We start from the raw sequence: 115,343 nt of genomic DNA, 5'->3' as shown, positions 1-115,343 counted from the left end.
AACGGCCAAAGATAACTTCCGCGCCCAAGCATTTTACGATAAAATGGGTGGAGATCGCAGTGATTGGCAGACGTACTCCGCTAATCCGACGAGTGGAATGGGCGATTAATCGAATGACGAAAGATGGTGGCATGAAACTGTGGAAAATATCGTAAGTCAAACTTGGCTGCTAGGACAGCTTGGCGATGCGAACATCGTGATTGCGGATTGCCGCTTTGCGCTAGGACAACCAGAATCAGGCAGACAGAATTATGAGAAAGACCATATAACAGGAGCCGTGTATGTAGATTTGGAGAAAGACCTCTCCGGTGCCAAAATGGCGCACGGAGGCCGGCATCCGCTCCCTGATCTAGGAGCCTTCTCTATCCTCGTGGGCAACCTAGGGATCGATGGTACGAAGACCGTCGTGGCTTACGACGATCAAGGCGGAGCCATGGCTTCGCGGCTATGGTGGATGCTGAAATTCCTAGGTCACTCCGAGGTATACGTATTAGACCAAGGGTATTCAGCATGGAAAGCTGCTGGCTATCCGGTTACCGATGAAGTGTCCACGGTGTTCCCGCGGACCTTCTCACCGAAGGTGCATCGCGCCATGCTTGCCAGCATGGACGAGGTCAAGGACAAGCTCGGCCGCCCAGGCACCGTGCTCGTTGACTCGCGCGAGGAGCGCCGCTACCTCGGCTTGGAAGAGCCGATCGATGCGGTGGCCGGCCACATCCCGGGCGCGCGCAGCTTCTTCTGGAAAGGCGTTCTCGGTGAGAACGGCGCCTGGTTGTCAGCTGCGGAGCAGGAGCAGCACTTTGCCGCGCTGCGCGATGCCGATGAAATCATCGTCTATTGCGGCTCCGGCGTAACGGCGTGCCCGAACGTGCTGGGCCTTAGCGAAGCGGGCTTTGATAACGTGAAGCTCTATAGCGGAAGCTGGAGCGATTGGATTTCGTATGAGGACAATCCGATTGCGAAGGGTGAAGAGTAAAAACTGGAAAGCCGCGTTTTCCGCGGGTTTGAGGGTTGTGACAGTTTGCCGAGAGGTGGGCTGTTGCGGCCTTTTTTTGGTCTTTTGCAAACAAGCTTGTAAACAAGAAGTTGATGAAAACAATTACGGTAACCCTGGTACCACCCACAGTGGGTCGGTCGGCTCACGACCTATCCACAACTCGCTATTCCATCTTCCTGTCCGTCAATCTGCATGATTTTTCAGATAGAATGAACGGGATTTACGCTAAAAGAGTGATTCTATACGATTTTTCATACAGATTTTTCGATAATACGATCTTAGGGAAAATTTTATATGATAATTCATATAGAATTAAATGAATGGTCATAGTCACACCAAATCCGGACTTAGAATAGAGCCAATGTATTCATAGTAAGTTATCCGCCCCGATACTCCACTCGCCACAGCTCGAAATTTCCCCTTATCCACTAGCTTGCGACAGTATTTAATGACGGTCATAGTATGCAACTCCAATTCCTTCGCCGCCTCGGTGGGGCGAATGGTCCGATTGTGGCGAATGGCCGCTCGCATCAAGTCTCGTTCGATTTTTGAAAAGAATCTTTCAACCGTTCTTTTGGTTCCGCTCCCAGCCGACAGATAAGGGGACAGGATGTTCCGCAATGCAGAGAGGATAAACGCTGGATTCTCTTTTAACTCATCCAGAGAGATATAGAAGACAGTACAGTCTTGAGCCTGGAGAAAAAGTCCTCGGTTCAAATCCATTCTATACTTGCTGCGATCCGTGCCATGCGAGCCATAGTCCATAATCTCAAATACAATTCGAATAGCCCCAACAATCCACATGAAATCGACAAAGTAGGATCTCCCCCGCCAGTCCTTTACTTCATATTCAGGATGCAATCCGTGGAAGTTTCCAGCAAGCGACCACCAGACTCGCTCAACAAACAAACGATTTCCGTACCCGTGGCCACGTTTCAGAGCATCCAGACGTTCCCCTTTTCTTCGCCTTAGATGATCGCCTACCCATTTATGGTGTTCAATTTCAAAACTCATTCCCCTCACCTCTCCAAATTCGTTTAAAAAAGCACAAAACCCCGACTCCTTTCCAATTCGAAAGGAAGCGGGGCATTCTTTGCCACTAGGCTACTGCTTGATACCCATAGTGTGACACAAAATGGTAAGGGGACGCAATAGAAATATAGGCATACCGGATTGTTTCGATCCAATTGCCATTCTTGGAACGAACGGGATCGACGGTCGGATAGTCTTTGGCTATCAGGTATAGCATAAAATCAAGCTCAGCTTGAATATTCTCGATTGTGTTATCTTCTTCATGAATGAACCTGAGGAAATGTCGATCACCATTTCTTTCAAACAAGTAAATAAAATTGCTGCTTGCCCTCCAAAACTTCAAAGTTTCAGCATCATGATCCCAGTACTGAATCAGTTGTTTGACACGGGAATCATTTTCTAATCCTCGTAGCATATTTTTTAAAGACATCATTTCTTGTCTGCCTCCCATTACCTAATGAGAGGTCTACTTGATTACGAATAACGACCTTTCACAGGCTCTTTTGTGTTTTTGTTAGTATTCAAACACCATCACTCCTTTAGATCGTAGTAGGGATACAAAGACTGTGTGAGTTGGGGATTTATCCCTCTATGAAATATCATTGGATAAATATTCAGTTTTATCAAGGTGCAGTTTGAACTAAACAGTTTTATCCGACGCATGTTGGCAAACAACCGGCACCAAGCTTCAAACAACCCATGGGCTATCACCTAAGTGCAGGAGTTGTTTGCTTTTTCCTGTTGGCGTTGGTTATGTACATTGGGATTCATGGCATTCACTTGTTTGGGCTTGCCTTGGCTCAATAGGCACGTTGTTCCGAGCCGCGTCGTCCGCGGGCTTCTTGCTCCCTAATTGCTCCCAAGCGTAGCCAAGGGAGATCGCTTGATATGGGTTCTGGCATATCGTCGGATGCATTCCCTCGCGATGATTGGAAACCCCATATTTTTGTTTCGGAACCCTCTGAACATAGGGGTATGTGGAGGAATACGAAGCTCGAGTAATTGGATTTCGTACGAGGATAATCCGATTGCGAAGGGCGAAGAGTAAGAACTTGGAAGCCGCGTTGTACGCGGGTTTGAGGGCTGTGACAGGTTGCCGAGAGGTGGGCTGTTCCGGCCCTCTTTTGGCTGAAAATATGTGCGGTATCGGAGTCAATGCCAGATGACTGTGATATTACTTCTTGACGAACAGTCTACATGCGTTCTAATATTCAATTAATGAATTGAATATGAAAGGATACACAATCATGGAATCTGTACCCATTGCTAACACTTCTGCAAAAGAATTTAAGAGTGAACTGTTTCAGCAGTTAGCCCGGGTGGGGAAGTGTCTATCCAGCGACAAGCGGCTTGAAGTCTTGAGCCTGCTTGCTCAGGGGCCTAAGTCAGTAGAAAAGCTGGCCCAAGTCACGGAGATGAGTGTGGCTAACGTATCCCGCCATCTGCAGGTTTTGCTCGATGCTAGGCTGGTGAAGTTCAGCAAGAAAGGTACATATGTCATCTATTCGCTGGCTGACCCATCAATTGGCGCGTTTTTGTTTGCTTTGTGGAGCATTGGCGAGAGTCAACTTGCGGACGTCACTCGGATTAAACAGGAATTTTTACACGAGTACAAGGATATTCGGACGCTATCTTTGGAGGAAGCAAGGACGAAAATGGAAGCCGGAGCGATCATCCTACTCGATGTAAGACCGAGAGACGAATATGAGGCCGGTCATCTCGCGGGGGCCATCTCCATACCGATGGAAGAGTTGGAGCCGTATCTTCAAAATCTGCCGAGGCCCGTTGAAGTTGTGGTGTATTGCAGAGGCCCCTATTGCATCAGTTCAACACAGGCCGTTGCCAAGTTGCAGCGGGAGGGAATCACGGCATACAAGCTGGAGGGGGGAGAGCATGAATGGCTGAAGGAAGCGAATTGATTAGAGAATACTTTCATTCTCCTGAGAGACAGCAGCAGCTCTATCGGAGATCGCTTATGATCGTGATCATCGCCCAGCTATTCGGCGGAGCAGGACTCGCGGCAGGCGTCACGGTCGGAGCGCTGCTTGCTCAGGAAATGCTCGGGACGGATAGCTTAGCAGGGGTTCCTTCGGCGCTGTTGACGCTGGGCGCGGCCTCGTCGTCACTGCTTGTTGGCAGGCTGTCTCAACGCCTGGGCCGACGGGCAGGCCTAACCGCGGGTTTTCTTGCAGGGGGGATCGGCGCGATCGGCGTCGTATTCGCAGCCATCGCTGATAACCTTCCACTTTTGTTCGCTTCAATGCTGATCTATGGCGCCGGCACGTCGACTAACTTGCAGGCGCGTTATGCGGGAACCGACTTAGCTCAGCCTAAGCAGCGTGCAAGAGCCATCAGCTTAGCCATGGTATTCACGACATTTGGTGCGGTTGCGGGGCCGAACCTGGTGGGGGTCATGGGACGATTCGCGACATCTGTCGGCGCCCCTGCTCTGGCGGGTCCGTTTATGCTGGCGGCAGTCGCTTTTATCCTAGCGGGTCTGGTGATGTGGGCTTTGCTCCGTCCAGATCCTTATCTCGTTGCTAAAGCCATCGCCGAAGCGCAAGAAGCGAATCCATCCAAAGCGACGGTTAATGCGAATCTCATGGCGCCAGCTGTCCGTAACCGGGGAATCATCATCGGGACAACCGTGATGGTCTTAACGCAGCTCGTGATGGTCGCCATCATGACGATGACACCGATACATATGAAGCATCACGGACATGGGTTGAGCGCGGTCGGCATGGTGATCGGCATTCATGTCGCGGCGATGTTTCTGCCTTCCTTGATAACGGGGGTTCTCGTAGATAAGGTCGGGCGTACGTTCATGTCCTGCGCAGCTGGGTTCACGCTGCTGTTGGCGGGACTGCTTGCCGCATGGGCGCCGGCCGATTCGATGGTCTGGCTCATCGTCGCTCTAGCGCTGCTCGGACTCGGTTGGAACTTCGGACTAATTAGCGGCACTGCGCAGATCATCGATGCAACATCTCCGGTCACGCGCGCCAAGACACAAGGAACTGTGGATGTCCTAGTATCATTGGCAGGGGCATCGGGCGGAGCGTTGTCGGGCATGGTCGTCGCCAATTCGAGCTTTGCCTTCCTCTCTCTGGCGGGCGGGTTCCTGTCTCTGCTACTGATCCCGGTTATGATCTGGTCACGCAGAGGGATCGGTCGATAAATCAAAACGTGAGAAGATTAGTACAGCGATCTAGTGTTATAATCACGCTAGACTGATGGAGTTAGAAGGGTGATAGTATGAGTGTAATTCGTTTGGAGAACGTCACTAAGAAATATGAAGAGTCCCTGATTCTTTCGCGATATCTATTTTCGGGTGACCCAAGGAGAGCGTATTGGCCTAATCGGGCGGAACGGTGCCGGTAAGTCGACGGTTTTCAAGTTGATTATGGGTAAAGAAGAACCAACGTCCGGGAAAGTGGAAATAGATCCGCAGGTTAAAGTAGGGTATTTCTCCCAATTCTCGGAAATGCGAGGAAGCCTGTCCGTTCAGCAAGAGCTAGAAATGTGCTTCGAGCAGGTTGTTCTTATCGAACGGGAGCTGCAGGAAGTTGGAGAAAAGCTGGGTCTGGTCACCGAAGACGGAGAAATGGATCGGCTGTTGACGAGGCAGGCGGAGCTATTCGAACAAATGGAGCATTTGGATGGCTGGAACGTATCCGTTGAGATTAACACAGTTCTTACGAAGCTGGGGTTCAACGAGAGGTCGCGGAATCAGCCTATCGATGAACTATCCGGAGGTTGGAGAAACCGTGCTGCGCTCGCCAAGATGCTTATTGAGCTGCCTGATGTCGTCTTGCTTGACGAACCGACGAATTACTTGGATATGGAAGGCATAGCGTGGTTGGAGCAGTGGTTGTATCGGTTCAAAGGCGCTATGATTCTGGTATCACACGACCGGCAATTTATTGACAAAGTAGTCACGCGAACGATCGAGATCGAGAATTATCATTTTCAGGAATACGAAGGGAATTACACCGACTACATCCGCAAAAAGAAAATGCGCAAGAAGGAGTTGGACCGCCAGTTTGAATGGGAGGAAGAGCTTCTTCTCATGGAGTCAGAAGCCATCGACAGCCGTGCAAGCAAGAAATCTTCAAAGGATCGTCTCTCCCGCCAACTGGCGGATAACAAAAAGCGGATTGAGCCGCACCCCGTAAATGTTCTAATCACTGATATTTATGAGAAACTGCGCTTCCCTGACAAGCTATGCGAAGTTAAGAAAATCGGGCAGACCTATGATGATCGGCCGATCTTTCAGAACGTCAGCTTCGACATTCAGAAGGAAGACCGCTTAGTCATCGTTGGTCCAAACGGAAGCGGGAAGTCCACGCTCATTAAGGTGCTTACGGGTCAGGAGAAGCCCGAATCCGGCGAGGTGATCTGGGAGAAGGGCGTCAGCTACGCCTACTTCAACCGGATGTGGGAGGAGCTTAATCCTAAGGATACCGTTAGCCACGCGGTGAATACGTACGGATTGGGACTGGACGCTCCACGGAAAAAGGTGAACAAATTTCTATCCATGCTGCAATTTTCGGAGATGGACCTAAGCAAGTTCATCGGTAACCTATCCGGCGGACAGAAGGCTCGGGTCGCGCTTGCGAAATGCCTTCTATCCGGTGCCGCAGTCATCATATTGGATGAGCCAACCAACCATCTGGATTTAACGAGCATTCAGGTTATGGAGCAGGCGTTGATCCATTTTCCCGGCGCCGTCATTACGGTAAGCCATGATCGGTTCTTTATTGATAAAATCGGGACGAAAATGCTGACCTTCGACCCGGCATTGGGAATAAGCGAGCAGAATATATAGGAAAGAGGCTTCTCAATTGGAGCTGGGTCGTGATGAGAAGTAAGAGAAGAAAGACTGCGTCGGACGCAGGTTTAAGGGTTGTAGCAGGTTACGATGAGTAGCCTGCTACGGCCCTTTTTGGTTTCTTTGTAAACAAATCTAATGGGTTGGCTCTTTTTAATGTCCGCTCATAACTACCGTACAAACGTCCTGCTGTTCGTACGCTTCTTTTCACCAATGATAAGCTCTGCTAGCAACAAATTGGGTATCCAAGCAATCCAAGCGATGACGAAGAAAGTATCATTCGTATCGGTCAATCCTAGAAATACCGCAGCCAGCGGGGTATATATCCGGAGTGTGATTGCCGCGCAGCTAAGCGCGTAATTTCGTACCATCCAGCGGCCATGATCAGCTTTATCGCGATCGACGATGATGCTCTTTAGACTGCGGAAGAGTGTATAAAGCCATAGGACTGACAGCGACCCGAAGCCAAGTTGCGCGAACCAACCGCCACTCGCATAGAAAGCTAAGTACAAGCCGGTTAGGCCCGCGATTGTAATCATTGTGGAGTACAAATAGCCAATCAAACGATGAATGTTCGGTGCATGATGGCGAAGCTTCTTGATAAACTGAAGCCAGCCTATAGCAAGTGCTACTCCAGCCGAGATGGCATGGGCCCAGAGGATGTTGTACCACAAATCGGGCAGACTGCCTTTTCCCGTTACGAACGTCTGCCTATGGAGGTGGTCAGGCGTTCCGTACATGACCAAAGCATAAGCTCCAATTGCTAAAGCCAAAAAAGCCAATAGTCCAAATGCCCAAGCGCGAATCGTACTTCGTCGTACTCCCATTATTCATCCCTCGCATTCGGTCTTTTTTATCATTGAGTTGATTCTATCATCAAAGGATCCACCTTCAAAAGCGACTTCAGACGGAGTGATGACCCCAACCAAAGTCGGGGATGGAGCTGCCAGAATGCCCTTCTAAGAGGGCATTTTATAAATTACTTTATCTTGACAAAATAACTTAACACATGTTAACTTATTTACTAAAGTTAATTATAGTCATAGGAGATAACTCATGGATCGGTCAGCTATTTCTTTAAGGGAATTAAAAAAGGCTAGAACCAAAGTGGCATTGTATGAAGCCAGTTTGTCACTGATAGGAGACAAGATGTTTCGAGACATGATGCTCGATGATATTTGCCGGAAGGCGGAAATATCCCGGGTTACGTTCTTTAAGTTTTTTCAAAAAAAGGAAGATTTGCTCGTTTATTTTATGCGTGTTTGGTTAACGGAACGTATCATTGAGATCGAAGCGGAGGGTACACGTGGATTCTCAGTTATCCAGCATGTGCTGAATAAAGTGGCGGAAGAGGCTGAGGAAAGAGCAGGATTGATGCCAAGTTTGATTTCTTTTCTGGCAGAAATGAACATGCATCCTTGCATGCCGGAATTGAGTGAAGCGGAGGTTCATTTGCTGTTCCCTGGTCATGAAGAAGTTGGCGCGCAGACACCTGACATGTATAAACTGTTTCATCGTTGCATGACCGAGGCTGATACGGATGGAAAGCTAAGAAAAGAATTTACGGTAGAAACAGCGGTAAAGGTTTTATTTACGGTGTTTTACGGAGCGTTTTTGACCGCTCAACTATATAGTTCCAAGGATATTAAGGGCTTTTATAACACCCATCTACAATTGCTTGAACATAGGTAAAAGGAGCGATGAATTTATGAGTAAAGTAATTCCGGGCAGATTTACGGCGCAGATGGATGGTTCTTTCGTTGTCTTTATCATTGGGATGAGAGTGAATAAATTATGGGCTCTGCATAAGTGGCTGCCTGTGGCCAAGGCAATGAATCCGATGCTTCAAGAATTGTATCGCAACCCTGAATTAGGTTTTGTAGAGGCCAGTTTTCATCTCTCTTGGCGAGGCGTGACCATTATCCAGTATTGGAAATCGTTTGAGCAATTAGAACACTATGCTAGACATGGGGCAACCCATTTAGAAGCGTGGCGTAATTTTAATAAAAAGGTTGGAACAGACGGCGTTGTCGGGATTTACCATGAAACCTATTTGATTCCTGAAGGAAATTACGAGTGTGTCTATAACAACATGCCTGTCTTCGGTCTTGCAAAGGCTGGAAGTCACGTCCCCGCTGTCGGAAAACGAGAAACGGCAAGCAGAAGGCTTGGGCGGGATGGAGAGCCTGCCGTTCCAACGCCTTCTAATCCGGCATAAGTGATTGTGCGTTGGGTGAGTGAGCTGCGATTCACTTAATAGGCTAATCTTATGGCTGTGCCAGTTTGCCTTTGTGGCAGGCTGCTGCGGCTTTTTTTGTTTTATAAAAGTCTTGAATTTCAAGACTTGCTGAATAGCAAAAGAACCCCATAGAAGGGGTTCAAAGAAGTGCTTTGGAATGAAATAAGCGGCTTGAACATCGTCTAAGCTCTCTTTTTCGGGTCAATTGGATGCCCCTTTTTTAGCTCCAACTCCTCGTTCTGGATCATACGATCTTGCTTGATGAAGAGGAACGGGATGAAAATACAGCCAATAATTAGGAGTGCTCGTTTCAAGTTCCAACGTCTATTCACAAAAGCGTGTACCGCCGTTAAGATGTAAAGCACGAACATCACACCGTGAAACATACCGCCGACAGAAACGAGTTGAGGCTGGTCCAAGAAGTATTTAAACGGCATGGCTATAAACAGTAGGAAAAGATAGGAGATACCTTCAATATAGCTTGTTAGACGCAAACGCCCTAAGGAAGAGGTTAGTATAATAATCGCTCCAATCTCGTTTTCAACGTTTGAATTTACTTTTATCAGGTCAAATCAAGCTCCAAAACGACAGGACAATGATCGCTGCCCAATATTTCGCAGTCAATTTGTGCATCAATAATTTTAGGACCTAGTCTCGTAGAAGCAAGGAAATAGTCGATTCTCCATCCCACATTCCGTGCTCTTACGCCTGGCATATTAGACCACCACGAGTAGACATCTGTCCGATCAGGGTAGAGATGTCGGAACGTATCAATAAATCCTGCATCCAACAACTCCGTCATTTTGCCGCGTTCCTGAGGGGTAAAGCCCGAATTATTGAGATTCCCTTTCGCATTCTTGATGTCAATTTCATGGTGGGCAACATTCAAATCGCCGCAAACGATAACTGGCTTTTTGGCGTCCAATTGCAAGAGGTGGCTGCGAAAGCGATCTTCCCACTCCACACGGTAATCCAGCCTAGAGAGATCACGCTTCGCATTGGGTGTATAGACGGTCACGAGGTAGAAATTGTCGAACTCCAATGTGAGTATCCGACCCTCCGGCTCTTCGTTCTCCTCCATACCATATCTCACCGAAATCGGTTGAATTCTTGTAAAAACGGCAGTGCCGGAATACCCTTTTTTAACAGCATAATTCCAATATTGTGTATAGGCTTCGCCCAGTACAAGGTTAATTTGTCCTTGCTGCAGCTTCGTCTCTTGAAGACAAAAAATATCTGCTTCCGTTTGCCCGAAATAATCCATAAACCCCTTATTGACACTTGCTCTTAACCCATTAACGTTCCAAGATACTAGTTTCATCTTCACCTTTTCCCCTTGCTGCTTACAGTCATATATAGTTCAGTGTACCATAAGTTCGTCCTCGTCGGCGATGTATGAAGATCTGGGAAGCTTTACTACCCCAACCCCAACCCAACCCCACTCACTCTTACTATTTCAATTCATCGGTGATTATACCAAATAAGGATAATATAAGAAAATAGCATACCGATCTATCAGCATTATTGATTTATTTTTTCACTCGAATGCGTGATATACTGTATTTATCCGATTAAGTTCATGGGTTTAATAATAGATAGGAAGGCGAGGTTTTCTTATGACAAAAATTTATAGCAATTTGACAGAGTTAATCGGTAATACGCCGCTGCTCGAGCTCTGGAATTATAATAATCGGCATGGACTTGATGCCAAAGTCGTCGCGAAGCTGGAGTATTTTAACCCGGCTGGCAGTGTAAAAGATCGTATTGGTTTCGCGATGATTAAAGAAGCTGAAAAATCAGGAAAGATCAATAAAGAAACTGTCATTATCGAGCCTACCAGCGGAAATACAGGAATCGCTCTTGCTTTTGCTGCCGCTGCACTAGGGTATCGGTTAATCATTATTTTGCCTGATTCTTTTAGTATAGAACGCAGGAAATTATTAAAGGCTCTGGGTGCAGAACTCGTTCTCACGCCAGCCTGTGAAGGCATGTTAGGCGCAATTAAAAAAGCAGAGGAATTAGCTGCAAAGATGTCAAACTCATTTATACCGCAGCAATTTAGCAATCCAGCTAATCCGGAGATTCACAGAAATACCACTGCCGAAGAAATATGGAAAGATACAGACGGTAAAGTGGATATTTTCATCGCAGGAGTTGGTACGGGAGGGACGATCACTGGTGTGGGTGAGATACTGAAACAGAGAAATCCATCCGTCCAAGTGATAGCCGTCGAGCCATCCGATTCACCCGTCTTGTCAGGTGGCAGTCGTGGTGTGCATCATATTCAGGGCATCGGTGCTGGGTTTGTTCCAGATAATTTTAAAAGTTCAGTTGTAGATGAAATATTAACAGTGACCAATGAGGATGCCATAACGACGGCCCGTGAACTGGCCAAAACGGAAGGTCTGCTGGTCGGCATCTCATCCGGCGCGGCAGCTTACGCAGCAAGAGAAATTGCGAAACGACCGGAGAATAAAGGGAAGACCATTGTTGTTATCCTGCCAGATACCGGTGAGCGGTATTTGTCTACGAATCTATTTGATGAGTGATAAGTTAAAACGCAAAAAAGACCAGGAATCCGCGGCGGATCTCTGGTCTTTCTGTGTTGCGCGGTTTATACGGAACTTGCCTTAATGCGATGCGGCCGCGAACGTTTCTTTATCTGTTTCTATCACGAGTTTCTCTTTGCTCATGGCAAAAGCGGCAGCTAATGCGAGTACTGCAGGGATAAGTCCCCACGCAAATGTGGCCACGATGGAGGAGGAAAGTCCTTCAGATATTTTACCAAGCACTTGCTCCGGAATTTGGGTGCGAGTCGCCGGGTCAAGCAGAGCATGCGGGTCTTTAAAGTCTAGACCCTGCGGCATCGCGGATTGTCCGCTCCCCGTAAAGGCATCCGATAAATGCCGGGTTAACGAATGGCTTTGAATAATACCGAAGATAGTGATTCCGATCGTCATGCCGAGTGAGCGAAGGAAATTCAGCGTAGAGCTCGCTGCCCCTCGTTGACTGGCAGGTACGGAATGAATGGCAGCGTTACTGAGCACAGAGAATGAAGCGCCGATTCCTAAGCCAACTAATATCATATATATAGTGATAAGCAAACGCGATGAATCTGGTGTCAAAGTAATCAGCAGTGCCATACCTGCCACAAGCAGAATGAGGGTGGAGATCAGGATGGCTCGATATGAAAATTTACTAATGAGGAAGCCGCCAGCGGTAGCTGTAACGACAGTGCCGAGCATCATAGGCAGAAGTACGAGGCCTGAGTTCGTCGCACTTCCTCCGAGAACACCTTGAATGAAGATCGGAATATAGACAGATGCCGTAATGAAGGCTGCTCCGCTTAACATCGCGATCGCATTGCTTGCCGAATAGAGGCGATCCCGAAACATCCGGAAGGAGATAATAGGTTCCTCTGCCCGCGTCTCCACATAGAGGAAACTAACCGTGAGAAGAGCAAATCCAGTAAATAAGCCAATAATCGGAGCGGAGTTCCACGCAAATTGCTTACCGCCAAGCTCCATGGCGAACATTAGGCAGACGATGGCACCTACAAGCGAGAAAGCGCCGGCCCAGTCGATACGCTGTTTAGCATGCTGACGGGATTCCTTATAGAAGATGGCAACCATTAGGAAGGCAATCAGACCAAGTGGTAAATTAATATAAAAAATCCATTCCCATTTAATATAGTCGGTCATATAAGCGCCAAGGAGCGGCCCGAAGATGCTGGACATACCGAACACTGCTCCAAACAAACCCATTAGCTTGCCTCTGCTTTCTGGTTTAACCGCATCGAACATGATTGTGAAGGCAATGGGTACCAAAGCACCTCCGCCAATGCCTTGTATGGCCCGGTACAAGCTTAACTGTACGATCGAGGTGGCTGTTCCACAAAGAGCGGATCCAAGCATAAACACCAAGATACCAAAGATGAAAAAACGTTTACGCCCATACATATCCGATAATTTACCGAAAATCGGCATCCCTGCCATTTCAGCGACCATGTAAGCCGAGGTTACCCAAACGAATTTATCGAGTCCTCCGAGGTCTGCGATAATGGAGCCCATAGCGGTCGCAACGATGGTATTGTCCATCGAAGACATTAGAATGGCTAGCAGTAATCCAGCTAAAACAATGCCGGTTTGGTTCGTTGATTTCGTCATATAATCATTTCCCTTCTTCATTCATTGATTTGTATAAATCGATTATAAACAAACAACCCTGACAAGAGTCTGTCAGGGTTGAAACCTCGTGAGGAAAAGAATTTGCTCTAGAAGTAGTCTATTAAATCGTCTTACGCTCCGGAAAGAACGTTCGGTAAAGTAATAAATGAATAGCTTGCAAAAATAAATAAATCGGTATCGAATAAACGAGCTTATACCCATGTTTGTAATGAAATATACCAACGAGCTCGCTTAGCCACTCGATACCAATGCCCATTGACGTCCAGAGTAAGATATAGGGTAACGTGTAAAAACCACGCACATCCCATTTTTTGTAGAAATAAACAAATATATAACCAAATGGAGCATACATCGTATAGGAGAAAATATCAAACAGCTGATAATGGGATTCGTCACCAACATCGTAGAAATCAAAGGGTGGGACGGCAATCGTATGATCAAACATGAGACCAAAAACAACCCCTATCAATAAATTAAACAAGCTCTGTGTTAAGGTGAATTTTTTTGGTAATATCCAAATCGCAAGGGTCCCCACGACAATCATCGCAATGACGAACCATTCGTTTCCGTTAAATCCATTATCGTAAATGGTTATGTCATTCATAGAGACCTCTCCTTTTGCTTTAGATGAATGAATAAGCGGCCAGCCCAATAAGTGAAAATCATGAGTGAAACGATTAAAAGGCACTCGTAGAAGATGTTCCACTTCACATAGGTTATAGCACCATTCAAGCTTAGGAATTGGCCTGTGCACAAGAGAAAAGTGAATGTATAGAGAGAAATGCCTATTTTTATACTGCGTTTCAATGTGGTCAAATAGACATTGGCAAAAGTGAGAAGTGTTATTGAGAAGGTGAAGTCCCTATGTAAAATAACCGAAAGGAATTCAGGAACCTTTTTACTAAGTTGGAAAAGTCCTAAAGTGTCACTTAAAATCGTTAGTTTGTTAATGTCCACAATAGCTAAGAGCATGTAAAGCAGCACGTTCGTAATGACAGACAACTTATTGGGCAGGACGGCAAATATAAGGATACTAAACCAAACAAAAAGCAGACAAATGACTAGAATCAAGGCAGGGCTCCTTTGCGACAAAATAATCGAATAGCGTAAAAAGATGCAAATAAGTATCGTCTCCTATTTTTACCTTTATTGAGATGTTTAAACCTTCCTCTTAGGAGGGGACAGCTGATCTAAGTAAACAAAATAAAGATTGCCTCCTACCCGGCCTTTCTGGTCTGGTGATTGGCAATCTTTTTCAGTTCGGACAAAATCCCGGAGTCTGTGCGTATAACTGCTGCGTGAAGCGGGGATCCAGCTTGGCAAGTTCAGTGAAATAGTTGCTAATCGAGTGGTTAGCGGAGACGGAGCCCCCTTGAAAAGTTAATTCAACCCCCTTTTTCACATGAATATAGTGGTAAATCTTTTCTGTTCGAGGAGATGTATAGATGAAGGGCGGAAGCAAAGGAACGAAGTCGTTGGTATTATAAATCCGATAATGAGGCCCAGTCCTATGGTTGAAAAGACTAGCGAATGCCTGATTTCCAACACGCGGTGAAGCATAAGTATACACGGATGGATTATTAAATTTCGTGTTTGTGGAAATATCGGTGGCGCATAACGCAGTGAGAGCTCCACCAAGACTATGCCCTGTAATGTACAGCGTTTTCTCAGTGGAAAGTTTGTTTAGCGCTGTTACAATCGATTTGCGGGCTGAACGGTAGATGTCGAGAAACCCTTCGTGTACGAAGCACTGCTCTTTGGTGTAAGGAAACTGGATTTGCCTGGCAATGGCATCGGAGATCCAATCGGATGTCGTATGCGTGCCTCGAAAAACGATGACAATTTGTCTATCGGATTCGGCAATAAAGCCGAACAATTCTTTTTCACTCAGGATGGAGGTGGCCTTGAAGGAAGAAACCAACCGGTAATTGTGTGGCATAATAACGCTTTCGGGACCATTTTCAAATTGGATATAACTTTGGCTGCACATAGCTGCTAGAAAGATGGCCGTCCGTGTATCTAATGAGTTGCTGAGCATAAGTCGATTCCTCCATATACACAGGATGCCTTTCTCCTATATATATGAAAATAGTGGACAGCTGTCCTCCGACAATCGCCTATTTTCTAGGAGACTTTCAGCTGGCAGATCCTATCAGGTATAATAGGCGAAGGAAGGTGGAGATATATGTGTTAAAACGCTTTTTTTCGTATTATCGGCCCTATAAGCACTTATTTATTTTGGATTTTACCTGTGCGGTCGTGGCTGGGCTCCTAGAACTGGGTTTCCCGCTTGCTGTTAATCAGGTCGTCGATAAATTGCTTCCTGCCGGGAATTGGATTTGGATTCTTTGGGCCTGCGCGGGCTTGCTTGCTGTCTACGGACTCAACACGGTACTGAATTTCATAGTCACGTATTGGGGACATAAGCTAGGGATTAATATCGAGACGGATATGCGGAAAAAGATGTTCGATCATCTGCAGAAGCTCTCATTTCGGTTCTATGACAATAACAAAACGGGTCAATTGATGTCCCGTATGGCAAACGATCTACTAGAAATTGGTGAAGTTGCGCATCATGGCCCAGAGGACTTGTTCATCGCGGTTATGACGCTGATCGGTGCACTCCTGCTTATGCTTCATATTAATATGAAGTTAGCGCTCCTAACCTTCGTTATTGTCCCATTCTTGCTATGGATAGCGGTGTATTTTAATCAAAAAATGACGAAAACGTTCCGACGAATGATGGGCGACCTTGCCGATATTAACGCAAGAGTCGAAGACAATATTGGCGGGATTCGTGTTGTTCAAGCTTTCGCAAATAGTCCTATGAGAAGAAACTGTTTGAGGATAACAATGGACGGTTCCGGTTGACGAAGCTGCTTTCCTATAAAATCATGGCGTGGAATGTTTCGCTGAGTTACATTTTGATGCGTCTGGTAACGGTTTTCGTTCTTATTTGCGGCACGTGGTTCGTGATTGACAAGCAGATTACCTATGGAGAATTTATTGCTTTCGTTCTCTTAACGAACGTTTTTCTTGGTCCCATTCAGAAGATTAATAATGTCATTGAGAGCTACCCCAAGGGAATTGCCGGCTTTAAACGGTATGTTGAAGTCATTGATACGGAGCCAGAGGTAGCTGATCAGCCGAATGCAATGAAGGTTAGCCATCTCGATGGTCAAATTACGTTCGACTCGGTGTCATTCGGCTACGGGGATGAAGCCCGTGTATTGAATGATATCAGCTTATCTATTCGTGCGGGAGAAACCGTTGCTTTCGTGGGTCCATCAGGTGCAGGGAAGACCACGATCTGCAGCCTGCTGCCCCGATTTTATGACGTGAGTGCGGGCAGCATTTCCATTGATGGCCTCGATATTCGCAGCATCCAGCTGGAGTCGCTGCGCCGTCAGATCGGCATCGTGCAGCAGGATGTGTTCCTGTTCTCCGGCACCTTGCGGGAGAACATCGCGTACGGCAAGCTTGGCGCGACGGATGAGGAAATCTGGGAAGCTGCGCGGCGTGCGCAGCTGGAGGTTTATATCCAGACGCAGCCGAAGGGGCTGGATACGGTTGTAGGTGAGCGCGGCGTTAAGCTCTCTGGCGGTCAGAAGCAGCGCCTCGCGATCGCGCGGATGTTCTTGAAGAATCCGCCGATTCTCATCCTCGATGAGGCGACGTCGGCACTCGACACGGAGACAGAGGCGGCGATTCAGCAGTCGCTCTCCGAGCTGTCGCGTGGCCGCACGACGCTAGTCATTGCCCACCGGCTGGCGACGATCAAGAATGCCGATCGTATCGTCGTCGTGACGGAGCAAGGCATCACCGAGCAGGGCGGGCACGAGGAGCTCATCGCTGTTGGCGGTGTGTACAGCCGCTTACACCAAGCGCAGTTCAGCTCTTGAGCTGGGCTGCAGCAAGCTAGCTTAGGCTAGTTCGCTGCAGCCTCTTTTTATTCCCAAAGATAGGATAGAACTTCCAAATGAATCGTGATAAACTATGACAATAGTTATCTACCAACGGTGAATAATAGAGCGAGGTGACGATAGTTGAAGTCGATATTTCGGTGGTTGTTGCTTGGGGTATTTACACTTGTGTGCATCTTCTTTCTGAGCAATATCCGTAATGCCTTTTTATCTACGCAGCCGGATCAGATTCGGGTCGCTATAGGTCCGGATACGAGCATCCAGAAAATAAGTGAGCAGTTGCCTGGCAGCCAAGTTCTGAATGAAAAAGGAGGCGTATTGTCTGTTCCTTATGGAAAGTCGTGGGACTACATCGGAAAGACAACGTCCATTAAAGGCATATTTCGCGCTACAACTGTGCCTCTTGAGTATCCCATTATTTCCTGGCGTTATTACGGTTATTCGCTGATAGATCAAATCAAAGGTTTCGCTCATGGTGATTTTGGCAAATTCCGCAGTCCTTTCAATAGGAAAGAGGTTGCTGTTCTTGGTGAGCTCCCCAACATGCTTCTTCGCACATGCACTTATTTCATTCCTGGTTTACTGCTTGCGATTGTGCTTAGTGTGCTATTTACGATGATAGCATCCATGTTCCGCCGATTAGGTGCCTTGATGGATGGTACACATGCCTTGCTTGTTGGCTTGCCTGATTTTTTCTTAATCGTTCTCATCCAATTGGGGGCGATCTATGCGACAAAATATTTGGGACACTTTGTGCTGCTTATTGTTCAAGTCGGTGATAAGACGCCGTTCCTCATCCCCTTTCTCACGATCGCGCTGATTCCCTCGGTCACCATCTACGGCACCCTTCGCATCGCGATCGCGCGTGAACTTGGACAGGATTATGTGGTTACCGCACTAGCCAAAGGGTTAACCCGCAGAGAGGTGCTCATCTCTCATGTTATGCGAAATGTAATGGCGGATTTGCTAGCGATCTTACCCAAAGCGACCACACTGGCACTTGCCAGTATGGCTGTTGCGGAAGCCATCTGCGGAATCTCCGGCTTGGGAGGCTTTATCGTCTCCCCAGCATTACAGAGTGTCTCCTCCATGTCGGCTATCTGTATGGCACTTGCGCTAGTCGCTATGGCTTTTCATGTGTTCTACGCACTGCTGCGCAAGAAGTGTATTGTTCGGACAGGGGAGGTGGTTTGACGATGTTGAAACGCTCATCAACTGCTTACTACTGTTCGATTACACTCATCGTACTCATCCTGCTTGTGATGATATTCGGCACATGGCTGATGCCCCATGGGGTTACACCGGATGACAAGATTAATATGCTCCAATATCAAGAGGATGGTAAAACGAGATACAGCATTCCTCCATACGCGCCGAACAGCACCTTCCTGCTGGGCACCGATCATAGGGGCTTTGATGTGCTGAGCTTATTGTTGAATGGGTTGAAATATACACTGGGTACGGCATTAGCGTTAACTTTGATTCGCTTTGTTTTTGCCCTCCCATGGGGATTGTGGAGCGGGACTACGGGCAGAGGATGGAGCATTCTTCGCTCCATGCAGTGGGTCGTTTCCTCTATGCCTGCATTTGTCTTTTTGTTCCCGCCTTTAGCAGGCATGTACTTTGGGCTGCGGCTCGATCAGGGGCTGAAGGCGGACCCGCATTACCAGCTGCTGTTCACGGTTACGTTTGTTAGCCTAGTCACATTCATTGGGATATTCCCGTTAGCCCATCAAGTGGCAGATCGGACACGTTATTATAATGAACGACTTTTTATTGAGGCATCACGTTTGATGGGTGGTTCTGTATACCATCGAACGATGCGACATTTGGTTCCCTGTATGAGAAATGAAATGTTGTTCATCTTCCTGAGCGAATTCATGCAGGTGCTTTTCTTGTTAGGGCAGTTGGCTGTTTTTAACATTGTACTTGGCGGGGTTGAGACAATTGGTGATAGCGATGCGGGCTATTCCATTGCCATCACAACATCGGGTGAATGGTTATCGCTAATCGCCTATGGCTCAAGGTACATTCGACTGCATCCATGGATTATTCTGAGTGCAGGCACCAGCTTCGCAGGACTATTCCTAGCACTGCAGTTTTTCTTGAATCAGCTCAAACACCGCTACGGCAGTGAACGTCAATTGATGTAAAAGCAAAAAAAAGGTCGGGGTTCCATCCTGAGGATGGGCTCCGACCTTTTTCCATGTGAATTATCGTCGTAATGAGCTGAGTTGGATGTCCAATCTAGCAGCTACGCCTGCAGGCGCAGCATCACTACGAGGTCCACCAAAGTTAAAAGCGATGATGACGATGTCATTACGACCCTGTCTTAAGAAGCGACGTACGTTGAAGGTGCGACCAGTGTTGTAGAATGAAGGGGTATTCTGTGGTGCATCATAGACCACCGGCACACCATTGATGATCACAACAGCGTAATTGTCGACCGACAAGAAGAGCGATGCGGCGAGAATGGCTCTCCGCTGCGAGAGCGAGAATCGTGTCGAAATGACGGCATTCTCAGCGCTCAGATTGCCGGAGTACCATACATAGTTGGCGTTAGTCACCGGTACCCATGCTGGATTACGAGGAATGATCTGGGCGTTGAACCAAGAATTATCGGTTCCGATCGAGATTGTACGCTGGCTCAGAAAGCGGCCTGCTCCTAGTCTGTTGTGCTTTCTCAGTTGAGCGTGGTACAGTAGCATTGCCTTCGTTCTCGGTAGGCCTGAACATTTAGGAAGTCTAACAATTTTAGTCGGTCTACCTGCGATACGTTGTTTCTTAATCATCTAACCATCTCCTATCAAAATATGAATTTACTTACAAAGTATTCTATGTTTGATAGAGTGATTTGCGAGGGTTAATAGCTGATAGAGTTCTAAAAATGCAGCCTCAATTTTTAACTTGCCGTCAAAAAGTAATTTAAGTGTTATATTAACACATAATATATGTTAAAATAATGGAAAATCATGAGGGAGATGCCTAACGTGGATAACAAGAATGACAAAACCAAAAGACTCTCTGTTTACTTACCGGAGAAAGTAAAGTCGGACCTAGAGCAAATGGCCGACGAAACGGGTCTGTCGATGACACAGCTAATTGTGATGGCCACGCATGGCTTGCTAGCTAACTACTCCGCACAGGGTGGCGCTATTTTCGCTGATTTATTGGCAGCCAGACAACGAATTCTCCACGAAGTGAAGGATAAGCATCAGCTTTTAAACGAGGAGAAAGTGAAAATGCAAGAATACTACGGCGCCCGAGCGGAAGAGTATGAACGGATTTACCATCGGGAGGACGCTGAGTTCCAACAAGAGCTTGTACTTCTGGCAGCAATGATTAGGAAGCAGGTGGAGGGTCGCAACGTACTTGAGGTAGCCTGTGGGACAGGGTATTGGACCGAAATTGCGGCGGGCACTGCTAAGCACATCGTAGGTGTTGATATTCGTCCAGAAGTGCTGCAAATTGCTAAATCGAAGCCTTGGCCAGCTTCAAATGCAGCATTTGTTCAGGGAGATGCGTACCAGCTCTCCGAAGTGACAGGGGCTTTCGACTTTGGTCTTGCCAACTTCTGGTTTTCACATATTCCGAAGAATCGGATCGAGTCATTTCTGCAGAGTTTCCACCAACGTCTAGGCACAGGTGCCCGCGTCTTTATCGCCGATAATGTTTACGTGTCCGGAAGAGGCGGAGAGTTGCTAACGAATGAACATAGTGAGGATACCTACAAAAGACGCGAGCTGGCTGACGGATCCATGCATGAAATTATCAAAAACTACTACTCGTATGAAGAACTAAACGACATTTTTAAGCCCTTATCTCAGCATTTGCGAATTTTTGTGGGAAACAGCTTCTGGTATGTCAGCTACACAGTTGCATAATAATTAATTTCGCGTCAGTACTCACGATATACATTAGACCAACAAAAAAAGCTTAGTCAAGGCCCTGCGGCTGCTTTCTGACTAAGCTTTTTCTATATGGGATTCCCAATAGAACAATGAATTCCTCATTAAAATTCACATCTTCAATCTAATTATTTATTATTTTCATTTTGTCGTTTTTTCATTACGTTATTCACTAAGTTTTGAGTTGCGTCTTGCGAGGATGCAGTTACGTTTTCAATGGCGTTCTGTACATAATTTGTTGCGGATTGAACCCCGTTTTTAAAGATACTCGTTTTGTTTACATCAACGTTATTCGTATTGTCAGACATCGTTCATACCTCCAATGATAGATTCTAGATGTAATATTTGAACTGTCGGTTAACCTTAACTATCCAAATCAGCGGCGGCATCGAAGACGTTCTCTTTCGGTACCTGAGTCAAATCTTCCTTTTGCTGCACCCAATAACCGACGTTTCTGTACCAGTACTGAAACGAATCGTCCAATTGCTGCTCTCGGTTGCGATCCTCGTTAACATCGGAGTCAACTTCTAACCCCTCCCCGAGAAACTGGTCATTACGATTCTGTTTTCGATTGATATCATCAGATGTATTCACGTTGAATTTCCCTCCTTGTATGGCTTAATCTGCATAGATAGGGTCCGATTTATTCAAAATCCCTAATGCCCAGAAGTAAATTTAAGACCTAGAACACCAACTAAGATCAGAATCATGAACAAGATCCATTGTTAAACTAATGGGTTCATCTAGAAAAAGGGTGCCGATAATAATCGCACCGACAGCACCAATGCCGGTCCAAGCCGCGTATGCTGTGCCGATGGGAAGAGTTTTCGTGGCTGCCGCTAGAAAATAAAAACTTACAATCATCCCTGCGATCGTGACGCTGGAAGGAACTAAACGTGTAAAACCATTAGAAAATTTCAACGAGATCGCCCATACTACCTCAAATACACCTGCAATGACGAGATATAACCATGCCATGATGAATCACTCCTCTTGAATTTGTTATACGTACCTATTAAGTCGCAAAAAAAGGAAAAAGCCCGGGAGTTATATCGCTAAAGCGATATGACTCCCGGGCTTTTTCCCCTCCGTGACCACAGCGTATTCGCTGTGTGTTTCCCCTTGGACCAGACTGGCGATGAACGCCACGGAACCCTAGAAAACGACATGCCGTTATTATAGAACGGCTAACATTCGATGTCAAGTTACAAGCTTCTCTTTATACGCTATGCCTCCGAAATGAATAAAAGCCCTGAAAGCTGCTCTTTCGAGCGGGGCTTTCCGGGCTTCATTCATGAATCGTGCAAGAATTTACTTGGATTCAGCAGTTAATTGGTTGTAGATATCATCCCACAGAACACGTCGGGCTGATACATACCGCTTCGCGTAATAAGATTGGCTAAGTTTGTTTTTCACTATACCTTCATTGGATGCAGAGTGAATGAATTCACCGTCTCCAAGGTAGATACCTACGTGAGAGATACCTTTGCCGCCGCTTGTGTCAAAGAACACAAGATCACCTTTGCGAAGATCCTTTTTGTCAATCCAGTAGCCTTCTTTATTCTGAGATGCTGAGCTATGCGGAAGGTCAATGCCGAATTTGTCGAAAACGTATGCGGTGAAACCAGAGCAGTCAAAGCCTCTTGTTGTCGTTCCCGCATCTCTGTACGGAATTCCGAGCAATCCGTCAACCGTTTCATCCAAAGTGGATTGTGACGCAGACACACTTCCTAAACCTACACTCAAAAACAAAACAAGACTAAAAACAAGAACAACAATCTTTCTCAACTGCTTGTCTCCTTCCGGTGCCTACGAGGTTAGCTGGAGGGTTCGGTTGAAGGTTCCCTATGATCCCTGTCTTGCAAGATCAATTCACCCGGTGTGGTTCCCCCGTTTCCCCAAAAAATGGGGAATTCGGCATGAAATATTTGGTTTTTTGATGCTAGTCCTTGTAATTCGTCATAAACATCGAAATTCCTCCTTTTCTATGCATTTTGTCTTAAAAATATGTCAATAGTTCGGAAAAGAGACAAAAAAAAGCCCCTTTTGCAAGGGGGAGAACCAATATAAGCCAACTTTAACTTATTTTATTTGTTTTTAACTGTCCATTTTTGCAGAAAGAAGCTGATATTGGGATGTTATGGCCCACATTTGGATGAAAATGTGGAAAAGCGGGAAGAGCTGATAAATGATTAGCGCTACCAGACCTGCCCAGATGTAAGTTGCAGTGACAGTGACCCCTGCCAATAGTCCCGAGACGAGCAGGAGGATAAGCGCAAGCCCGATAATAGGAAGAAAACTGCGAACGAAAGTGATGACGGTGGACAAAATGCCAAGTTTGGCAGCAACCGCGAATTGTACGTACATAAAAAGAAGATGTAAGAGAAAGCCATAGACGAGCAAGCCCAGAAACCAAGGCAGCAATTGGAGAACTGCTTGCTCATACGAAGTGGTATGTGCGAATTGTTTTTGCGCTTTAGGAAACAGCCATACGAGCGGCAGTAAGGAAAGCGAGATTCGAACGACATACGCGATTAGGAATGGGAGCATGAGCTCCTTGATGCCTCGGAAAAAGCGATAGCCGGCATTTTGCTGGGAATGGGTCAGCGAATAGTAGACGCCGCTATTTAACATGGGGGTGAGCAGCATGCGAATAACAAGTAGAGCAGCCAGCCACCAGAGGTAGGAATGGCTAAGATCGGTTTTGACCAGTTGGAACTGTCCTTCAGCTAGAAATAGCTGCAGCGCTTGCTTCGGCTGCTCGCCACCTGGATAGCGGTGCATGAGAGGGACGAGAACACCCTGTACAAGCTTATACAGCAGGATGCCCCAGCCCATCTGATACAGGAACAAGACGATCGTGGCGAAAGGTTGCCGTAAAGCCGCCCTGAAGCCAGACTTGATATAAGTTGCCACAGTTGTCCCTCCTAAGAGTTTTGCTTTAGCAAAACTTACTTCGTAAGCATGTACCTAAGAGTTTTGCTTTAGTCGCTTACCAGGCGACCCAGCCGAAAATGGCTTGCAGGAATTGAATGAGACCGAGATTCCAACGGATTTTCCACTTCGTATCCACTTGCGTTTGCATAAAATTATTAATATGTTTATTTTCCAGCACGAGCGAGTAATTAGGATCAATTCGAACCCAGTCTACAGGAGTCTTGTGGGTTAATTTGAATTCGATACTGCTTTCTTTACCATCCCATGTTTTATCCAGTACAGTGCCGTCAGAGAAATGGAACTGGATCGGCACTTCAGGCGAATTGCCGCCGCGTTTGGAGATGAGAACTGCACTTTCGTAGGACTCTGCCCCTTTGCTGCCCAAGGATTTGACTCGGATGCTCTCCACCGAATAATCCATCATCATGGCGCCGTATACATATTGATTGAAGAAATCATCCCACTTCGTCTTGGTCACTTCTTCGACAACGTTCTGGAAGTCCTTCGTAGAAGGGTGTTTGAATTCCCATCGTTGGAAATAAGTGCGCATGATGCGGTCCATCGTCTTACTGCCAACCTGTTTCTCAATGGCTTTAAGTACGAGCTTTCCTCGTGTGTACACATTCTCTGCGTATTGATCATGTCCCGTATAGGCCCATGAGTTCTGCTGCAGGGTATGAGGAGATGTAATAAAGCTTGACTCGACAGGTAAATTAGGGGACACCCCGTACTCCGCTTCCATGACTTTATCCTCTGCATAGGAGGTAAAGCCCTCATCCAGCCAAGCTTCTTCGAATTCATTGCTAGCTACGATTCCATAGAAGAATTGATGTCCAATCTCGTGAACAACGACGCGTTCTAGCTCTAGATCTGGTTTCTTGTCGCTAGCATCCCACGACGTCACCAAAGTTGGATATTCCATACCGCCCACACCGTTGCCTCCTGGGGGAGGTACGACAATCGAAAGGGTCGAATAAGGATACGATCCGTACCATTGGCTGTAGCGGGAAAGTGCCTTTTTAGCGGCATACATATAGCGGTCCTTCAAGTCCTGATGATTGGGATCCAGATAGAGCTTGATCTTGACCCCGGGTATTTGTGCGGTCGAGTAGGGTTCTTCCACATAAACGAAATGAGGCGATGCCGACCAAGCGAAGTCATGCACATCATCCGCATAAAATTGGTACGTCTTCATCCCGTTGTCGGTCACAGCAGGCTTAACGGGGAAACCAGTAGCTGCTACGATGTAGTTCGCCGGCACTTGAATTTTCACGTCATACATCCCGAAATCGGCATAAAATTCCGAATTTCCATGGTACTGGTGGAGATTCCAACCCGGCTCTGTACGTCCTCTTGTTCCAATCCGTTCATAGGCAGCAACTTTAGGGAACCACTGTCCGGCCATGACGAAGTCATCCACATAGCCCATTCTTGCGAAGGCGGCAGGCAGCTTGACGAGGAATTCTGTCTTGATCGTGACTTGCTCCCCGGCCCCTACCGGTTTAGGCAGTGGGATTTTGAGCAGCGTATGATCGTCCTTGTTGCCGTCATCGGGCTGCACGAACGCCATGCGCATACTGAGATCCTCGCCGTCAACCGTTTTCACAGAAAGCAACTTCATACTGCCACTACTGTCTGCCTTGGCTTCATCTTCACGCAGCTTACCACCAGATTCACGCATAAACGTCGTTTTCTTTGAGGCAAATGCATTGGGATACAGATGGAGGTAAAGCTCTTGCACAGGAACGGTTCCCGGATTTTCCCAAGTCAACGTTTGCTGCCCATTGAGCTGCCTCGTTTCGGGCGTATAAGCAACGTTCATGTGATACTCCGCAATACGATAGCTAAGCGCTGTTGGCGCTTGCTTCTCTAATGACTTGGCGCTATCTGCAGGCTGCATGTCCGGCGCCGGAGCAGACTTTTCATCCTTAGAGACGACTGGAACGGCCCATTTACTTGCAGATGGGAGCAAATTTTCAGACAGCAGGACAGTGCCTGCTGCAAGGAGCATGACAACGAACCATTGAACCTTGCGGTTTTTGAATAGAACACTCATGATATCCACCCCGCCTAAACAAGCATCTACAGCATGTATATGTAGACAACCTAGGGAATATTTCTGAGCTTGGAAAAGAATTGTTAGAAGGAGGGGGAACGAAGTGGCTAATTAATGAGTCTATAAGGTATAAGGGGTGTGGAATCGATGTATAAATTTAGAAAAGTGATCGTTGTTTTGAGCTGCTTCGTTGGTCTGATTGTTCTCATCACTGTGCTTTCTCAATTTTCTTGGTTTCCTAAAGCGGTTAACGTACAATCTGGGGAACAGGTTACGCCAGTAGCAGAGATGGATAAGGCAGAGGTAAGTCCTGTTTTTCAAAGCGGCAGCTATCAATTGCAGGGAGAGAAGGGAAAGATCGGCCTCCTGAGTCCAGGGGGTTATAAGGTAAATATGCCTAACAAATATATGTGGCACATATGGAAGCAGGGCGAGCCTCTGACAGGGAAGAAATTCCGCGTTGAAGCAGTGAGTGTTACAACCGGAGAGAAAAAACAGGTTTTACTGCAAAATAATGCCTTAGTCGGGGAAATGAATTGGCCGGGAAAGGTACCGATGAATGGGGCTGATGCGGGGTTTCCCGCAATGATGAGGTTTGATAACCCGGGCGTTTGGCGTTTGGATGCTTTTATAGATGAAAGGGCCGTCGGCAGTATCACGGTGGAAGTGAAGTAGTAAAAGACGGTAACGAGTAACTATCCCCCCACACTAACAGCAACCAGCCCTTGTTCTGGAGGATGACTTTAGCTACAATGAAAGCAAAGCGTCATTTTAACATTACGAAGACTGGAAGGTGCCCTCATGGAAGCGGATAAAAAGAAGCTGGCCTTAAATATAGTAAGTTCCAAAGTGAACCATAAAGGATTCGGTGCCGGAGCGATCGACCTAAGCAACGTATCTGGTGTCATTATTGATGGGGATGAGGCCTACCTGGACGAAGGTACCCTTCATGCCAAAAGCAAGATCGAAAAAGGCATCAAATTCTCAACGAACAAAGAAGATGTGCCGAGTGGCCGTAAAGCTTGGATCGTTTGGGTGGCAGTAGACCGTACCGAAGAAGGGGCTTACTACGCCGGAATGACAGCTTGCGAAATGTTGATTGACACAGAAGCTCGCAGAGGGTGGAAAATTCTAGCCGAGCACGTGAACAAAATGGATGCTGCAATGAAGCGTAAATTCATCTTCGACGGCTTGGATGACAAGGAGCGGGCGCTGCTCAAAAATCAGCTGATCGCACACAACGAGGAATGGTGGAATCGCTCGGATCAAGCATTGAAAGATGCACTTTCCTAAGCGATCAAACGCATGAATCGAGATTATGAACATTATGTGTCATCCATTGTTACGTTTGGGTGAACCTTGTATACTAGACCCTAGTGTATGTTACCTCATATACTAGGACAGCAAAAAGGCAGACTAAGACGCGCTTAGTTCTGCCTTTTTGTGTTCTCTGGAAACAGGCGGATCAGTCGTTCCACCAACGTTTGATATCATTCCACCAAGAGCCGTTTTGACCTTTAGGGGTGCTCTTTGGATCATCGTTCGAAGCTGGCTTCGCGGGTTTGCCTGTGCAGAACGTTGTCGGCTCCGTGCCAACCAGGAAAGCCTCCATGTGTGAGTTCGGACAGTCCTCATTGGACAGCTTGCCGCTCACCGGATCAATATAGACACTGGTTACTCCTTCAGGAATCGGGAACAACTTAGGCGGTATCGCCTCTAACGTTTGTTCGGTGAATTCCGCGAAGATCGGAGAAGCCAAGTGAGACTCAACTGTGGAAATATCCCTACTTTTGTCATAGCCGACCCATACGGCGGTTGCGAGCTCCGGTGTGAAGCCAACCAGCCACGCATCGGTGTCGGTCGTGCCGGTTTTGCCGGCTATCGGACGTTTAATCGTGCTGGCTACGCGGTTGCCGGTTCCGCCCTCTTCGAACACGCTCTCCATCAGATTCGTCATCACATAGGCGACAGCTGGATCAAGCACTTGCTCCTCTTGCGGGTTCGCTTCATATAAAATTTGACCGTTCGCATCCTCAATACGCACAATCGCTGTTGTTTCATGATGTATGCCTTGATTCGCAATCGATCCGAACGCTGACGCCATCTCTAGTGGGCTCACGGGGAAGGAACCCAGTGCTAGCGACGGCAGAGGCTTCATCGGAGAAGCTATACCCAACTTGCGAGCCAGATCGATGACCTTCGCAGGACCGACGTCTAGAATCGTATGCACCGCATAGATGTTGTCCGACTTCGAAATCGCCTGCCGCATATCAATATTAACATTGGCATACTGATCGTTAAAGTTTCTGGGTGTGTACCGTTGACGGCCTTCATCGTAGGTAAACACCGTCGGCTCACTTTTTACCTGCGTCACAGGTGTATAGCCATTTTGCAGAGCGACCATATAAACAATCGGTTTAAAAGAGGACCCCGGCTGTCTCGTATTCGATAGTGCACGGTTGAACTGATTCTCGGAATAGTCGCGACCGCCGACCATCGCTTTAATTTCTCCTGTCCTTGGGTCGATTGCCACCAGGGCGGCTTGAAGGTCTAGTTTACCCGTCAGCTGCTTCGTAATCACAGTCTCAGCAATCTGCTGAGCATTTTTATCCAGTGTCGTGAAGATACGAATGCCACCCTGATCGAACTGTTCCTCCGGAATGCCCAGCTTATCAGTTGCCAGTGCTCGTACATAATCCCGGAAGTAGGGGGCTGCGGCGGGCTTCTTCTTCGTAAGGGGCTGAATCGTCAGCTTCTCTTTGCCTGCGGCGTCAGCAGCGCTTTGTGTAATGAAGCCACTGCGCACCATCGTCTGCAGCACCACCTTTTGCCGATCCATCGCATTCTTCAGGTCATAATATGGCGAGTAGTAGCGAGGTCCTTTAGGGACACCGGCGATCATAGCGCTTTCCGCCAACGTTAATTCACTGGCATGCTTGCCGAAGAAAAGCTCGGAAGCCGTTTCAATCCCATACGTCGAATGACCGTAGTAGATCTGATTCAAATAATTCGTCAGAATTTCATCTTTGGTCAACTGCATTTCCATTTGCACAGCGAACACGGTTTCTTTGATTTTACGCGACCAAGTCCGGTCATGATTTAAATATAAATTCCGAGCTAATTGCTGAGTTATCGTTCCTGCACCTTGCACCTTAGCCATAGCTTGCACATTGACAACAGCCGCCCTGGCAACTGCCTTCACATCTACGCCGAAATGATCATAGAAATGTTGATCCTCCACAGCGAGCGTTGCTTTAATGAGATAAGGCGATATTTCGCTCAGTGAGACAACCTGTCGATTTTGACCCGAATAGAAGGTATCGATCAGTTCGCCATGTGTATCGTACATTTGGGAGGTTTGCAGCATTTTGGTAACGGGCAGTGTTTGAGCACGCAAATAGACGAGAAAGCCAGCTGCCACGACAAGGAGCAGAACGCAGGAAGTGAATAGGAATGAGAACATTTTCTTAATACGACGCATCCAGCGCATTGACGCAGGTACCTCTTTATCCCTCGGTGCTTGTTGTGAGCCTGTGGATGGCTGACGTTGGTTCTCGTTCTCGGACATCTCTTCTTACCTCCTTTCTCCATGCTCTAAAGCATTACTATCCAGTATGGAAAAGCTTGGCAGTCCGTATTCAACAAATTGTAAATATTTTTTGTTAAATGTTCAAAAACCCTAGGAAAATATTGCATTTTGGGGGTAATGAACTATAATACAATTTGTGCGTGTGAAGGGGTTGGGAATTAAAGATCCGCTTCGCATGACTTTTCCAACTGGTGGAACACTGTTAGAGACAACGAATGTCAGGATTTATTCATCCAAATATAGCAGCGAAAGAAGGTATAAACATGGAACTGTGGTACACAGAGAAACAAACCGATAGCTTCGGCATTACAGCAAAAGTAAAAGAGACATATGTAAGAGAACAAACGGACTTCCAAGACCTTTCAATGATCGAAACCGAAGAATGGGGAACAATGCTTACCCTGGACGGTATGGTTATGACAACGGTTAGAGACGAATTCGTCTATCATGAGATGGTTGCTCACCCTGCGCTTGTTACCCACCCGAACCCAGAGAACGTGCTTGTAGTAGGCGGCGGCGACGGCGGAGTAATCCGTGAAATCATGAAACACCCGAAAGTGAAAAAAGCTGTTCTTGTTGATATCGACGGTAAAGTAATTGAGTACTCCAAAAAGTACCTGCCAACCATTGCCGGCGAACTAGACAACCCACGTGTAGAAGTCATTGTTAACGATGGCTACATGCACATTCACGATCACAAAAACACCTACGACGTGATCATGGTCGATTCCACTGAACCTGTTGGTCCAGCTGTTGAGCTGTTCTCCAAAGGCTTCTACCAAGGTATCTTTGATGCGTTAAAAGAAGACGGGATCTTCGTTGCACAAACGGATAACCCTTGGTTCAAAGCAGACCTGATCCAAACAGTTAACCGTGATGTCAAAGAAATCTTCCCAATCGTACGTGTGTACAGTGCGAACATTCCTACGTACCCAAGCGGTCTCTGGACCTTCACAATGGGCAGCAAAAAGCACGATCCACTGCAAGTTGAGGAAGCAGCAATCCCGGAATTCCCAACGAAGTACTACACACCACGCCTACATAGAGCGGCTTTTGTATTGCCTAAATTTGTTGAAGATTTGATTAAATAATGAAATTGAACCGCCGGTTGTTTCTGTGCATGTCACGGGATCACTGGCGGTTTTTGTTTTGGCGGCTTGGGTTGCGGATGCCCTACTTTGGTCGGACTACTCTTGATGACGCATCCTTCTTTATGTACTTGGCGCTAACGTTGCCGCTGTGCTTGTACGACTGGCTCCCGCTATCCTTCGCCCGCCTGGCTGTCTGGTATTCCAACTCTCACTGTCCCCGTCGCGGTTACCCGGCTGTCTTGTAATCAAACTCTCAATGTTACCGTTATCCTCACTCGGCTGCCCCGTATTCCTACCGCTCGTTGCCCCCGTACACACGGTGTATGTATTCCCAGCTTTCCGCCCCTGGCTTGCCTTCTCAGGTAATTTAGCTGCGAAAAGTACATTAAATTTCAGTGAAACTTGCCCAAAACGCAAAAATCACCCAAATTTGATGTAGGAAATGCAGGTTCTCGGTGCGAGTTCAATGTTTTTATCAAAAAAGCCTGCACTTTATACATCTAAATCGATTCTCTCAGGATCTATGTACGTCTTATTTCCCCAAACTTACAGAGAAATCGGCTCGACGATAACCCCGCTATGTACGCTGATCTCCTGTAATACATTGAATTTAGCGAACCTTTCATATAAACTAATACCTAACTTGCCTTATCTGACATAAGGTGCAAACAGGTATTGCAGAATAGGAGAATGACGGACCATGACGGCTAAGCAACGCGTGCGGATCCGAATTGAAAGTCGAAGCGGGAGCGAGACAACCGTGCAGAAGGCGCGAGGGGATCTCTATCGTAAAGGCGATCACACGTACATCCGCTATGAAGAAGAGCCGAACGAGCTTGGACGAACAGTGACGCTCATTAAGCTGGAAGACAATCAGATAAGAATTGTCCGCCAAGGTGACGTGCAAGCAGAGCAAACATTTCTGCCCGGCGAGAAGAGGATTGGCTTTTATCAAACACCCCAAGGTAGATTGGAACTCGAAATCGAGACACATGAGCTGACCTCGGAAGCCGTATATGGCATCGGTATCACAAGGTGGAGCTATGATTTATATGCATCAGGCACTCATGCGGGAACATACAGGATCAAGTTGTTAATTCAGGAGGAGTAAGACGAATGGATGTACTAAACGAAGTCAAAGCCATAGTTAAACAAGCCATTATAGAAGCAGTTACAGCTGCAGGTATCGTGGACGAGGCGCAAATACCGGAGATTATTCTAGAGGTCCCGAAAGAGAAAACGCACGGGGATTTCGCAACGAATGTCGCGATGCAGCTGACCCGTATTGCTAAGCAGAACCCAAGACAAATTGCCGAGCAAATTATTGCTAACCTGCAAAAAGATAAAGCCAATATCGCAGAAGCGGAAATTGCGGGGCCTGGTTTTATTAATTTTAAAATGAACAAAGTGTACCTGTACCCGGTTATTGAAAATGTTCAAAAACTAGGTGATCGCTACGGTGCGACGAACGTTGGTCAAGGACTTAAAGTGCAAGTGGAGTTCGTTAGCGCCAATCCAACAGGTTCTCTGCATTTGGGACATGCTCGGGGAGCAGCAGTGGGGGACGTGCTATGCAACGTGCTCGATCTGGCGGGATACGACGTTTCCCGAGAGTACTACATCAATGATGCGGGCAACCAAGTGGTCAATTTGGCCAAATCAATCGAGGCCCGTTATCTGCAGGCTCTCGGACAAGAAGCGGAGATGCCGGAAGACGGGTATTTCGGTGAAGATATCAAAGGATTTGCAGCGGATCTTGCTGCGGAAGAGGGAGATCGCCTTCTCAGCTTGCCAGAAGATGAGCGTCGTGCTTATTTCCGTACCTACGGGTTGAAAAAAGAACTCGATAAAATCAAACGCGATTTGGGTCGCTTTGGTGTTCATTTCGACAACTGGTTCTCCGAAACGTCGATTTATGAAGATAACCTCATTCCACCCGTTCTCCAAGAGCTGCGGGATAATGGACACATATATGAAGAAGAAGGCGCGACTTGGTTAAACACAACACCCCTAGGTGACGACAAGAATCGCGTACTGATTAAGAATGACGGTTCCTTTACTTACCTTACACCGGATATTGCCTACCATCGCAATAAATTTGGGCGCGGCTTTGAGCGTTTGATTAATATTTGGGGCGCGGATCATCATGGCTACATTCCACGGATGAAAGCGGCTATGACGGCGCTTGGTTTTGAGTCGGATCGACTCGTTGTACTTATTGCCCAAATGGTGAGCCTTTTCCAAAATGGGGAAAAGGTGAAAATGTCCAAACGAACTGGCAAAGCAGTCACGATGGAGGATCTTATGGACGAAGTCGGTGTAGACCCGATTCGTTATTTCTTCGCGATGCGAAGCATGGATTCACATTTGGACTTTGACATGGACTTGGCGGTTTCTCAGTCTAATGAGAACCCTGTGTTCTATGTGCAGTACGCACATGCGCGGATTTGCAGCATCTTCCGTCAGGCGGAAGAGCAGAACATCCAGGTGCTGCCGCTGGAGCAAGTAGACCTTACCCAGCTTGCATCGGAAGCTGAGTTCGACTTGCTGCGCAAGATGGGCGAGCTTCCGGAGGAAATCGCCATTGCGGCCGATCAATATGCGCCGCATCGGCTCATCCGCTATGTCTATGAACTGGCAAGCCAGTTCCATAGCTATTACAGAGGCCACTATGTCATCACGGATGACGCGGCCTTGACCCAGGCACGCCTCGCCTTGCTCGGCGCGCTTCGCATTACCTTAGCCAACACGCTTCGTGTAGTTGGCGTATCCGCCCCAGAGCGGATGTAACATCTGCTCCACAAACCGAAGGGACGATCTCCATGTCTACGCAGATATGGAGATCGTCCCTTTTTTTGTTCATACCAGCGTATAAGTCTGGTGGACTTAACTTGTGGTGCATCTACCATAACAAATGTTTCGCGCCATGAAAGTGTCTATTCGGTCATATTTGGGGGCGTGTATTTTACTGTGTAATGCAACCCTAGCGCATTTTTCTGATATATTTAGAGCTACTTTTGTTCCTTACATGTGAGTGGAGTTGTTAAAAGTACAACAATTCCACTTGTTTCGCTCCAAGCAGAGAAATGTTGTATTCTGTACGACAAAATAGCAGTATCTCATCCAAAATGGCTATTTTTGGGCGAAAATGTTGTGTTTTCGTGCAATAATCGCAGGCATAACGTAGATTAACATGACTAAAGTTGTACTTTGTACAACTTTTATACCAAACGCCGAAAGCGTCGGCGGATCTCAGCCCTGCCGCGCCGCCCGGATAGCGCGCCGAGCGTTCAAATGCCCGGGCTTCCAGCGCGTGGTGCTCTCTCGCTTGTTAAGGCCAATCGCACAGCGCCGCAGCGCGCTTTTAATCTGCAGCGGCGACATCGGCTTGATCGATAACATCAAGGCGATGACGCCGCTGACATGAGCAGTGGCCATCGAAGTGCCACTTAGCTCGTTGTATTTGCCGTTAAGCCAGGACGAGTAGACCCGTTCGCCTGGTGCGTAGATATCAATTTGCTTCCCGCGGTTGCTGAAGGGAGCGATTTTGCCTAACCGTGTTGTGGCTCCAACGGAGACGACCTGGGGGAAGCGGGCGGGGTAATCGACCGATTTCTTTTTGCCGTCATTGCCGGATGAAGCTACGATGACTTTACCTCTGTAATACGCGTTCATGACAGCTTGCTCGAGAGAACGGTTGTATGATTTCATACCGAAACTCATATTGATAATATCGAGGTCGTTATGGACACACCAATCGATACCGGCAATAATGTCCGAGACATAAGCGCTTCCAGCGTGGTCAAATGCTTTTACAGGATGAACGATGGCTCTTGGGGCAACACCGACAATCCCTGAATGGCGGCCAGCTGCCGCGATGGTTCCGGCAATATGCGTGCCATGTCCATTGTCATCATAAGGCAGCATGCTGCGGTTTAATAAATTAATGCCCCGTGATATCGAATTGCGTAAGTCAGGATGATTGTAATCAATTCCGGTATCGATGACCCCGATCCGAATATTCTGACCTACCGATTTGTTCCAGACTTCAGGCGCGCCTACTTGATCGATGCCCCAAGGTATCGTGTGTGAGCCCGATAAATTGCTTGATCGTCTGGAGGTAATTTTGTTGCCCATCGCTTGGTGAACGGTTATTTTGGTATCCTCTACGATGTTCGGCGCACCGGAGATACCTCTGAGCTTGGTATCGGGACGAAGCGTGCAGGAGAAGGCGTGAATAATACTTAGATCGCGGACCTTGGAAAGATTTACGAACTGAGACTTCATTCGTTTCAGCGCTGATTTGCATGCGTAATAGTCCTTAGCCGATGAGAAATGGATGATATGCTTCTTGCCAGAATGCTTGGTGAGACCGATTTCCTCATGAAGCAAATGAAGAAAGGTGGCTATATCCATCGTGCCATCCCCCCATGACAGCTTAGAATCGAATCTCCCCTATCATATGTACAGGTCACCCCGTATGACCGTGTCATTGTCTCTACAGAAATAAATGGGTGCGAAGCCGTGTCAGATGCGTAGGTTTTACATAGGATAAATAGAGAGGCGCGGGCAGGAGTGTCTCTTTCTCAGGTAGTGGAAACGGCTGTGATTCATTCACACCGCTTCCTTAGGATACAGTCGCAAGCGGAGGGGGACCTTCGCTTGTATTCATTTTAGGGGGAACGCTTTCTTCCCTCCGAAGGGGTGTATAAGGCATCTGCTCGAAAGGTTTCTAAGTTGAAACGAAAGTATGAATTTTATACTCTTGCCCCGCACAACCTTGACAAACACGCTCGTCCTCAGGACGACGAAAATAGTTTATCCTTGGGGATAGTTGCATTTTTAGAAAAAATAGGTTTTACTTAATGAAGATATTGGATAAGGTAGATAGAAGAACGAAGAAGACGATCACGATCGAAAAGGATGTGCCTTAGATGAGTAGCGAATACACACTCAAAATCACCACAGAGCAAGCACGCGAAATGCCCATGGTGGATTTGGCGTTTGAATTACTGAAGTCGGCGAATACGCCGTTTTACTATCGTGACCTGATGGCTGAAATTGCTAAAATAAAAGGGCTGTCCGAGCAGCATGTTATGCAAGTGATTGCCCAACTATATACGGAAATCAACATCGATGGTCGTTTTGCTTGCGTAGGCACGAACCTATGGGGTTTGAAACGCTGGTATCCTGTCGAGAAATCAGACGACGCGGTTGGTAACGCGAAGCGTCCAAGAATCATTAACGACGAAGATGACGATCTGGATGAAGACATCTACGCAGAGGAAGAAGATACATACGCAGAAGAAGATGAGTACGATACATTTGGTACCGAAACCGAAGAGGAAGAGGCGGAAGAGGATACTGAATTCTTCGAAGATGAAGAGATCGAAGAGGATCTTGGTGAAGCGGGTATTGAAGAAACAGACGAAGATAGTGAAGACGATTTAGACGAGGATTCCGATGAGGAAGACGAGGAAGACGATTTGGATGAAGAGGCTGAAGAGGGCAAATAACTTGTCTTGACAGCCCCTATCTGTTCAGAGTAAACTATTGCATGGGCTTTAAAAGAATCTTAACATTTCGCTCAAGCGTTCAAAAAGTGCCCCGTCACTACGGGTGTCACTTTTTTTGTTTTTTTAGTGTTTTTTTTGTGTTTTTTCACTTTATTTTCATGAAAAGCCTTATTTAGCAGAAGCTAATGCTTACAAAGTCTTTCTTCTGGCAAAAGATAAGCTTATGCCTTACGACGTAAGTTTCTTATATTACAAAACCATACTAAAACTCTAGGAGGCGTACATAGTGACAAAATACATTTTCGTTACGGGAGGCGTAGTTTCATCCCTTGGCAAAGGAATTACAGCAGCGTCCTTAGGGAGATTGCTCAAAAACAGAGGCTTGAAAGTTACTATTCAAAAGTTTGACCCTTACATTAACGTGGATCCGGGAACTATGAGTCCTTACCAGCACGGTGAAGTGTTCGTAACCGACGATGGGGCAGAAACGGATTTGGATTTAGGTCATTATGAGCGTTTTATTGATATTAATCTTTCCAAAAGTTCCAACGTAACCTCAGGTAAAGTATACTCCTCCGTCATTACCAAAGAGCGCAGAGGCGAATATCTGGGTGGTACGGTACAAGTTATCCCGCACATTACGAATGAAATTAAGGATCGCGTCCTTCGTGCAGGCCGTGAAGCGCAATCTGATGTCGTTATTACAGAAATTGGCGGCACCGTGGGCGATATCGAGAGCTTGCCTTTCTTAGAAGCCATTCGTCAAATGAAAAATGATATCGGCCGCGAGAATGTCATGTATATTCACGTTACGCTGATTCCTTATATTAAAGCAGCTGGTGAAGTGAAGACGAAACCTACACAGCACAGTGTAAAAGAACTACGCGGGCTGGGGATTCAACCTCACGTTATCGTTTGCCGTACAGAACATTCCCTAACGGAAGATATGAAGCGTAAGTTAGCTTTATTCTGTGATATCGATCCTGCAGCTGTTATTGAGTGTAAGGATGCAGAAACCTTATACGAAGTTCCGATGATGCTTCGCGAGCAAGGGCTTGACGATTATGTCGTTAATCACCTGAAACTACGGACGAACGAGCCGGATATGAAGGAATGGGAAAGCCTTGTTCGTAAGGTTAAATCATTGACGAAGAAGACAGAAATTGCGATCGTGGGGAAATACGTTGCGCTGCATGACGCTTACCTAAGTATTGTTGAAGCACTAGGTCATGCCGGCATTGATAATGACTCCGAAATTAATATTCGTTGGGTGAATGCAGAAGAAATTTTTGAGCATAATGTCCATCAGCTTCTTTCAGGTGTTCAAGGTATTCTTGTACCTGGTGGATTCGGTGATCGTGGTATTGAAGGTAAAGTGGAAGCGATCCGCTATGCCCGTGAAAAGGAAATTCCATTCTTTGGGATTTGCTTAGGTATGCAGGTTGCTGTCATTGAATATGCGCGTTCCGTTACAGGCTTGGATGGCGCGAACAGCTCCGAGATTAATCCTACAACGGCTTATCCGGTTATTGATCTACTGCCAGAGCAGAAGGATATCGAGAATTTAGGCGGTACAATGCGTCTTGGCTTATATCCTTGCAAGGTTGTCCCAGGCTCTCTTGCTGAGCAGTGTTACAATGATGAGCTTATCTATGAGAGACATCGTCACCGGTATGAATTTAACAATGAATACCGCGATTTGATTGAATCTGCTGGTTTGCGCATTTCCGGTACGTCACCGGACGGTCGATTGGTTGAGATGGTTGAGCTTCCAGGTCACCCTTGGTTCCTTGCTGTTCAATTCCATCCGGAATTTACATCGCGTCCGAATCGTCCGCAGCCGCTTTTCCGTGAATTCGTGAAAGCTGCGCAGTTAATCGCTCGTTAATTCTTGCTATAACGGTTGTCCCTCCAGATAACCAACTTATTTGTAAAACTTTTCAATTAGTTTTGTCCCTCAGAAGGAAATCGAAAATGAATAGCGAATAACTTTAGAAACATATACATGGGAGTTTGTTATTCGTTTTCGGGAGGGAAATAAGCTGATGAAGAAAAAGGTATTAATTGTCGATGATCAAAATGGAATTCGCGTACTACTCATGGAGGTATTCAGTAACGAAGGGTACGATACCTATCAGGCTTCGAATGGCAAGTTGGCCTTGGAAATCGTGAAAAATTCTTCACCTGATCTTATACTACTTGATATGAAAATTCCTGGTATGGACGGTCTGGATATTTTGAAACACGTTAAAGCGATTGATGTATCGATCAAAGTGATCATGATGACAGCCTACGGCGAGCTCGATATGATTAAAGAGGCAACAGACCTCGGTGCGATTATGCATTTTACAAAGCCTTTTGATATTGATGAATTGCGTATGGCGGTAAATATGCAGCTGAATAATGAATCAAGCAGCGGTTTTGCAGTGGGATCCTAGTTATAGGGTCTTTTTTTGTTGCTGAAAAGGGAGGGCTTGGTTATCATTTGAAAAGTTATGTGCTATAATAACTCAGGTATGACAAAGAGCGGTATACGCAACTACTACAGGTTCTAGGAGGAAGAGAAACATGGCATTGGTTTCAATGAATGAATTTTTACCTAAAGCAAAAGCGAACAAATTCGCGGTGGGTCAATTTAACATGAACAACCTTGAATTTGCTCAAGCGATTGTGGAAGCTGCAATCGAATTAAAATCCCCGTTCATTTATGGTGTTAGCGAAGGCGCACTGAAATATATGGGTATCGAGTTTACAGTGGCGATTGCTGAAGCGGCAGCTAAAAAATCAGGTCTGCCGATTGCTCTACACTTAGATCATGGCAGTTCCTTTGAAGTAGCGATGAAATGTATCCGTGCAGGATTCAGCTCCGTTATGTTCGATGGTTCCCACTATTCTTTCGAAGAAAACATTCGTTTGACGAAAGAAGTTGTAAAAGCAGCTCGTGCAATGGGCGTATCCGTTGAGGGTGAGCTTGGAACAATTGGCGGCGTTGAGGACGACATCTCTGTTGATGAAGAGCACGCTAACCTTGCAAAACCAGAAGAAGCTATCCGTTTCTACGAAGAAACAGGTGTAGACTGTCTGGCTATCGCTGTAGGTACTGCACATGGTATGTACGCAGGCGAGCCTAACATTCACTTTGATATTATCGAAGCGGTTTCCAAAGCGATTCCAGTTCCTGTTGTTCTTCACGGTGGATCCGGCGTTCCTGACGAAATGATTCGTAAATCTATTGCGGCAGGCGTTGGTAAAATCAACGTTAACACAGAGAACCAAGTGGCTTGTACAGAGAATATCCGTGCAGCTCTGGCTAAAGATGCTAAAATTTATGATCCTCGTAAATATCTCACCCCAGCACGTAATGCTATGATCGAAGTAGTAAAATCCAAAATTCAATTGTTCGGAAGCAGCAACCAAGCTTAATTCCAATTGTATAGACAGGGTAGGAAATGCAGTAAGGCACAGACGGAGGATAGACGCAAGAATGTCGTCCGTCTGTGTCATTACAAGCGTTTCCTTCTTCTATTTTTTTGCGCTTATGTTCTCAGAGAGGACCATAGCTGTTTTAGTTTGTGAAGGATCTCTTTTTTTGTATGTCGTTGTAAGACAGTATGAATTTATACTATCGCTTCGTATGAACCTTGACTATCGCTAGTCTTAAGGGGCGGTGGAGTCGTTTATTTTTTGGGTGAAGTTTGTGTTGGGTTAGGTTGCTTTGATTGTTTTGATTTACTACTTAGTAAGAGGCACCTGGTTTAGGGGGAGAATCATGTTGGAAAAATTAATGGTGGTCGGGGGACGTCCACTACGGGGAACAGTTCAAATTAGCGGGGCTAAGAATAGTGCAGTTGCACTCATTCCGGCCGCTGTACTTGCTGAAACATCGGTTACTTTGGATAATCTGCCTCATCTGAGTGATGTGGCTATATATACAGAAATTTTGACGGATTTAGGGGCTACCATTGACTGGAACGAAGATCGGATGACGATCGACCCAAGTCGGATGAAATCACTTCCTATGCCGAATGGCAAAGTAAAGAAGCTTAGAGCATCCTACTATTTAATGGGAGCTCTGCTCGGAAGATTTGGAGAGGCGACGATTGGTCTGCCAGGTGGCTGTAACTTCGAACCGCGTCCGATTGATTTGCACATAAAAGGTTTTGAAGCTTTAGGTGCCGAGGTTAGCAATGAGAATGGCGCCTTAAAGATACGCGCCAAAGAGCTGCGCGGTGCCAAAATATACTTAGATATGGCGAGTGTTGGAGCGACGATTAATATCATGCTGGCTGCCTCACGCGCTAAAGGCGTTACGATTATTGAAAATGCGGCCAAAGAGCCTGAAATCATAGATGTGGCAACACTTTTAAACTCAATGGGTGCCAAAATTAAGGGCGCTGGAACAGAGACCATTCGTATTGAAGGTGTAACTGAGATGCATGGTTGCCGCCATTCCATTATTCCTGACCGTATTCAAGCAGGTACGTACATGATAGCTGCAGCGGCTACACGCGGCGATGTGACCGTCGACAATGTCATTCCTAAACATATGGAGGCTCTGACGGCAAAGCTTCAAGAAATGGGCGTTCATATTTATGAAATGGATGAGTCGATTCGTGTTGTGGGTCAGCCTGAATACGAAAGTGTCGATGTGAAAGCGTTAATTTACCCAGGGTTTGCGACGGATCTACAGTCTCCGATGGCAAGTTTACTTTGCCAGGCTAAAGGAGTTAGTATATTAACGGACCACGTTTATAGTAATCGATTCAAGCATATTCCTGAGCTTGTACGTATGGGAGCAAAGATGAAGGTCGAAGGACGCTCAGCCATTATTGAGGGCTCACAGCTTAGTTCTGCCAAAGTGAGAGCAACGGATTTGAGAGCAGGAGCTTCTCTTGTACTTGCGGGTCTTAGCGTAAGAACAGGTGGCATCACAGAAGTTTCCGGGGTTGAGTTTATTGATCGTGGTTATGAGAACCTGGTATTCAACTTATCTTCACTGGGTGCAGAGGTTTGGCGCGAGAGCGAGGAATAAAGTACCAGACAACAGGCAATGCTAGAATCCAATTGAAAATTTAATAGTTTGGTGGTTGAAACATGAGCATGCAGCTTGCTGAGCTTGAAGTACTCAAGCTTACTGAATTATATAAACTAGCTAAGAAACATCAGATCCAATACTACGGTACGCTGAAGAAAAAAGAACTCATCTTTGCAATTTTACGTGCACAAGCTGCTGAGAGTGGTCTAATGTTCATGCAAGGTGTTCTTGAGATCCTTCAGGAAGGCTTTGGATTCTTGCGTCCAATTAATTACCTTCCAAGCTCAGAGGACATTTATATCTCGGCTTCCCAGATTCGCAAATTTGATTTGCGGTCCGGGGACATTGTATCAGGCAAATGTCGTCCGCCCAAAGAGAATGAGCGCTATTTTGGGCTTCTTCAAGTTGAAGCGGTGAATGGAGAGAAGCCGGAAACGGCAGCGGAGCGACTTCATTTCCCTGCGTTGACACCTCTTTATCCAGACACTCGGATTACGCTCGAAACGGAGCCAAATAAGATTTCCATGCGTATCATGGATTTGCTTGCTCCTGTAGGTCTAGGCCAACGTGGTTTGATCGTAGCACCTCCTAAAGCAGGGAAAACATTATTGCTTAAGGAAATTGCCAACAGTATTTCCACCAATTATCCTGAAATTGAACTCTTCGTTCTGCTTATTGATGAGCGGCCAGAAGAAGTTACGGATATGCAGCGTTCCGTGAAAGGGGAAGTTGTTGCTTCTACCTTCGATGAACTTCCTGAGAATCATATCAAGGTCGCTGAGCTAGTTTTAGAACGCGCAATGCGTCTAGTTGAACATAAGAAAGATGTTGTCATTCTCATGGACAGTATTACCCGGTTGGCCAGGGCCTATAACCTTGTGGTTCCTGCTTCGGGCCGGACGTTAACGGGTGGTATAGACCCTGCTGCCTTTCATCGGCCTAAACGTTTCTTCGGGGCCGCTCGTAACATTGAAGAAGGCGGCAGCTTAACGATCCTTGCTACAGCACTTGTTGAAACGGGCTCACGTATGGATGATGTCATTTATGAAGAATTTAAAGGTACAGGTAATTTAGAGCTTCATCTTGACCGTAAAATGGCTGAACGCCGTATTTTTCCTGCGATTGATATTCGTAGATCCGGTACGCGCCGCGAGGAAGCACTCCTTGGCAAAGATGAGCTTGAGAAAGTATGGGCACTTCGCAGAGGGATGAACGATTCGCATGAATATACAGAATCCTTCATTAAGAAGCTTGCCGATACGAAGACCAATCAAGAGTTTTTGGACTCTTTGGCTTCCCCTTCAGCGGGATCTACAGGAGTTAACAAAGGTAAAGTCAAGAATTCAGCTTCTTAAGCTTCAAATAATCTGCTTCGCATCAATCATGACAAACACGGTCGTCCTTAAGGACGACTTAAGTCGTTTATCCGTGACGCACAAAGAGGAGTACCGTTATGAACTTGGTTTATTCAGACTTACAAGGAAACGTTTTTGACCATCCTGATTTCTTGGCACTAGGTCGAAACGCTGAAATGATAACAGAAATTTTAGAAGATGAGTTAATTCCTCTTCCTGAGGGATCAACACTAGTCAGTCTTCCGTTTACACGCCCGGTAGGCATTGATGCCGCAACAGGCGATATGAAGCTGGTTGAGGGAGATTATCACGCCGTTGGGGCGCTGCTCCCGCAAGGCTTCACTAGGCTATTGCTTCCCGGTTATGTGAAATCGGACAAGTCCAAGGCACTACCGCTATTCGGTTATACCGCGGTCGTATGGAAAGATGATGGCTTCTATGTAGCGGCTCGATTGACAGATAATCCTTATTACTGGAATCCCGTTCATTGTGACCCTACTGAGCTTGAGGTAGAGGTCAAACGACTGGTTGCCAAATATCCAGATAATCGGTTATATGCCCACTTATCCAACTGCGCACTGGGTTATGAATGCCTGACAGCCTCGAATACGTTCCTTCAACGTTGGGAGGGTGCCGTTCCGGTATCTTATTCCTGCAACGCAGGATGCTTCGGCTGTATTTCGGAACAACCGGATGAGAGTGGCTTCGTAGCGCCTCAGACTCGGATGAACTTCAAGCCTAAGGTCGAAGAGATCACTCAGATCATGCTCGAGCATCTGCAGACGCCTGAGAGTATTATCTCCTTCGGACAGGGCTGTGAAGGGGAACCTAGCACGCAGGCTGTGATTATTATCGATGCCATCAAGCAAGTGCGTGAGCAAACGAAGATGGGCTATATTAACATCAACACCAATGCAGGTCTCACGGATCATATCCGCGGCATTGTTGATGCTGGGCTAGATCTCATGCGGGTTAGTACGATTAGCGCGCTGGATGATCACTACAATGCCTACTATAAGCCAAGAGCTTATACGCTCAAAAATGTAGAGAAGTCTCTCCGCTACGCTACGGATAAAGGAGTTATAACTTCGATTAACTATCTTGTATTTCCAGGTGTAACCGATCGAGAAGAAGAGATCGAAGCGATGATTGAATTCGTGCGAAGAACCGGATTGAAATTGATTCAATTGCGCAACCTGAATATTGATCCCGAAAGTTACCTGGGCATTATCCCCAAAGCAAGGGGTGAACTGCTTGGGATGAAGCAAATGATTGAGATTTTCGAGCAAGAAATTCCTGATGTTGTGTTGGGTTCCTATTCGCATACACCGAAGTTCTATACAAGTGACAGAACTGTCACTACGGTGCTCTAAAAGGAGGCCATCCACGGTCTTTTTCCATTGCATCAAGACTTCTGAATATGATACAATGCATAAGTACGTCCATTAACTCTGTTTCAGCAAATGATTCAGGGCGGAAAGAGGTGAACCATCATGAAAGCAGGTATTCATCCTACTTATCATGCAACCACAGTGACTTGCGCTTGTGGTAACGTGTTCGAAACGGGTTCTATTAAGCAAAATCTTCGTGTTGAGATTTGCTCTAATTGCCATCCTTTCTACACAGGTAAACAAAAGTTTATCGATGTAGGCGGCCGTGTCGACAAGTTCAAAAAGAAATACGGAATCTAATTGGCATCAATTACTTTGCTGCCAATCAGCATAAGACAACCTCCCTTGGTCATCCTAAGCTTAGGCTTAGAGTCCAATGGGAGGTGTTTTTATGTTTAGGGGTCTGCTTAGGTTTACGGTTGCCATTCTGCTCATCTCAAGCTTAGTTGGCTGTGGAATTAATTCAGGTAACAAGAACCCACTGTCCGAGGATCCGAATTATAAAGCACAACATTACAAGCAAGACGGGTACATGGGGCTTACCAGTGTGAATCCGAATGACCCGCTTAACCCTACGTATCATCACTACGAGGATGATTCGAACTTAATGAAGGCAGTGCTCTCACAGCTGCAAGGTATTGAGAAAACCAATATCTCCATTAACGGACCAACTGCTAAGGTGAAAATAAAACCAAGACCATCTTTGACGGCTGCGCAAGTGGAGGAGCTTCGCTCACAAGCTCAAATGGCGCTGAACACCAACATGCCGCGCTACAATGTCATCGTAAAAATGGTTCCCTAACAGGTAGATTTTACCCTCGGTTGCTATTTGTAATTGAATCAGCTATACTATTTTTACCGTGCTAGATGGGGAGGTAGCGGTGCCCTGTAACTCGCAATCCGCTGTAGCGAGGTTGAATTCCTGTTAGCGGTACTGTGATGTGAGGTCTGGCTTTTACACGTGGTGTTGAGAGTCGGGTCCTTCGCAATGAATGCTCATGAACCCGGTCAGGTCTGGAAGGAAGCAGCCGTAAGTGAGATGTTTCATGTGCCGAGGGGTTGCCTGATTTGAGCCAACGGTAAGAGTTCGCTTGTATCACTTTATCAATAACAGGTGCACGGTTTTAATGATTATATGTGAATTTATAATGACACCTAACAAAACGCCAGTATCTTGGGCGTTTTTTCTTTTTTTCAAGGGAAGGAAAATTCTTGCTCTAGAGAGAATGGTTATAATATGTAGATTCATGTAAACGTTTGCGCATTTTGCGATTGAATAGAGAGAAAGTGAAGGTGTTGCTGAAATGTCCATTCATGACCCTCAAGATTACATGGTATCCATCGATGAAATGCGGAAGCTATTCAACCATAGCATACAAACGGGTATGCTCGTTGTGGATGAGGATGGTAAGATCATTTTAGCAACAGATCAAGTATTGAAAAACTCGGGCTATTCAGCCGAGGAAATTACGCATATCTCGTTCCCTCAGCTTTTTAAAGTGAGGGCATCTTTGCGTGAGCTGTATGAATTTTACTTTAAGAACGATTCCAGTCCGGGGGAATGGCCCCATGGATTCCTAGTAGGCAAGAATGGTGAAACGATGTTTTATCAATTCTCGATGTTGAAGCTTATGCGCGGTGATAAGTTCATGTATCTCTTGACCATGAAGCATCAGGATAGCTCGCAATTAAGCTTACTGCAGCGGTTCTCGGACGCTTTTTTGAAAGATATTAATCTAGGTGTTTTATTGATTAGTGTGAATTTTACGCTTGTAGACGTCAGTGATCGAGCATGTCAGATTCTAGGAATGGATCGGGAGCATATTCTTAATAAGTCATTAGATGAGATCTTTGCTACGATTCCGAGTCAGCATAAGCTTGTCCAACGAACGATTTTGAATGGTGCTGTAGTCCGCAATCATGCGGTTTCATGGATGAATAATCAAGAACGGTTTGAGCTGCTGTTGGATTCAAATGTGCTTAAAGATAATCAAGGTAATATCGTAGGAGCTTATGTCATCTTCAAGGATGTCACGAATATGCGCTCGCTGGAAGAAATGGTTCAAAGAAGTGACAGGCTTGCTATGATCGGGCAAATTGCTGCTGGCACAGCTCATGAAATTCGGAATCCGCTAACTTCAATCAAAGGATTTCTTCAGGTGCTTCGGCGCACTTTTGAAGTGAAAGGGATGGATCGAGAGCAGAGTTTCACGGTAGTCATGCTGGAGGAAATCAATCGGATCAACGAGTTAGTGAACGAATTTCTGCTGCTTAGTAAGCCAAAGCATGTTTCTTATGAGAGGATCGATGTGACTGAAGTGCTGCGAGGGATTTTGCCTATTATCAATAATGAAGCTATCTTGTACGATGTGAATCTTCAATATGAGGCCTCGTACCATTTACCTGAAGTAATTGCTGATAAAGAGCTGCTCAAGCAGGTATTCTTAAATGTTTGTAAAAATGGCATCGAGGCTATGTCGGATGGAGGAGTTTTAACGATTTCAGAGAAAGTGGACACGGTAGAACGAAATGTCTGCATTGACATTCATGACACAGGTTCTGGCATACCGATGTTCGTGATTGACAAAATTTTTGATCCATTCTTCACAACCAAGGATACGGGGACCGGATTAGGTCTTTCGGTGTGCCAACGAATCATTCATGATATGGGAGGGACGATACGTGTAGCATCAAAGGGTTTTGGTACGACGTTTACGATATCGATTCCTTATACTTGATCCTCTATTTCATCCCTAGGTGCGTTATAGTATAATGGATTCAGTTATTCCATGCAGGGATTATTGGAGAGGAACACTATGGCACATATTGCTCTGTACCGAACGTGGAGGTCTCAGACGTTTCGTGAAGTTGTCGGTCAGAAACATATCACGCAGACGCTGCAGAATTCTTTGCGAGAAAATCGCCTTACTCATGCTTATTTGTTCAACGGACCTCGAGGAACAGGTAAGACCAGTACGGCCAAAATATTAGCTAAGGCAATCAACTGCTTAAATGGTCCGGCGGAAGAGCCATGCAACGCTTGTTCAGCATGTGAACGAATCACTGAAGGTGCTGTCATGGACGTTGTCGAAATCGATGCTGCCTCCAATCGCGGTGTAGAAGAAATTCGGGATATTCGTGATAAAGTGAAGTATGCCCCTACAGAAGTAAGGCAGAAGGTTTACATCATCGATGAAGTGCACATGCTCACGACCGAAGCTTTTAATGCCCTTTTGAAGACGCTTGAGGAGCCTCCGTCGCATGTCATGTTTATTTTGGCAACAACGGAACCGCATAAGATACCTGCAACGATTATTTCCCGCTGTCAACGCTTTGACTTTCGGAGAGTTTCGATGGAAGATCAGGTTCAGCGGCTGCAATATATTTGTGATCAGGAGCAGATCTCGGTTAGCGAAGAAGCTCTCCATTATATAGCGAGACTATCGGATGGCGGGATGCGGGATGCACTCAGCCTGCTGGATCAGGCAGCGTCCTTTGCGACGGGTGAAGTTCAACTATCAGACATTTTGTCCATTACCGGTGGTGTCGCTTCCGATCAATTCAAGAAGCTCGTTCTTTACATCAAAGAGAAGAATCTTGGAGCTGCGCTTGAGCTCGTCGATACTTTCATGCAGGAAGGCAAGAGCGCTGATAAATGTATTGAAAATTTGATTAATTACTTCCGTGATTTACTCATGGTTCGCATGGTGCCGAATTCACCTGTGATTACTGAACGTGTTTTTGATATGGGTGACCTACGGGAAGTAGCGAATCACTTCTCACCGAGTGAAATGATGGCTATGATTGAGACGTTGAATCATTACCAAAGCGAAATGAAATACTCTGTACAGCCTCAGACCCTGCTAGAAATATCGATTATGAAAATTAGCGGTGGTCACAGAGGAGCAGATAGCAGTTCGACTGTCAGTATCGCGGCGGAAGACGGAGGGCGTTTGCCTCAAGGTGATCTTTTTGCCCAAATGACCCAGAAGCTTCAACAACTTGAAGAACAGATAGCTTCACTGGTAAAATCGGGAGTAACGGGTGCAGCGGCCGATTCCAATGCGAGGCAAGCAGCCTCTGCCAAAGTGCCGGTGGCCTCAGCCCCTTCGAAGAAGTCAGGCATTAAGCTGGATGGTTACTTGAAAGCCGCGGAGGGTCCAGAAACCAAAGCTGCTCTCATGAAGTGGAGTCAAGTGTTAGGTGATGTTAAAGAAAAGAAGATTACCGTACATGCTTGGTTCGTTAATGGTGATCTGGTGTCTATGCTTGATGATGTCGTACTCGTGGCTTTCAAGAATGAGATGCATCGCAATACAACGGAAAAGCCAGAAAACAAGGTCATTATCGAGCAAGTGCTTACTTCGGTGCTTGGCAAGCCTATTCGTTTACTTACGATTATGCGTAAAGAATGGGACGACGCTAAGAATGATGCGGCTAGCAGCGCTCCAGAAGTAATGGAGCTAGTCGCTGATGGCGAAGGTAACGGAACTGCTGTCAAAGAAGAATGGATTTCGGAAGCGATCCAATTATTTGGCGAAGAGCTAGTGACAATTAAAGAAGACTAAATATGAAGGAGCTACCTACCATGAATAACATGAACCAAATGATGAAACAAGTGAAGAAAATGCAAGAGCAAATGATGAAAGCCCAAGAAGAACTAGGTACGAAAATGATCGAAGGTACAGCAGGCGGCGGTGTTGTTACCGTTATTATTAACGGACACAAAAAAGTTCAAAGCATCACAATTAAGCCTGAAGCTGTTGATCCGGATGATGTTGAAATGCTGCAGGATCTCGTACTTACGGCAGTAAATGATGCAATGTCCAAAGCAGAAGAAATTGCTAACAAAGATATGGGCAAATTCACAGGTGGTATGAATATCCCTGGATTGTTCTAAGATAACCGAGTGTAACGATTCTGAATGATGAAGGAGTCCTCCTTTGTATTACCCCGAACCGATAGCCAAGTTAATCGATGCTTTCTCCCGTCTGCCTGGGGTAGGTCCCAAAACGGCAGGCCGCCTGGCTTTTCACGTCCTACGCATGAAAGAAGAAGAAGTGATTGACTTCGCGAAGGCGCTCGTCAATGTGAAACGGAACCTTCACTATTGCTCTGTTTGTTGTAACATTACTGACGTTGATCCCTGCCGCATTTGTCAAGATAAGAGTAGGGACAGTTCCATCATTTGTGTCGTACAAGAGCCTAAGGATTTGGTCGCTTTGGAACGCACCAAAGAATTCGAAGGGTATTATCACGTGCTGCATGGTGCGATTTCCCCGATGGAGGGAATTGGACCGGATCAAATTCATATCGCTGAATTACTCAAACGTTTGGGTGATGAGACGGTGCAGGAATTGATTCTGGCCACCAATCCCAATATCGAGGGAGAAGCTACTGCCATGTACTTGTCCAGGTTAATTAAACCTTTCGGTCTACGGGTTACGCGTATCGCGCATGGGCTGCCAGTAGGCGGAGATTTGGAATATGCGGACGAAGTGACTTTGACCAAAGCCATGGAAGGACGCAGGGAATTATAAATAAGCTGCATCATAATCAGAGAGCTGCAAAGCTCTCTTTTTTGCTGCCCAAAAAATTCTTGATGTTCTAAAATCTCCTTTTCTCCCATATGGATAAATCAATCCGGTTATATGAGGAATGGAGGTTTGCTTGTGAGACCAGCTTTATTAGGAAAGTACGGGATGAAGAACCCAAAGACGAAAAACGTTCAAGAAGAACTGAAAAAGGACAAGCAGATGCTGATCCAAGAGATCCGTACGGCTCATGAGACTTGGGTGGCAGCTCAAGCACACTTTGAGTTTGCTTTGGACAAGGATCAGATTGATTATGCCATCTATGCGATGGAAGCCGCAGAAAAAAGATTTGAGATGCTCATCAAACAAGCCAAAAAGCTAGGTGTAAGTCTAATTGACAGTGACCGGTTAATGGAGGTGAAGTAAGTGGATCTTAAATATGTCATATGGGGGGTACTCATATTCTCATCTCTCATGCTAGTATTCCTGATATTTCGTAGTCGCGGCGGAGGAAGGGTATTATCTGCACTGGGGTTGAATGTTGTTGTTGCAGCATTTCTCTTATATACATTGAACTTATTGAGTACTTATACTCAATTTGAACTCCCTATAAATACAGTCACTCTGGGGACGGTTACTGTTCTAGGGATTCCTGGGGTCTTACTTCTTGTAGGTTTAAAACTGACTTTGCTCTAGATGGAAGATCATTCAAGTAAATCAGGTGTTGACTCGGCTGCAGCATCTGTGGTATCTTATAAAAGTTGCCGCTGAGACATGCGGGGATAAAGAAGTAACTTGAGAAAAACAAGTTGCAAAAGAAATGTTAGTGTGTTATATTGGTCTTCCGGCTTTCGAAAGAAAGTAGGACGAACTATACAATTGATCTTTGAAAACTGAACAACGAGTGAGTAAGCACGAATGAGAAATCGTTCAAAAAAGAGATTGCAAAATCTCGCTAGCAACGCAAATGAGCAATTAAGCTTTCAAATAGTTTTACTATTATGGAGAGTTTGATCCTGGCTCAGGACGAACGCTGGCGGCGTGCCTAATACATGCAAGTCGAGCGGATTTATCCTTCGGGATAAGTTAGCGGCGGACGGGTGAGTAACACGTAGGTAACCTGCCTATAAGACTGGGATAACTATCGGAAACGATAGCTAAGACCGGATAACTGGTTTTCTCGCATGAGAGAATTATGAAACACGGAGCAATCTGTGGCTTATAGATGGGCCTGCGGCGCATTAGCTAGTTGGTAGGGTAACGGCCTACCAAGGCGACGATGCGTAGCCGACCTGAGAGGGTGAACGGCCACACTGGGACTGAGACACGGCCCAGACTCCTACGGGAGGCAGCAGTAGGGAATCTTCCGCAATGGACGCAAGTCTGACGGAGCAACGCCGCGTGAGTGATGAAGGTTTTCGGATCGTAAAGCTCTGTTGCCCTAGACGAACAGCAAGGAGAGTAACTGCTCTTTGTGTGACGGTATAGGAGAAGAAAGCCCCGGCTAACTACGTGCCAGCAGCCGCGGTAATACGTAGGGGGCAAGCGTTGTCCGGAATTATTGGGCGTAAAGCGCGCGCAGGCGGTCAATGAAGTTGGGTGTTTAAGCCCGGGGCTCAACCCCGGTTCGCATCCAAAACTGGTTGACTTGAGTGTAGGAGAGGAAAGTGGAATTCCACGTGTAGCGGTGAAATGCGTAGAGATGTGGAGGAACACCAGTGGCGAAGGCGACTTTCTGGCCTATAACTGACGCTGAGGCGCGAAAGCGTGGGGAGCAAACAGGATTAGATACCCTGGTAGTCCACGCCGTAAACGATGCATACTAGGTGTCGGGGATTCGATTCCTCGGTGCCGAAGTTAACACAGTAAGTATGCCGCCTGGGGAGTACGCTCGCAAGAGTGAAACTCAAAGGAATTGACGGGGACCCGCACAAGCAGTGGAGTATGTGGTTTAATTCGAAGCAACGCGAAGAACCTTACCAGGTCTTGACATCCCTCTGAATACGGTAGAGATATCGTAGGCCTTCGGGACAGAGGAGACAGGTGGTGCATGGTTGTCGTCAGCTCGTGTCGTGAGATGTTGGGTTAAGTCCCGCAACGAGCGCAACCCTTGATCTTAGTTGCCAGCACTTCGGGTGGGCACTCTAAGATGACTGCCGGTGACAAACCGGAGGAAGGTGGGGATGACGTCAAATCATCATGCCCCTTATGACCTGGGCTACACACGTACTACAATGGTCGGTACAACGGGAAGCGAAGCCGCGAGGTGGAGCCAATCCTTATAAGCCGATCTCAGTTCGGATTGCAGGCTGCAACTCGCCTGCATGAAGTCGGAATTGCTAGTAATCGCGGATCAGCATGCCGCGGTGAATACGTTCCCGGGTCTTGTACACACCGCCCGTCACACCACGAGAGTTTACAACACCCGAAGTCGGTGGGGTAACCCGCAAGGGAGCCAGCCGCCGAAGGTGGGGTAGATGATTGGGGTGAAGTCGTAACAAGGTAGCCGTATCGGAAGGTGCGGCTGGATCACCTCCTTTCTATGGAGACTCGGTCTTGATAAGACCAGTCAAGTGTACGTAAGTACACAAATCGCTTACTCACTCGTGTTCAGTTTTGAAAGAGCAAGCCTCTTTCTGCAGGATGGTTAACACCATGTTGCACTCGTTTGGTGATGATGGCGGAGGGGACCCACGCGTTCCCATCTCGAACACGACCGTTAAGCCCTCCAGCGTCGATGGTACTTGAACCGCAGGGTTCTGGGAGAGTAGAACGTTGCCAAGCGAGCCCACGTCAAGCTTTCGAAGAAAGCTTTCTTCGAAAGCTCGTAGGTGGGTTTTTATTTTGGAAAGTTTCCCGAAAATGTATCATTTATGGGCCCTTAGCTCAGCTGGTTAGAGCGCACCCCTGATAAGGGTGAGGTCGGTGGTTCGAGTCCACTAGGGCCCACCATATAAGTTTATCCCATTATGGGGCCATAGCTCAGCTGGGAGAGCGCCTGCCTTGCAAGCAGGAGGTCAGCGGTTCGATCCCGCTTGGCTCCACCAATACCACATTTTAAGACAGAAATTTCCAAGAAATTTCGACTTGAAATGAAGTAATAAGATGTGATAAGATAACTTTCGCCGCTGAAATAGGGCAAAGAAAAGCGAATCACAGAGATATAAGTTGTTCCTTGAAAACTAGATAACGAAACAGTTGCAATTTACCTTTGCGAAGCTTAGGTCAATTGTCAACAAAACGTAAAGTAAGAACTTAGGTTGTGTGATTCTTTTGGATCATGCAAAAATCTTTAAAGTTTTTTCTAGGTTAAGCTAGAAAGAGCACACGGAGGATGCCTAGGCACTAGGAGCCGAAGAAGGACGTGGCGAACGACGAAATGCCTCGGGGAGCCGTAAGCAGGCTTTGATCCGGGGATGTCCGAATGGGGGAACCCAGCTGTGGTAATGCGCAGTTACTCTATTGTGAATACATAGCAATAGTAGAGGCATACCCAGGGAACTGAAACATCTAAGTACCTGGAGGAAAAGAAAACAAAAGTGATTCCGTCAGTAGCGGCGAGCGAAAGCGGAATAGCCCAAACCAAGGAGCTTGCTCCTTGGGGTTGTAGGACCTCGTTGTGGGGTTAGTTCGGTAGGCGAAGCGATCTGGAAAGGTCCGGCATAGAAGGTAAAAGCCCTGTAGCCAAAATCGAACGAAACCCCTAGAGGTATCCTGAGTACGGCGGGTCACGTGAAACCCCGTCGGAATCCGGCAGGACCATCTGCCAAGGCTAAATACTCCCTAGTGACCGATAGTGAAGCAGTACCGTGAGGGAAAGGTGAAAAGCACCGCGGAAGCGGAGTGAAAAAGAACCTGAAACCGTGTGCTTACAAAAAGTCAGAGCCCTCTATATGGGTGATGGCGTGCCTTTTGTAGAATGAACCGGCGAGTTACGTTCCCGTGCGAGGTTAAGCTGAAAAGGCGGAGCCGCAGCGAAAGCGAGTCTGAATAGGGCGCTTTAGTACGTGGACGTAGACCCGAAACCGTGTGATCTACCCCTGTCCAGGGTGAAGGTGAGGTAACACTCACTGGAGGCCCGAACCCACGCATGTTGAAAAATGCGGGGATGAGGTGGGGGTAGCGGAGAAATTCCAATCGAACTCGGAGATAGCTGGTTCTCCCCGAAATAGCTTTAGGGCTAGCCTCGGATGTTGAGTTGTGGAGGTAAAGCACTGATTGGGTGCGGGGCCCGCCAAGGGTTACCAAGTCCAGTCAAACTCTGAATGCCACAAACTTAAATCCGGGAGTCAGACAGTGAGTGCTAAGATCCATTGTCAAAAGGGAAACAGCCCAGACCATCAGCTAAGGTCCCCAAGTGTGTGTTAAGTGGGAAAGGATGTGGAGTTGCACAGACAACCAGGATGTTGGCTTAGAAGCAGCCACCATTGAAAGAGTGCGTAATAGCTCACTGGTCGAGTGACTCTGCGCCGAAAATGTAACGGGGCTAAACACGCCACCGAAGCTATGGCTTGCACGTATGTGCATGGGTAGGGGAGCGTTGTATGTACGTAGAATTCTGACCGTAAGGACAGGTGGAGCGCATACAAGTGAGAATGCCGGTATAAGTAACGAAAAGATCAGTGAGAATCTGATCCGCCGAAAACCTAAGGGTTCCTGAGGAAGGCTCGTCCGCTCAGGGTAAGTCGGGACCTAAGGCGAGGCCGAAAGGCGTAGTCGATGGACAACAGGTGGAAATTCCTGTACCACCGTAGCCGTTATGAGCAATGGAGTGACGCAGAAGGATAGTGACGCGAGCTGATGGATGCTCGTCCAAGCAGTGAGGCTGATGTGTAGGCAAATCCGCACATCGTTAAGGCTGGGCTGTGATGGGGAGGGAAACTTTAAGTACCGAAGGTCATGAGTTCACACTGCCAAGAAAAGCTTCTAGCCAGGCGAAGGTGCCCGTACCGCAAACCGACACAGGTGGGTGAGAAGAGAATTCTAAGGCGCGCGGAAGAACTCTCGTTAAGGAACTCGGCAAAATGACCCCGTAACTTCGGGAGAAGGGGTGCCTCGGTAGGGTGAATAGCCCGAGGGGGCCGCAGTGAAAAGGCCCAAGCGACTGTTTAGCAAAAACACAGGTCTGTGCGAAGCCGCAAGGCGAAGTATACGGGCTGACGCCTGCCCGGTGCTGGAAGGTTAAGAGGAGTGGTTAGGGGCAACCCGAAGCTATGAATTGAAGCCCCAGTAAACGGCGGCCGTAACTATAACGGTCCTAAGGTAGCGAAATTCCTTGTCAGGTAAATTCTGACCCGCACGAATGGCGTAACGACTTGGGCGCTGTCTCAACGAGAGATCCGGTGAAATTTTAATACCTGTGAAGATGCAGGTTACCCGCGACAAGACGGAAAGACCCCATGGAGCTTTACTGCAGCTTGATATTGGACTTTGGTACGATCTGTACAGGATAGGTGGGAGCCTTTGAAGCCTGAGCGCCAGCTTGGGTGGAGGCATCGTTGGGATACCACCCTGATCGTATCGGAGTTCTAACCTGGTACCGTGATCCGGTATGGGGACAGTGTCAGGTGGGCAGTTTGACTGGGGCGGTCGCCTCCTAAAATGTAACGGAGGCGTTTAAAGGTTCCCTCAGAATGGTTGGAAATCATTCGCAGAGTGCAAAGGCATAAGGGAGCTTGACTGCGAGACCTACAAGTCGAGCAGGGACGAAAGTCGGACTTAGTGATCCGGTGGTACCGAATGGAAGGGCCATCGCTCAACGGATAAAAGCTACCCTGGGGATAACAGGCTTATCTCCCCCAAGAGTCCACATCGACGGGGAGGTTTGGCACCTCGATGTCGGCTCATCGCATCCTGGGGCTGAAGTAGGTCCCAAGGGTTGGGCTGTTCGCCCATTAAAGCGGTACGCGAGCTGGGTTCAGAACGTCGTGAGACAGTTCGGTCCCTATCTGTCGCGGGCGTAGGAAATTTGAGAGGAGCTGTCCTTAGTACGAGAGGACCGGGATGGACGTACCGCTGGTGTACCAGTTGTCTCGCCAGAGGCATCGCTGGGTAGCTATGTACGGAGGGGATAAGCGCTGAAAGCATCTAAGCGCGAAGCCCCCCTCAAGATGAGATTTCCCAGTATGTAAGACCCCTTGTAGACGACGAGGTTGATAGGTTCGAGGTGGAAGTGCAGCAATGTATGCAGCTGACGAATACTAATCGGTCGAGGGCTTAACCAAAATGTACCCAAGAAAGTGAAGATAAGCTTTGTAGCTGATTCCCACTACTTTCTCGGGGTCCAGAAAACCTAAGAGCTCTACCTTTACGCAAGTTTCGTATCTAGTTTTCAAGGCGCAAACCACGCTTTGACTGTTTGGTGATGATGGCGGAGGGGACCCACGCGTTCCCATCTCGAACACGACCGTTAAGCCCTCCAGCGTCGATGGTACTTGAACCGCAGGGTTCTGGGAGAGTAGAACGTTGCCAAGCACAAGCTAAAGCCTTTTTGAGAGAAATCTCAAGAAGGCTTTTTTGTTTTTATTTCGAATAAAACTGTAGGTAAGGTCAACAATAGTAAGGTTCACTTTTGGATATCGGATCATTAAGGATTGCATTTTAAGAGCAGTACTTGTCAAAAAGAAAGGAAATGATTATAATCTAGTTAAGGTCAAAGAAAGTCAAAGTCAATTTACTTCTGGCAATCTGGGAGGACGAATTGATGCGCAACGTATCAGAGATTATTGAACAGTATTTAAAACATGTTCTGCAGCAAAGTTCCGAAGGAGCCATCGAGATTCAACGCAATGATCTGGCTGATCAGTTCCAATGTGTGCCTTCCCAAATCAATTACGTGATAAGTACAAGGTTTACCTTGGAAAAAGGGTACATTGTGGAAAGCAAGCGCGGCGGTGGTGGATACATTCGTATCCAAAAAATCGAGCTCAAGAGTCACGGGTCCATTTTAGACCACATTTTTCGCACGATTCATACACACATTGATCAAGTTACTTCAGAAGGACTCGTATACCAACTGCAGGAAGGCCACTATATTTCAACACGAGAAGCTAACCTGATTCGGGCCGCAATTTCGAGAGATGTGTTGACCTTCAAGCTCCCGCTGCGCGATGAAATTCGGGCCAAGATTCTTAAAGCAATGCTGATATCCTTGCTTAGCAGATGAGGAGGCATATGAAATGATTTGTCAGGAATGCGGGAAACGACCGGCGACTCTTCATTTTACAAAGATTGTGAATGGAGACAAGAACGAGTTCCACATTTGTGAGAATTGCGCTCGTGAGAAGGGTGAAATGATTCCCGGAACATCCAACGGATTTTCGATTCACAATCTGTTATCAGGATTACTTGATTTCGAACCGTCATCTCTATCCGCTGCAAAGTCTCAGGCAATCCGTTGTGAGAGCTGTGGACTTACGTATTCTCAGTTTAGTAAATTAGGACGTTTTGGTTGCGGATCATGCTATCAAAGCTTTTCAGAAAAGTTAGATCCTCTCTTTAAAAGAGTGCATGGAAATATCGTTCATGTTGGGAAAGTGCCCAAGCGAAGTGGTGGCATCATCCAATGTAAGCGGGAAATTGATACGCTCAAGAAGGATATGATGACCTGTATCGAACAAGAAGAGTTCGAACAGGCTGCAAAGATTCGTGATCAAATTCGTGAAATTGAGAAGAAAATTGCGGGTATGTGAGTTTGTAAGGAGGTGTGAATCCAGTGACATCACAGCGGTTTACAGCAGATGCATTAAGTGAATGGATGAAAGGCGAAGGGCCTGAATCGGATATCGTCATCAGTAGTCGGATCCGCATTGCTCGCAACCTTAGGGACTACCCTTATCCAATGCTAGCGACGAATCAACAATCACAAGAAGTACTGGATCAATTGTCCGGTGTGCTTGAAAATGATGAGTTAGAGACGATAAGCAATTTTTCGCTTATTCCGCTATCGGATCTGAATGAGCTTGAGCGAATGGTTTTGGTAGAAAAGCATTTAATTAGTCCTAATTTAGCTAACGAGTCCAGGAATGGCGCCGTTATTTTAAGCGAAAATGAATCCATTAGTATTATGATCAACGAAGAGGATCATCTTCGCATACAATGTTTATGTCCCGGTTTTCAGATTAAAGAAGTATGGGATTTGGCGAACCAAATCGATGATATCTTTGAAACACAGCTGGATTACGGATATGACGAAAAGAGGGGCTACTTAACAAGCTGCCCTACGAATGTCGGTACCGGAATCCGTGCTTCGGTGATGATGCATTTACCGGCGCTAGTGCTAAGCCAACAAATTAATCGGATTTTATCTGCTGTTACGCAAGTTGGGTTGACAGTTAGAGGATTATATGGGGAAGGCAGCGAAGCTTTGGGAAACCTGTTTCAAATATCGAATCAAATTACGCTTGGCCAATCCGAAGACGAGATTATTGATAATTTACACAGTGTAGCAAGGCAAATTATAGAGCATGAACGTGCTGCGAGACATAAGCTGATTCAAGAGTCCCGAATGCGGATAATAGATCGTGTGAACCGTTCATTAGGTATTCTGTCTTATGCGGGAATCATGGATTCGAAAGAAGCCGCGCAGCGTTTATCAGATGTGAGACTTGGCATTGACCTTGGAATTATCAACAACGTTTCATCCAATGTTCTGAATGAGCTGTTGGTGATGACGCAGCCCGGTTTTCTTCAGCAATATGCCGGTGAGAAATTAAGTGCCGAAGAGCGAGATATACGCAGGGCTGAGTTGATTCGCGAAAGATTTGGTAGGGTTTAAGAAAGATAAGATTCATCCTTTAGGATTTCCATAGATATACTAATTTTGGAGGTGTTCTCTATGATGTTTGGAAGATTTACGGAACGTGCGCAAAAGGTGCTCTCTCTTGCTCAAGAGGAAGCTGTTCGTTTAGGGCATAACAATATTGGTACGGAGCACATTTTACTTGGTCTTATTCGTGAAGGGGAAGGCATTGCCGCTAAAGCGCTCGTTGCATTGGGCTTAGGTCTTGAGAAAATTCAAGACGAAGTTGAGTCGCTGATTGGCAGAGGACAAGAACAGCCTACCAACATTGCGTATACACCGAGAGCGAAGAAGGTCATTGAACTTTCGATGGATGAAGCGAGAAAATTAGGTCACACATATGTGGGGACTGAACATATTTTACTCGGGCTTATTCGCGAAGGAGAAGGTGTTGCTGCAAGAGTCCTTAATAACTTAGGTGTCTCTTTGAATAAAGCACGTCAACAAGTCCTTCAATTGCTTGGAAGCAGCGAGACTGTGTCACCAAGTCATGGTAGTAATCCAAATGTAAACACGCCTACATTGGATGGTTTAGCGAGAGATTTGACGGCGTATGCCAAAGAGGGTCATTTGGATCCTGTGATTGGGCGCAGCAAAGAAATTGAGCGTGTCATTCAAGTGTTAAGCCGCAGAACGAAGAACAATCCGGTACTGATCGGCGAACCTGGCGTTGGTAAAACAGCGATTGCTGAAGGCCTTGCACAGAAAATTATTAACAATGAAATTCCGGAAACGTTGAAGGATAAAAGAGTTATGACGCTAGATATGGGCTCTGTTGTAGCAGGGACCAAGTATCGCGGTGAGTTCGAAGACCGTCTCAAAAAGATCATGGACGAAATTCGTCAAGCGGGCAATATCGTACTATTCATTGATGAGCTTCACACCTTGATTGGCGCTGGCGGAGCGGAAGGTGCAATTGATGCCTCCAACATCCTGAAACCGGCACTTGCTAGAGGCGAGCTGCAGTGTATTGGTGCTACAACGTTGGATGAATATCGTAAGTATATTGAAAAAGATGCCGCTTTAGAGCGTCGTTTCCAACCTATAACAGTAGATCAACCATCTCCTGAGGAAGCTATTCAAATCCTTTACGGATTGCGTGATCGCTATGAAGCTCATCATCGTGTAAAAATTACGGATGCTGCGATTCAAGAAGCTGTAAAGCTTTCCGATCGTTACATTACGGACCGTTTCTTACCGGATAAAGCGATCGATTTGATCGATGAGGCCAGCTCCAAAGTAAGGCTCCGTTCTTACACAACACCGCCTTCATTGAAACAACTTGAGAGCAAGCTGGATAACATCCGTAAGGAGAAAGATTCAGCGGTTCAAAGTCAAGAATTCGAGAAAGCGGCTGGACTTCGTGATACGGAGCAAAAGCTTCGCGAAGAGCTGGATACAACGAAGAATGAATGGAAAGAAAAGCAAGGTCGCTTGGACACAGAAGTAACGCCAGATGATATCGCGCAAATTGTGGCGAGCTGGACAGGAATTCCGGTAAGTAAACTTGCTGAAGAAGAAACAGAGCGTCTGCTCAAAATGGAGGATATTCTTCATGAGCGTGTCATTGGCCAAGAAGAAGCTGTTAAAGCGGTAAGTCGTGCTATTCGCCGCGCTAGAGCAGGTCTGAAAGATCCGAAGCGTCCAATGGGCTCCTTCATATTCCTTGGACCAACGGGTGTTGGTAAAACCGAATTAGCACGCGCATTAGCAGAATCTCTATTCGGTGATGATAACGCGGTAGTCCGTATTGATATGTCGGAATACATGGAGAAGCACTCGACTTCAAGATTAGTAGGAGCGCCTCCGGGTTACGTTGGATACGAAGAGGGCGGTCAACTCACTGAGAAAGTACGCCGTAAGCCATATTCAGTCGTACTGCTCGATGAGATCGAGAAAGCACATCCAGAAGTGTTCAACATTCTACTGCAAGTGCTGGAAGATGGTCGCTTAACAGATTCCAAAGGACGTACGGTTGATTTCCGCAACACATTGATTATTATGACATCCAATGTTGGTGCGGATATGATTAAGAAAAATTCCTCGCTTGGCTTTACGGCTGCTGTCGATGCAGGTAGAGATTATACCAATATGAAGGATAAAGTAATGGGCGAGCTCAAGAAAAGCTTCCGTCCTGAGTTTCTTAACCGTATCGATGAAATTATCGTGTTCCACTCCTTGGATGAAGCACATATTGCGCAAATTGTCAGCCTAATGGCAGATGATCTACGCAAACGTCTGAAAGAGCAAGAGGTTGATTTCTTGCTAACAGACAAAGCGAAGGCGTTTCTTGCCAAAGAAGGATTTGATCCGACTTACGGAGCGAGACCGCTGCGTAGAGCGATTCAAAAGCATATTGAGGATCGCTTATCGGAGGAACTGCTCAGAGGCAATATTGCCAAAGGCGACTCCTTGACCATTGATGAGAAAGATGGCGAACTTGTTGTCCTGAAGGGCGAAGGCGTAGCCGTAAAATAATAAAGCAAAGAAGCATTTTGCTTCATCCTACCTAGGGTGCAGCAAAATGCTTTTTATTTATCACAGCGCCCATCAAATGAGCTATTCGACATTATTACATAAATATTTTGAATCTGATAGAGACTAAATGGAAAATATCTTTTACAGAACTTGCTCGTTTTTCCAAAGAAGAGCTGTCTATCGACGGCATTGAATATCATAATTTTGGAAGAGATAAAGAAGTAAAGATTAAAGTAAATAAGTATTATAAGAAGCTGATCAAGAAAGACATAGAATATGTAGCAGATAATAGCTCATTTGCTACTTTGAACGTAATAAAGTTTGTTGAAATAAATAATGTATCTCAAACGGTATTAACCATGTTGATAAATATGTAAGAAATGCATAAAAAAATGTATGATAGAAATAAACAATTATTTAAGGAAAATAAAGCATTCAAATTGATTCTTGAAATAAAGCAAGAAGAGCAAAGCAAATTGACGATTCCAGTGGAAAAAAATTAAGTTATTGGAGTAGTTTGTAAAACTATTTAATTAATTGGGGAAGTGAATCTTAACTATGAAAAAGAAAACCATATATAAATGTACCAGTTGTGGTCAAGAGCATCCAAAATGGCAAGGTTCGTGCAGTAGTTGTCGTGAGTGGAATACCCTTGAAGAAGATGATGTTATAAACGCTCCTAGTGGTGGTCAGAAGGGCATAAATAAAAAGAAGAATGTTATCATAAACCGTCTTACAGATACCGTATCCCAAAACAGTGATAGGATTGTTACCAAGTACAATGAATTTAATCGTGTAATGGGTGGAGGAATCGTTAAAGATTCTGTTACGATTATTACGGCTGTTCCAGGTGCTGGAAAATCCACACTCTTATTGCAAATATCAGATGATGTGGCAAAGCAAGGATTGAAAGTGCTGTATGCTTCAGGTGAAGAAAGTGATAGTCAGATAAAGAGAAGAGCAGAGCGAGTCTTGCAAGATATTCATAAAAACGTTTGGGTTTATTCTGATAATAGTTTGAATAATGTCTTAGGTTGTATTGACCAAGTAGACCCTGACCTCATTATTATTGATAGTATTCAAACTTTTGTATTAGAAGAATATCCGCAAAGACCTGGTTCACCCACGCAGACGATGGAATGCGCGAATACTCTCTTAAAGGTCGCAAAAGATGCACAAAGACCAAGAGCCATTATAATGGTTGGGCAGATGACCAAAGATAACGAATTAGCTGGATTAAGAGCATTAGAACACTTGGTAGATGCTGTTCTTGTTCTCGAGGGGGAGGAAGGCGAGGAGCTAAAACAGCTATTTTCGACTAAAAATCGCTACGCCAGCACAGGAGAGCTTGGATTTTTCACAATGGGTGAGCAAGGATTGACACCTATTGATAATCCCTCAGAGTTCTTTATGACACAAAGAGACGAGAATGATGTAGTTAGTGGAAGTGCATTAACAGTCGTTAAAGAAGGCACAAGACCCATCATTTTGGAAATAGAAAGTTTGGTATCAACCACGTTCATGCCATACCCAAGCCGGATTGCTGAATGTTTAAAAAAGGACCATGTGAATACACTTATCAGCATCATGGAGCAAAGAGCCAATATCCCTCTTCATGATAAGAACGTGGTTGTTAAAACGACAGGCGGTATTCGTTTAAAAGAACAATCATCAAATTTAGCCGCGATAATGAGCATTGTATCTTCCTGCAAGAATCAAGGTATCCCAAATGATACTGTATTTATCGCAGATATTGGATTAACGGGTGAATTAAAAAAAGTACCTACGTTAGAACTAAGAATTAGAGAACTTGAAAGAATGGGTTTCAAACGTGTCTATGTTGCGCTCAATGGATTGAAAAGCACAACTACGTTTTCTACAATAAAGGTAATCCCATGTAAAACATTGAGCCAAGTCATCCACTCTGTATTTGGCACTGCTTCTAAAGGCAAAGAGGAGAAAGCACCTTGGGATGAGGAAGATAATTAGACAACAGCCAATTTGAACCATTAGATTGAATGATAAAATTTCAAACTTAGTTATAAACTAAACTGGTTATTGTAAGAAAATTAGAACTGTTCTTTCATTATTTACAACTTCTTTTAAAGGAATGAATTTTCCGTTATACTTAGTTGTAAGGATTTAGCAACTGGACTCCATCCAGTAGTACAGTTCGGATTAAGGGTGTTAGGTTGGATCAAAGCAGCATGAATTTCGAATGTGAAATGTATTATATATGTAGAGGGATTGCTTTAAGAAGAAGAAGATTATAGACGGGACTCATTGGATATGCTTCAAATGGTTTATTCAAATGTTATGAGCATTGGTTGGGATGCTGTCTAATCCAATCGTCTATTATATCGTGTAAAAGAATTTTATTGAGAATTGGGCGTGCAGTCAAGAATCGATTTGGTTCGACGAATGAAATCGGCATTTTTGAACTCCATGATTATAGCCGTTTTGGAGAAGCGCATGGGTATGTTCTTACAAAATCAAGATGCTTACCTGAATGTGGCCGGTGGAGTAAAGCTTGATGAACCGGCAGTCGATCTAGCGATTGCCATTAGTATTGCATCCAGTTTTAAGGATCAGCCGACCAGGCCCTATGATGTGGTGTTCGGTGAGATTGGGTTGACAGGAGAAGTCCGCGGTGTATCCCGGATTGATCAACGTGTGAAGGAAGCGGAAAAGCTTGGATTCCTTAGAGTAATTATGCCGGAGAAAAGTTTGAAGGGATGGACTCATCCGTCCGGTATGGAGATTATCGGAGTGAACACGGTAGCAGAGGCATTGAAAGCGGCACTGGGTTAACTCGTGATCATTCAACCTGCAAGCCTTCAGGAGGAAAATGATGAGCAAAGAAGAGATAAAGCGAGACGTCATGAGCCAACTGCTGCAAATGGTAGCACCTGGTACACCGTTCCGTGATGGGTTAGAGAATGTCCTACGTGCCAAAACGGGTGGACTTATTGTAGTTGGTTATAGTACAGAAGTAACGGAAATCGTGGATGGCGGTTTCTCTATAGATTGTGATTTTTCCCCCAATTATTTATATGAGCTTGCCAAAATGGATGGCGCGATTATCCTCAGTGAGGACATCAAACGCATCCTATATGCGAACACACAATTAATCCCAGATTCCTCTATCTCATCATCGGAGACGGGAATTAGGCATAGGACAGCCGAACGTGTTGCGAAGCAAACAAACAAATTGGTTGTTTCGATTTCACAGCGGCGCAATGTCATAACTCTTTATCAAGGTAATTTGCGTTATGCGCTGAAAGATATTGGTGTTATCCTGACTAAAGCGAATCAAGCGATCCAGACATTGGAGCGTTACAAAGTCGTACTGGATCAGTCTTTGACCAATCTAAGCGCATCCGAGTTTGAGGAATTGGTTACCCTGCACGATGTTACCAATGTCATTGCTCGGTTTGAAATGGTGCTGCGCATTAAGGCCGAGATTAATCGATACATCAATGAGCTAGGTAATGAAGGCCGCCTCATAAGCATGCAGCTTGAAGAACTTGTTGGGAATGCGGAACTTGAAGCGCGTTTGATCGTAAAAGATTATGTACGTGATTTATCGGAAGACCGCGTCAAAGAAATGCAAGCAGGCTTAAAGCGTTTATCCTCGGATGAACTGCTTGAGCCGCACCAAATCATCCGATTGCTTGGATATCCGCATACGAATTCTATTGCCGAAGAACCGGTTTCTCCTCGAGGGTTCCGAATTTTAGGGAAAATTCCGCGGCTACCGTCTATCATTATTGCCAATCTGGTCGAAAAGTTTGGTTATCTGCCTCACATGATGATGGCGACAATTGAAGAATTGGATGAAGTTGACGGAATCGGAGAGGTGAGAGCACGCGCCATTAAGGAAGGTCTCAAAAGAATTCAGGAACAAGTGTTCATTGACAGACATATTTAAACTAGATACAATCATAAAGTATCATTGTTGAGGTTTTGTTAAGTCAAGGCAGTTTAATGCAGTCGAGGTTTTATTAAGTCGAGATTAGGGTATAGTAAATCCAGAGGTGGACAAAAACATATGTTAACGAAATCAATTCCCAGTCTTTTTACAGTAGGGAACTTATTCCTAGGTGTACTGTCAATTATTCTCGCTTTCAGTGGTGAACACGGAATTGCAGCAGTACTCGTCATTGTCGCTATGTTGCTTGATGGACTTGACGGACGTGTTGCCAGAGCTTTGAACGCGCAGAGTGAGTTCGGTAAAGAGTTAGATTCGCTTTCCGATGTCATTTCATTCGGTGTAGCACCAGCCTTTATCATGTATGTGGTTGCATTTAATGATCCGAGTGTGATTAGTCCGGCATTTGCTTGGATTGTTACAGCGATCTTCCCGATTTGTGGAGCTCTTCGTTTAGCTCGTTTCAATGTCGTTGCAGGTACGCCTGGTTATTTCATCGGTTTGCCGATTCCAGCAGCAGGCGGTGTACTTTGTACACTAGCGTTATTCGTGAACGAAATTAACGTGTATGTCTTGTTGGTGAGTACAATTCTATTGTCTTACTTGATGGTAAGTACAGTAAAGTACCCGAACTTCAAGAAAGCCGGTATTCCGAAAGCAGCGATCTGGATTACGCCAATTATCGTTGCTGTGGCAATTTTGATTGCTATCAAATGGCCGGAATCGATTTCTAAAATGATTTTCGTACCTCTGTTAGCGTACGCGCTATATGGCCTAAAAAAAAACGTTGATGGATTCTTCATCCGTCTCCGGAGAAAGAACAAAAGACGTGGCATGGACGACACGAATTCAGTGAAATCGGACGTTTAACACATGTTTCGAAAATAAAAAGCATTTATTTTCTTCTGATGATTCAGAGAGAAAATAAATGCTTTTTTTTCGTCTTCATGACATGTTGAATAGTCCCAGTGTTGTGCATTTCTTCGATTCGTTCTCAACGACTTGCTCCAAATTAACGTCTAGGATGTTACTAAGTGCGGACATATAGAAGAGATTTCTACCTAGTTCAGTACTTACGACCTCAATGCATTGTTCACATAAGTGACCAGATACATGAGTGCCAAGTACATCCTTGGCCTCATCCAAAGTCATCTCAGGATGATACTCTTGCTTGGCTGCATGAACCTGAATACATCCACATTCCGTAATAGATTTGACCACGGAACGATTAGTAGCTGCGCCAGACTGTTGAAACTTGGATAAGACGTCAAGCAGACTTCGGTGACGGAGTAACAATTCGGATACTTGATCCTGAAACTGCTTTAAAGTCAAGGAGCTCATTCCATCCACCTCGGGTGTGTTGGTAACTTCCAATTTCATTATAAAGGAAGCCCTCTAATATTTCAATTTTCCATGTAAAGAAGTGATTAACGTTGGAGAAATTGGAACATAATTGTAATAAGGCTTAAAACAAGTTTGATTTAGGGGGTGAATCTGTGATGAGGAAATTGGGTACAAATCATTTTGGCCATCATGGGTGGTAGTTTAGGTTATAGTTGGAGTGATTCGATCCTTCGAAAGACAGCGTTAATGGGTGATGCGGGACAAGTTATCTGGATTAATAGTTTATGCGCAGTAGGTATGTTCTTCCTTTCGTCATGGGTTGCTAGTCAGGGAATGAAGCTGCTTATGAGAGGCGAAAGGAATGTAGCGGATATCCCGGTATCCGATTTGCTCTCGGGTACATTAGGGTTAGTCATTGGACTGCTTATCTCGGTATTGGTGTTCCCTGTATTAGAGCAGGCGAAGTGGGCTAGTCCCTTTTTACCGTTCATTGTCTCTGCTGTACTAGCTGTAATGGGGTTCCGTATCGGTTACAGCAAGCGGGAAGAACTGGTTCAGATCATTGCAAAGAGCCGATCCACAGGCCCGGAGAAGCAGACGCACCGTCCTTATGAGGAGCATAAGATTCTCGACACTAGTGTCATTATTGATGGCAGGATCGCTGATATTTGCAAAACAGGCTTTATTGAGGGAACCCTCGTTATTCCGGAATTTGTCTTGGAAGAGCTGCAGCACATTGCCGATTCATCGGATTTACTCAAGCGGAATCGCGGTCGACGCGGTCTGGACATTTTGAACAAAATCCAAAAGGAACTTGAAGTGAAGGTGCTCATTTACGAAGGAGATTTCGAAGAAATATCTGAAGTAGATAGCAAGCTAGTCCGGCTCGCAAAAGTACTGCAGGGCAAAGTGATTACGAATGATTTCAATCTAAACAAAGTATGTGAACTGCAAGGTGTTTCGGTGCTCAATATCAACGACCTCGCGAATGCAGTGAAGCCTGTTGTCCTGCCTGGTGAAGAAATCATAGTTCAAGTCATTAAGGATGGCAAGGAGCATGGACAAGGTGTAGCTTATCTGGACGATGGTACGATGATCGTGGTGGAAGGCGGGCGCGAATTCATCGGGATGACATTAGAAGTGATGGTCACAAGTGTTCTGCAGACATCGGCGGGACGTATGATTTTCGCGAAACCGAAACTATTGGAAAAAGCACAGTAAAACCAGTATGATAAGGAGATGTAACATAGCTCTTACTAGTTGATGGGAAAGTATAGGTTTTATACTGTTGCTTTGCATCTACTTTGACAAACCGCTCGTCCAAAAAGGACGACGGAGTCGTTTATCCTTGGGCCTATGCTTACGAAGAAAGCTTTCTTTCAGAAAGCACTTAGTTGGAGGTCATATGGGGAAGCTAGGAGTTATCATCGTGGCAGCGGGCAAGGGCTCGCGAATGGGAACGGCTGAAAGTAAACAATACTTACAACTGGGACACAAGCCAATTCTGGTACATACCTTGCAATTATTTCAAAACATACATGAAGTGGATGAAATCATTCTCGTTGTTGGGGGAACTGATGTAGATCGCTGTAGAGGCTACATACAGGACTACGCTCTTTCTAAGGTCACTCATGTGCTAGCAGGAGGCGCCGAACGTCAAGATTCCGTTAGACGGGGTCTGGACTCCTTACAGAGGGATACAACGTGGGTACTGGTTCATGACGGTGTTAGGCCTTTTGTGAAAAAAGAACATGTGTTCGATTGCCTGTTGAAAGCGCAAGAACAGGATGCAGCAGTGCTGGCCGTTCCTGTTAAGGATACGATCAAAATCGTAGATACCGAGAAACGAATTCAATCTACACCCGATAGACGAAGCTTGTGGGCGATCCAAACGCCGCAAGCTTTTCGGTTTTCTCTTCTACAGGAAGCGCATGAACGGGCTCTTCAGGATAATTTCATGGGGACGGACGATGCGATGTTAGTGGAACGAATAGGAACGACGGTACATGTGGTCGAAGGGGACTATTATAATATTAAGATTACGACACCGGAAGATTTGCCATGGGCAGAATGGATACTACACAACGTAAGGGGAGAGGGACAGCTATGATTCGCGTAGGACAAGGATTTGATGTTCATCAGTTGGTGGAAGGCCGCAAGTGCATTATTGGAGGCGTGACAATTCCTTATGAAAAAGGGCTGCTCGGTCACTCTGATGCCGATGTGCTGCTGCACGCCATTAGCGATGCAATTTTAGGCGCACTGGGCTTAGGCGATATCGGAAAGCATTTCCCGGATACGGCTGCAGAGTTCAAGGATGCGGATAGTCTAGAACTGCTGAAGCAAGTTTGGCAGCTGGCTAAGGACAAAGGTTATCTACTTGGGAATACGGATTCTACGATCATAGCACAGAAGCCCAAAATGGCGCCGTACATCCCGCAGATGGTAGAAATTATTGCAGCTGCGCTTGATGCTAAGCCAGATCAAGTCAACGTGAAGGCTACGACGACGGAACAGCTTGGTTTCACGGGTCGAGGCGAAGGAATTGCTGCGCAATCGGTTGTTTGTTTAATTCGAGATGTGCTAGAATAGCAGATAATATTGGGGAGAAGAGGGTACACACATGAATCAGCCTTTACGTGTGCGTTATGCACCTAGTCCGACTGGACATTTACATATTGGCGGTGCCCGTACAGCACTGTTTGATTATTTATTGGCGCGTCGCCATGGCGGTGCGTTCGTTGTTCGTTTTGAAGATACGGATCAAACGCGTCACAAAGAGTCCGGAATTGAAGATCAATTGAACGGTCTTAGATGGCTTGGTTTGGAGTGGGACGAGAGCGTGGATATCGGAGGTCCATACGGTCCTTATCGCCAGATGGAGCGACTGGATATTTATCAGACGTATCTCGATCAATTGGTTCAGAGCGGCCATGCGTACCATTGCTATTGCTCTGAAGCAGATTTGGAGCAAGAGCGGGCAGAGCAAGAAGCACGCGGAGAAATGGGCGGTTATTCAGGTAAATGCCGTAACTTAACACCTGAGCAGATTGCTGCTTATCAAGCTGAAGGACGTAAGGCTTCCATTCGTTTCCGTGTTCCAGAAGACCGGATTATCGGCTTCGAGGACAAGGTGCGCGAGCATGTTGAATTTGAATCCAATGGCATTGGCGATTTCATCATTGCACGTACCGATGGCATTCCAACTTATAATTTTGCTGTCATTGTGGACGATCATTTGATGAAAATCAATCTGGTTATTCGCGGTGAGGAGCATCTGTCCAATACACCAAGACAAATCCTCATGTACGAAGCACTGGGACTTCCTGTGCCTGAATTTGCTCATTTGGCGCTTATCTTGAATCCTGATCGTAAAAAAATGAGTAAACGGGATGAATCCATCATTCAGTTTATCGAGCAGTACAAAGAGCTAGGCTATCTGCCTGAAGCTGTTGTTAACTTCATTGCCCTGCTCGGTTGGTCTCCTGGCGGCGAAGAAGAAATGTTCACGAAGGAAGAACTTATTGCCCAGTTTGACCTGGATCGCGTATCCAAAAGTCCGGCTGTGTTTGATATGGATAAATTGAATTGGATGAACAATGCTTATTTGAAAAAGGCCCCTCTTTCCCGAGTGGTTGAGCTTAGTGTGCCGCATCTGCAAAAAGCTGGATACATCCAAGGTGATTTGGATGCTGCAGCTCAAGAGTGGGTAACGGCTCTGGTAGGCCTCAATCAAGAGAGAATGCGTTTCGCAGCAGAGATTGTCGAACTATCGAGCATTTTCTTCAAAGAAGAGCTGATTATCGATGAGGAAGCTTCGGCTGTGTTGAAAGAGGAGCATGTGCCTGTTGTGCTAGCTAGCTTCCTTACGCAAGTCGAGCAAGCGGAATCTTTCACTGTAGAAGCCATCCCTGCTTTGCTGAAACAAGTGCAGAAGGATACGGGCTTCAAAGGGAAACAACTGTTCATGTCGATTCGTTCTGCGTTAACGGGACAAGTACACGGACCGGACTTAAATGTGTCCCTATACTTACTTGGTAAAGAAAAAGTCGCCTCACGTCTAAGGAACTTATTGTAAAGCGGGTTTCTTTTCGCTATACTTAGTTCAATATCGAATGCAATGATCAGGAGAGTACGTTTAACTAGGGATTTATCAGAGAGGATAATCGAAGCCGCAAGGCTTTGGCTGTGAGTTATCCAATTCCTGTAATCGGAAATGCACCTGGGAGCTGCCGCGCCGAATACTCGTAAGAGTAGGGTAGGCGCAGCCGGAATACCCACGTTACGGGAACCTAAGTTGGGAGACTTCCGAGTCACCAAGCAGAGTGGAACCGCGATAACTACGCCTCTGCAGCCATATGGCTGCAGGGGCTTTTTTGCTTGATAAGAATCCTTGTATGATTTTCTACGGAGAAGGTGAGAACATGTGGGCAACGATCAAATCTGATATATCCGCCGTATTCGATAACGACCCGGCTGCACGCAGCTGGTTTGAGGTTGTTTTTACGTATTCTGGGCTTCATGCGATTTGGTCTCATCGAATCGGCCATTGGTTTTACAAGCGGGGGATGTATACAATCGCTCGTATTGTATCGCAGTGGAGCCGGTTCATGACAGGTATTGAGATTCATCCGGGTGCAACGATAGGGAAAAGGCTGTTTATTGATCACGGCATGGGTGTTGTTATCGGTGAAACCTGTGAGATTGGCGACGATGTCATCCTATACCAAGGCGTAACCTTAGGGGGGACGGGTAAAGAAAAAGGTAAGAGACATCCAACTATTGGCAATAATGTAGTTATTGGCTCTGGTGCCAAAATTCTCGGTTCTTTCCTTGTAGGCGAAAATTCACGTATTGGTTCTAATGCGGTAGTCATTCAGGAAGTTCCTTCAAATAGCACCGTCGTCACGATCCCTGCTAAACTTGTGAAGCGGGACGGGGTTCGTGTGAATCGTTTGGACCATGGGAACTTACCTGATCCCATTGTTGATATATTTCAGGAATTACAGAATCAGATTAATGATTTAAAACAACAACTTGAACAAGAACGCCTTAAGAATGGAGAAACGAGAGAACATGACACTCAGAGTGTATAATACGCTAACGCGGAAAAAAGAAGAATTCGTTCCAATTGAACCAGGCAAAGTGAAGATGTACGTTTGCGGGGCCTACTGTGTATAACTATATTCATATTGGTAACGGCAGACCGGTTATTTTCTTTGATGTTGTACGTCGCTATTTGGAATCTCAGAAGTATGAAGTAACCTATATTACGAACTTTACCGATGTGGATGATAAAATGATTCGTAAAGCCGAGGAGTTGGCTGTTACCGTTCCAGAGCTTGCAGAAACATTCATTCAAGCCTTTTTGGATGACGTCAAAACCCTTGGCGTTCACGATGCTACCTTGAATCCGCGTGTGACAGAGAACATCCAGGAAATTATCGATTTCATTGCTGCTCTCGTTGAGAAAGATTTCGCGTACGAAGCCCGCGGTGACGTTTATTACCGAACAAGCAAATTTGCTGAGTATGGTAAGTTATCCAATCAAAATCTGGAAGAGCTCCAATACGGTATCCGTATTGAAGTAGACGATCGCAAAGAGAGTCCTCAGGATTTTGTTCTGTGGAAAGCGGCCAAACCGGGAGAAATTTTTTGGGATAGTCCATGGGGCCAAGGCCGTCCAGGCTGGCATATCGAATGCTCCGCCATGGTACGCAAATATTTGGGTGAAACGATTGATATACACGGTGGCGGACAAGATTTGACCTTCCCGCATCATGAGTGTGAAATCGCTCAGACGGAAGCTGTAACAGGTCATCCAATGGCTAACTATTGGATGCACAATGCATTCCTTAACATTGACAATGAGAAGATGTCCAAGTCACTTGGCAACGGGATTCTTATTCGTGATCTAGTTAAACAAATCAAGCCGCAAGTTTTCCGTTTTTTCATGTTGTCCGCGCACTATCGCAATCCGCTGAATTTCAGCGATGAGAGCTTGAAACAAGCCTCTAATGCGTTAGAGCGTATCCAGAATGCTTATGACAACTTGAAGCACCGACTTACTACTGCTTCTGCGACTAGCGAAATAGAATCAGCATTAACGGATCGCTTGGCTGCGATTGCGAGCCAGTTTGATGATAAGATGAATGACGATTTCAATACTCCGGATGCTATTACAGCGGTATTCGACCTTGTTGCTGAAGCGAACCTGTACCTGCAGCAGGAGCGGGTAAATGCTGCCGCGCTGCAGCTTTTCTTGGATCAGCTGCAAGCATTCGATCAAACCTTAGGGATTCTTTCGCAGCAAACGGATGAGCTGTTAGATGAAGAGATTGAGCAGTTGATTATCGAACGGACTGAATCGCGTAAGTCGAAGAACTGGACCCGCGCGGATGAAATTCGTGATCTGCTCACAGAGAAAGGGATATTCCTTGAGGATACACCACAGGGAATACGCTGGCGCCGTAAATGAGCGAGTCCATCCATGATGCTGCGAACCTTTTTATTTTTCCGCCTTCTAAAAGTCCTCATTTACTAAATCCGCTTGTATTGGCTTATATAGGGGATGCTGTATATGAAGTGTACATCAGACAATATGTCATTTCTGGAGCTAACCATCGGCCGAACCATTTGCACAAAGCATCGACAGGATATGTCTCAGCCAAAGCACAATCCAAATTGTTGGAGGCTTTGATGCCTATGCTATCGGAAGAAGAAGTAGACATGGTGAAGCGGGGACGCAATGCCAAATCAGGAACTACAGCCAAAAACGCGGAAGTGCTGGAATACCGGCACAGCACCGCGTTTGAGTGCTTAATCGGATATTTGTACTATAAACAATCTTTTGAGAGATTAAAGGAAATATTAGACTTTGCGATTTCTTTCAAGCAGAACAAGTAGCTTAATCTAAAGGTGATCGTATTGTTCAAGCAAAACTTTTAGGAGGAACAGGAATGGATGAAGAATATATCGGCGGGAAGCACTCCGTTCTGGAGGCGCTTCGTGCAGGTCGGACGATTAATAAAATATGGATCGCAGAAAGTGCTCAGAAGCAATTCGCAGGTCCTATTGTAGCGGAAGCCAAAAATGTAGGCATTATTGTTCAGTTTACGGACAAGCGCAAGCTGGATCAAATGGCTGAAGGACTTCAACACCAAGGGGTTGTAGCGCAAGTTGCTGCCTATGAGTATGTCGAAGTAGAAGATATTCTAGCTAAGGCCAAAGAGCTCGGGCAAGAACCATTTATCCTGATTCTTGATGAGATCGAGGATCCGCATAATCTGGGTTCGATCCTGCGAACAGCAGACTGCACAGGTGTACATGGCGTCATTATTCCCAAACGTCGTTCCGTCGGACTTACGGCTACGGTTTCCAAGACTTCAGCTGGGGCTGTTGAATATGTTCCCGTTGCACGTGTGACGAATATCGCACAGACGATTGAGAAATTGAAGGAACAGGGAGTCTGGGTCGCTGGAACGGATGTAACCGCTGCTCAAGACGTGTATAAAGCTAACTTTAGTATTCCAATAGCACTTGTTATCGGTAATGAAGGTAAAGGTGTGGGGCGATTAATTAAAGAGAAATGTGACTTCTTAGTTAAGCTTCCGATGGCGGGACATGTGAATTCTTTGAATGCGTCCGTTGCCGCGGGTGTATTGATGTATGAAGTGGTTAGACAGCGTAATAAGAGTTAAATGAAATGGAACAATTTCTGATTGTTGATGGCTACAATATTATCGGCGCTTGGCCGGAGTTGAGTAAGCTGAAGGACACGGATCTGGAGGGCGCTCGCGATCAGTTAATTCATATGCTGGCTGAGTATCAATCCTACTCGGGTATGAAGGTGTACCTTGTTTTTGATGCCTATATGGTACCGGGACTTGGTAAGAAATATGTGCAGAGTAAGCTTATAGTACTCTATACCAAAGAGAAGGAAACGGCAGATGAACGGATCGAACGCCTGGTCACGAATCTGATGGGAAGACGTAAGCAGATCTACGTAGCCACCTCGGATATGATTGAGCAGCATGTCATTTTCGGTAAAGGAGCTCTTCGGATGCCCGCTGGTGAACTGCTAGTCAAAATCAAACAGAATCGCAAAGAAGTGCGAGAACGCATTCATCCTGAATCTTCATCCAAGCGTAATCCGTTCGAAAGTAAACTGAGCCATGAGCTCAAAGAGCAGTTCGAGCGGTGGCGAAGAGGAGAGTGAATCCTCCAAATGCTAGAAATGGTGCGGTTCCCCGTTGACGGTGTGAGTTTTCTTCATGTATACTTAACCTAAACTTTTATTGTGAATCTGGGTAGTCCTGCAGGCCGGAGGGATTGTTGGTGAGTGTCGACCTCAAAGAACTGAGAATGTATGATTATGACCTCAAGCCAGATGAAGACATCGTCGAAGCAGTCCGTGAAGGCAGTAGCGAAGCGTTGGAATACCTTATCAACAAATATAAGAATTTCGTACGTGCCAAAGCACGTTCTTATTTTTTGATAGGTGCAGACCGAGAAGACATTGTGCAGGAAGGTATGATAGGTTTATATAAATCTATTCGCGACTTCCGAGGAGACAAGCTTGCTTCATTCAAAGCCTTTGCTGAACTGTGCATCACGCGGCAGATCATCACGGCGATCAAAACAGCAACGCGTCAGAAGCACATTCCTCTTAATTCCTACGTGTCATTGGACAAGCCTATCTATGATGAAGATTCTGATCGTACGCTGCTTGACGTTATTAGCGGTTCCCGGGTTACAGATCCTGAGGAGCTTGTAATCAATCAAGAAGAGTTTACGGGCCTTGAAGATAAAATGGGAGAGATATTAAGTGACCTAGAGCGCAGGGTACTGATGCTCTATCTCGATGGCAGATCGTATCAAGAAATTGCCGTTGATCTCGATCGTCATGTGAAGTCTATTGATAATGCTCTTCAACGTGTTAAACGCAAGCTTGAACGTTATCTAGAAGTCCGAGATTTGTAGGAAGTACCCGCGCCGCTTAAGCTGTGCGGGTGTTTTTCTTTGGGAGAATGTTTAACAATTGTCTAGGGAGTCTATACTGATGATACTCTCGCATTTATGAGACTTCTGCCTTGACACCCTATTACGGGTTGTGATAAAGTATTTCAGGTAGCCCTAAAAGTCGCTTTCTTTTTGACGCGCTTAGAAGGGCTTTAATTAGAAAGTGTCTGTAGGAGGTGTACATCATGCGGGTCATCATCACATTAGCGTGCACAAATTGCAAACAAAGAAACTATGCATCCACTAAAAATAAGCGCAACAATCCCGACCGTATTGAGTTGAAGAAATATTGCAAATTTTGCAATGAACATACTGCTCATCGCGAGACTAGGTAGTTCTTTGGAGGTGTAGTTTGTGGCGTTCTTGGCTAGAATGAGACAAAGCTTCGGATCCACTTTTTCCTTCTTCACCGACAGTTGGTCAGAACTCAAAAAGGTCAAGTGGCCAAGTCGCAAAGAGATGACTACCTATACGCTTGTCGTATTGGGTACTGTAGCTTTTGTTGCCATCTATTTTTTTGTGCTGGATCTAGGAATTTCTGAGTTGCTGCGCCTTGTTTTTAAATAAACAGGACTATAGGTGAATTTATTCATGGAAAAAAGATGGTACGTCGTACATACCTATTCAGGGTATGAGAACAAAGTGAAAGCCAACTTAGAGAAACGCGTTGAATCTATGGAAATGACGGACAAGATCTTCCGTGTGCTTGTGCCTATGGAAGAAGAACTGGTAAACAAAGACGGCAAGAAAAAAGTCGTCATGCGTAAAGTTTATCCAGGTTATGTCCTCGTAGAAATGATTCAAACGGATGACTCTTGGTATGTTGTACGTAATACGCCAGGAGTAACTGGATTCGTAGGTTCTACTGGATCCGGCTCTAAACCGACTGCATTATTACCTGAGGAAGTTGAATCTATCCTGAAGCATATGGGTATGGAAGAGCCGAAGGAGAAAATCGACTTCGAACTCAAAGAAACCGTACGCGTCAAGGTGGGACCTTTCGCAAACTTTGTCGGCTCTGTTGAAGAAATTGTTGCTGACAAGGGTAAACTTAAGGTGCATGTCAACATGTTTGGTAGAGAAACCCCGCTTGAGCTCGATTTCGACCAAGTGGAAAAGCTATAAAACAAGACAACCAAGGGTTTCTACCAGGTCTATTCCTCGGGATAGACCTTCGTTAGTGGGATGGATAGCAAATCCCAAAGTAGAGAGACTTTGATTCCATCAAAGATCCCTATATTCTATGCAAGGAGGTGTCTATCATGGCAAAAAAGGTTATTAAAATCGTGAAGCTTCAAGTTCAAGCTGCGAAAGCAAATCCAGCACCACCGATCGGTCCAGCATTGGGTCAAGCAGGTGTGAACATTATGGCTTTCTGTAAAGAGTTTAACGCTCGTACTGCTGATCAAGTTGGTCTTATCATTCCGGTTGAAATCACAGTATTCGAGGATCGTTCCTTTACATTCATCACTAAAACGCCTCCGGCTGCAGTTCTTCTTCGCGTCGTTGCTGGTATCGAAAAAGGATCCGGTGAACCAAACAAAAAGAAAGTTGCAACTGTGAAACGCGCAAAAGTTCGCGAAATCGCTGAACAAAAAATGCCTGACCTAAATGCTGCATCCGTTGAGGCTGCAATGCGTATGGTTGAAGGTACTGCTCGCAGCATGGGAATCGTCATCGAAGATTAATTCCGCAAGGAATGCGGTTAAACGGTAAGCTAAGCTTACGAAGTGAGTTTTCTCTGTGAAAACTCTTCAGCCGCTCGGTGGGAGGATTATCCGCTAATACCACTAAGGAGGATATTTAAAATGCCTAAACACGGTAAAAAATACCGCGAGGTATCTCAGCTTGTTGACGCTGAAGCCTTGTATGATCCGTCAGAAGCAATCGAGCTTGTTAAGAAAACAGCTCCTGCTAAATTTGATGAAACTGTAGATGTTGCAGTTCGTCTGGGTGTTGACCCAAGAAAACAAGATCAGGCTGTTCGTGGTGTCGTTGTACTTCCACACGGTACTGGTAAAACGAAACGTGTACTTGTATTTGCCAAAGGCGAGAAAGCGAAAGAAGCTGAAGCAGCTGGTGCAGATTTTGTTGGTGATGCTGATATGATCAACAAAATTCAACAAGGTTGGTTCGAATTTGACGTTTGCGTAGCTACTCCAGACATGATGAGTGAAGTTGGTAAACTGGGTCGTATCCTCGGGGGTAAAGGTTTAATGCCAAACCCTAAAGCAGGAACAGTTACTTTCGACGTTACCAAAGCTGTTCAGGAGATCAAAGCTGGTAAAATCGAATACCGTCTTGACAAAGCAGGACAAATCCATGCTCCACTTGGTAAAGTATCTTTCGATGCGGATAAGTTGAACGAAAACTTCAAAGCATTGGTTGATGCGCTTGTTAGAGCGAAACCAGCAGCTGCTAAAGGTGTTTACCTGAAAAACATTGCTGTATCTTCGACAATGGGACCTAGTGTTCGTGTGAACCTGTCATCCTTCAGATAAGTAAAAGCTACCAGTTGACTTCGGTTGCTGGGCGTGATACTCTATCAAAGGTCATAAAAATGAATATGCAAACCGTAGACAGTAGGTGCCAACGTGCTTAATTTCCTACCGAGGTGTTATGATATATATAGCGATTTCTTTGTACATCAGGGAAATAGTGAACACATCATGCCTTCGTAGCGTCTACGAAGGCATTTCTTATTTTAATAAGGAATGCTGATGCTCCTACTGTTTGCGATCTTGAAAGATAAATGCATAAGAAGTGAGGTGTACTATGGCAAACGCGAAAATTCTTGCACAGAAAGAACAAGCAGTAGCTGAAGTAACTGAAAAGTTCAAAGCTAGTGCTTCTACAATCATAGCAGACTACCGCGGTTTGAACGTAGCTCAAGTAACACAGCTGCGTAAAACCTTGCGCGAAGCTGGTATTGAATTCGTAGTTCTCAAGAACTCGTTGGCTAGACGCGCATCAGCAAATGCTGAATTAAGCGCATTGGATGAGTACCTAACAGGTCCAACTGCTATTGCTTTCAGCAATGACGATCTAGTCGCTCCAGCGAAAATCTTGACTGAATTTGCGAAAAAGAATGATCAATTGAGCGTAAAAGGCGGCGTGGTCGAAGGCCGCGTAGTTGGATACGATCAAATCAAAGCACTTGCTGAACTTCCATCCAGAGATGGTCTTCTCTCCATGTTGCTTAGCGTTCTTCAAGCTCCAGTTCGTAACTTTGCACTTGCTGTTAAAGCAGTTGCTGAGAAAAAAGAAGCTGAAGGTCAAGCTTAATTTTGTTTTACAACAACAACCACAAAATATATGAATGATAATGGAGGTTTAACCATGAGCAACAATGCAACGATCCTAGAAGCAATCAAAGGCATGACAATCTTGGAATTGAACGACCTGGTTAAAGCAATTGAAGAAGAGTTTGGCGTAACAGCAGCAGCTCCAGTAGCAGCTGGCGGTGGCGCAGCAGTAGCAGTTGAAGAAGCTCAAACTGAGTTTGACGTTATCTTGACTAGCGCTGGCGCATCCAAAATCAACGTAATTAAAGTAGTTCGCGAAATCACAGGTCTTGGCCTGAAAGAAGCGAAAGACTTGGTTGATGGCGCTCCTAAAGCAGTTAAAGAAAAAGTTAGCTCCGAAGAAGCAGAAGCTGTTAAAGCTAAGCTTACAGAAGCTGGCGCATCCGTAGAAGTTAAGTAATCTTTCAATAGGAAACCTCTTGAAGCTTGACTTCAAGAGGTTTTTTTAACCGTTATAAGATGAGGTTTTTACCCTTAGGAAAGCCTTAGGAACGCTCTCGTTATTTGATTTTCCTAAAGGTAAAAGTGGAGGAGGAATTCATAACGTGTCAGAGCATTACTATACGGCGCGTCCGACGGTTAAACGAGATGTTCACACTATGCAAGAAGTGCTGCGTGGCAAAACATATACGTTCCTGACGGATGCGGGAGTCTTTTCGAAAAAAGGTGTCGATTATGGTAGTAAGCATTTAATTGAAACCATGCAGCTGCGCGAGGATGCTAAGGTTCTTGATGTCGGGTGTGGTTACGGTCCTATTGGGCTAAGCGCTGCTGTGATGTGTCCGAAAGGGCATGTGACAATGGTTGATATCAATGAGAGAGCGATTGAGCTTTCTATTGATAATGCGAAGCGTAACGGAATTACGAATGTGACCATCCTCCAAAGTGATCTCTTGGAACAAGTAAAGGAGCAGCGTTTTGACGCTGTTTTAACCAATCCACCGATTCGTGCCGGCAAGGAAGTCGTTCATCGCATTTTTACAGAGACTTATGATTGTTTAGTTGACGGCGGGTCTATCTGGGTTGTTATTCAAAAAAAGCAGGGTGCTCCATCGGCCATGAAAAAACTCGAGTCTTTGTACAATGAAGTTACTGAGGTATCCAAAGATAAAGGGTACAAAATTCTCAAAGCCACGAAGTAGTCGAGACCAAAGTCTCTTCTCATTAAATGTGATCACTCATCCATGAATGGCCTTGTTAGAGGTTTTGTTACAATCGAGGGAATTTGTTTGACTTGACATTTCAAATGTGGTATTATTAAAAAATGTCAGTATTAAGATGGGACACATGTCTTTAGTTAACAAAAATGTCAAGTGTTTTTTTCTTCCGGGATGAATAAAATTTGAACTTGTAACGTATAATGTTTGAATTTTAGGAAACTCTAACAGGATGGGAAGAAATATTTGGAAAAGTCTTATTGATTACAGGGAAAAACCTTCCTTCATACAGTCGCTTAATTCGGACGGGCTCCACTAACGGAGGCGTCCTGAGTGTACGTCGGTAGAAGTTTTTCTTCTTCTTTTTATTTATTGAGTAGAGTTGAGGGGTGAATGAAAGTTGGCGGGACATCTTGTTCAATTTGGACGACGTAAACGCAGGACTTATGCACGAATTAATGAGGTGCTGGGCATTCCAAACCTGATTGAAATCCAGCAAAAATCGTATGAGTGGTTTTTGGAAGAAGGACTTCGCGAGATGTTTCAGGATATCTCTCCGATCCAGGATTTTACAGGTAACCTAGTACTGGAGTTTATTGACTATAGCTTAGGCGAGCCTAAGTATTCAGTTGATGAATCCAAAGAACGCGACGTAACCTATGCGGCGCCGTTAAGAGTCAAAGTCCGTTTGATTAATAAGGAAACCGGTGAGGTCAAAGAACAAGAAGTGTTCATGGGGGATTTCCCTATCATGACTGACACGGGAACGTTCATTATTAACGGTGCGGAGCGTGTAATCGTCTCCCAGCTCGTTCGTTCACCCAGTGTTTATTATAGCACGAAAGTGGATAAAAACGGCAAAAAAACATATACCGCAACCGTCATTCCGAACCGTGGAGCCTGGTTAGAGCTTGAGACTGATGCGAAAGATATCATCTATGTTCGTATCGATCGCACGCGTAAAATTCCAGTAACTGTCCTTCTTCGTTCCTTAGGATTTGGTACAGATGCTGAGATTTTGGATTTGCTCGGTGATAATGAATACATCCGTAATACGCTCGATAAAGATAACACGGATTCTACGGAAAAAGCGTTAATCGAAATCTATGAGCGACTTCGTCCGGGTGAGCCTCCTACACTAGATAATGCTAGAAGCTTGATCGTTGCTCGTTTCTTTGATCCGAAGCGTTACGATTTGGCCAATGTAGGTCGCTACAAAATCAATAAAAAACTTCACATCAAAAATAGATTGTTCAATCAACGTTTGGCTGAAACACTGGTGGACTCCGAGACTGGAGAAATCATTGCAGAAGCTGGGCAACTGCTTGATCGTCGTGTGCTAGATGAAATCCTTCCTTTTATTGAAAAAGGTGCAGGATATCAAGAATTTACGATTCCTAAAGGTGTAACGGGTGCGGATACGATTCCGGTTCAGTGCATCAACGTTTATTCACCAACAGAAGAGGGCAAGGTCGTAAAAGTTATTTCTAACGGTGTTATTGATAAAACTGTCAAAAACATCACGCCTGCCGATATTATTTCATCCATTAACTATTTCATCAATTTGCTTCACGGTATCGGAAATACGGATGATATTGACCACTTGGGTAACCGTAGACTACGTTCTGTAGGTGAATTGCTGCAAAATCAATTCCGTATTGGTCTTTCCCGTATGGAGCGTGTTGTTCGTGAACGTATGTCGATTCAAGACGCGAATGTGATTACTCCGCAAGCATTAATCAACATTCGACCTGTTATCGCATCGATCAAAGAGTTCTTCGGTAGCTCCCAGCTTTCTCAGTTTATGGACCAAACGAATCCACTTGCTGAATTGACGCACAAAAGACGTCTATCAGCACTCGGACCCGGCGGTTTGACGAGAGAACGCGCAGGTATGGAAGTTCGTGACGTGCATCACTCTCACTATGGCCGTATGTGTCCAATTGAGACGCCAGAGGGACCGAACATTGGTTTGATCAACTCCTTGTCTACGTTTGCTCGTATCAATGAGTATGGCTTCATTGAGGCGCCATATCGTTGGGTAGATCCGAAGTCAGGACTTGTAACCGACCAAATCGCTTACCTGACAGCAGACGAAGAGGATAACTATGTTATCGCTCAGGCGAATGCACAATTGACGGAAGATAATAAATTCGTTGAAGACGCAATTATCGTTCGTTATAAGGATGACAACTTAACACTTCCGGTTGAACGTGTCGATTACATGGACGTTTCTCCGAAGCAAGTTGTTTCCGTGGCAACGGCGTTAATTCCGTTCCTTGAAAATGATGACTCCAACCGTGCGCTTATGGGTTCAAACATGCAGCGTCAAGCGGTTCCGCTTTTGATCCCGAAAGCACCTCTTGTAGGCACAGGTATGGAACATAAGGTCGCTAAAGACTCTGGAGTATGTATTGTCTCCAAATTCGATGGAATTATTGAGAAAGCTGCTGCGAACGAAATTTGGTTACGTCGCCAAGAATTGGTCGATGGCAAACTGGTTAGCGGCAACATCGTCAAATATAAACTCCACAAATTTATGCGTTCTAATCAAGGTACGTGCATTAATCAACGCCCGATTGTCAAAAAAGGCCAATTGGTTAAAGCGGGCGATATTCTTGCTGACGGACCTTCAACAGAGCAAGGTGAATTGGCGCTTGGACGTAACGTTGTCGTAGCTTTCATGACTTGGGAAGGTTACAACTACGAGGATGCGATCTTGCTTAGCCAAAAGCTTGTGAAAGAAGATGTATACACTTCTATTCACATCGAGGAGTACGAGTCCGAAGCTCGTGATACGAAGCTGGGACCTGAAGAAATCACACGTGATATTCCGAACGTTGGGGAAGATGCACTGAAAAATCTTGACGAGCGCGGTATTATCCGTGTCGGTGCCGAAATCGGCGCAGGCGATATCCTTGTTGGTAAAGTAACACCTAAAGGTGTAACAGAGCTGACAGCGGAAGAAAGATTGCTGCATGCAATCTTCGGTGAGAAGGCTCGTGAGGTTCGCGATACATCCCTTCGCGTACCGCATGGTACAGATGGTATCGTTGTTGATGTGAAAGTATTTACTCGTGAGAACGGCGATGAGCTGCCTCCTGGTGTGAACCAACTCGTTCGTGTCTATATCGCACAAAAACGGAAAATTTCCGAAGGCGATAAAATGGCGGGACGTCACGGTAATAAAGGGGTAGTTGCACGTATTCTTCCGGAAGAAGATATGCCTTTCCTTCCAGATGGTACACCGGTTGAAGTTGTATTGAATCCACTAGGGGTTCCTTCACGGATGAATATCGGTCAAGTTCTTGAAGTTCACTTAGGTATGGCTTCCAAGTACCTGGGTATCCATGCAGCAACGCCAGTATTCGATGGAGCGCGTGAGTATGACGTGTTCGATGCGATGGAAGAAGCAGGTATGCAGCGTAGCGGTAAAACGATTCTGTACGATGGTCGTACAGGTGAGTCGTTCGAACGCGAAGTTACCGTTGGTGTCATGTACATGATTAAACTGGCGCACATGGTTGATGATAAAATCCATGCCCGTTCAACAGGACCTTACTCCCTTGTTACTCAGCAGCCGCTGGGTGGTAAAGCGCAGTTCGGTGGACAACGTTTCGGGGAGATGGAGGTATGGGCACTCGAGGCTTATGGAGCTGCTTATACACTGCAAGAAATTCTTACTGTGAAGTCCGATGACGTTGTAGGCCGTGTGAAAACATATGAGTCTATCGTTAAAGGCGAGAATGTTCCAGAGCCAGGTGTTCCGGAATCATTCAAAGTTTTGATCAAAGAGCTTCAAAGCTTAGGTATGGATGTTAAAATCCTTTCCGGCGACGAAGAAGAGATCGAAATGAGAGAAGCCGACGATGACGACGAAGTCACTAGCGATAAATTAAACCTAAACTTAGAGGGCTCTGAATTAGGAGTCAACGAATAAAGAACACCACAATAGATCGAGAACGATTCACTGCATAGTGGGTTTAAATTCTTAAAGGAGGGTTGCTCCTTGATGGACGTTAACAACTTCGAGTTTATGAAAATCGGCTTGGCATCACCCGATAAAATTCGCTCTTGGTCCCGTGGGGAAGTAAAGAAGCCGGAAACGATTAACTACAGAACCTTAAAGCCTGAGAAAGAAGGTCTTTTCTGCGAAAAGATCTTCGGGCCTACCAAAGATTGGGAATGTCATTGCGGTAAATACAAACGAGTTCGTTATAAAGGCGTTGTTTGTGACCGTTGTGGCGTTGAAGTAACACGTCAAAAGGTACGTCGTGAGCGCATGGGTCATATTGAACTTGCAGCTCCGGTATCTCACATTTGGTACTTCAAAGGTATTCCAAGCCGTATGGGACTTGCGTTAGATATGTCTCCAAGATCGTTGGAGGAAATTATCTACTTCGCTTCCTATGTGGTAACTGATCCAGGGGATACGCCTTTGGAGAAGAAACAACTGCTTTCCGAGAAAGAATACCGCAGCTATCGCGAGAAGTACGGTTATGCTTTCCAAGCGGGAATGGGTGCGGAAGCCGTTAAAAAGCTTCTAATCGACATTGATATCGAGCGTGAAGTAGATACACTCAAAGAAGAACTCAAAACAGCGCAAGGTCAACGTCGTAATCGTGCGATTAAGCGTTTGGAAGTTATGGAAGCTTTCCGTAACTCGAAGAATTTACCGGGTTGGATGGTTCTGGATGTACTTCCAGTCATCCCTCCAGAGCTTCGTCCGATGGTACAGCTCGATGGTGGCCGCTTCGCGACTTCTGACTTGAATGATCTGTATCGCCGCGTTATCAACCGTAACAACCGTTTGAAGCGATTGCTCGACCTAGGCGCTCCGGATATCATTGTTCAAAATGAGAAACGGATGCTGCAAGAAGCGGTTGATGCTCTTATCGACAACGGTCGTCGCGGCCGTCCGGTAACAGGCCCTGGTAACCGTCCTTTGAAATCCCTCAGCCATATGCTGAAAGGTAAACAAGGACGTTTCCGTCAAAACTTGCTCGGTAAACGTGTTGACTACTCCGGTCGTTCCGTTATCGTTGTAGGTCCTAACCTGAAGATGTACCAATGTGGTCTTCCGAAGGAAATGGCACTTGAGTTGTTCAAGCCTTTCGTGATGAAAGAGCTTGTGAATAAAGGTTTGGCCCATAACATCAAAAGTGCAAAACGTAAAGTTGAGCGCGTAAGCCCAGATGTTTGGGATGTTCTTGAAGAAGTAATTAAGGAGCATCCGGTTCTTCTGAACCGTGCCCCTACGCTGCATAGACTTGGTATTCAAGCTTTTGAACCGATTCTGGTTGAAGGCCGCGCGATTAAGCTTCATCCGCTCGTTTGTACAGCTTACAACGCTGACTTCGACGGTGACCAAATGGCCGTTCACGTACCATTGTCTTCTGAAGCTCAAGCCGAAGCTCGCTTGCTCATGCTGGCGTCAGGTAACATTTTGAATCCGAAAGACGGTAAGCCTGTTGTTACGCCTTCACAGGATATGGTTCTGGGAAGCTTCTATTTAACAACAGACAACAAATTCGCTAAGGGTGCTGGTTCTATTATTAGAACAGTACATGAGGCAGTATCGTCTTATCAATCGGGCAAAATGGCCCTACACGCACGGGTTGCTATTCCTGCAAGAGCATTGAACAAAGTTAGTTTCACTGAGAAACAGCAAAATGCAATCTTGATCACGACGATCGGCAAAATCATTATGAATGAGATTTTCCCTAGCGACTTTCCATTCATTAATGAACCAACCAAAACGAACCTGCTGAACGGGATTCCTGATGCTCACTTTGTGTTCGAAAAAGGTGCTGATCTTAGAGCTATTATGTTGGAACGTGAAGAGAACAAAGCGGTAGGTAAAGAATATCTCGGTTCTATCATTGCTGAGTGTTTCCGTAAATACCACACAACTCAAACGTCCATGATCCTTGATAAAATTAAAGAGCTTGGATTCACGTACTCCACCAAAGCGGGTATTACCGTAGCTGTCTCTGACGTTGTTGTTCCTACTGAAAAAGTAGCAATCCTCAAAGAATGTGAAGAGAAAGTACGTGTAGTTACGAACCAATACCGCCGTGGTTTGATTACAGATGAAGAGCGTTATGACCGTGTTATTGCGATCTGGAGTAAAGCGAAGGATGAAATCACAGATATTTTGATGAAATCCCTTGATAAATACAACTCTATTAGCATGATGGTTGAATCCAAAGCCCGGGGTAATAAATCACAGATTACACAGCTTGGCGGTATGCGTGGTTTGATGGCGAATCCATCTGGTAAAATTATGGAGTTGCCAATTAAGTCGAATTTTCGTGAAGGTTTGACAATCTTGGAGTACTTTATTTCAACGCACGGAGCGCGTAAAGGTCTTGCCGATACAGCGCTACGTACTGCTGACTCCGGTTACCTGACTCGTCGTCTCGTTGACGTTGCACAAGATGTTATTGTTCGCGAAGATGATTGTGGAACAGATAAAGGCTTCATGGTTAGCAAAATTCAAGATGGTAAAGAGGTTATTGAAGATCTCTATGACCGTATTGAGGGTCGTTATGCTTATGAAACCCTTCGTCATCCGAAAACAGGTGAAGTCATTGTTCAACGCAATGAACTTATCGAATCGGGTATTGCAGATACAATTATTGAAGCAGGTATCGAGAAACTTCAAATTCGTTCCGTTCTTAGCTGCCGCACCAATCATGGTGTTTGTAAGAAATGTTACGGTCGTAACTTAGCGACTGGCCAATTTGTTGAGGTTGGTGAAGCAGTAGGTATTATCGCTGCTCAATCCATCGGTGAGCCAGGAACACAGTTGACGATGCGTACGTTCCATACCGGTGGTGTTGCCGGAGATGATATTACGCAAGGTTTGCCGCGTATTCAAGAGCTCTTCGAAGCTCGGAATCCGAAAGGTCAAGCGATCATTTCTGAGATTGATGGTACGGTCAAAGAAATTCGTGAAGCCAAAGATCGTCGTGAGATTGAAGTTCAAGGCGAAGCGGAATCGAAAGTATACGCAGTTCCTTACGGTTCACGTGTACGTGTTTCATTGAATCAACAAGTGGAAGCTGGAGACGAGTTGACTGACGGTTCTATCGATCCGAAGGAAATGCTCCGTATCAAAGGTATCCGCGGCGTGCAGAACTACATTCTGCAAGAGGTTCAACGCGTGTATCGTAATCAAGGGGTAGAAATTAACGATAAACATATCGAAGTTATGGTTCGCCAAATGCTGCGGAAAATCCGTATCGTTGACGCTGGAGATACAACGCTTCTTCCTGGTTCCTTCGTAGACATTCATGAATATGAAGCAGCCAACAAAGTAGCCTTGTTCGCTGGTAGTGAGCCTGCTGTTGCAAGACCTATCTTGCTCGGTATTACTAAAGCGTCCCTAGAGACCGATTCCTTCCTATCTGCAGCGTCTTTCCAAGAAACGACACGTGTCTTGACGGATGCAGCGATTAAAGGCAAGGTTGACCAATTGCTTGGTCTTAAGGAGAACGTTATTATCGGTAAACTTATTCCTGCAGGTACAGGTATGCCTCGTTACCGGAACATCCGTATTACGGATCCGAACGAAGTTCTTGTACAAGACGAGGATCTTGAAAAAGAAACTGTCACTGTTGAATAGATTCGCTATGTAATCATGAGGGATGGCCACTTTATTATGAAGTGTGCTGTCCCTTTTGATATACTTTTACTAATCTAGTAAGAATAATAAAATATAAGAAGTTATTCCTTGACACCCGGAGATCAAAGTGCTAATATATCGTAGTGTGCCTAAGTCGATATTCTTTCCTTTTCTTTGAAGGGGGTGCCTTATGTCTTATGATAAAGTCAAACAGGCGGAGAATATAAGAGTAGGTACGAAGAAAGTTACAAAAACAGTCGAACAAGGTAAGGCAGTCGAAGTTTTTGTTTCCAAAGATGCAGATCCGCGATTGACGATAAATCTGGTAACTCTCTGTATGCAGAAGGGTGTACCTGTTACCTATGTTGATTCTATGAAGATGCTAGGTAAAGCATGTGGAATTGAAGTTGGAGCTGCGGTAGCAGCTGTTGTAAATGAATAAGCGCTAAAGACGTTTTTGTTAGTGGCTATAGCCTACATAAGTTCTTGTAACTTTTTGCAGCTATCCATGGCAAGGACTTTCTCTTTGCTCATTTATGACTCGCCTGGATCTGTGGGCTTGCAAGAAGAACATCATGTTATGAATGTAGGGAGGAGGTGGCGATATGCCAACAATTAACCAACTAGTACGTAAAGGTCGTCAAGCGAAGGTGGATAAGTCTAAATCACCAGCTTTGCAAAAAGGTTTTAACGCTTTGAAAAGAGAAGCAACGGATTTGAGTGCACCTCAAAAACGTGGTGTCTGCACGCGTGTAGGTACTATGACTCCTAAGAAGCCTAACTCCGCACTTCGTAAATATGCACGTGTTCGTTTAACGAACCGCGTAGAGGTGACAGCTTACATTCCAGGTATCGGTCACAACCTGCAAGAACACAGTGTTGTATTGATCCGTGGAGGTAGAATTAAAGATCTTCCAGGGGTACGTTATCACATCGTACGTGGCGCGCTGGATACTTCCGGTGTTAACAACCGTAAGCAATCCCGTTCCAAATACGGTACAAAACGTCCGAAAGTTAAAAAATAAGAGATAATAATCAGGGATGATTCTTATAAGAAAGGGGGATAACTATGCCTCGTAAAGGTCCAGTTACTCGCAGAGACGTATTGCCAGATCCAATTTATAATAGCAAACTTGTCACTCGTCTTATCAATCGTATCATGATTGATGGAAAAAGAGGGGTAGCACAGTCCATTTTATACAACGCTTTTAACCTCGTGAAAGATCGTACAGGTAAAGAGCCGATGGAAGTGTTCGAAGCAGCTATCAAAAACATTATGCCAGTGCTAGAAGTTAAAGCTCGCCGTGTTGGTGGAGCGAACTATCAAGTACCTATCGAAGTAAGACCTGATCGTCGTTCGACATTAGGCTTGCGTTGGTTGGTAAACTACTCACGTCTACGTGGTGAGAAGACGATGGAAGAAAGATTGGCTTATGAAATCATCGATGCTAGCAACAGCACTGGCTCTTCCGTTAAGAAACGTGAAGATACACACAAAATGGCTGAAGCTAATAAAGCATTCGCTCACTATCGTTGGTAGAATTCTAAATCAATATCAGAAAGGAGACATAACGACCTATGGCTAGAGAGTTCTCCTTAAAAAACACACGTAATATCGGGATCATGGCTCATATCGATGCTGGTAAAACGACAACAACAGAGCGCATTCTGTACTATACAGGTAAAGTTCACAAAATCGGAGAAGTGCACGAAGGTGCAGCTACGATGGACTGGATGGAGCAGGAACAAGAACGTGGAATCACGATTACTTCCGCCGCTACAACTGCGCAATGGGAAGGTCACCGCATCAATATTATTGATACCCCGGGGCACGTTGACTTTACCGTTGAGGTAGAGCGTTCCCTTCGTGTGTTGGATGGAGCAGTTGGTGTATTTAGTGCGAAAGAGGGCGTTGAGCCTCAATCGGAAACAGTTTGGAGACAAGCTGATAAATACAACGTTCCACGGATTGCTTACGTAAACAAAATGGATATCATCGGTGCAGACTTCTTGCAAGTTGTTGAATCCATGCGTCAAAAACTTGGTGCAAATGCAGTAGCTATTCAACTTCCGATCGGTGCTGAGAATGATTTCAAAGGCATCATTGACTTGGTTGATGAAGTTGCTTATATGTACAAAGATGATCTTGGTAAGGACATCGAGAAAATCGAAATTCCTGCTGAGTTCAAAGATCAAGTTGCTGAGCTTCGTTTGGAATTGATCGAGAAAGTTGCTGAGCTTGATGAAGAGCTTACTATGAAATATCTCGAAGGCGAAGAAATCACTGTTGATGAGATCAAAGCAGCTCTACGTAAAGGTGTTTGCGAAGTGAAAATCTTCCCAGTTATCGTAGGGTCTTCTTACAGAAACAAAGGTGTTCAATTGATGTTGGATGCAGTTATTAACTACCTGCCATCCCCTCTTGATGTACCTGACATTAAAGGTGTGCTTGACGATGGTACTGAAGTGGTTCGTAAGTCTGCTGATGATCAACCTTTCTCAGCGCTTGCGTTTAAAATCATGACAGATCCTTTCGTTGGTCGTCTTACGTTCTTCCGTGTTTACTCTGGTACCTTGAACTCCGGTTCCTACGTTGTTAACGCAACAAAAGGAAAACGTGAGCGTGTTGGTCGTATTCTACAAATGCATGCGAACGCACGTCAAGAAATCAGCATTGTATATGCAGGTGATATTGCCGCGGCTGTTGGATTGAAAGATACAACAACTGGTGATACACTTTGTGATGAGAAAAACCCAGTTATTCTTGAGAGAATGGTCTTCCCTGAACCGGTTATCCAGCTTGCTGTTGAACCGAAAACGAAAGCCGATCAAGATAAAATGGGTATCGCATTGCAAAAACTTGCTGAAGAAGATCCTACTTTCCGTGCTTCTACAGACGAAGAAACAGGACAAACGATCATCGCAGGTATGGGTGAGCTTCACCTTGAGATCCTCGTTGACCGTATGCTTCGTGAGTTTAAAGTTGAAACCAATGTAGGTAAACCACAAGTTGCTTATCGTGAAACATTCCGTGCGGCAGCTAAAGTTGAAGGTAAATTCGTTCGTCAATCCGGTGGTCGTGGTCAATACGGACATTGTTGGGTTGAGTTCGAACCACAAGAAGCTGGCGTAGGCTTTATCTTCGAAAACAAAGTTGTGGGCGGGTCTATTCCTAGAGAATTCATCGCACCTATTCAAGCTGGTATCGAAGAGTCCATGAAGAATGGTGTAATCGCAGGATTCCCTCTTGTGGATATCAAAGCTACAGTTGTTGATGGATCTTACCATGATGTTGACTCCAATGAAATGGCGTTCAAAATCGCGGGTTCCATGGCACTTAAAGCAGCTAAAGAAAAATGTAAACCGGTTCTTCTTGAGCCAATCATGAAGGTTGAAGTTACTGTACCAGAAGAGTACATGGGCGATGTTATGGGCGACCTTAACTCCCGTCGTGGACGCATTGAAGGTATGGATAGCCGTCATGGAGCACAAGTCATTCGTGCTAAGGTGCCTTTGTCCGAAATGTTTGGATATTCCACAACACTTCGTTCGAGAACACAAGGCCGTGGTGTTTACTCCATGGAACTTTCGCATTATGAAGAAGTACCTAAGTCCATTGCAGAAGAAATTATTGCAAAAGGCAAAGGCGCTTAATATAAAACTATTAGTCACTCTAAGGAGGAATCGTTTAAAATGGCAAAGGCTAAATTTGAACGTAACAAACCGCATGTTAACATCGGTACTATCGGTCACGTTGACCATGGTAAAACAACTTTGACAGCAGCTATTACAACTGTATTGTCCAAAAGATACGGTGGAGCTGCAGTAGCATTCGACCAAATAGATAAAGCACCAGAAGAGCGCGAGCGCGGTATCACAATCTCCACAGCTCACGTTGAGTACGAAACACCTAACCGTCACTACGCACACGTTGACTGCCCAGGACATGCTGACTATGTTAAAAACATGATTACTGGTGCTGCTCAAATGGACGGAGCGATCTTGGTTGTATCCGCAGCTGACGGCCCTATGCCGCAAACTCGTGAGCACATCCTTCTTTCCCGTCAAGTAGGCGTACCTTACATCGTAGTATTCCTTAACAAATGTGATATGGTTGAAGACGAAGAGTTGCTTGAATTGGTTGAGATGGAAGTTCGCGACCTTCTTAACGAATATGAGTTCCCAGGCGATGATACTCCAATCATCCGTGGTGCAGCTCGTGAAGCTCTTGCTAACCCAGAAGGTCCTTGGGCTGACAAAATCATCGAGTTGTTCGAACAAGTTGATACTTACATCCCAACTCCTGAGCGTCAAACTGACAAGCCTTTCCTTATGCCAGTTGAGGATGTATTCTCAATCACTGGTCGTGGAACAGTTGCAACTGGTCGTGTTGAGCGTGGTACTGTTAAAGTACAAGAAGAAGTTGAAATCGTTGGTATCGCTGAAGAAACTCGTAAATGCATCGTAACTGGTGTAGAGATGTTCCGTAAATTGCTTGATTCCGCTCAAGCTGGTGACAACATTGGAGCTTTACTTCGTGGTGTAGACCGTAAAGATATCGAGCGTGGACAAGTACTTGCGAAACCAGGTTCAGTTAAACCACACACGAACTTCACAGCACAAATCTACGTTCTAACTAAAGAAGAAGGTGGCCGTCATAAGCCTTTCTTCACAGGTTACCGTCCACAGTTCTACTTCCGTACAACTGACGTAACGGGTATCATCTCCCTTCCAGAAGGCACTGAGATGGTTATGCCTGGTGATAACATCACTGTTACTGTTGAACTAATCAACCCAATCGCAATCGAAGAAGGAACACGCTTCGCGATTCGTGAAGGCGGACGTACAGTTGGTGCGGGCGCGGTTGCAACAATTCAAAAGTAATACCTATATATAGAAGAAACACTCACCGTTTAGGCGGTGGGTGTTTTTTTTTATGCATATGCCTAAAATTTCGCTTGCTTTTCGTTTTCAAATTTTATATAATATAAAACGTTGGTCTGTGACGTTGCGATGATGCGAAAGGTTGCCGACACACCTGGCCCCTTTGCCATGGGGATGGTTGTTGGAGAATTTTCGCGGAGTATGTCCGATAATAAATTGGGCGATAGAAGGAGGGACTTATCATGGCAAAGCAAAAAATTCGTATCCGTTTGAAAGCTTATGATCACAGAATTATTGATCAATCAGCTGAGAAAATCGTGGAAACTGCCAAGCGTTCCGGTGCAGGTGTATCCGGTCCGATTCCGCTTCCGACAGAGAAGCAAATCATCACGATTCTTCGTGCGGTGCACAAGTACAAGGATTCGCGTGAGCAATTCGAAATGCGTACGCATAAGCGTCTTATCGATATTGTGAATCCAACACCACAAACAGTTGATGCTCTAATGCGTTTAGACTTACCGTCTGGCGTTGATATTGAGATCAAACTGTAAAACAACTATAGAATGAACGTTTAGGAAGGAAATGAGGTGTCAACGATGAAAGGTATCTTAGGAAAAAAACTTGGGATGACACAGTTGTTTACTCCGGAGGGTAATGTAGTTCCGGTAACTGTCATTCAAGCGGGACCATGTGTGGTACTGCAAAAGAAAGATGTGGATAACGACGGATATGAGTCGATCCAAATCGGTTTTGATGATGTGAAAGCTAGCAGAATCATTAAACCAGAGCTTGGCCATGCGAAAAAAGCAGGGGCAACGCCTAAGCGCTACGTTAAAGAAATTCGTGGCATTCAGTTGGGTGACTATGAAGTTGGTCAAGAACTGAAAGCAGATCTGTTTACAGAGGGCGAATTCGTTGATGTAACGGGTACTTCCAAAGGTAAAGGTTTCCAAGGTAACATCAAAAGACATAACCAATCCACAGGCCCTATGGCTCACGGATCACGTTATCACCGCGGTCCAGGTTCCATGGGTTCCATTCAAGCAAACCGCGTTCCTAAAGGTAAGAAATTGCCAGGGCACATGGGTAACGAAACAGTAACTTTGCAAAACCTGCAAATCATTAAAGTAGATGCTGAGCGTAACGTGTTGCTAGTTAAAGGTTCCATTCCGGGTCCTAGAAACAGCTACGTTAGCGTGAAGTCTGCTGTGAAAAAGTAAGAAAGGAGGAAGACAGATGCCAAAAGTAGCTTTATATAATGTAACAGGTGCTCAGGTAGGAGAAGTTGAACTGTCTGACGTTGTTTTCGGAATTGAGCCTCACGTTCATGCGATCCACGAAGCTGTTCTTTTACAACAAGCAGCTGTGCGTCAAGGAACACACAAAACAAAAGGTCGTTCGGAAGTTCGTGGCGGTGGTCGTAAACCTTGGAAACAAAAAGGTACAGGTCGTGCGCGTCAAGGTAGTATTCGTGCTCCACAGTGGAAAGGCGGCGGTACCGTATTCGGACCGACACCTCGTAGCTATGGTTTCAAATTGCCTAGAAAAGTTCGTCGCTTAGCGATCAAATCCGCTTTGTCCTCGAAACTTATCGATAACAACTTGATCGTATTGGATCAGCTTCAATTGAACGCTCCAAAAACGAAAGATTTCGTAGCTATTTTGAACAACCTGAAAGTAGATCGTAAAGTATTAGTTGTAGGCGTTGCTAACGACTCCAATGTTGCTTTATCTGCTCGTAATATCCCAGGTGTGAAATTTGTTGCTGCTGATGGAGTTAATGTTCTTGATGTCATGTTATATGACAAATTGATCATTACACAAGAAGCTGTACAGAAAGTTGAGGAGGTGCTTGCACAATGAAAAATCCACGCGACATTATCAAGCGCCCGATCATCACTGAGCGTACAAGCGACCTAATGGCTAACAAAAAGTATGTTTTCGAAGTGGATCTTCGCGCTAACAAAACAGAAATTAAACAAGCTATTGAAGCTATCTTCAAAGTAAAAGTTACAAATGTAAACACATTGAGAATGCCAGCTAAGCCTAAACGTTATGGCAAACACTCCGGTTACACTTCCATCTGGAAGAAAGCTATCGTGTCCCTAAGCGCAGAAAGCAAAGAATTGGAATTCTTTGAATCGGTATAACCCATTTCTTGAAGTAAGGAGGAAATCAGAGTGCCAATTAAAAAATATAAACCAACCTCACCAGCTCGACGTGCGATGTCGGTTTCTACTTTTGAAGAAATAACAACATCAACACCGGAGAAATCATTGCTTGCTCCTCTGTTCAAGCATGCTGGTCGTAACAACCAAGGTAAAATTACGGTTCGTCACCATGGTGGTGGACACAAGCGTAAATACCGTATCATCGATTTCAAACGTACTAAAGATGGAATACCAGGACGCGTTGCTACAGTTGAGTACGATCCTAACCGTTCCGCAAACATCGCATTGATTCATTATGCTGATGGCGAGAAAAAATACATCATCGCTCCTAAAGGTCTTAAAGTGGACGATCGTATCGTTTCTGGACCACAAGCAGATATCAAAGTAGGTAACGCTCTTCCATTGGAAAACATTCCAGTTGGTACAGTTATCCACAACATTGAGTTGAAGCCTGGTAAAGGTGCACAACTAGTGCGCGCTGCCGGTACGGAAGCTCAACTTCTTGGTAAAGAAGAAACTTACGTAACCATTCGCCTTTCATCCGGTGAAGTTCGTAAAGTCCTTAAAGTTTGCCGCGCAACAATCGGTTCTGTTGGTAACGAAGATCACGAGCTCGTGAAAATCGGTAAAGCAGGACGTAATCGTTGGAAAGGCAATCGTCCACAAGTTCGTGGGGTCGTAATGAACCCGAATGATCACCCACACGGTGGTGGTGAAGGACGCGCACCAATCGGACGTAAATCACCTATGTCACCATGGGGTAAACCGACGCTTGGTTTCAAAACTCGTAAAAAAGGCAAAGCATCCGATAAATACATTGTACGTCGCCGTACGAAGTAATCTAGGATATATCAATTCTCTTGAGGTTCAAGGAAGGGAGGAACACCCATGGGTCGCAGCTTAAAGAAGGGTCCATTTATTGATGGATACTTACTGAAAAAAGTAGAAGACTTGAACACATCCACCAAAAAACTGGTTATCAAAACGTGGTCCCGTCGTTCTACGATTTACCCGCAATTCGTTGGTCACACTTTCGGAGTATATGATGGAAGAAAACACGTGCCTGTGTATGTAACCGAAGATATGGTTGGACACAAGCTTGGTGAATTTGCACCAACTCGTACTTACAAAGGTCACGATGACGACAAGAAAACCGGAAAACGTTAATTTCATTTTTAACCGAGAGGAGGTACTACCATGCAAGCTAAAGCAATATTGAACCACGCTCGGATTGCTCCTCGTAAAGCAAAGCTAGTTGTTGACTTGATTCGGGGGAAAGCGGTAGGTGAAGCGATTGCGATTCTGCGTCACACGCCTAAAGCAGCTTCTCCTATTCTGGAGAAACTACTGAATTCCGCAATTGCGAATGCAGAGCATAACTATTCATTGGATCTTAACAAACTTGTTGTTTCTGAGACGTATGTTAACCAAGGACCAACAATGAAAAGGTTCCAACAACGTGCAATGGGCCGCGCTAGCGCGATCAAAAAACGTACCAGCCACATTACAATCGTGGTATCTGAAAAATAAGGAGGGGTAACGTGTGGGTCAGAAGGTAAACCCGGTAGGCTTTAGAATTGGTATTATTCGCGATTGGGAGTCCAAATGGTTTGCAGAGAAAGATTTCGGAACTCTGTTGCTTGAAGACGTCAAAATCCGTGAATACTTAAAAAATAAACTTAAAGATGCTGCAGTTTCCCACATCGAAATCGAGCGCGCGGCTAACCGTGTGAACGTTACGATTCAAACTGCAAAACCAGGCATGGTTATTGGTAAAGGCGGAGCTGAAGTTGAAGTTATTCGCAACTACATCGCTGCAATGTCCAATAAAAAAGTGCACATTAACATCTCTGAAATCAAACACCCAGATCTTGATGCTATTCTCGTAGCTGAAGCTGTTGCACTTCAATTGGAACGTCGTGTTTCATTCCGTCGTGCTATGAAACAAGCTATGCAAAGAACAATGAGATCCGGCGCAAAAGGTATCAAAGTAGCAACTAGCGGACGTCTTGGCGGTGCTGAGATCGCTCGTACGGAAGGATATAGCGAAGGAACAGTTCCACTTCATACGCTTCGTGCGGATATCGACTATGGTACTGCTGAAGCAGCCACTACTTATGGACGTATCGGTGTAAAAGTATGGATTTATCGTGGAGAAGTGCTTCCGCCAGCTAAGAAAAAGGCTCAGCCGGAAGGAGGAATTTAAATCATGTTAGTACCTAAACGTGTAAAACACCGTAAAGAACACCGCGGTAACATGAAAGGTCGCGCTAAAGGCGGAACGGAAGTAGCTTTTGGCGAATATGGTCTGCAAGCGGTAGAACCGGCTTGGGTCTCCAACCGTCAAATCGAAGCAGCACGTATTGCCATGACACGTTACATCAAACGTGGCGGTAAAGTATGGATTAAAATTTTCCCAGCTAAACCAGTTACACAAAAACCGCTTGAAGTCCGTATGGGTAGTGGTAAAGGTAACGTGGAAAAATGGGTTGCTGTAGTAAAACCGGGCAAAATTTTATTTGAACTTGCTGGTGTAAGTGAAGAGGTCGCTCGTGAAGCGATGCGTCTTGCTGCCCACAAGCTTCCGATCAAAACGAAGTTCGTGAAAAGAGAAGAAGTAGGCGGTGAAGCAAATGAAGGGTAGTGAATTCCGGAACTTAACCACTGCTGAAATTGAGCAAAAAGTTAATGGTTTTAAAGAAGAACTCTTTAACCTCCGTTTTCAACTAGCTACTGGTCAATTGGACAACCCGACTCAAATTCGTGATTTGCGTAAAGAGATCGCTCGTGCCAAGACTATTTTGCGTGAAAGAGAATTGGGGATTGGGTAACCAAATCTAGAAGGGAGTGTTCCTTAGATGGCTGAACGTAACGATCGTAAAGTTCTGATCGGTAAAGTTGTCAGCGATAAAATGGATAAAACCATTGTTGTTGCTGTTGAAACTTACAAAAAACATGAACTCTATCACAAGAGAATCAAATATACGAAAAAGTTTAAAGCTCATGATGAAAACAACCAAGCTAAAATTGGTGACACTGTGAAAATCAGTGAAACTAGACCGTTATCCAAAGATAAAAGCTGGAGACTGGTTGAAATTATTGAAGTTGCTGTTGTTATCTAATAATCTAGACATGAACCCCGAAAGGAGGGAATACGATGATTCAACCATTTACTCGTTTGGCTGTCGCTGACAACTCAGGTGCGAAACAATTAATGTGTATCCGCGTTTTGGGTGGTACTGGTCGTCGCGTTGGTCACATTGGTGATTTGATCGTCTGTTCAGTAAAAGAAGCAACACCAGGTGGCGTTGTCAAAAAAGGTGACGTTGTTAAAGCAGTTATCGTTCGTACGAAGAGCGGTGCTCGCCGTAAAGACGGATCATATATCTCATTCGATGAGAATGCGGCTGTTATCGTGAAAGAAGATAAAAGTCCACGTGGTACACGTATCTTTGGACCAGTTGCACGCGAACTTCGTGACAGAGACTTCATGAAGATCGTATCCTTGGCTCCAGAAGTTATCTAAGAACAGTTACGATGTTTGTTTTCCTAACGGGAAACCTCAGGAGGTGTAGAAGCTAATGCCAAGATTAAAAAAGAGATTAGAATCTCATAACAATAAACTGCACGTGAAAAAAGACGATACGGTTTTTGTAATCACTGGTAAAGACAAAGGTAAGAAGGGTCGCGTTATCGCTGCTTATCCTCGTCAAAACCGTGTGCTAGTAGAAGGTGTAAACATGGTTAAGAAACATGCGAAACCATCTCAACAAAATCCACAAGGCGGTATCTTGAATCAAGAAGCTGCAATCCACGTTTCTAACGTGATGCTAATTGATCCTAAGAGCGGCAAACCTACTCGCGTAGGATACAAAGTATTGGATAACGGAACGAAAGTTCGTATCGCGAAAAAATCCGGCGAAGTTATCGATTAATACAAACAAGCATGGAAAGGAGGCAAATGAGTCATGGCAGTAAGAATGAAAGATCGTTATTTGAACGAAATCACTCCAGCGTTAATTCAAAAGTTTAACTACTCAACTGTAATGCAAGTTCCTAAAGTCGAGAAAATCGTTATCAACATGGGTGTTGGTGAGGCTGTATCGAACTCCAAAGTACTTGACACAGCAGTAGAAGATCTTCAAAAGATCTCTGGTCAAAAACCAGTTGTAACAAAATCCAAAAAAGCGATCGCGGGTTTCAAACTTCGTGAAAATATGCCAATCGGCGTGAAAGTAACTCTTCGCGGTGAGCGCATGTATCATTTCTTGGATAAACTTTTCAACGTATCACTTCCACGTGTACGTGACTTCCGTGGTATTTCCAACAAGGCTTTTGACGGCCGTGGAAACTACACACTTGGTCTGAAAGAACAACTCATTTTCCCAGAAATTGAGTATGATAAAATTGATAAAGTTCGTGGTATGGATATTGTTATCGTTACAACGGCTAAGTCCGACGAGGAAGCTCGCGAGCTTTTAACACAACTCGGAGCGCCTTTCGTTAAATAGGTTACCAGTCGTACCTATCAGGAGGTGTTATATTAAGTGGCAAAAACTTCGATGAAAGTCAAACAGCAACGTACCCCGAAGTTTAAAGTGCAAGCATACACACGTTGTGAGCGCTGCGGACGTCCGCATTCAGTGCTTCGCAAGTTCAAAATTTGTCGGATTTGTTTCCGCGAATTAGCACACAAAGGTCAGATTCCAGGCGTTAAAAAAGCAAGCTGGTAATCACCCTATTTTCGGGAAGGAGGTTTACACAAAATGGTCATGTCAGATCCAATTGCAGATATGCTAACTCGCATTCGTAATGCGAATATCGTACGTCATGAAACAGTTGAAATTCCTGCGTCAAAAGTGAAGAGGGAAATCGCTGAAATCCTTAAAAAAGAAGGATTTATCCGTGACGCTGAGTACGTTGAAGATAGCAAACAAGGTATCATTCGTTTGTTCCTGAAATACGGTTCAAACAATGAGCGTGTTATCTCCGGTTTGAAAAGAATTTCCAAACCAGGTCTACGCGTTTACACTAAATCACAAGAAATCCCTCGTGTACTGGGCGGATTAGGGATTGCCATCATCTCCACATCTAAAGGAGTTATGACGGATAAAGATGCTCGTCAATCCAAAGCTGGCGGAGAGGTTATCTGCTACGTTTGGTAATACAATTGTAATTGAATGGAGGTGCAAACATGTCTCGTATTGGTCGTAAGCCAATCACCATTCCAAGTGGTGTAAATGTAACACTAGACAATACTCAAATCACGGTTAAAGGCCCTAAAGGTTCTTTGTCCCGTGAACTTCATAAAGATATGAAAGTAAATGTTCTAGAAAACGAGATTTCCGTTGAGCGTCCTTCCGATAACAAACTCCATCGTTCCCTGCATGGTACAACACGTAGTGTTGTTGCCAACATGGTAAGTGGCGTAACGGAAGGTTTCACGAAATCTTTGGATCTAGTTGGCGTTGGTTACCGTGCTAACAAGAGCGGCGACAAATTAGTTCTCAACGTTGGGTACTCCCATCCAGTTGAAATCACTCCTGAAAACGGCATTGAGTTCGATGTTCCTACGAACACGAAAATCATCGTTAAAGGTATTGATAAAGAATTAGTAGGCGCTATGGCAGCTAAAGTTCGTTCCGTACGTGAGCCAGAGCCGTATAAAGGTAAAGGTATCAAGTATGAAGGCGAACGTATTCTTCGTAAAGAAGGTAAAGCTGGTAAGAAGAAATAAGATCGTTAGATCGCGGGTAATAGCTAAGAGTTTTCGTATGAAAACTTGCTACGTAAGCATAAGCCTCGCATCATAAGATGATGAAAGGAGTGTAAGTATAGATGATTACTAAAAGCGATAAAAATAAAGCTCGTTTGAAAAGACATCTTCGGGTTCGTAAGAAAATCGAAGGTACAACTGTTCGTCCGCGCTTGAACATATTCCGCTCTTCCAAACACATGTATGCTCAACTTATCGATGATACAACGGGTATTACAATCGTTGCTGCATCGACTCAAGATAAAGAACTGAAAAGTGAAATTGGTAATGGCGGTAACGTTGAAGCTGCTCGTAAAGTTGGCGCATTAATAGCTCAACGCGCGAAAGAAAAAGGTTTAGACAAAGTGGTATTTGACCGCGGTGGATACCTTTATCATGGACGTGTTCAAGCATTAGCTGACGCAGCTCGTGAAGCTGGACTTGAATTCTAGGAAAAACATATATAAGGAGGTAAAAGACTTGCGTGTAGATCCTAATACTTTAGAGCTAACAGAAAAAGTCGTTAATATTAATCGCGTAGCTAAAGTAGTAAAAGGCGGACGTCGTTTCAGCTTCAGCGCACTTGTTGTCGTTGGCGATGGCAATGGCTGGGTTGGAGCAGGAATCGGTAAAGCTTCCGAAGTTCCTGATGCAATCCGCAAAGGTATTGAAGATGCGAAAAAGAACTTGATTCATGTTCCTATCGTAGGCACTTCGATTCCTCACCTTGTAACAGGTAAGTTTGGTGCAGGACGCGTTCTGTTGAAACCAGCTTCCCAAGGTACAGGAGTTATCGCAGGCGGACCAGTTCGTGCAGTACTTGAACTTGCTGGTATCGGCGATATCTTGACAAAATCCCTTGGTTCATCGAACTCCATGAACATGGTTAACGCAACGCTTGAAGGCTTAAGCCGCTTGAAAAAAGCGGAAGAAGTTGCAAAGCTTCGCGGTAAAACAGTTCAAGAGCTATTAGGTTAGGAGGGGTAAACATGGCGAAACAATTACAAATTACCCTAAAACGCAGCCTGATTGGCCGCCCTGAAACACAACGCATTACAGTGAAAACACTTGGTCTTCGCAAGATGCACCAAACTGTTCTTCATCAAGATAATGCTGCGATCAGAGGCATGGTTAATCAAGTCAGCCATTTGGTAGAAGTTAAAGAAATCGAAGCATAGTAGCAAGATATTAAGATCTAGAGGAGGTGTGCAACGATGAAGTTACATGAGCTAAGTTCTGCTACTGGTTCTCGTCACACTCGTAAACGTGTTGGCCGTGGTACAAGTAGCGGCATGGGTAAAACATCAACTCGCGGACATAAAGGTCAAAACGCACGTTCCGGTGGAGGCGTTCGTCCTGGATTCGAGGGTGGACAAAACCCGTTATACCGTCGTTTACCTAAACGTGGTTTCACGAATCGTTTCCGTACGGAATACGCAATCGTAAACCTTGAAGATTTGAACAATTTCGCAGCTGGTACCGAAGTTACTCCACAAGTATTGATGGAGACTGGTATTGTTAAAGCTCCTAAAGATGGCATCAAGATTTTAGGAAACGGTGAAATCACAGTAAAATTAACCGTTAAAGCGAATAAGTTCTCTCAATCAGCGATTGAGAAAATCCAAGCTGCCGGCGGTCAAACCGAGGTGATTTAATGTTCAATACCATAGCCAACATCTTCAAAGTAGAAGATTTACGCAGAAGAATTTTCTTTACGCTCATCTTGCTAATCGTCTACCGCTTAGGTGCCTTTATTCCGGTGCCTAACATTAATACGGATGTTCTGAAACTTCAAGACCAAGCGAATCAGAGTGATGTCTTTGGTTTGCTCAACACGTTTTCTGGCGGTGCGCTCTTCCAATTTTCCCTCTTCGCGATGGGAATTACGCCTTATATCACGGCTTCTATTATTGTTCAGCTTTTGTCCATGGATGTAATTCCACGCTTTGCGCAATGGGCAAAAGAAGGCGATGTCGGAAGAAAGAAAATGACACAAGTTACTCGTTACGGTACGATTATTCTAGGTGTGATTCAAGCTTTTGGACTTTCAATTGGGTTTAACCGTTTGTATAGCGGACTCGTGATTGATCCAGGAGTCACAACCTTTGCTCTAATTGCTCTCGTACTGACAGCTGGTACAGCTTTCTTGATGTGGCTCGGTGAGCAAATCACGGAATATGGGATTGGAAACGGTATTTCCATTATCATCTTTGCTGGTATCGTCGCGGCGATTCCAACAAGCATTCAACAAATCTACAAATCACTTTTTGCGACCGAAGGAGCTTTGTTCCTGAATATCGTGAAACTGATCATTATTGCTTTGGTTGTTATACTGATTATTGCCGGGGTCATATTCGTGCAGCAAGGTGTCCGTAAGATACCTGTACAATATGCGAAACGGGTAGTTGGTCGTAAAATGTATGGTGGTCAAACCACTCACATTCCTCTTAAAGTGAATGCGGCTGGTGTTATCCCAGTAATCTTTGCACTATCGTTATTAATGTTCCCACCCACTATCGCAAGCTATTGGAGAGGAAATGTTGTTGCAGAATGGATTATTACTAACTTAAGTATTAACCAAACTGCACCATTAGCGATTGTACTGTATGTACTGCTGATTATTGGTTTCACTTACTTTTATACCTTCGTACAAATTAATCCAGTTCAAATGGCTGACCAGATGAAGAAAAATGGTGGCTACATACCTGGTATTAGACCCGGTAAGACAACATCGACTTATCTGACTCGCGTAATGACTAGAATTACTCTTTCTGGAGCTTTGTTTCTCTCAGCGATCTCGATTCTTCCGATGATATTCGGAGGACTTGCCGGTTTGCCTAGCTCGGTTCAGATAGGTGGTACATCTTTACTTATCGTAGTAGGCGTTGGTCTTGAGACGATGAAACAGATCGAGAGCCAATTGATTAAGCGTCATTACAAAGGATTTATCAATAAATAGCTAATAGGTTCTGATGGGGCAATATCTGCGACATCGGCACCTATTGTGCTGTTCGTAATGCCGAGTGCGATGGGAGGTTTTAAGTATGAACGTAATTTTTATGGGGCCTCCTGGTGCAGGCAAAGGTACGCAAGCAGAAAGGATCGTAAACGAATTTCAAATTCCTCATATCTCAACTGGAGATGCATTTCGCTTGGCGATGAGTCAAGGAACACCTCTTGGTGTTGAAGCCAAAGGTTATGTGGATAAGGGACTACTAGTTCCTGATGAAATTACGAACGGTATTGTGAGAGAACGTCTTGCCCAACCGGATTGCGATAAAGGTTTTTTGCTTGACGGGTTCCCTAGAACTGTTGCTCAAGCAGATGCGTTGTCTGAAATCGTAGATTCCTTAGGTAAGAAGATTGAAGTAGTAATCAATCTTTCCGTTGATCGCAGTTTCCTGCTAGCAAGACTAACTGGCCGAAGAATTTGTAAATCCTGTGGTTCTACGTATCATGTAATCTTCAACCCACCAAAGCAAGAAGGCGTATGCGATAAATGTTCGGGTGAGTTGTACCAACGATCTGATGATACGGAAGAGAAAGTCGGAACTCGTTTGGATGAATACATCAATAAAACGGCTCCGCTGCTGGATTACTACCAAAAGAGGGAATTATTGCGTGAGGTTAACGGGGAACAAGACATTCATGCGGTAACCGAACAAATTAGCTCACTGCTACGAGGTCTAGCGTAATGATCATTTGTAAGTCCGAGGTTGAACTAGACCTAATGCGAGAAGCTGGTCGTATCGTAGCCGAAACGCACCGCTTATTGGCAAGGGCGATTCGTCCGAACATTACAACGAAAGAACTTGATCAGATCGCAGAGGAATTCATTCGCAGTCAGGGAGCGATTCCATCTTTTAAAGGCTACAACGGTTTTCCTGGAAGCATTTGTGCTTCAGTCAACGAAGAATTAGTTCATGGTATTCCTGGTCCAAGAAAGCTGACTGAGGGCGATATTATCAGTATAGATATTGGTGCTCAGTATAAAGGTTATCATGGAGATTCTGCTTGGACGTATCCTGTCGGTGAAATTTCTGAAACAGCTGGGCGCTTGTTAGCTGTGACAGAACAATCACTTTATCGAGGCATAGCAGAAGCTAAACCGGATGCTAGACTCTACACGTTGTCGCATGCAATCCAAACTTGTATTGAAGACGCAGGCTTCTCCGTGGTTATAGAGTATGTCGGTCACGGTATCGGAACGGATCTTCACGAAGAACCACAAATTCCGAATTATGGTGTACCTGACAAAGGTCCTCGACTCAAACCAGGCATGGTCCTAGCCATTGAACCGATGGTGGTCGTTGGCGAAAGATTTGTCCAAACACTCGAAGACGATTGGACTGTAGTCACTGCGGATCGTACCCTATGCGCTCATTTTGAACATACGATTGCAATTACGGCAGCCGGTTATGAAATATTAACTTTGCCTAGATCGTAGGTGATGATGAATGGATAGCAAGATTCCGAAGGTGGGTCAAATCGTAAAGGTGCTTCGCGGTCGAGATCCCGGAGAATATGCGGTCGTGATTGGAATTGTCGATCATCGCTTTGTCTGGCTTGCCGACGGTGATCATCGCAAATTCGATCAACCGAAGAAGAAGAACCTGAATCATCTTCAGTTACAAGAAACGATTAGCAGTGAAGTGGAGTCAAGCATTAGGGAAACAGGTCGTGTTACTAATGGAAAGTTGCGCTTCGCAATTGCCAAATTCGTTGAACTTATGCAAGATGAAGCACAAGAGAAAGGAGAATGACTGTGGCCAAAGAAGATGTAATTGAAGTAGAAGGTACAGTGATTGAACCTCTTCCGAATGCAATGTTTAAGGTTGAATTGGAAAATGGTCATAAAATCCTAGCCCATGTATCCGGTAAGATCAGAATGCATTTTATCCGCATTTTGCCTGGAGATAAGGTTACCGTAGAATTATCGCCTTATGATTTAACGAGAGGCCGTATAACCTACCGTTTCAAATAAATGTTCGGCTTACATGTAAGTTACTCTCTCAAGGCGTATGCTTACGAAGCAAGTTTTCTAACAGAAAACGCAACATGGTTGCTTACGATGATAAGGAGGGCTTAAAAATGAAAGTTAGACCGTCGGTTAAACCGATTTGCGAGAAATGCAAAGTTATTCGCCGCAAAGGTAATGTAATGGTTATATGTGAAAATCCTAAGCACAAACAAAAACAAGGTTAAAAGGAGGTGCAATCTGTAGATGGCACGTTTAGCTGGAGTTGACTTACCTCGTGACAAACGAGTTGTAATCGCGTTAACTTACATTTTCGGCATCGGCACTACAACTGCTCAGAAAATCATTGCTTCCACAGGTATCGACGCTAGTACTCGCGTTCGCGACTTGACTGAAGATGAAGTGAGCAAGATCCGTGATGTAATTGACAAAACCCTTAAAGTAGAAGGCGACCTTCGTCGCGAAATTTCCCTAAACATCAAACGTCTAATCGAAATCGGATCCTACCGTGGTCTTCGTCACCGCCGTGGTCTTCCTGTTCGTGGACAACGTACTAAAACTAATGCTCGTACACGTAAAGGTCCTCGTCGTACGGTAGCTAATAAGAAGAAATAATAAAGGGGGTTAGAGCTAATGGCAAAACCTAAAAAAGTAGTCCGTACGAAACGTCGTGACCGGAAAAATATTGAGAGCGGTGTAGCACACATCCGTTCAACATTTAACAACACGATCGTAACGATCACGGATCCGCATGGTAACGCAATTTCCTGGGCAAGTTCAGGAAACCTTGGATTCAAAGGTTCCCGTAAAAGTACACCTTTTGCAGCGCAAATGGCAGCTGAAAAAGCAGCTAAAGCAGCTATGGAGCATGGCTTGAAAACTGTTGAAGTAATGGTTAAAGGTCCAGGAGCTGGCCGCGAAGCAGCAATCCGCTCTTTGCAAGCAGCAGGTCTTGAAGTAAACCTGATTAAAGACGTGACTCCGGTTCCTCATAATGGCTGCCGTCCTCCAAAACGTCGTCGCGTATAATTCAGGATGACTTTGTAGTATAATTATTCCAAAATCGTGAATAATGGTTTGAAGGATAGGAATACTATGAAATTTTCAGGCGAAGTATCCAGAGGGAAACGACGTATTGAATGGAGGGTACATTTCATGATCGAAATCGAAAAGCCAAAAATAGAAACCGTAGCATTAAGTGAAGATGGCGCTTATGGTAGATTTATCATCGAGCCGTTGGAGCGTGGCTATGGTACAACCTTAGGTAACTCACTACGTCGTATCTTACTGTCCTCTTTACCGGGGGCAGCAGTAACCTCTGTCCAAATCGATGGCGTTTTACATGAGTTTTCAACGATTCCTGGCGTGCTTGAGGATGTAACGGAAATTATCCTCAACTTGAAAGGCCTATCGTTGAAAATTCACTCCGATGAGGAGAAAGTGCTTGAAATTGATGCAGAAGGGGAAGGTAATATTACTGCGGCAGATATTCGTGGTGATAGTGATGTGGAGATTCTTAACCCGGATCTGCATATCGCTACCTTATCTCCAGATGCGCGTCTTCATATGAGGATTCATGCGGGCAGAGGTCGCGGTTACGTCCAATCGGACAAAAATAAGCATGAAGAACAACCAATTGGTGTGATTCCAATTGATTCGATCTACACGCCTATTACCCGAGTAAACTATGCTATTGAGAATACTCGCGTCGGCCAAGTGACTAACTATGATAAGTTGACCCTCGAAGTGTGGACCGATGGAAGTATTCGACCAGAAGAAGCAGTGAGCTTGGGTGCCAAAATCTTAACAGAACATCTGAACTTGTTCGTCGGTTTGACGGATGAAGCGAAAGATGCTGAGATTATGGTAGAGAAAGAAGAAGATAAGAAAGAGAAAGTTCTGGAGATGACTATCGAGGAACTTGACCTATCTGTTCGTTCTTACAACTGTCTCAAGCGTGCAGGGATTAACACCGTACAAGAGCTGATTACCAAAACAGAAGAAGACATGATGAAAGTTCGGAACTTAGGCCGCAAATCACTTGAAGAAGTTCAAGAGAAGCTCGAAGAGCTGGGTTTGGGACTACGTACTGAGGAATAATCTTGTCAGAAGGAGGTTAATTCAATGAACTACAGAAAGTTGAACCGCGATTCCAGTAATCGTAAAGCATTATTCCGTGATCTGGTTACAGATCTGTTCATACATGAACGCATCCAAACTACAGAAGCAAAAGCAAAAGAAATTCGTTCCATCGCTGAGAAGTTAATCACTCTTGCGAAGCGCGGAGATCTTCACGCACGCCGTCAGGTTGCTGCTTTTGTTCGTAGAGAAGCTGCAGACGAGAATCAAGATGCGATTCAAAAACTGTTCTCCGATTTGGCTACTCGTTACTCCGAGCGTCCAGGTGGATACACTCGTATCCTTAAACTGGGACCACGCCGCGGTGACGCAGCACCAATGGTTTACCTAGAGCTAGTAGATCGCGCATAAAGACGGATGGGAAAGGGTGGACGGAATCACTAGATTCTGGTGAAGCCCTTTTTTTGCAGTCTTAGCACGCTCTCTAGAAGTGAATTTAGCTAAGGCTAATCACTTAGATAGGAAGGATGACTCATGGAGGAACAAGCCTTGAGAAATCTACGCTTTACCATAAGTTATGATGGGACCGCTTATTCAGGTTTTCAGATTCAGCCTAAAGCAGACACGATTCAATACCGTTTAGAGCAGGCTGTTTTCATGTTGACTGGTGAGAAGGTGAAAGTCATCTCATCCGGGCGTACAGATGCTGGTGTACACGCGAAAGCACAAGTTATTAATTTCAGCACGAATTCTAAGATTCCAGTGGAACGTTGGTGTTTAGCTCTAAATGCTAGACTCCCCAGAGATATCGTCGCTCATACCGCGGAAGAAGTTCTTCCTTCCTTTCATTCTCGCAAAGCCGCGAAACGCAAAACTTACTGCTTTTCAATTCGCTCGGCGCGCTTCCCTGATGTCTTTCACCGCAACTATGAATACCATCATCCTACGCATTTGAATGTGGAAGCCATGAGAGAGGCGCTCCCTTGCTTGCTAGGTGAGCATGATTTTACTTCGTTTTGTACGGTGAGAACAGATAAGGAAGTAAAAGTGAGAACCCTCTACGAGGTTCGTCTGGAGACGGAAGCTGACGAGTTATCTACGACGGGGAAAATCGCCCGAATTCGGTTAATCGTAACGGGTAATGGTTTCCTATATAACATGGTTAGGATCATCGCAGGAACGCTGATTCAGATTGGAGAAGGTAAGAGGCCTAGCAGCGATATGCAGCGAATTCTTGAAGCTAGAGACCGTTCTCAAGCAGGTCCCACGGCCGAAGCTATGGGTTTAACGTTATGGAGAGTCGACTATTAAAAAGCTTAAAACATTACTTGCTTCTTATCGATGTTTCGTGTAAAATATAACTTGGCGTTTCGTGATCGGCTACCCCACAGCCCCTGATCACAAATGGCCATTAACCATCCATCATTTATGTAAATTAACAATAATAATTATGTATTGAGATATATTTTTAGGAGGATTAAGCATGCGCACCACATATATGGCTAAGCCAAATGAAGTAGAGCGTAAATGGTACATTGTTGACGCTGCAGGCCAAACACTTGGCCGTCTTGCAAGTGAAGTTGCTAGCATTATCCGCGGTAAGCACAAACCGGAGTTCACTCCACACGTAGATACTGGCGATTTCGTTGTTGTTATCAATGCTTCCCAAATTAAGCTAACAGGTAAGAAAATGCAAAACAAAATGTACTACCGTCACTCTTTATACCAAGGTGGTTTAAAAGTGACTTCTGCTCAGGATTTGCTGAACAGCAAACCTGATCGCATGATCGAGTTTGCCGTACACGGTATGCTTCCTAAGAACCGTCTTGGCGACAGCTTGAAAACTAAGCTTAAAGTCTACGGTGGAGCAGAGCATCCACATCAAGCACAACTACCAGAAGTCTGGAATCTTCGCGGATAATATAAGGAGGACTGTTTCGTGGCACAAGTTCAATATTATGGAACGGGTCGTCGTAAACACTCGGTAGCGCGCGTGCGCTTAGTACCGGGTGAAGGACGCATCATTATCAATAAACGTGATCTAGACGAATATTTCGGTCTAGAAACTTTGAAGCTGATCGTTAAACAACCTTTGACATTAACTGAGACTGTCGGTAAATACGATGTTCTAGTTCTTGCAAATGGTGGTGGAATCAGCGGACAAGCTGGAGCAATTCGTCATGGGATTTCCCGTGCATTGCTGAAGGCTGATCCGGAATACCGTGGATCCCTGAAAAAAGCAGGATTCTTAACACGTGATTCCCGTATGAAAGAGCGTAAAAAATATGGATTGAAAGCCGCTCGTCGCGCTCCTCAATTCTCCAAACGTTAAGATTTCGCGCTTTTGGCGCTCAAGAGAGACCTTTCCTGCATTGTGCTGGAAAGGTTTTTTCTTTTTACACAAAAAAGAGAGCTTGACCAGCCAACAATAGGGATTTTAACGAAGTTAAAACCAAAATGATAAAAAGTCATTGACATGAAGAAGAAGTCAGCTATAATTAAATATAAATCATACAATAACAGTCGGGATTAAAAATGGAGGTATTTACTATGAATCTCTTTGAAAAAGAAGCCTTTGTAACAAAAGCTGCGGAAGAATTTGAAAATCAATCACCGGAAGCGATACTGAAACTTGCTATCGAAACATTTCCAAGCTTAACACTTGCTTGTAGTTTTGGCGCTGAAGACGTTGTGCTTGTGGATATGCTTCAAAAAATTAATCCGAATGTAGACATTTTCTACTTGGATACGAATGTTCATTTCGCCGAAACCTATGAAACAAGAGATCGCCTAGAACAACATTACGGAACGAAGTTCGTTCAAGTCTTGCCTAAGCTAACGCTTGAAGAACAAGCTGAGAAATTCGGTGATGAGCTTTGGAAAAGCGATGCTAACCAATGCTGTAACATTCGTAAGGTTGATCCTTTAACAGATATTCTTAAAAATTATGATGCATGGATCACAGGGATTCGCCGCGATCAAGCGCCTACTCGTGCAAATGCCAAAAAAGTTGAGTACGATGTGAAATTTGGTTTGATTAAATTCAATCCACTAGCAGGCTGGACTTCCGAAGATGTGTGGAATTACATTCGTGAGAATGATGTTATCTACAATCCGCTGCATGATCGCAACTACCCAAGTATCGGATGTACACATTGTACCCGCCCAGTAGCTGAGGGTGAAGACCCACGTGCGGGTCGTTGGGCTAGTATCGAAAAAACAGAATGCGGACTTCATAAGTAATCATAGATATAAAATCACGGAGGTACTACGTAATGACGACGATTAAGCCGCATGGCGGCGTATTAATTAACCGTTTGGTACCAGTAGAGCAAAGAGAAGAGCTTCTAAAACGTGCAGCATTATTGAAACAAATTCGTGTAAATTCATGGACTATTTCTGACCTGGATCTGATTGGGGTAGGTGCATTTTCACCATTAGTTGGATTCCTTGATGAGAAAAACTATACCTCAGTTGTGGAGACCATGCGTCTTACAGATGGAACTGTGTGGAGTATTCCTGTTACATTATCTATTGACCCTGAAGTTGGAGCTTCCATTTCAATCGGTGAACAAGTAGCGCTTATCGGTGAAGAAGATGATGTCATATATGCTGTTTTAGATGCAACTAGCATCTATACAGTAGATCAACAAAATGAAGCAATTAAGATCTTCAAAACAGATGATATGGCTCACCCAGGTGTAGATAAACTGTTCTCGCGTTCTTCTACGAATATCGGAGGCCCTATTCAGCTGCTTAACCGACCAAAACCTAAAAAGTTTGAAGAGTTTTACTTTGATCCATCCGAAACACGTCGCATTTTTGCGGAAAATGGGTGGAGAACTGTTGTTGGTTTTCAAACGCGTAATCCGGTTCACCGAGCTCACGAATACATTCAAAAGTCGGCCATGGAAATCGTGGATGCTCTTTTCCTTAATCCGCTTGTAGGTGAGACTAAATCCGATGACATCTCTGCCGATGTACGTATGAAAAGTTATTTGGTATTGCTTGAGAACTACTATCCGAAGGATCGGACTTTCTTGGGTGTATACCCGGCTGCTATGCGTTATGCAGGTCCTCGTGAGGCGATTTTACACGCTATTGTGCGTAGAAACTATGGATGTACGCATTTCATCGTAGGACGCGATCACGCGGGTGTTGGCGATTACTACGGTACCTATGAAGCTCAAGAGATTTTCAGTAATTTTACAGCAGAAGAGATTGGTATTACACCTCTATTCTTTGAGCATAGCTTCTTTTGTACCAAATGTGGCAATATGGCTTCTAGCAAAACTTGTCCTCATGATAAGTCCCAGCATATGCATCTCTCTGGCACGAAGGTTCGTGGGTTGCTTAGAGAGGGTCAATGCCCGCCTCCGGAGTTCACACGTCCTGAAGTAGCACAGGTTCTTATTGAAGGTCTAAGAGACCCTGAATATCAGGTTTAAGTAAGGTATATTTGTCCACCCTGTCCCATATAGATGTTACAGAGTCTATGGGGAACAGAGGTGGATTTTTTATGCGCAAAAGGAAGAAGAGGCTGGTCGTCTGGCTGACTTTTAACAGTAGTCTTAAGCTTGTTCTCTCGACCTTGCTGGTTGCACTTGTTGTTTTCATCTATGCCTATGAGCTGCCGGCAACGAAGACGTGGTCGGATTGGACTTTACCTTTGTCAGGTAAAACAATTGCTCTGGATGCTGGTCATGGTGGACCTGATGGTGGAGCTTCCAGTAAGGAAGGTGTTGTTGAGAAAGATATCAATTTAGCGATCACACTTCATCTTCGTGATTATTTGCAGCAGGCCGGTGCGCTAGTCATTATGACAAGGGAAACGGATACCGATTTGGCTGAATCTGGTACGAAGGGATATAGTAAAAGAAAGACGCAAGATCTTCACAACCGTGCAGATCTCATTAATGAGAATAATGCGGATTTATTTCTTAGTGTGCATTTAAACAGCATACCTTCTCAGAAATGGAGAGGCGCACAAACGTTCTATTACCCGAATAATCCTAAAAACCCTAATTTAGCCGCACTCATTCAGTTGGAATTAAAGAAGAACTTAGAGAATACTGATCGTGTTGCCAAGCCGGCGGACAAGACTGTTTACTTATTAAAAACGCTAAAAATCCCGAGTGCTCTTGTAGAGGTGGGTTTCCTTTCAAATCCAGAAGAAGCAAGACTGCTTGCAAGTGAGAAATATCAGAAGATGGTGGCAGCATCTGTCTATCAAGGTATCTTAAGATTTTATGCTGGGGAAAAAGTGGGTTCTTAATCAAAATGTGTTATAATTAAGGCCACAATTACAATGTCCGAATAAAAGGTGTGGTGTGGCTATGATAAATAAAGACCAACTATTAGAAGCGTTAAAACCTTTTATTGAACCTCATTACAATAAAAGCGTTGTAGAGCTTAATCTAGTTAGAGATGTGATGTTTAAAGAGGATAACGTATCTTTAAGCTTAATTGTCACGACTGAGGATGAGGCGTTCAAAGAAAAAGCGAAGGTTTATATTCAGCAAACTTTAGAAAAATTAGGTATAGCACAAGTACATATTCGTTTCAGACTCATGACTGGTTATGAGCGTAATCAGATTAAAGATACGGCTCAACCGGCTGCAGAGAAACAAACCCAACCTGTCCAACCGCCGATTGAACAACCCATATTGGGAGAAGCCTCTACAGTTGAGTTTATTGCCGTTGCAAGTGGCAAAGGTGGTGTGGGTAAATCAACCGTAACTGTTAATTTAGCCGTTGCCTTAGCCCGCCAAGGGAAAAAGGTTGGAATCATTGATGCTGATATATACGGTTTCAGTATCCCTGATATGATGGGCATCGAAGAACAGCCGAAGCTTGTCGATAATGTCATTATGCCAGTTGAGAAATTTGGTGTAAAAGTAATCTCTATGGGCTTCTTTGTTCAAGATAATGCGCCTGTTGTTTGGCGTGGTCCTATGCTAGGGAAAATGCTTCGCAATTTCTTCAATGAAGTTAATTGGGGAGATGTTGAATACATCCTTCTGGATCTTCCTCCGGGAACGGGAGATGTAGCGCTAGATGTGCATCAGCTTATCCCGCAAAGTAAAGAAGTGATTGTGACTACGCCGCATGCCACAGCAGCCTTTGTAGCCGCTAGAGCTGGAGCGATGGCCATTCAAACAAACCATGAAATTCTAGGTATTGTGGAGAACATGTCCTATTATGAATGCAAAGATGGCAGCATAGATTACGTATTCGGTAAGGGTGGCGGAGCTAAACTGGCGGAAGATTTGCATAGTGAATTATTAGCGCAGATTCCACTTGGAGCTCCTGACAATCATGTCTCAGAAATCGACTATTCACCGTCTGTCTACAAGTCAGACTCAAAAGCTGGACAAATCTATTTGGATATGGCTGCGAATATCATTACCAAATTGGAAAAATAAAAATAAAAGGGCATACGGATAAAATCCGCATGCCCTTTTACTATATTTAAGATTCAGAAGTGCTGGAGTCATCCTTTTTCTTATCGCCGTCTTTCTTTTCGGAGTCTCCTGAATCGCTTTTCTCGTCTTTCTTCTTATCTCCTCCGCTATCTCCCTTGCCTCCACCTTCCTCTTTCTTTTGAGCACTCTTAGCCGTAGGCATCTGATCGGGCTTGCTTTGTTGTGCTATTGCTGCCTTAAGAAGGTCAACCATATGTGCGCGGAACAAAGGACTCTGGATTGATTCTTCCATAACCGTCATCATTTGCTGGCGATAGGCGGCAGTTTTCATGACATCTAGCATCATCTTTTCATATTCCGGATTTTTCATAACATCAACGAGTGATTTTTGATATTCTGGGTCCTTTAAAAGCTCTTTAAACATCTGTTTAGTTTCTTTTTGGATAGCCTTAGCAAAATCACCAGCAAATTTAGGATCTTTCATCATATCGGTAAGGAACATGTTATTCTCTTTTGCTGTGAGTACATCCTTTACTGCCATCTGCAGCTGCAAAGATTCATTTGCTGACAAAAGCTTGATTTGAGATTGACCAGCTACACCGTTGGCGCCCACATCCCCATTCATTATGCTGCGGTTCGCCGCACTGATTGCTTTCTTCCCATCCTCTGACTTCAAAATATCAAGAATCATGGTCTTTTGCTCTTTATACGTATTAGCTTGAGATTGACCTTGACCTTGTGATGAACTATCTGATCCACACGAAGCGAGAAGTAAAGCGATAGAAATCAGTGGTAGGACTTGCAGCTTTCTGAGCTTAGTTGTTAACATAAAAGCATGCTCCCTTCCCTAGCTTAATAGTTGTTAGTATGTGTGGTTCGGGATAGATTATAAGGGCCATTCATTGGCTTTTTATCGTAAACGTTGGTACAATTAACAATTAGAGTTGAAGTATGGAGGTAATTGATCTTGACGCTGCGGAAGTGGTTTCACTTATTTTGGACAACATTGTTATTAGGAATGATTGTATCTATAGGGATTGGACTCATCTTACAATATTCCGACAAAGAATTTTCGGTTATGGGGCTATCGGCAGTAGGATTTAATGTATTAAATATGCTGCTTGGTGGTGCAACAATAAGCGTTCTGAGTCAAATGGGCTTTTTTGCTTATCTGATTGTCAGATTCATTGCTGCAGGTATCATTCGCTCCAAGACGGTATGGGATCTTTTACAATTGGCTATCGTCATTGTTGTCTTGTTTGACCTTGTATATCTGAGAATGACAAATTTTGAGGGCACAGGATCCGTTTTGAGCTACTCCGTTTTACCTGCTATCATATTGGTAATTTCCATAGCAGTAGCTTATTGGAAAGTGAAGATGACGAATCAGAATGCTTTTATCCCGACACTATTCTTTATGTGCGCTGTATCTGTTCTTGAAGCCGTACCTGCATTAAAGCTAGATAACGCAGCATCAAGTCTATTTATGTTGGCTCCGTTGCTTGTTTGTAATGCATGGCAAATTTTGATTCTACATAAAATATTGGATAACAAAAAGAGCTAATAAAATTAGCTCTTTTTTGAATCTAAGTATAATCATTAATTGATTTGTTTCATTGTCTGGTCTTCAACCGGTTTCGTCTCCACTTGGGTTTGTTTGATTAGCTCACTTACCGTAACGAATTCGTATCCCTTAGCTCTTAACTGCTCAATGATAACTGGTAAGGCCTCATGTGTTTGTTGAGACGAATCGCTGGCATGCAGTAA

At 45.1% G+C, this 115,343-nt stretch carries 121 protein-coding genes, 2 tRNA genes, 4 rRNA genes, 1 other RNA gene, 5 pseudogenes, 2 riboswitches and 1 other annotated feature (2 of these 136 running past the window's edge); of the genes and pseudogenes, 111 read left to right on the top strand and 22 right to left on the bottom strand.

All coding sequences use genetic code 11. The features are described 5' to 3' along the window. Positions 1-109: the final stretch of a GNAT family N-acetyltransferase gene (locus QFZ81_RS32790; protein ID WP_307437610.1), read on the top strand. The gene continues 365 nt to the left of window position 1, outside the view; 109 of the gene's 474 nt are visible here — the last part of the coding sequence; its start codon lies off the left edge, out of view; it ends in the stop codon at positions 107-109. A 30-nt stretch (positions 110-139) separates the two neighbouring features. Then, complete coding sequence (locus QFZ81_RS32785; protein ID WP_307606006.1) at positions 140-976, top strand: sulfurtransferase; 837 nt, start codon at positions 140-142, stop codon at positions 974-976. A gap of 351 nt (positions 977-1,327) precedes the next feature. Here QFZ81_RS32785 and QFZ81_RS32780 read toward each other — a convergent pair whose 3' ends face one another. Both QFZ81_RS32780 and QFZ81_RS32775 read right to left on the bottom strand, forming a co-directional pair. Then, positions 1,328-2,011: a hypothetical protein gene (locus tag QFZ81_RS32780; RefSeq protein WP_307606004.1), complete on the bottom strand. Its 684-nt coding sequence runs from the start codon at positions 2,009-2,011 to the stop codon at positions 1,328-1,330. 85 nt (positions 2,012-2,096) lie between these two features. Beyond that, positions 2,097-2,462 carry an aminoglycoside phosphotransferase/kinase family protein gene (locus QFZ81_RS32775; RefSeq protein ID WP_307606002.1) on the bottom strand — a complete coding sequence of 122 codons (366 nt, stop codon included), beginning with the start codon at positions 2,460-2,462 and terminating at the stop codon, positions 2,097-2,099. A gap of 814 nt (positions 2,463-3,276) precedes the next feature. Between QFZ81_RS32775 and QFZ81_RS32770 the strand changes: the two genes are divergently transcribed. From QFZ81_RS32770 to QFZ81_RS32760, 3 genes and pseudogenes are all read left to right on the top strand, one after another. Continuing rightward, positions 3,277-3,948 (top strand): ArsR/SmtB family transcription factor, encoded by a 672-nt coding sequence (locus QFZ81_RS32770; RefSeq protein WP_307606000.1) that lies wholly within the window; start codon positions 3,277-3,279, stop codon positions 3,946-3,948. Next, positions 3,927-5,204: an MFS transporter gene (locus tag QFZ81_RS32765; protein WP_307605998.1), complete on the top strand. Its 1,278-nt coding sequence runs from the start codon at positions 3,927-3,929 to the stop codon at positions 5,202-5,204. The genes QFZ81_RS32770 and QFZ81_RS32765 overlap by 22 nt, the downstream gene beginning before the upstream one ends. 77 nt (positions 5,205-5,281) lie before the next feature. Then, a pseudogene (locus QFZ81_RS32760) lies at positions 5,282-6,854 on the top strand (ABC-F family ATP-binding cassette domain-containing protein). Between the two features lie 173 nt (positions 6,855-7,027). On the opposite strand, the gene QFZ81_RS32755 reads toward QFZ81_RS32760, so the two are convergent. Continuing rightward, a complete protein-coding gene (locus QFZ81_RS32755; protein WP_307605997.1) occupies positions 7,028-7,684 on the bottom strand; it encodes a DUF2306 domain-containing protein in 657 nt (218 codons plus the stop codon). A gap of 229 nt (positions 7,685-7,913) precedes the next feature. Between QFZ81_RS32755 and QFZ81_RS32750 the strand changes: the two genes are divergently transcribed. Together QFZ81_RS32750 and QFZ81_RS32745 are read left to right on the top strand one after the other, a co-directional pair. After that, on the top strand, positions 7,914-8,549 hold the full coding sequence (locus QFZ81_RS32750; protein WP_307605996.1) for a TetR/AcrR family transcriptional regulator: 636 nt from the start codon (positions 7,914-7,916) through the stop codon (positions 8,547-8,549). 16 nt (positions 8,550-8,565) lie between these two features. Continuing rightward, entirely contained in the window at positions 8,566-9,075 is a 510-nt protein-coding gene (locus tag QFZ81_RS32745) for a DUF4188 domain-containing protein (RefSeq protein ID WP_307605994.1), read from the top strand. A gap of 203 nt (positions 9,076-9,278) precedes the next feature. Here the strand turns inward: QFZ81_RS32745 and QFZ81_RS32740 are convergent, their stop codons facing one another. Then, positions 9,279-9,590: a DUF3817 domain-containing protein gene (locus QFZ81_RS32740; protein WP_307605992.1), complete on the bottom strand. Its 312-nt coding sequence runs from the start codon at positions 9,588-9,590 to the stop codon at positions 9,279-9,281. A 68-nt stretch (positions 9,591-9,658) separates the two neighbouring features. After that, complete coding sequence (locus QFZ81_RS32735) at positions 9,659-10,417, bottom strand: exodeoxyribonuclease III (RefSeq protein WP_307605990.1); 759 nt, start codon at positions 10,415-10,417, stop codon at positions 9,659-9,661. A gap of 295 nt (positions 10,418-10,712) precedes the next feature. Here QFZ81_RS32735 and cysK point away from each other — a divergent pair, with 295 nt between their 5' ends. Further along, entirely contained in the window at positions 10,713-11,645 is a 933-nt protein-coding gene (cysK, locus tag QFZ81_RS32730; protein ID WP_307605989.1) for a cysteine synthase A, read from the top strand. 81 nt (positions 11,646-11,726) lie between these two features. Here the strand turns inward: cysK and QFZ81_RS32725 are convergent, their stop codons facing one another. The 4 genes from QFZ81_RS32725 to QFZ81_RS32710 all read right to left on the bottom strand — a co-directional run bounded on the left by QFZ81_RS32725 (position 11,727) and on the right by QFZ81_RS32710 (position 15,321). Continuing rightward, positions 11,727-13,262, bottom strand: coding sequence for an MDR family MFS transporter (locus QFZ81_RS32725; RefSeq protein WP_307605986.1), 1,536 nt, complete (start codon positions 13,260-13,262; stop codon positions 11,727-11,729). Positions 13,263-13,383: 121 nt separating this feature from the next. Beyond that, positions 13,384-13,887 (bottom strand): hypothetical protein, encoded by a 504-nt coding sequence (locus tag QFZ81_RS32720; protein ID WP_307437654.1) that lies wholly within the window; start codon positions 13,885-13,887, stop codon positions 13,384-13,386. Next, positions 13,884-14,354 carry a hypothetical protein gene (locus QFZ81_RS32715; protein ID WP_307437656.1) on the bottom strand — a complete coding sequence of 157 codons (471 nt, stop codon included), beginning with the start codon at positions 14,352-14,354 and terminating at the stop codon, positions 13,884-13,886. Before QFZ81_RS32715 ends, QFZ81_RS32720 begins: the two co-directional genes overlap by 4 nt. Positions 14,355-14,538: 184 nt before the next feature. Continuing rightward, a complete protein-coding gene (locus QFZ81_RS32710) occupies positions 14,539-15,321 on the bottom strand; it encodes a lipase family protein (protein WP_307605984.1) in 783 nt (260 codons plus the stop codon). Positions 15,322-15,470: 149 nt separating this feature from the next. Between QFZ81_RS32710 and QFZ81_RS32705 the strand changes: the two are divergent. The 3 genes and pseudogenes from QFZ81_RS32705 to QFZ81_RS32695 all read left to right on the top strand — a co-directional run bounded on the left by QFZ81_RS32705 (position 15,471) and on the right by QFZ81_RS32695 (position 19,359). Then, positions 15,471-17,185, top strand: a pseudogene (locus QFZ81_RS32705) (ABC transporter ATP-binding protein). A gap of 144 nt (positions 17,186-17,329) precedes the next feature. After that, positions 17,330-18,400: an ABC transporter permease subunit gene (locus tag QFZ81_RS32700; RefSeq protein ID WP_307605982.1), complete on the top strand. Its 1,071-nt coding sequence runs from the start codon at positions 17,330-17,332 to the stop codon at positions 18,398-18,400. 2 nt (positions 18,401-18,402) lie between these two features. Further along, on the top strand, positions 18,403-19,359 hold the full coding sequence (locus tag QFZ81_RS32695; protein ID WP_307605980.1) for a hypothetical protein: 957 nt from the start codon (positions 18,403-18,405) through the stop codon (positions 19,357-19,359). Positions 19,360-19,419: 60 nt separating this feature from the next. Here QFZ81_RS32695 and QFZ81_RS32690 read toward each other — a convergent pair whose 3' ends face one another. Next, positions 19,420-19,998 (bottom strand): hypothetical protein, encoded by a 579-nt coding sequence (locus QFZ81_RS32690; protein WP_307437669.1) that lies wholly within the window; start codon positions 19,996-19,998, stop codon positions 19,420-19,422. Positions 19,999-20,196: 198 nt separating this feature from the next. On the opposite strand from QFZ81_RS32690, the gene QFZ81_RS32685 reads away from it, so the two are divergent. Then, the gene (locus tag QFZ81_RS32685; protein WP_307437671.1) at positions 20,197-21,090 is read left to right on the top strand and encodes a class I SAM-dependent methyltransferase; all 894 of its coding nucleotides are present in this window, start codon (positions 20,197-20,199) and stop codon (positions 21,088-21,090) included. A gap of 152 nt (positions 21,091-21,242) precedes the next feature. On the opposite strand, the gene QFZ81_RS32680 is transcribed toward QFZ81_RS32685, so the two are convergent. The 6 genes and pseudogenes from QFZ81_RS32680 to QFZ81_RS32655 all read right to left on the bottom strand — a co-directional run bounded on the left by QFZ81_RS32680 (position 21,243) and on the right by QFZ81_RS32655 (position 26,107). Further along, positions 21,243-21,422 carry a hypothetical protein gene (locus QFZ81_RS32680; protein ID WP_307605977.1) on the bottom strand — a complete coding sequence of 60 codons (180 nt, stop codon included), beginning with the start codon at positions 21,420-21,422 and terminating at the stop codon, positions 21,243-21,245. Positions 21,423-21,477: 55 nt separating this feature from the next. Continuing rightward, positions 21,478-21,708: a hypothetical protein gene (locus tag QFZ81_RS32675; protein WP_307437679.1), complete on the bottom strand. Its 231-nt coding sequence runs from the start codon at positions 21,706-21,708 to the stop codon at positions 21,478-21,480. A 62-nt stretch (positions 21,709-21,770) separates the two neighbouring features. Continuing rightward, positions 21,771-22,092 (bottom strand): annotated as a pseudogene (locus QFZ81_RS32670) (DMT family transporter). Positions 22,093-22,181: 89 nt separating this feature from the next. Further along, a riboswitch (guanidine-I (ykkC/yxkD leader) is annotated at positions 22,182-22,284 on the bottom strand. Positions 22,285-22,425: 141 nt separating this feature from the next. Continuing rightward, positions 22,426-22,902 carry a C40 family peptidase gene (locus tag QFZ81_RS32665; RefSeq protein WP_307437685.1) on the bottom strand — a complete coding sequence of 159 codons (477 nt, stop codon included), beginning with the start codon at positions 22,900-22,902 and terminating at the stop codon, positions 22,426-22,428. A 3-nt stretch (positions 22,903-22,905) separates the two neighbouring features. Then, positions 22,906-23,044: riboswitch (cyclic di-AMP (ydaO/yuaA leader) on the bottom strand. A 167-nt stretch (positions 23,045-23,211) separates the two neighbouring features. After that, positions 23,212-24,030 carry a hypothetical protein gene (locus tag QFZ81_RS32660; RefSeq protein ID WP_307437688.1) on the bottom strand — a complete coding sequence of 273 codons (819 nt, stop codon included), beginning with the start codon at positions 24,028-24,030 and terminating at the stop codon, positions 23,212-23,214. Positions 24,031-24,106: 76 nt separating this feature from the next. Further along, positions 24,107-26,107, bottom strand: coding sequence for a M1 family metallopeptidase (locus QFZ81_RS32655; RefSeq protein ID WP_307605976.1), 2,001 nt, complete (start codon positions 26,105-26,107; stop codon positions 24,107-24,109). Positions 26,108-26,254: 147 nt separating this feature from the next. On the opposite strand from QFZ81_RS32655, the gene QFZ81_RS32650 reads away from it, so the two are divergent. Beyond that, the gene (locus QFZ81_RS32650) at positions 26,255-26,782 is read left to right on the top strand and encodes a hypothetical protein (protein WP_307437694.1); all 528 of its coding nucleotides are present in this window, start codon (positions 26,255-26,257) and stop codon (positions 26,780-26,782) included. Positions 26,783-26,908: 126 nt separating this feature from the next. Next, the gene (locus tag QFZ81_RS32645) at positions 26,909-27,400 is read left to right on the top strand and encodes a YwhD family protein (RefSeq protein ID WP_307437697.1); all 492 of its coding nucleotides are present in this window, start codon (positions 26,909-26,911) and stop codon (positions 27,398-27,400) included. Positions 27,401-27,572: 172 nt separating this feature from the next. On the opposite strand, the gene QFZ81_RS32640 is transcribed toward QFZ81_RS32645, so the two are convergent. Beyond that, positions 27,573-29,675 (bottom strand): transglycosylase domain-containing protein, encoded by a 2,103-nt coding sequence (locus tag QFZ81_RS32640; RefSeq protein ID WP_373463739.1) that lies wholly within the window; start codon positions 29,673-29,675, stop codon positions 27,573-27,575. A 284-nt stretch (positions 29,676-29,959) separates the two neighbouring features. Here QFZ81_RS32640 and speE point away from each other — a divergent pair, with 284 nt between their 5' ends. Beyond that, positions 29,960-30,787, top strand: a complete 828-nt coding sequence (gene speE, locus QFZ81_RS32635) for a polyamine aminopropyltransferase (protein ID WP_307437700.1) — start codon at positions 29,960-29,962, stop codon at positions 30,785-30,787. Between the two features lie 120 nt (positions 30,788-30,907). On the opposite strand, the gene QFZ81_RS32630 is transcribed toward speE, so the two are convergent. Then, the gene (locus QFZ81_RS32630; RefSeq protein ID WP_307605974.1) at positions 30,908-31,204 is read right to left on the bottom strand and encodes a hypothetical protein; all 297 of its coding nucleotides are present in this window, start codon (positions 31,202-31,204) and stop codon (positions 30,908-30,910) included. Between the two features lie 283 nt (positions 31,205-31,487). On the opposite strand from QFZ81_RS32630, the gene QFZ81_RS32625 reads away from it, so the two are divergent. Further along, positions 31,488-31,898: a YwiB family protein gene (locus tag QFZ81_RS32625; RefSeq protein WP_307437706.1), complete on the top strand. Its 411-nt coding sequence runs from the start codon at positions 31,488-31,490 to the stop codon at positions 31,896-31,898. Positions 31,899-31,903: 5 nt separating this feature from the next. Beyond that, positions 31,904-33,577 carry an arginine--tRNA ligase gene (gene argS, locus QFZ81_RS32620; protein ID WP_307437707.1) on the top strand — a complete coding sequence of 558 codons (1,674 nt, stop codon included), beginning with the start codon at positions 31,904-31,906 and terminating at the stop codon, positions 33,575-33,577. 462 nt (positions 33,578-34,039) lie between these two features. Here argS and QFZ81_RS32615 read toward each other — a convergent pair whose 3' ends face one another. Further along, positions 34,040-35,203 (bottom strand): S8 family peptidase, encoded by a 1,164-nt coding sequence (locus tag QFZ81_RS32615; protein WP_307437710.1) that lies wholly within the window; start codon positions 35,201-35,203, stop codon positions 34,040-34,042. 518 nt (positions 35,204-35,721) lie between these two features. Here QFZ81_RS32615 and rpoE point away from each other — a divergent pair. The 30 genes and pseudogenes from rpoE to pssA all read left to right on the top strand — a co-directional run bounded on the left by rpoE (position 35,722) and on the right by pssA (position 65,697). After that, a complete protein-coding gene (gene rpoE / locus QFZ81_RS32610) occupies positions 35,722-36,303 on the top strand; it encodes a DNA-directed RNA polymerase subunit delta (protein ID WP_307605972.1) in 582 nt (193 codons plus the stop codon). A gap of 286 nt (positions 36,304-36,589) precedes the next feature. Then, on the top strand, positions 36,590-38,191 hold the full coding sequence (locus QFZ81_RS32605) for a CTP synthase (RefSeq protein ID WP_307437716.1): 1,602 nt from the start codon (positions 36,590-36,592) through the stop codon (positions 38,189-38,191). A 157-nt stretch (positions 38,192-38,348) separates the two neighbouring features. Then, positions 38,349-38,741 carry a response regulator gene (locus QFZ81_RS32600; RefSeq protein WP_057304461.1) on the top strand — a complete coding sequence of 131 codons (393 nt, stop codon included), beginning with the start codon at positions 38,349-38,351 and terminating at the stop codon, positions 38,739-38,741. A gap of 130 nt (positions 38,742-38,871) precedes the next feature. Then, positions 38,872-39,726, top strand: coding sequence for a class II fructose-1,6-bisphosphate aldolase (gene fba / locus QFZ81_RS32595; protein WP_047685406.1), 855 nt, complete (start codon positions 38,872-38,874; stop codon positions 39,724-39,726). Positions 39,727-40,075: 349 nt separating this feature from the next. Then, positions 40,076-41,335 (top strand): UDP-N-acetylglucosamine 1-carboxyvinyltransferase, encoded by a 1,260-nt coding sequence (locus QFZ81_RS32590; RefSeq protein ID WP_057304515.1) that lies wholly within the window; start codon positions 40,076-40,078, stop codon positions 41,333-41,335. A gap of 62 nt (positions 41,336-41,397) precedes the next feature. Further along, complete coding sequence (gene rho / locus QFZ81_RS32585) at positions 41,398-42,693, top strand: transcription termination factor Rho (protein WP_307437722.1); 1,296 nt, start codon at positions 41,398-41,400, stop codon at positions 42,691-42,693. Positions 42,694-42,791: 98 nt separating this feature from the next. Beyond that, positions 42,792-44,066, top strand: coding sequence for a radical SAM family protein (locus tag QFZ81_RS32580; RefSeq protein WP_307437726.1), 1,275 nt, complete (start codon positions 42,792-42,794; stop codon positions 44,064-44,066). 120 nt (positions 44,067-44,186) lie between these two features. Further along, entirely contained in the window at positions 44,187-44,384 is a 198-nt protein-coding gene (gene rpmE, locus QFZ81_RS32575) for a 50S ribosomal protein L31 (protein WP_029197218.1), read from the top strand. Between the two features lie 91 nt (positions 44,385-44,475). Beyond that, on the top strand, positions 44,476-44,886 hold the full coding sequence (locus QFZ81_RS32570) for a hypothetical protein (protein WP_307605970.1): 411 nt from the start codon (positions 44,476-44,478) through the stop codon (positions 44,884-44,886). 56 nt (positions 44,887-44,942) lie between these two features. Then, an RNA gene (ffs, locus tag QFZ81_RS32565) (signal recognition particle sRNA large type) lies at positions 44,943-45,206 on the top strand. A 182-nt stretch (positions 45,207-45,388) separates the two neighbouring features. Further along, on the top strand, positions 45,389-46,822 hold the full coding sequence (locus tag QFZ81_RS32560; RefSeq protein WP_307605968.1) for an ATP-binding protein: 1,434 nt from the start codon (positions 45,389-45,391) through the stop codon (positions 46,820-46,822). Positions 46,823-46,900: 78 nt separating this feature from the next. Continuing rightward, the gene (gene dnaX, locus QFZ81_RS32555) at positions 46,901-48,652 is read left to right on the top strand and encodes a DNA polymerase III subunit gamma/tau (protein WP_307605966.1); all 1,752 of its coding nucleotides are present in this window, start codon (positions 46,901-46,903) and stop codon (positions 48,650-48,652) included. 20 nt (positions 48,653-48,672) lie between these two features. Beyond that, positions 48,673-48,984 (top strand): YbaB/EbfC family nucleoid-associated protein, encoded by a 312-nt coding sequence (locus QFZ81_RS32550; protein WP_307437747.1) that lies wholly within the window; start codon positions 48,673-48,675, stop codon positions 48,982-48,984. A 43-nt stretch (positions 48,985-49,027) separates the two neighbouring features. After that, positions 49,028-49,624: a recombination mediator RecR gene (gene recR, locus QFZ81_RS32545; RefSeq protein WP_057304457.1), complete on the top strand. Its 597-nt coding sequence runs from the start codon at positions 49,028-49,030 to the stop codon at positions 49,622-49,624. A 132-nt stretch (positions 49,625-49,756) separates the two neighbouring features. Further along, the gene (locus tag QFZ81_RS32540) at positions 49,757-50,044 is read left to right on the top strand and encodes a DUF2508 family protein (protein ID WP_307437749.1); all 288 of its coding nucleotides are present in this window, start codon (positions 49,757-49,759) and stop codon (positions 50,042-50,044) included. A 48-nt stretch (positions 50,045-50,092) separates the two neighbouring features. Next, positions 50,093-50,314 carry a pro-sigmaK processing inhibitor BofA family protein gene (locus tag QFZ81_RS32535; RefSeq protein WP_171693254.1) on the top strand — a complete coding sequence of 74 codons (222 nt, stop codon included), beginning with the start codon at positions 50,093-50,095 and terminating at the stop codon, positions 50,312-50,314. A gap of 302 nt (positions 50,315-50,616) precedes the next feature. Beyond that, a 16S ribosomal RNA gene (locus QFZ81_RS32530) occupies positions 50,617-52,158 on the top strand. Between the two features lie 127 nt (positions 52,159-52,285). Next, positions 52,286-52,402: ribosomal RNA gene (gene rrf / locus QFZ81_RS32525) — 5S ribosomal RNA — on the top strand. Between the two features lie 91 nt (positions 52,403-52,493). Continuing rightward, positions 52,494-52,570, top strand: a tRNA-Ile gene (locus QFZ81_RS32520). Between the two features lie 19 nt (positions 52,571-52,589). After that, positions 52,590-52,665, top strand: a tRNA-Ala gene (locus QFZ81_RS32515). A 260-nt stretch (positions 52,666-52,925) separates the two neighbouring features. Then, positions 52,926-55,842 (top strand): 23S ribosomal RNA (locus QFZ81_RS32510). Between the two features lie 133 nt (positions 55,843-55,975). After that, positions 55,976-56,092: ribosomal RNA gene (gene rrf / locus QFZ81_RS32505) — 5S ribosomal RNA — on the top strand. Together the 16S, 23S and 5S rRNA genes with 2 tRNA genes alongside form the textbook arrangement of a ribosomal RNA operon. 229 nt (positions 56,093-56,321) lie before the next feature. Further along, the gene (locus tag QFZ81_RS32500) at positions 56,322-56,783 is read left to right on the top strand and encodes a CtsR family transcriptional regulator (RefSeq protein WP_029196492.1); all 462 of its coding nucleotides are present in this window, start codon (positions 56,322-56,324) and stop codon (positions 56,781-56,783) included. A 13-nt stretch (positions 56,784-56,796) separates the two neighbouring features. Further along, on the top strand, positions 56,797-57,309 hold the full coding sequence (gene mcsA / locus QFZ81_RS32495; RefSeq protein ID WP_029196491.1) for a protein-arginine kinase activator protein McsA: 513 nt from the start codon (positions 56,797-56,799) through the stop codon (positions 57,307-57,309). A gap of 65 nt (positions 57,310-57,374) precedes the next feature. Continuing rightward, on the top strand, positions 57,375-58,394 hold the full coding sequence (gene mcsB, locus QFZ81_RS32490; RefSeq protein WP_373463798.1) for a protein-arginine kinase McsB: 1,020 nt from the start codon (positions 57,375-57,377) through the stop codon (positions 58,392-58,394). 60 nt (positions 58,395-58,454) lie between these two features. After that, positions 58,455-60,896: an ATP-dependent protease ATP-binding subunit ClpC gene (gene clpC / locus QFZ81_RS32485; RefSeq protein WP_307605962.1), complete on the top strand. Its 2,442-nt coding sequence runs from the start codon at positions 58,455-58,457 to the stop codon at positions 60,894-60,896. A 558-nt stretch (positions 60,897-61,454) separates the two neighbouring features. Next, positions 61,455-62,885, top strand: coding sequence for a DNA repair protein RadA (radA, locus tag QFZ81_RS32480; RefSeq protein WP_307437763.1), 1,431 nt, complete (start codon positions 61,455-61,457; stop codon positions 62,883-62,885). A 453-nt stretch (positions 62,886-63,338) separates the two neighbouring features. After that, positions 63,339-63,707: pseudogene (locus QFZ81_RS32475) on the top strand (magnesium chelatase domain-containing protein); the annotation flags it as partial. 40 nt (positions 63,708-63,747) lie between these two features. Beyond that, positions 63,748-64,827, top strand: coding sequence for a DNA integrity scanning diadenylate cyclase DisA (gene disA / locus QFZ81_RS32470; protein ID WP_082562248.1), 1,080 nt, complete (start codon positions 63,748-63,750; stop codon positions 64,825-64,827). 120 nt (positions 64,828-64,947) lie between these two features. After that, positions 64,948-65,697 carry a CDP-diacylglycerol--serine O-phosphatidyltransferase gene (pssA, locus tag QFZ81_RS32465; RefSeq protein WP_171642864.1) on the top strand — a complete coding sequence of 250 codons (750 nt, stop codon included), beginning with the start codon at positions 64,948-64,950 and terminating at the stop codon, positions 65,695-65,697. A gap of 75 nt (positions 65,698-65,772) precedes the next feature. Here the strand turns inward: pssA and QFZ81_RS32460 are convergent, their stop codons facing one another. Continuing rightward, on the bottom strand, positions 65,773-66,168 hold the full coding sequence (locus QFZ81_RS32460; protein WP_047683251.1) for a hypothetical protein: 396 nt from the start codon (positions 66,166-66,168) through the stop codon (positions 65,773-65,775). A 192-nt stretch (positions 66,169-66,360) separates the two neighbouring features. On the opposite strand from QFZ81_RS32460, the gene QFZ81_RS32455 reads away from it, so the two are divergent. The 63 genes and pseudogenes from QFZ81_RS32455 (at position 66,361) to QFZ81_RS32145 (ending at position 113,576) form a co-directional block, all read left to right on the top strand. Further along, positions 66,361-67,392 carry a PIN/TRAM domain-containing protein gene (locus tag QFZ81_RS32455; RefSeq protein WP_307607094.1) on the top strand — a complete coding sequence of 344 codons (1,032 nt, stop codon included), beginning with the start codon at positions 66,361-66,363 and terminating at the stop codon, positions 67,390-67,392. A 184-nt stretch (positions 67,393-67,576) separates the two neighbouring features. After that, a complete protein-coding gene (gene ispD / locus QFZ81_RS32450; protein WP_307605959.1) occupies positions 67,577-68,281 on the top strand; it encodes a 2-C-methyl-D-erythritol 4-phosphate cytidylyltransferase in 705 nt (234 codons plus the stop codon). Beyond that, positions 68,278-68,763 (top strand): 2-C-methyl-D-erythritol 2,4-cyclodiphosphate synthase, encoded by a 486-nt coding sequence (gene ispF / locus QFZ81_RS32445; RefSeq protein WP_307437774.1) that lies wholly within the window; start codon positions 68,278-68,280, stop codon positions 68,761-68,763. The genes ispD and ispF overlap by 4 nt, the downstream gene beginning before the upstream one ends. Positions 68,764-68,794: 31 nt before the next feature. Continuing rightward, entirely contained in the window at positions 68,795-70,249 is a 1,455-nt protein-coding gene (gltX, locus tag QFZ81_RS32440) for a glutamate--tRNA ligase (protein WP_307605957.1), read from the top strand. A gap of 346 nt (positions 70,250-70,595) precedes the next feature. Then, positions 70,596-71,267, top strand: a complete 672-nt coding sequence (gene cysE, locus QFZ81_RS32435) for a serine O-acetyltransferase (RefSeq protein ID WP_246321031.1) — start codon at positions 70,596-70,598, stop codon at positions 71,265-71,267. Then, positions 71,248-72,649 (top strand): annotated as a pseudogene (gene cysS / locus QFZ81_RS32430) (cysteine--tRNA ligase). Before cysE ends, cysS begins: the two are co-directional and overlap by 20 nt. Continuing rightward, on the top strand, positions 72,646-73,077 hold the full coding sequence (locus QFZ81_RS32425; protein ID WP_307605956.1) for a Mini-ribonuclease 3: 432 nt from the start codon (positions 72,646-72,648) through the stop codon (positions 73,075-73,077). Before cysS ends, QFZ81_RS32425 begins: the two are co-directional and overlap by 4 nt. Before the next feature lie 53 nt (positions 73,078-73,130). Next, positions 73,131-73,871, top strand: a complete 741-nt coding sequence (gene rlmB, locus QFZ81_RS32420) for a 23S rRNA (guanosine(2251)-2'-O)-methyltransferase RlmB (RefSeq protein ID WP_057304275.1) — start codon at positions 73,131-73,133, stop codon at positions 73,869-73,871. Between the two features lie 5 nt (positions 73,872-73,876). After that, a complete protein-coding gene (locus QFZ81_RS32415; protein WP_307437794.1) occupies positions 73,877-74,389 on the top strand; it encodes an NYN domain-containing protein in 513 nt (170 codons plus the stop codon). A 119-nt stretch (positions 74,390-74,508) separates the two neighbouring features. Continuing rightward, entirely contained in the window at positions 74,509-75,153 is a 645-nt protein-coding gene (gene sigH / locus QFZ81_RS32410) for an RNA polymerase sporulation sigma factor SigH (RefSeq protein ID WP_028557511.1), read from the top strand. 224 nt (positions 75,154-75,377) lie between these two features. Then, positions 75,378-75,527: a 50S ribosomal protein L33 gene (rpmG, locus tag QFZ81_RS32405; protein ID WP_079418041.1), complete on the top strand. Its 150-nt coding sequence runs from the start codon at positions 75,378-75,380 to the stop codon at positions 75,525-75,527. A gap of 19 nt (positions 75,528-75,546) precedes the next feature. Next, on the top strand, positions 75,547-75,759 hold the full coding sequence (secE, locus tag QFZ81_RS32400) for a preprotein translocase subunit SecE (RefSeq protein ID WP_029196474.1): 213 nt from the start codon (positions 75,547-75,549) through the stop codon (positions 75,757-75,759). Positions 75,760-75,783: 24 nt separating this feature from the next. Further along, on the top strand, positions 75,784-76,317 hold the full coding sequence (gene nusG / locus QFZ81_RS32395) for a transcription termination/antitermination protein NusG (RefSeq protein ID WP_029196473.1): 534 nt from the start codon (positions 75,784-75,786) through the stop codon (positions 76,315-76,317). A 137-nt stretch (positions 76,318-76,454) separates the two neighbouring features. Beyond that, on the top strand, positions 76,455-76,880 hold the full coding sequence (rplK, locus tag QFZ81_RS32390; protein ID WP_028557508.1) for a 50S ribosomal protein L11: 426 nt from the start codon (positions 76,455-76,457) through the stop codon (positions 76,878-76,880). A 120-nt stretch (positions 76,881-77,000) separates the two neighbouring features. After that, complete coding sequence (gene rplA / locus QFZ81_RS32385; protein WP_307437809.1) at positions 77,001-77,693, top strand: 50S ribosomal protein L1; 693 nt, start codon at positions 77,001-77,003, stop codon at positions 77,691-77,693. A gap of 54 nt (positions 77,694-77,747) precedes the next feature. Beyond that, positions 77,748-77,902 (top strand) — a sequence feature (ribosomal protein L10 leader region). Between the two features lie 65 nt (positions 77,903-77,967). Continuing rightward, the gene (gene rplJ, locus QFZ81_RS32380; RefSeq protein ID WP_307437811.1) at positions 77,968-78,477 is read left to right on the top strand and encodes a 50S ribosomal protein L10; all 510 of its coding nucleotides are present in this window, start codon (positions 77,968-77,970) and stop codon (positions 78,475-78,477) included. 54 nt (positions 78,478-78,531) lie between these two features. Beyond that, positions 78,532-78,897, top strand: a complete 366-nt coding sequence (gene rplL, locus QFZ81_RS32375) for a 50S ribosomal protein L7/L12 (RefSeq protein ID WP_029196469.1) — start codon at positions 78,532-78,534, stop codon at positions 78,895-78,897. Between the two features lie 145 nt (positions 78,898-79,042). Then, on the top strand, positions 79,043-79,639 hold the full coding sequence (locus QFZ81_RS32370) for a class I SAM-dependent methyltransferase (RefSeq protein WP_307605954.1): 597 nt from the start codon (positions 79,043-79,045) through the stop codon (positions 79,637-79,639). Between the two features lie 415 nt (positions 79,640-80,054). Further along, a complete protein-coding gene (rpoB, locus tag QFZ81_RS32365; protein ID WP_047683204.1) occupies positions 80,055-83,594 on the top strand; it encodes a DNA-directed RNA polymerase subunit beta in 3,540 nt (1,179 codons plus the stop codon). A 69-nt stretch (positions 83,595-83,663) separates the two neighbouring features. After that, positions 83,664-87,284 (top strand): DNA-directed RNA polymerase subunit beta', encoded by a 3,621-nt coding sequence (gene rpoC / locus QFZ81_RS32360; RefSeq protein ID WP_307437819.1) that lies wholly within the window; start codon positions 83,664-83,666, stop codon positions 87,282-87,284. A 190-nt stretch (positions 87,285-87,474) separates the two neighbouring features. Continuing rightward, the gene (locus QFZ81_RS32355) at positions 87,475-87,726 is read left to right on the top strand and encodes a ribosomal L7Ae/L30e/S12e/Gadd45 family protein (protein WP_307437824.1); all 252 of its coding nucleotides are present in this window, start codon (positions 87,475-87,477) and stop codon (positions 87,724-87,726) included. A 163-nt stretch (positions 87,727-87,889) separates the two neighbouring features. After that, positions 87,890-88,309 (top strand): 30S ribosomal protein S12, encoded by a 420-nt coding sequence (gene rpsL, locus QFZ81_RS32350; RefSeq protein ID WP_028557500.1) that lies wholly within the window; start codon positions 87,890-87,892, stop codon positions 88,307-88,309. Positions 88,310-88,353: 44 nt separating this feature from the next. Beyond that, complete coding sequence (rpsG, locus tag QFZ81_RS32345; protein ID WP_047683198.1) at positions 88,354-88,824, top strand: 30S ribosomal protein S7; 471 nt, start codon at positions 88,354-88,356, stop codon at positions 88,822-88,824. 38 nt (positions 88,825-88,862) lie between these two features. Further along, positions 88,863-90,938 (top strand): elongation factor G, encoded by a 2,076-nt coding sequence (gene fusA / locus QFZ81_RS32340; RefSeq protein WP_307437828.1) that lies wholly within the window; start codon positions 88,863-88,865, stop codon positions 90,936-90,938. A 39-nt stretch (positions 90,939-90,977) separates the two neighbouring features. Next, a complete protein-coding gene (gene tuf, locus QFZ81_RS32335; RefSeq protein ID WP_047683193.1) occupies positions 90,978-92,168 on the top strand; it encodes an elongation factor Tu in 1,191 nt (396 codons plus the stop codon). 242 nt (positions 92,169-92,410) lie between these two features. Next, on the top strand, positions 92,411-92,719 hold the full coding sequence (gene rpsJ / locus QFZ81_RS32330) for a 30S ribosomal protein S10 (RefSeq protein WP_028557496.1): 309 nt from the start codon (positions 92,411-92,413) through the stop codon (positions 92,717-92,719). A gap of 45 nt (positions 92,720-92,764) precedes the next feature. Beyond that, the gene (gene rplC / locus QFZ81_RS32325) at positions 92,765-93,388 is read left to right on the top strand and encodes a 50S ribosomal protein L3 (RefSeq protein WP_028557495.1); all 624 of its coding nucleotides are present in this window, start codon (positions 92,765-92,767) and stop codon (positions 93,386-93,388) included. A gap of 16 nt (positions 93,389-93,404) precedes the next feature. Next, positions 93,405-94,031, top strand: coding sequence for a 50S ribosomal protein L4 (gene rplD / locus QFZ81_RS32320; RefSeq protein ID WP_029196462.1), 627 nt, complete (start codon positions 93,405-93,407; stop codon positions 94,029-94,031). Next, positions 94,028-94,318, top strand: a complete 291-nt coding sequence (gene rplW / locus QFZ81_RS32315) for a 50S ribosomal protein L23 (protein ID WP_028557493.1) — start codon at positions 94,028-94,030, stop codon at positions 94,316-94,318. The genes rplD and rplW overlap by 4 nt, the downstream gene beginning before the upstream one ends. Before the next feature lie 30 nt (positions 94,319-94,348). Further along, positions 94,349-95,179 carry a 50S ribosomal protein L2 gene (gene rplB, locus QFZ81_RS32310; protein ID WP_028557492.1) on the top strand — a complete coding sequence of 277 codons (831 nt, stop codon included), beginning with the start codon at positions 94,349-94,351 and terminating at the stop codon, positions 95,177-95,179. A gap of 48 nt (positions 95,180-95,227) precedes the next feature. Continuing rightward, positions 95,228-95,506 (top strand): 30S ribosomal protein S19, encoded by a 279-nt coding sequence (gene rpsS, locus QFZ81_RS32305; protein WP_307437841.1) that lies wholly within the window; start codon positions 95,228-95,230, stop codon positions 95,504-95,506. 30 nt (positions 95,507-95,536) lie between these two features. Beyond that, positions 95,537-95,869, top strand: coding sequence for a 50S ribosomal protein L22 (gene rplV, locus QFZ81_RS32300; RefSeq protein WP_047683189.1), 333 nt, complete (start codon positions 95,537-95,539; stop codon positions 95,867-95,869). A gap of 13 nt (positions 95,870-95,882) precedes the next feature. Further along, the gene (gene rpsC, locus QFZ81_RS32295; protein WP_047683187.1) at positions 95,883-96,545 is read left to right on the top strand and encodes a 30S ribosomal protein S3; all 663 of its coding nucleotides are present in this window, start codon (positions 95,883-95,885) and stop codon (positions 96,543-96,545) included. A 3-nt stretch (positions 96,546-96,548) separates the two neighbouring features. Next, positions 96,549-96,983 (top strand): 50S ribosomal protein L16, encoded by a 435-nt coding sequence (gene rplP, locus QFZ81_RS32290; protein ID WP_029196459.1) that lies wholly within the window; start codon positions 96,549-96,551, stop codon positions 96,981-96,983. Next, on the top strand, positions 96,973-97,170 hold the full coding sequence (gene rpmC / locus QFZ81_RS32285; RefSeq protein ID WP_028557487.1) for a 50S ribosomal protein L29: 198 nt from the start codon (positions 96,973-96,975) through the stop codon (positions 97,168-97,170). Before rplP ends, rpmC begins: the two co-directional genes overlap by 11 nt. Positions 97,171-97,197: 27 nt before the next feature. Further along, positions 97,198-97,461, top strand: coding sequence for a 30S ribosomal protein S17 (gene rpsQ, locus QFZ81_RS32280; RefSeq protein WP_307437851.1), 264 nt, complete (start codon positions 97,198-97,200; stop codon positions 97,459-97,461). A gap of 35 nt (positions 97,462-97,496) precedes the next feature. Beyond that, a complete protein-coding gene (gene rplN / locus QFZ81_RS32275; protein ID WP_028557485.1) occupies positions 97,497-97,865 on the top strand; it encodes a 50S ribosomal protein L14 in 369 nt (122 codons plus the stop codon). A gap of 55 nt (positions 97,866-97,920) precedes the next feature. Further along, positions 97,921-98,274 (top strand): 50S ribosomal protein L24, encoded by a 354-nt coding sequence (rplX, locus tag QFZ81_RS32270; RefSeq protein ID WP_079418006.1) that lies wholly within the window; start codon positions 97,921-97,923, stop codon positions 98,272-98,274. Positions 98,275-98,307: 33 nt separating this feature from the next. Continuing rightward, on the top strand, positions 98,308-98,850 hold the full coding sequence (gene rplE / locus QFZ81_RS32265) for a 50S ribosomal protein L5 (protein ID WP_189018549.1): 543 nt from the start codon (positions 98,308-98,310) through the stop codon (positions 98,848-98,850). A 36-nt stretch (positions 98,851-98,886) separates the two neighbouring features. Beyond that, the gene (locus QFZ81_RS32260; RefSeq protein WP_029196455.1) at positions 98,887-99,072 is read left to right on the top strand and encodes a type Z 30S ribosomal protein S14; all 186 of its coding nucleotides are present in this window, start codon (positions 98,887-98,889) and stop codon (positions 99,070-99,072) included. A 33-nt stretch (positions 99,073-99,105) separates the two neighbouring features. Further along, positions 99,106-99,504 (top strand): 30S ribosomal protein S8, encoded by a 399-nt coding sequence (rpsH, locus tag QFZ81_RS32255; protein ID WP_029196454.1) that lies wholly within the window; start codon positions 99,106-99,108, stop codon positions 99,502-99,504. A 29-nt stretch (positions 99,505-99,533) separates the two neighbouring features. After that, positions 99,534-100,076 (top strand): 50S ribosomal protein L6, encoded by a 543-nt coding sequence (gene rplF, locus QFZ81_RS32250; protein WP_047683181.1) that lies wholly within the window; start codon positions 99,534-99,536, stop codon positions 100,074-100,076. Positions 100,077-100,177: 101 nt separating this feature from the next. Next, a complete protein-coding gene (gene rplR, locus QFZ81_RS32245) occupies positions 100,178-100,546 on the top strand; it encodes a 50S ribosomal protein L18 (protein WP_047683179.1) in 369 nt (122 codons plus the stop codon). Positions 100,547-100,574: 28 nt separating this feature from the next. Next, entirely contained in the window at positions 100,575-101,072 is a 498-nt protein-coding gene (rpsE, locus tag QFZ81_RS32240; RefSeq protein WP_029196451.1) for a 30S ribosomal protein S5, read from the top strand. Between the two features lie 11 nt (positions 101,073-101,083). Further along, the gene (gene rpmD, locus QFZ81_RS32235) at positions 101,084-101,272 is read left to right on the top strand and encodes a 50S ribosomal protein L30 (protein WP_307437864.1); all 189 of its coding nucleotides are present in this window, start codon (positions 101,084-101,086) and stop codon (positions 101,270-101,272) included. A 36-nt stretch (positions 101,273-101,308) separates the two neighbouring features. Beyond that, positions 101,309-101,749 carry a 50S ribosomal protein L15 gene (rplO, locus tag QFZ81_RS32230; protein WP_029196449.1) on the top strand — a complete coding sequence of 147 codons (441 nt, stop codon included), beginning with the start codon at positions 101,309-101,311 and terminating at the stop codon, positions 101,747-101,749. Next, entirely contained in the window at positions 101,749-103,053 is a 1,305-nt protein-coding gene (gene secY / locus QFZ81_RS32225; RefSeq protein ID WP_307437868.1) for a preprotein translocase subunit SecY, read from the top strand. The genes rplO and secY overlap by 1 nt, the downstream gene beginning before the upstream one ends. Before the next feature lie 85 nt (positions 103,054-103,138). After that, positions 103,139-103,789: an adenylate kinase gene (locus QFZ81_RS32220; RefSeq protein ID WP_307437871.1), complete on the top strand. Its 651-nt coding sequence runs from the start codon at positions 103,139-103,141 to the stop codon at positions 103,787-103,789. Beyond that, complete coding sequence (gene map / locus QFZ81_RS32215; RefSeq protein ID WP_047683173.1) at positions 103,789-104,541, top strand: type I methionyl aminopeptidase; 753 nt, start codon at positions 103,789-103,791, stop codon at positions 104,539-104,541. Before QFZ81_RS32220 ends, map begins: the two co-directional genes overlap by 1 nt. A 10-nt stretch (positions 104,542-104,551) precedes the next feature. After that, positions 104,552-104,857: a KOW domain-containing RNA-binding protein gene (locus QFZ81_RS32210; protein WP_029196445.1), complete on the top strand. Its 306-nt coding sequence runs from the start codon at positions 104,552-104,554 to the stop codon at positions 104,855-104,857. Between the two features lie 2 nt (positions 104,858-104,859). Beyond that, entirely contained in the window at positions 104,860-105,078 is a 219-nt protein-coding gene (gene infA / locus QFZ81_RS32205) for a translation initiation factor IF-1 (protein ID WP_009676800.1), read from the top strand. A gap of 107 nt (positions 105,079-105,185) precedes the next feature. Then, positions 105,186-105,299 (top strand): 50S ribosomal protein L36, encoded by a 114-nt coding sequence (gene rpmJ / locus QFZ81_RS32200; RefSeq protein WP_003333770.1) that lies wholly within the window; start codon positions 105,186-105,188, stop codon positions 105,297-105,299. Positions 105,300-105,318: 19 nt separating this feature from the next. Continuing rightward, complete coding sequence (gene rpsM / locus QFZ81_RS32195; RefSeq protein ID WP_028557471.1) at positions 105,319-105,687, top strand: 30S ribosomal protein S13; 369 nt, start codon at positions 105,319-105,321, stop codon at positions 105,685-105,687. A gap of 18 nt (positions 105,688-105,705) precedes the next feature. Next, positions 105,706-106,101, top strand: coding sequence for a 30S ribosomal protein S11 (rpsK, locus tag QFZ81_RS32190; RefSeq protein WP_028557470.1), 396 nt, complete (start codon positions 105,706-105,708; stop codon positions 106,099-106,101). Positions 106,102-106,227: 126 nt separating this feature from the next. Next, the gene (locus tag QFZ81_RS32185) at positions 106,228-107,172 is read left to right on the top strand and encodes a DNA-directed RNA polymerase subunit alpha (protein WP_028557469.1); all 945 of its coding nucleotides are present in this window, start codon (positions 106,228-106,230) and stop codon (positions 107,170-107,172) included. Between the two features lie 24 nt (positions 107,173-107,196). Continuing rightward, on the top strand, positions 107,197-107,562 hold the full coding sequence (gene rplQ, locus QFZ81_RS32180; protein ID WP_029196442.1) for a 50S ribosomal protein L17: 366 nt from the start codon (positions 107,197-107,199) through the stop codon (positions 107,560-107,562). A gap of 138 nt (positions 107,563-107,700) precedes the next feature. Beyond that, a complete protein-coding gene (truA, locus tag QFZ81_RS32175) occupies positions 107,701-108,462 on the top strand; it encodes a tRNA pseudouridine(38-40) synthase TruA (RefSeq protein WP_307437895.1) in 762 nt (253 codons plus the stop codon). A gap of 172 nt (positions 108,463-108,634) precedes the next feature. Continuing rightward, positions 108,635-109,072, top strand: a complete 438-nt coding sequence (gene rplM, locus QFZ81_RS32170; RefSeq protein WP_029196440.1) for a 50S ribosomal protein L13 — start codon at positions 108,635-108,637, stop codon at positions 109,070-109,072. An 18-nt stretch (positions 109,073-109,090) separates the two neighbouring features. Further along, positions 109,091-109,483 carry a 30S ribosomal protein S9 gene (gene rpsI, locus QFZ81_RS32165; protein ID WP_029196439.1) on the top strand — a complete coding sequence of 131 codons (393 nt, stop codon included), beginning with the start codon at positions 109,091-109,093 and terminating at the stop codon, positions 109,481-109,483. A 218-nt stretch (positions 109,484-109,701) separates the two neighbouring features. Continuing rightward, positions 109,702-110,394: a phosphoadenylyl-sulfate reductase gene (locus tag QFZ81_RS32160; RefSeq protein ID WP_307437898.1), complete on the top strand. Its 693-nt coding sequence runs from the start codon at positions 109,702-109,704 to the stop codon at positions 110,392-110,394. A gap of 32 nt (positions 110,395-110,426) precedes the next feature. Then, positions 110,427-111,599 carry a sulfate adenylyltransferase gene (gene sat, locus QFZ81_RS32155; protein ID WP_307605951.1) on the top strand — a complete coding sequence of 391 codons (1,173 nt, stop codon included), beginning with the start codon at positions 110,427-110,429 and terminating at the stop codon, positions 111,597-111,599. A 71-nt stretch (positions 111,600-111,670) separates the two neighbouring features. Beyond that, the gene (gene cwlD, locus QFZ81_RS32150) at positions 111,671-112,426 is read left to right on the top strand and encodes an N-acetylmuramoyl-L-alanine amidase CwlD (protein WP_307437902.1); all 756 of its coding nucleotides are present in this window, start codon (positions 111,671-111,673) and stop codon (positions 112,424-112,426) included. 61 nt (positions 112,427-112,487) lie between these two features. Further along, positions 112,488-113,576, top strand: coding sequence for an Mrp/NBP35 family ATP-binding protein (locus QFZ81_RS32145; protein ID WP_307605949.1), 1,089 nt, complete (start codon positions 112,488-112,490; stop codon positions 113,574-113,576). Between the two features lie 46 nt (positions 113,577-113,622). Here QFZ81_RS32145 and gerD read toward each other — a convergent pair whose 3' ends face one another. After that, positions 113,623-114,405 carry a spore germination lipoprotein GerD gene (gene gerD, locus QFZ81_RS32140; RefSeq protein WP_307437906.1) on the bottom strand — a complete coding sequence of 261 codons (783 nt, stop codon included), beginning with the start codon at positions 114,403-114,405 and terminating at the stop codon, positions 113,623-113,625. A 138-nt stretch (positions 114,406-114,543) separates the two neighbouring features. On the opposite strand from gerD, the gene QFZ81_RS32135 reads away from it, so the two are divergent. Further along, positions 114,544-115,140 carry a KinB-signaling pathway activation protein gene (locus tag QFZ81_RS32135; RefSeq protein ID WP_307437909.1) on the top strand — a complete coding sequence of 199 codons (597 nt, stop codon included), beginning with the start codon at positions 114,544-114,546 and terminating at the stop codon, positions 115,138-115,140. 35 nt (positions 115,141-115,175) lie between these two features. Here the strand turns inward: QFZ81_RS32135 and pdaB are convergent, their stop codons facing one another. Continuing rightward, positions 115,176-115,343: the 3' portion of a polysaccharide deacetylase family sporulation protein PdaB gene (gene pdaB, locus QFZ81_RS32130; RefSeq protein ID WP_307437911.1), read on the bottom strand. The gene runs 615 nt beyond the window's last position; only the last 168 of its 783 coding nucleotides appear in the window; its start codon lies off the right edge, out of view; its stop codon occupies positions 115,176-115,178.

The sequence above is a fragment of the Paenibacillus sp. V4I9 genome, from assembly GCF_030817295.1.
GTDB lineage: Bacteria > Bacillota > Bacilli > Paenibacillales > NBRC-103111 > Paenibacillus_E.
The sequence above is the reverse complement of the archived record's forward strand: the minus strand, read 5'-3'. Positions and strand labels throughout refer to the sequence as shown.

Bases quoted from the DNA above. Each gene is read 5' to 3' on its own strand.
- QFZ81_RS32780 (WP_307606004.1), bottom strand. From the start codon at position 2,011: ATGAGTTTTGAAATTGAACACCATAAATGGGTAGGCGATCATCTAAGG.
- QFZ81_RS32775 (WP_307606002.1), bottom strand. From the start codon at position 2,462: ATGATGTCTTTAAAAAATATGCTACGAGGATTAGAAAATGATTCCCGT.
- QFZ81_RS32770 (WP_307606000.1), top strand. From the start codon at position 3,277: ATGGAATCTGTACCCATTGCTAACACTTCTGCAAAAGAATTTAAGAGT.
- QFZ81_RS32765 (WP_307605998.1), top strand. From the start codon at position 3,927: ATGGCTGAAGGAAGCGAATTGATTAGAGAATACTTTCATTCTCCTGAG.
- QFZ81_RS32755 (WP_307605997.1), bottom strand. From the start codon at position 7,684: ATGGGAGTACGACGAAGTACGATTCGCGCTTGGGCATTTGGACTATTG.
- QFZ81_RS32750 (WP_307605996.1), top strand. From the start codon at position 7,914: ATGGATCGGTCAGCTATTTCTTTAAGGGAATTAAAAAAGGCTAGAACC.
- QFZ81_RS32745 (WP_307605994.1), top strand. From the start codon at position 8,566: ATGAGTAAAGTAATTCCGGGCAGATTTACGGCGCAGATGGATGGTTCT.
- QFZ81_RS32735 (WP_307605990.1), bottom strand. From the start codon at position 10,417: ATGAAACTAGTATCTTGGAACGTTAATGGGTTAAGAGCAAGTGTCAAT.
- cysK (WP_307605989.1), top strand. From the start codon at position 10,713: ATGACAAAAATTTATAGCAATTTGACAGAGTTAATCGGTAATACGCCG.
- QFZ81_RS32725 (WP_307605986.1), bottom strand. From the start codon at position 13,262: ATGACGAAATCAACGAACCAAACCGGCATTGTTTTAGCTGGATTACTG.
- QFZ81_RS32720 (WP_307437654.1), bottom strand. From the start codon at position 13,887: ATGAATGACATAACCATTTACGATAATGGATTTAACGGAAACGAATGG.
- QFZ81_RS32710 (WP_307605984.1), bottom strand. From the start codon at position 15,321: ATGCTCAGCAACTCATTAGATACACGGACGGCCATCTTTCTAGCAGCT.
- QFZ81_RS32695 (WP_307605980.1), top strand. From the start codon at position 18,403: ATGTTGAAACGCTCATCAACTGCTTACTACTGTTCGATTACACTCATC.
- QFZ81_RS32690 (WP_307437669.1), bottom strand. From the start codon at position 19,998: ATGATTAAGAAACAACGTATCGCAGGTAGACCGACTAAAATTGTTAGA.
- QFZ81_RS32680 (WP_307605977.1), bottom strand. From the start codon at position 21,422: ATGTCTGACAATACGAATAACGTTGATGTAAACAAAACGAGTATCTTT.
- QFZ81_RS32655 (WP_307605976.1), bottom strand. From the start codon at position 26,107: ATGAGTGTTCTATTCAAAAACCGCAAGGTTCAATGGTTCGTTGTCATG.
- QFZ81_RS32650 (WP_307437694.1), top strand. From the start codon at position 26,255: ATGTATAAATTTAGAAAAGTGATCGTTGTTTTGAGCTGCTTCGTTGGT.
- QFZ81_RS32645 (WP_307437697.1), top strand. From the start codon at position 26,909: ATGGAAGCGGATAAAAAGAAGCTGGCCTTAAATATAGTAAGTTCCAAA.
- QFZ81_RS32640 (WP_373463739.1), bottom strand. From the start codon at position 29,675: ATGTCCGAGAACGAGAACCAACGTCAGCCATCCACAGGCTCACAACAA.
- speE (WP_307437700.1), top strand. From the start codon at position 29,960: ATGGAACTGTGGTACACAGAGAAACAAACCGATAGCTTCGGCATTACA.
- QFZ81_RS32625 (WP_307437706.1), top strand. From the start codon at position 31,488: ATGACGGCTAAGCAACGCGTGCGGATCCGAATTGAAAGTCGAAGCGGG.
- argS (WP_307437707.1), top strand. From the start codon at position 31,904: ATGGATGTACTAAACGAAGTCAAAGCCATAGTTAAACAAGCCATTATA.
- QFZ81_RS32615 (WP_307437710.1), bottom strand. From the start codon at position 35,203: ATGGATATAGCCACCTTTCTTCATTTGCTTCATGAGGAAATCGGTCTC.
- rpoE (WP_307605972.1), top strand. From the start codon at position 35,722: ATGAGTAGCGAATACACACTCAAAATCACCACAGAGCAAGCACGCGAA.
- QFZ81_RS32600 (WP_057304461.1), top strand. From the start codon at position 38,349: ATGAAGAAAAAGGTATTAATTGTCGATGATCAAAATGGAATTCGCGTA.
- fba (WP_047685406.1), top strand. From the start codon at position 38,872: ATGGCATTGGTTTCAATGAATGAATTTTTACCTAAAGCAAAAGCGAAC.
- rho (WP_307437722.1), top strand. From the start codon at position 41,398: ATGAGCATGCAGCTTGCTGAGCTTGAAGTACTCAAGCTTACTGAATTA.
- QFZ81_RS32580 (WP_307437726.1), top strand. From the start codon at position 42,792: ATGAACTTGGTTTATTCAGACTTACAAGGAAACGTTTTTGACCATCCT.
- rpmE (WP_029197218.1), top strand. From the start codon at position 44,187: ATGAAAGCAGGTATTCATCCTACTTATCATGCAACCACAGTGACTTGC.
- QFZ81_RS32570 (WP_307605970.1), top strand. From the start codon at position 44,476: ATGTTTAGGGGTCTGCTTAGGTTTACGGTTGCCATTCTGCTCATCTCA.
- QFZ81_RS32560 (WP_307605968.1), top strand. From the start codon at position 45,389: ATGTCCATTCATGACCCTCAAGATTACATGGTATCCATCGATGAAATG.
- dnaX (WP_307605966.1), top strand. From the start codon at position 46,901: ATGGCACATATTGCTCTGTACCGAACGTGGAGGTCTCAGACGTTTCGT.
- QFZ81_RS32550 (WP_307437747.1), top strand. From the start codon at position 48,673: ATGAATAACATGAACCAAATGATGAAACAAGTGAAGAAAATGCAAGAG.
- QFZ81_RS32535 (WP_171693254.1), top strand. From the start codon at position 50,093: ATGCTAGTATTCCTGATATTTCGTAGTCGCGGCGGAGGAAGGGTATTA.
- QFZ81_RS32500 (WP_029196492.1), top strand. From the start codon at position 56,322: ATGCGCAACGTATCAGAGATTATTGAACAGTATTTAAAACATGTTCTG.
- mcsA (WP_029196491.1), top strand. From the start codon at position 56,797: ATGATTTGTCAGGAATGCGGGAAACGACCGGCGACTCTTCATTTTACA.
- mcsB (WP_373463798.1), top strand. From the start codon at position 57,375: ATGAAAGGCGAAGGGCCTGAATCGGATATCGTCATCAGTAGTCGGATC.
- clpC (WP_307605962.1), top strand. From the start codon at position 58,455: ATGATGTTTGGAAGATTTACGGAACGTGCGCAAAAGGTGCTCTCTCTT.
- radA (WP_307437763.1), top strand. From the start codon at position 61,455: ATGAAAAAGAAAACCATATATAAATGTACCAGTTGTGGTCAAGAGCAT.
- disA (WP_082562248.1), top strand. From the start codon at position 63,748: ATGAGCAAAGAAGAGATAAAGCGAGACGTCATGAGCCAACTGCTGCAA.
- pssA (WP_171642864.1), top strand. From the start codon at position 64,948: ATGTTAACGAAATCAATTCCCAGTCTTTTTACAGTAGGGAACTTATTC.
- QFZ81_RS32460 (WP_047683251.1), bottom strand. From the start codon at position 66,168: ATGAGCTCCTTGACTTTAAAGCAGTTTCAGGATCAAGTATCCGAATTG.
- QFZ81_RS32455 (WP_307607094.1), top strand. From the start codon at position 66,361: ATGGGTGGTAGTTTAGGTTATAGTTGGAGTGATTCGATCCTTCGAAAG.
- ispD (WP_307605959.1), top strand. From the start codon at position 67,577: ATGGGGAAGCTAGGAGTTATCATCGTGGCAGCGGGCAAGGGCTCGCGA.
- ispF (WP_307437774.1), top strand. From the start codon at position 68,278: ATGATTCGCGTAGGACAAGGATTTGATGTTCATCAGTTGGTGGAAGGC.
- gltX (WP_307605957.1), top strand. From the start codon at position 68,795: ATGAATCAGCCTTTACGTGTGCGTTATGCACCTAGTCCGACTGGACAT.
- cysE (WP_246321031.1), top strand. From the start codon at position 70,596: ATGTGGGCAACGATCAAATCTGATATATCCGCCGTATTCGATAACGAC.
- QFZ81_RS32425 (WP_307605956.1), top strand. From the start codon at position 72,646: ATGAGCGAGTCCATCCATGATGCTGCGAACCTTTTTATTTTTCCGCCT.
- rlmB (WP_057304275.1), top strand. From the start codon at position 73,131: ATGGATGAAGAATATATCGGCGGGAAGCACTCCGTTCTGGAGGCGCTT.
- QFZ81_RS32415 (WP_307437794.1), top strand. From the start codon at position 73,877: ATGGAACAATTTCTGATTGTTGATGGCTACAATATTATCGGCGCTTGG.
- rpmG (WP_079418041.1), top strand. From the start codon at position 75,378: ATGCGGGTCATCATCACATTAGCGTGCACAAATTGCAAACAAAGAAAC.
- nusG (WP_029196473.1), top strand. From the start codon at position 75,784: ATGGAAAAAAGATGGTACGTCGTACATACCTATTCAGGGTATGAGAAC.
- rplK (WP_028557508.1), top strand. From the start codon at position 76,455: ATGGCAAAAAAGGTTATTAAAATCGTGAAGCTTCAAGTTCAAGCTGCG.
- rplA (WP_307437809.1), top strand. From the start codon at position 77,001: ATGCCTAAACACGGTAAAAAATACCGCGAGGTATCTCAGCTTGTTGAC.
- rplJ (WP_307437811.1), top strand. From the start codon at position 77,968: ATGGCAAACGCGAAAATTCTTGCACAGAAAGAACAAGCAGTAGCTGAA.
- rplL (WP_029196469.1), top strand. From the start codon at position 78,532: ATGAGCAACAATGCAACGATCCTAGAAGCAATCAAAGGCATGACAATC.
- QFZ81_RS32355 (WP_307437824.1), top strand. From the start codon at position 87,475: ATGTCTTATGATAAAGTCAAACAGGCGGAGAATATAAGAGTAGGTACG.
- rpsL (WP_028557500.1), top strand. From the start codon at position 87,890: ATGCCAACAATTAACCAACTAGTACGTAAAGGTCGTCAAGCGAAGGTG.
- rpsG (WP_047683198.1), top strand. From the start codon at position 88,354: ATGCCTCGTAAAGGTCCAGTTACTCGCAGAGACGTATTGCCAGATCCA.
- fusA (WP_307437828.1), top strand. From the start codon at position 88,863: ATGGCTAGAGAGTTCTCCTTAAAAAACACACGTAATATCGGGATCATG.
- tuf (WP_047683193.1), top strand. From the start codon at position 90,978: ATGGCAAAGGCTAAATTTGAACGTAACAAACCGCATGTTAACATCGGT.
- rpsJ (WP_028557496.1), top strand. From the start codon at position 92,411: ATGGCAAAGCAAAAAATTCGTATCCGTTTGAAAGCTTATGATCACAGA.
- rplC (WP_028557495.1), top strand. From the start codon at position 92,765: ATGAAAGGTATCTTAGGAAAAAAACTTGGGATGACACAGTTGTTTACT.
- rplD (WP_029196462.1), top strand. From the start codon at position 93,405: ATGCCAAAAGTAGCTTTATATAATGTAACAGGTGCTCAGGTAGGAGAA.
- rplW (WP_028557493.1), top strand. From the start codon at position 94,028: ATGAAAAATCCACGCGACATTATCAAGCGCCCGATCATCACTGAGCGT.
- rpsS (WP_307437841.1), top strand. From the start codon at position 95,228: ATGGGTCGCAGCTTAAAGAAGGGTCCATTTATTGATGGATACTTACTG.
- rplV (WP_047683189.1), top strand. From the start codon at position 95,537: ATGCAAGCTAAAGCAATATTGAACCACGCTCGGATTGCTCCTCGTAAA.
- rplP (WP_029196459.1), top strand. From the start codon at position 96,549: ATGTTAGTACCTAAACGTGTAAAACACCGTAAAGAACACCGCGGTAAC.
- rpmC (WP_028557487.1), top strand. From the start codon at position 96,973: ATGAAGGGTAGTGAATTCCGGAACTTAACCACTGCTGAAATTGAGCAA.
- rpsQ (WP_307437851.1), top strand. From the start codon at position 97,198: ATGGCTGAACGTAACGATCGTAAAGTTCTGATCGGTAAAGTTGTCAGC.
- rplN (WP_028557485.1), top strand. From the start codon at position 97,497: ATGATTCAACCATTTACTCGTTTGGCTGTCGCTGACAACTCAGGTGCG.
- rplX (WP_079418006.1), top strand. From the start codon at position 97,921: ATGCCAAGATTAAAAAAGAGATTAGAATCTCATAACAATAAACTGCAC.
- rplE (WP_189018549.1), top strand. From the start codon at position 98,308: ATGGCAGTAAGAATGAAAGATCGTTATTTGAACGAAATCACTCCAGCG.
- rpsH (WP_029196454.1), top strand. From the start codon at position 99,106: ATGGTCATGTCAGATCCAATTGCAGATATGCTAACTCGCATTCGTAAT.
- rplF (WP_047683181.1), top strand. From the start codon at position 99,534: ATGTCTCGTATTGGTCGTAAGCCAATCACCATTCCAAGTGGTGTAAAT.
- rplR (WP_047683179.1), top strand. From the start codon at position 100,178: ATGATTACTAAAAGCGATAAAAATAAAGCTCGTTTGAAAAGACATCTT.
- rpmD (WP_307437864.1), top strand. From the start codon at position 101,084: ATGGCGAAACAATTACAAATTACCCTAAAACGCAGCCTGATTGGCCGC.
- rplO (WP_029196449.1), top strand. From the start codon at position 101,309: ATGAAGTTACATGAGCTAAGTTCTGCTACTGGTTCTCGTCACACTCGT.
- secY (WP_307437868.1), top strand. From the start codon at position 101,749: ATGTTCAATACCATAGCCAACATCTTCAAAGTAGAAGATTTACGCAGA.
- QFZ81_RS32220 (WP_307437871.1), top strand. From the start codon at position 103,139: ATGAACGTAATTTTTATGGGGCCTCCTGGTGCAGGCAAAGGTACGCAA.
- map (WP_047683173.1), top strand. From the start codon at position 103,789: ATGATCATTTGTAAGTCCGAGGTTGAACTAGACCTAATGCGAGAAGCT.
- QFZ81_RS32210 (WP_029196445.1), top strand. From the start codon at position 104,552: ATGGATAGCAAGATTCCGAAGGTGGGTCAAATCGTAAAGGTGCTTCGC.
- rpmJ (WP_003333770.1), top strand. From the start codon at position 105,186: ATGAAAGTTAGACCGTCGGTTAAACCGATTTGCGAGAAATGCAAAGTT.
- rpsM (WP_028557471.1), top strand. From the start codon at position 105,319: ATGGCACGTTTAGCTGGAGTTGACTTACCTCGTGACAAACGAGTTGTA.
- rpsK (WP_028557470.1), top strand. From the start codon at position 105,706: ATGGCAAAACCTAAAAAAGTAGTCCGTACGAAACGTCGTGACCGGAAA.
- QFZ81_RS32185 (WP_028557469.1), top strand. From the start codon at position 106,228: ATGATCGAAATCGAAAAGCCAAAAATAGAAACCGTAGCATTAAGTGAA.
- rplQ (WP_029196442.1), top strand. From the start codon at position 107,197: ATGAACTACAGAAAGTTGAACCGCGATTCCAGTAATCGTAAAGCATTA.
- rplM (WP_029196440.1), top strand. From the start codon at position 108,635: ATGCGCACCACATATATGGCTAAGCCAAATGAAGTAGAGCGTAAATGG.
- QFZ81_RS32160 (WP_307437898.1), top strand. From the start codon at position 109,702: ATGAATCTCTTTGAAAAAGAAGCCTTTGTAACAAAAGCTGCGGAAGAA.
- sat (WP_307605951.1), top strand. From the start codon at position 110,427: ATGACGACGATTAAGCCGCATGGCGGCGTATTAATTAACCGTTTGGTA.
- cwlD (WP_307437902.1), top strand. From the start codon at position 111,671: ATGCGCAAAAGGAAGAAGAGGCTGGTCGTCTGGCTGACTTTTAACAGT.
- QFZ81_RS32145 (WP_307605949.1), top strand. From the start codon at position 112,488: ATGATAAATAAAGACCAACTATTAGAAGCGTTAAAACCTTTTATTGAA.
- gerD (WP_307437906.1), bottom strand. From the start codon at position 114,405: ATGTTAACAACTAAGCTCAGAAAGCTGCAAGTCCTACCACTGATTTCT.